This window comes from Paenibacillus sp. 1781tsa1 (assembly GCF_024159265.1).
Classification (GTDB): domain Bacteria; phylum Bacillota; class Bacilli; order Paenibacillales; family Paenibacillaceae; genus Paenibacillus.
Genome location: NZ_JAMYWY010000001.1, coordinates 5,478,787 through 5,594,129, shown reverse-complemented (window position 1 = coordinate 5,594,129; position 115,343 = coordinate 5,478,787). Strand labels below are relative to the sequence as shown.

Annotated in this window: 97 protein-coding genes, 2 tRNA genes and 2 other annotated features (1 of these 101 running past the window's edge); of the genes, 86 read left to right on the top strand and 13 right to left on the bottom strand. The window is 47.2% G+C overall.

Annotated features, from left to right (window positions below):
• Nucleotides 1–484, top strand: the 3' portion of a protein-coding gene (locus tag NKT06_RS25155) for a glycosyltransferase (protein ID WP_253440473.1). 233 nt of this gene lie to the left of the window's left edge; only the last 484 of its 717 coding nucleotides appear in the window; the start codon falls outside the window, past its left edge; its stop codon occupies nt 482–484.
• Between the two features lie 461 nt (nt 485–945).
• Here NKT06_RS25155 and NKT06_RS25150 read toward each other — a convergent pair whose 3' ends face one another.
• Together NKT06_RS25150 and NKT06_RS25145 are read right to left on the bottom strand one after the other, a co-directional pair.
• The gene (locus NKT06_RS25150; protein ID WP_253440469.1) at nt 946–1,116 is read right to left on the bottom strand and encodes a hypothetical protein; all 171 of its coding nucleotides are present in this window, start codon (nt 1,114–1,116) and stop codon (nt 946–948) included.
• Complete coding sequence (locus NKT06_RS25145) at nt 1,113–2,351, bottom strand: glycosyltransferase family 4 protein (protein ID WP_253440466.1); 1,239 nt, start codon at nt 2,349–2,351, stop codon at nt 1,113–1,115. Before NKT06_RS25145 ends, NKT06_RS25150 begins: the two co-directional genes overlap by 4 nt.
• Before the next feature lie 184 nt (nt 2,352–2,535).
• Between NKT06_RS25145 and NKT06_RS25140 the strand changes: the two genes are divergently transcribed.
• Both NKT06_RS25140 and NKT06_RS25135 read left to right on the top strand, forming a co-directional pair.
• Nucleotides 2,536–2,895 carry a hypothetical protein gene (locus NKT06_RS25140; RefSeq protein ID WP_253440463.1) on the top strand — a complete coding sequence of 120 codons (360 nt, stop codon included), beginning with the start codon at nt 2,536–2,538 and terminating at the stop codon, nt 2,893–2,895.
• Nucleotides 2,896–3,159: 264 nt separating this feature from the next.
• Nucleotides 3,160–4,644 (top strand): DHA2 family efflux MFS transporter permease subunit, encoded by a 1,485-nt coding sequence (locus NKT06_RS25135; RefSeq protein ID WP_253440461.1) that lies wholly within the window; start codon nt 3,160–3,162, stop codon nt 4,642–4,644.
• 64 nt (nt 4,645–4,708) lie between these two features.
• Here NKT06_RS25135 and NKT06_RS25130 read toward each other — a convergent pair whose 3' ends face one another.
• Nucleotides 4,709–5,782, bottom strand: coding sequence for a glycosyltransferase family 4 protein (locus NKT06_RS25130; RefSeq protein WP_253440458.1), 1,074 nt, complete (start codon nt 5,780–5,782; stop codon nt 4,709–4,711).
• A gap of 473 nt (nt 5,783–6,255) precedes the next feature.
• On the opposite strand from NKT06_RS25130, the gene NKT06_RS25125 reads away from it, so the two are divergent.
• From NKT06_RS25125 to NKT06_RS25095, 7 genes are all read left to right on the top strand, one after another.
• Nucleotides 6,256–7,419, top strand: a complete 1,164-nt coding sequence (locus NKT06_RS25125) for an ABC transporter ATP-binding protein (protein WP_253440455.1) — start codon at nt 6,256–6,258, stop codon at nt 7,417–7,419.
• Entirely contained in the window at nt 7,416–8,132 is a 717-nt protein-coding gene (locus NKT06_RS25120) for an ABC transporter permease subunit (RefSeq protein WP_253440452.1), read from the top strand. Before NKT06_RS25125 ends, NKT06_RS25120 begins: the two co-directional genes overlap by 4 nt.
• A 4-nt stretch (nt 8,133–8,136) precedes the next feature.
• Nucleotides 8,137–9,531 (top strand): GldG family protein, encoded by a 1,395-nt coding sequence (locus NKT06_RS25115; protein WP_253440449.1) that lies wholly within the window; start codon nt 8,137–8,139, stop codon nt 9,529–9,531.
• Nucleotides 9,528–10,487, top strand: a complete 960-nt coding sequence (locus NKT06_RS25110) for a DUF4340 domain-containing protein (protein ID WP_253440446.1) — start codon at nt 9,528–9,530, stop codon at nt 10,485–10,487. The genes NKT06_RS25115 and NKT06_RS25110 overlap by 4 nt, the downstream gene beginning before the upstream one ends.
• Nucleotides 10,488–10,753: 266 nt before the next feature.
• Nucleotides 10,754–11,743, top strand: coding sequence for a YhcN/YlaJ family sporulation lipoprotein (locus NKT06_RS25105; RefSeq protein WP_253440442.1), 990 nt, complete (start codon nt 10,754–10,756; stop codon nt 11,741–11,743).
• Between the two features lie 259 nt (nt 11,744–12,002).
• Nucleotides 12,003–12,227: a helix-turn-helix domain-containing protein gene (locus NKT06_RS25100; RefSeq protein ID WP_017692532.1), complete on the top strand. Its 225-nt coding sequence runs from the start codon at nt 12,003–12,005 to the stop codon at nt 12,225–12,227.
• A gap of 484 nt (nt 12,228–12,711) precedes the next feature.
• Nucleotides 12,712–13,251 (top strand): DUF4303 domain-containing protein, encoded by a 540-nt coding sequence (locus NKT06_RS25095; protein ID WP_253440439.1) that lies wholly within the window; start codon nt 12,712–12,714, stop codon nt 13,249–13,251.
• 154 nt (nt 13,252–13,405) lie between these two features.
• Here NKT06_RS25095 and NKT06_RS25090 read toward each other — a convergent pair whose 3' ends face one another.
• Entirely contained in the window at nt 13,406–13,765 is a 360-nt protein-coding gene (locus NKT06_RS25090; protein WP_253440436.1) for a hypothetical protein, read from the bottom strand.
• Between the two features lie 226 nt (nt 13,766–13,991).
• On the opposite strand from NKT06_RS25090, the gene NKT06_RS25085 reads away from it, so the two are divergent.
• The 4 genes from NKT06_RS25085 to NKT06_RS25070 all read left to right on the top strand — a co-directional run bounded on the left by NKT06_RS25085 (nt 13,992) and on the right by NKT06_RS25070 (nt 17,286).
• Entirely contained in the window at nt 13,992–14,855 is an 864-nt protein-coding gene (locus tag NKT06_RS25085) for a MurR/RpiR family transcriptional regulator (RefSeq protein ID WP_253440433.1), read from the top strand.
• A 4-nt stretch (nt 14,856–14,859) separates the two neighbouring features.
• Nucleotides 14,860–15,588, top strand: a complete 729-nt coding sequence (gene nagB, locus NKT06_RS25080; protein WP_253440430.1) for a glucosamine-6-phosphate deaminase — start codon at nt 14,860–14,862, stop codon at nt 15,586–15,588.
• A complete protein-coding gene (nagA, locus tag NKT06_RS25075) occupies nt 15,585–16,799 on the top strand; it encodes an N-acetylglucosamine-6-phosphate deacetylase (protein WP_253440427.1) in 1,215 nt (404 codons plus the stop codon). Before nagB ends, nagA begins: the two co-directional genes overlap by 4 nt.
• Before the next feature lie 115 nt (nt 16,800–16,914).
• Nucleotides 16,915–17,286 (top strand): hypothetical protein, encoded by a 372-nt coding sequence (locus tag NKT06_RS25070; protein WP_253440424.1) that lies wholly within the window; start codon nt 16,915–16,917, stop codon nt 17,284–17,286.
• 592 nt (nt 17,287–17,878) lie between these two features.
• On the opposite strand, the gene NKT06_RS25065 is transcribed toward NKT06_RS25070, so the two are convergent.
• The 3 genes from NKT06_RS25065 to NKT06_RS25055 form a co-directional block, all read right to left on the bottom strand.
• Entirely contained in the window at nt 17,879–19,465 is a 1,587-nt protein-coding gene (locus tag NKT06_RS25065; RefSeq protein WP_253440421.1) for an oleate hydratase, read from the bottom strand.
• A 158-nt stretch (nt 19,466–19,623) separates the two neighbouring features.
• The gene (locus tag NKT06_RS25060; protein ID WP_253440419.1) at nt 19,624–20,199 is read right to left on the bottom strand and encodes a TetR-like C-terminal domain-containing protein; all 576 of its coding nucleotides are present in this window, start codon (nt 20,197–20,199) and stop codon (nt 19,624–19,626) included.
• Between the two features lie 1,098 nt (nt 20,200–21,297).
• Nucleotides 21,298–22,653, bottom strand: a complete 1,356-nt coding sequence (locus tag NKT06_RS25055; protein ID WP_253440416.1) for a dipeptidase — start codon at nt 22,651–22,653, stop codon at nt 21,298–21,300.
• 215 nt (nt 22,654–22,868) lie between these two features.
• On the opposite strand from NKT06_RS25055, the gene NKT06_RS25050 reads away from it, so the two are divergent.
• The 7 genes from NKT06_RS25050 to NKT06_RS25020 all read left to right on the top strand — a co-directional run bounded on the left by NKT06_RS25050 (nt 22,869) and on the right by NKT06_RS25020 (nt 35,432).
• On the top strand, nt 22,869–25,274 hold the full coding sequence (locus tag NKT06_RS25050) for an AraC family transcriptional regulator (RefSeq protein WP_253440413.1): 2,406 nt from the start codon (nt 22,869–22,871) through the stop codon (nt 25,272–25,274).
• 332 nt (nt 25,275–25,606) lie between these two features.
• Entirely contained in the window at nt 25,607–26,536 is a 930-nt protein-coding gene (locus NKT06_RS25045; protein ID WP_253442793.1) for an ABC transporter permease, read from the top strand.
• 12 nt (nt 26,537–26,548) lie between these two features.
• Nucleotides 26,549–27,436: a carbohydrate ABC transporter permease gene (locus NKT06_RS25040; RefSeq protein ID WP_253440410.1), complete on the top strand. Its 888-nt coding sequence runs from the start codon at nt 26,549–26,551 to the stop codon at nt 27,434–27,436.
• An 18-nt stretch (nt 27,437–27,454) separates the two neighbouring features.
• On the top strand, nt 27,455–28,960 hold the full coding sequence (locus tag NKT06_RS25035; RefSeq protein WP_253440406.1) for an extracellular solute-binding protein: 1,506 nt from the start codon (nt 27,455–27,457) through the stop codon (nt 28,958–28,960).
• A 44-nt stretch (nt 28,961–29,004) separates the two neighbouring features.
• Nucleotides 29,005–32,358, top strand: coding sequence for a glycosyl hydrolase (locus tag NKT06_RS25030; RefSeq protein WP_253440403.1), 3,354 nt, complete (start codon nt 29,005–29,007; stop codon nt 32,356–32,358).
• 17 nt (nt 32,359–32,375) lie between these two features.
• Nucleotides 32,376–33,197: a polysaccharide deacetylase family protein gene (locus NKT06_RS25025; protein WP_253440400.1), complete on the top strand. Its 822-nt coding sequence runs from the start codon at nt 32,376–32,378 to the stop codon at nt 33,195–33,197.
• 57 nt (nt 33,198–33,254) lie between these two features.
• Nucleotides 33,255–35,432, top strand: coding sequence for a glycoside hydrolase family 88/105 protein (locus NKT06_RS25020; RefSeq protein ID WP_253440397.1), 2,178 nt, complete (start codon nt 33,255–33,257; stop codon nt 35,430–35,432).
• Between the two features lie 190 nt (nt 35,433–35,622).
• Here NKT06_RS25020 and NKT06_RS25015 read toward each other — a convergent pair whose 3' ends face one another.
• Entirely contained in the window at nt 35,623–36,498 is an 876-nt protein-coding gene (locus tag NKT06_RS25015; RefSeq protein ID WP_253440394.1) for a DUF72 domain-containing protein, read from the bottom strand.
• 239 nt (nt 36,499–36,737) lie between these two features.
• Here NKT06_RS25015 and NKT06_RS25010 point away from each other — a divergent pair, with 239 nt between their 5' ends.
• From NKT06_RS25010 to NKT06_RS24990, 5 genes are all read left to right on the top strand, one after another.
• Nucleotides 36,738–37,481 carry a class I SAM-dependent methyltransferase gene (locus NKT06_RS25010; protein WP_253440391.1) on the top strand — a complete coding sequence of 248 codons (744 nt, stop codon included), beginning with the start codon at nt 36,738–36,740 and terminating at the stop codon, nt 37,479–37,481.
• Nucleotides 37,482–37,508: 27 nt separating this feature from the next.
• Nucleotides 37,509–38,492 (top strand): MBL fold metallo-hydrolase, encoded by a 984-nt coding sequence (locus tag NKT06_RS25005; RefSeq protein ID WP_253440389.1) that lies wholly within the window; start codon nt 37,509–37,511, stop codon nt 38,490–38,492.
• Between the two features lie 198 nt (nt 38,493–38,690).
• Nucleotides 38,691–39,092, top strand: coding sequence for a hypothetical protein (locus NKT06_RS25000; RefSeq protein WP_253440386.1), 402 nt, complete (start codon nt 38,691–38,693; stop codon nt 39,090–39,092).
• Nucleotides 39,089–40,132, top strand: a complete 1,044-nt coding sequence (locus NKT06_RS24995; RefSeq protein WP_253440383.1) for an FAD:protein FMN transferase — start codon at nt 39,089–39,091, stop codon at nt 40,130–40,132. The genes NKT06_RS25000 and NKT06_RS24995 overlap by 4 nt, the downstream gene beginning before the upstream one ends.
• A 37-nt stretch (nt 40,133–40,169) precedes the next feature.
• A complete protein-coding gene (locus tag NKT06_RS24990) occupies nt 40,170–40,823 on the top strand; it encodes a ferric reductase-like transmembrane domain-containing protein (RefSeq protein WP_253440380.1) in 654 nt (217 codons plus the stop codon).
• A gap of 160 nt (nt 40,824–40,983) precedes the next feature.
• Here NKT06_RS24990 and NKT06_RS24985 read toward each other — a convergent pair whose 3' ends face one another.
• Nucleotides 40,984–41,550 (bottom strand): phosphatidylglycerophosphatase A family protein, encoded by a 567-nt coding sequence (locus NKT06_RS24985; RefSeq protein WP_253440376.1) that lies wholly within the window; start codon nt 41,548–41,550, stop codon nt 40,984–40,986.
• Nucleotides 41,551–41,737: 187 nt separating this feature from the next.
• On the opposite strand from NKT06_RS24985, the gene NKT06_RS24980 reads away from it, so the two are divergent.
• The 9 genes from NKT06_RS24980 (at nt 41,738) to NKT06_RS24940 (ending at nt 52,097) form a co-directional block, all read left to right on the top strand.
• Nucleotides 41,738–42,793 carry a GerMN domain-containing protein gene (locus NKT06_RS24980; protein ID WP_253440373.1) on the top strand — a complete coding sequence of 352 codons (1,056 nt, stop codon included), beginning with the start codon at nt 41,738–41,740 and terminating at the stop codon, nt 42,791–42,793.
• 300 nt (nt 42,794–43,093) lie between these two features.
• Nucleotides 43,094–43,849 carry a ribonuclease PH gene (rph, locus tag NKT06_RS24975; protein WP_253440370.1) on the top strand — a complete coding sequence of 252 codons (756 nt, stop codon included), beginning with the start codon at nt 43,094–43,096 and terminating at the stop codon, nt 43,847–43,849.
• A gap of 1 nt (nt 43,850) precedes the next feature.
• Nucleotides 43,851–44,474 (top strand): XTP/dITP diphosphatase, encoded by a 624-nt coding sequence (locus tag NKT06_RS24970; RefSeq protein ID WP_253440369.1) that lies wholly within the window; start codon nt 43,851–43,853, stop codon nt 44,472–44,474.
• Nucleotides 44,475–44,827: 353 nt separating this feature from the next.
• Entirely contained in the window at nt 44,828–45,670 is an 843-nt protein-coding gene (locus NKT06_RS24965) for an STM4015 family protein (RefSeq protein ID WP_253440366.1), read from the top strand.
• Nucleotides 45,671–45,673: 3 nt separating this feature from the next.
• Nucleotides 45,674–46,939: an STM4014 family protein gene (locus NKT06_RS24960; RefSeq protein ID WP_253440364.1), complete on the top strand. Its 1,266-nt coding sequence runs from the start codon at nt 45,674–45,676 to the stop codon at nt 46,937–46,939.
• A complete protein-coding gene (locus tag NKT06_RS24955) occupies nt 46,932–47,717 on the top strand; it encodes an STM4013/SEN3800 family hydrolase (protein WP_253440360.1) in 786 nt (261 codons plus the stop codon). Before NKT06_RS24960 ends, NKT06_RS24955 begins: the two co-directional genes overlap by 8 nt.
• Nucleotides 47,718–47,781: 64 nt before the next feature.
• Nucleotides 47,782–49,173 carry an STM4012 family radical SAM protein gene (locus tag NKT06_RS24950; protein ID WP_483311596.1) on the top strand — a complete coding sequence of 464 codons (1,392 nt, stop codon included), beginning with the start codon at nt 47,782–47,784 and terminating at the stop codon, nt 49,171–49,173.
• On the top strand, nt 49,170–50,030 hold the full coding sequence (locus NKT06_RS24945) for an STM4011 family radical SAM protein (protein ID WP_253440357.1): 861 nt from the start codon (nt 49,170–49,172) through the stop codon (nt 50,028–50,030). The genes NKT06_RS24950 and NKT06_RS24945 overlap by 4 nt, the downstream gene beginning before the upstream one ends.
• Before the next feature lie 369 nt (nt 50,031–50,399).
• The gene (locus tag NKT06_RS24940) at nt 50,400–52,097 is read left to right on the top strand and encodes a methyl-accepting chemotaxis protein (RefSeq protein ID WP_253440355.1); all 1,698 of its coding nucleotides are present in this window, start codon (nt 50,400–50,402) and stop codon (nt 52,095–52,097) included.
• A 149-nt stretch (nt 52,098–52,246) separates the two neighbouring features.
• Here the strand turns inward: NKT06_RS24940 and asnB are convergent, their stop codons facing one another.
• Complete coding sequence (gene asnB / locus NKT06_RS24935) at nt 52,247–54,091, bottom strand: asparagine synthase (glutamine-hydrolyzing) (protein WP_253440352.1); 1,845 nt, start codon at nt 54,089–54,091, stop codon at nt 52,247–52,249.
• Between the two features lie 192 nt (nt 54,092–54,283).
• Between asnB and NKT06_RS24930 the strand changes: the two genes are divergently transcribed.
• Both NKT06_RS24930 and NKT06_RS24925 read left to right on the top strand, forming a co-directional pair.
• Nucleotides 54,284–54,583 carry a hypothetical protein gene (locus NKT06_RS24930; protein ID WP_253440349.1) on the top strand — a complete coding sequence of 100 codons (300 nt, stop codon included), beginning with the start codon at nt 54,284–54,286 and terminating at the stop codon, nt 54,581–54,583.
• Between the two features lie 31 nt (nt 54,584–54,614).
• A complete protein-coding gene (locus tag NKT06_RS24925) occupies nt 54,615–54,971 on the top strand; it encodes a hypothetical protein (protein WP_253440346.1) in 357 nt (118 codons plus the stop codon).
• A gap of 178 nt (nt 54,972–55,149) precedes the next feature.
• Here the strand turns inward: NKT06_RS24925 and NKT06_RS24920 are convergent, their stop codons facing one another.
• The gene (locus tag NKT06_RS24920) at nt 55,150–55,443 is read right to left on the bottom strand and encodes a magnetosome magnetite crystal formation protein family (RefSeq protein WP_253440343.1); all 294 of its coding nucleotides are present in this window, start codon (nt 55,441–55,443) and stop codon (nt 55,150–55,152) included.
• 336 nt (nt 55,444–55,779) lie between these two features.
• Between NKT06_RS24920 and NKT06_RS24915 the strand changes: the two genes are divergently transcribed.
• The 3 genes from NKT06_RS24915 to NKT06_RS24900 all read left to right on the top strand — a co-directional run bounded on the left by NKT06_RS24915 (nt 55,780) and on the right by NKT06_RS24900 (nt 61,387).
• Nucleotides 55,780–55,853 (top strand) — tRNA-Arg (locus NKT06_RS24915).
• Nucleotides 55,854–56,273: 420 nt separating this feature from the next.
• Entirely contained in the window at nt 56,274–57,044 is a 771-nt protein-coding gene (locus NKT06_RS24910; RefSeq protein ID WP_253440340.1) for a class I SAM-dependent methyltransferase, read from the top strand.
• A gap of 383 nt (nt 57,045–57,427) precedes the next feature.
• Nucleotides 57,428–61,387: a S8 family serine peptidase gene (locus NKT06_RS24900; RefSeq protein WP_301290131.1), complete on the top strand. Its 3,960-nt coding sequence runs from the start codon at nt 57,428–57,430 to the stop codon at nt 61,385–61,387.
• A 114-nt stretch (nt 61,388–61,501) separates the two neighbouring features.
• Here NKT06_RS24900 and NKT06_RS24895 read toward each other — a convergent pair whose 3' ends face one another.
• Both NKT06_RS24895 and NKT06_RS24890 read right to left on the bottom strand, forming a co-directional pair.
• Nucleotides 61,502–62,731: a CynX/NimT family MFS transporter gene (locus tag NKT06_RS24895; RefSeq protein ID WP_253440337.1), complete on the bottom strand. Its 1,230-nt coding sequence runs from the start codon at nt 62,729–62,731 to the stop codon at nt 61,502–61,504.
• A 506-nt stretch (nt 62,732–63,237) separates the two neighbouring features.
• Nucleotides 63,238–63,311: transfer RNA gene (locus NKT06_RS24890), tRNA-Arg, on the bottom strand.
• Nucleotides 63,312–63,545: 234 nt separating this feature from the next.
• On the opposite strand from NKT06_RS24890, the gene NKT06_RS24885 reads away from it, so the two are divergent.
• The 46 genes from NKT06_RS24885 to NKT06_RS24660 all read left to right on the top strand — a co-directional run bounded on the left by NKT06_RS24885 (nt 63,546) and on the right by NKT06_RS24660 (nt 115,137).
• Nucleotides 63,546–64,481, top strand: a complete 936-nt coding sequence (locus NKT06_RS24885; protein ID WP_442033495.1) for a hypothetical protein — start codon at nt 63,546–63,548, stop codon at nt 64,479–64,481.
• Nucleotides 64,482–64,619: 138 nt separating this feature from the next.
• Complete coding sequence (gene tig, locus NKT06_RS24880; RefSeq protein WP_253440335.1) at nt 64,620–65,960, top strand: trigger factor; 1,341 nt, start codon at nt 64,620–64,622, stop codon at nt 65,958–65,960.
• A 379-nt stretch (nt 65,961–66,339) separates the two neighbouring features.
• Nucleotides 66,340–66,930 carry an ATP-dependent Clp endopeptidase proteolytic subunit ClpP gene (gene clpP / locus NKT06_RS24875; RefSeq protein ID WP_036605886.1) on the top strand — a complete coding sequence of 197 codons (591 nt, stop codon included), beginning with the start codon at nt 66,340–66,342 and terminating at the stop codon, nt 66,928–66,930.
• Nucleotides 66,931–66,942: 12 nt separating this feature from the next.
• Nucleotides 66,943–68,196, top strand: a complete 1,254-nt coding sequence (clpX, locus tag NKT06_RS24870) for an ATP-dependent protease ATP-binding subunit ClpX (protein ID WP_253440333.1) — start codon at nt 66,943–66,945, stop codon at nt 68,194–68,196.
• Between the two features lie 121 nt (nt 68,197–68,317).
• Nucleotides 68,318–69,415, top strand: coding sequence for a flavodoxin-dependent (E)-4-hydroxy-3-methylbut-2-enyl-diphosphate synthase (gene ispG / locus NKT06_RS24865; RefSeq protein WP_253440330.1), 1,098 nt, complete (start codon nt 68,318–68,320; stop codon nt 69,413–69,415).
• Between the two features lie 165 nt (nt 69,416–69,580).
• The gene (lonB, locus tag NKT06_RS24860) at nt 69,581–71,338 is read left to right on the top strand and encodes an ATP-dependent protease LonB (RefSeq protein ID WP_253440327.1); all 1,758 of its coding nucleotides are present in this window, start codon (nt 69,581–69,583) and stop codon (nt 71,336–71,338) included.
• Between the two features lie 87 nt (nt 71,339–71,425).
• Nucleotides 71,426–73,765, top strand: a complete 2,340-nt coding sequence (lon, locus tag NKT06_RS24855; RefSeq protein ID WP_253440324.1) for an endopeptidase La — start codon at nt 71,426–71,428, stop codon at nt 73,763–73,765.
• A gap of 156 nt (nt 73,766–73,921) precedes the next feature.
• Nucleotides 73,922–74,578, top strand: coding sequence for a ribosome biogenesis GTP-binding protein YihA/YsxC (yihA, locus tag NKT06_RS24850; RefSeq protein WP_253440321.1), 657 nt, complete (start codon nt 73,922–73,924; stop codon nt 74,576–74,578).
• A 268-nt stretch (nt 74,579–74,846) separates the two neighbouring features.
• The gene (locus NKT06_RS24845; RefSeq protein ID WP_253440318.1) at nt 74,847–75,434 is read left to right on the top strand and encodes a non-ribosomal peptide synthetase module; all 588 of its coding nucleotides are present in this window, start codon (nt 74,847–74,849) and stop codon (nt 75,432–75,434) included.
• 335 nt (nt 75,435–75,769) lie between these two features.
• Nucleotides 75,770–76,171, top strand: coding sequence for an adenosylmethionine decarboxylase (gene speD, locus NKT06_RS24840; RefSeq protein WP_253440316.1), 402 nt, complete (start codon nt 75,770–75,772; stop codon nt 76,169–76,171).
• Between the two features lie 341 nt (nt 76,172–76,512).
• Nucleotides 76,513–77,898: a glutamyl-tRNA reductase gene (gene hemA, locus NKT06_RS24835; protein ID WP_036605893.1), complete on the top strand. Its 1,386-nt coding sequence runs from the start codon at nt 76,513–76,515 to the stop codon at nt 77,896–77,898.
• Between the two features lie 14 nt (nt 77,899–77,912).
• The gene (gene ccsA / locus NKT06_RS24830; RefSeq protein WP_483311633.1) at nt 77,913–78,740 is read left to right on the top strand and encodes a cytochrome c biogenesis protein CcsA; all 828 of its coding nucleotides are present in this window, start codon (nt 77,913–77,915) and stop codon (nt 78,738–78,740) included.
• Nucleotides 78,741–78,745: 5 nt separating this feature from the next.
• Entirely contained in the window at nt 78,746–79,396 is a 651-nt protein-coding gene (locus NKT06_RS24825) for a precorrin-2 dehydrogenase/sirohydrochlorin ferrochelatase family protein (protein ID WP_253440313.1), read from the top strand.
• Nucleotides 79,397–79,398: 2 nt separating this feature from the next.
• Complete coding sequence (gene hemC, locus NKT06_RS24820) at nt 79,399–80,355, top strand: hydroxymethylbilane synthase (protein WP_253440311.1); 957 nt, start codon at nt 79,399–79,401, stop codon at nt 80,353–80,355.
• A gap of 4 nt (nt 80,356–80,359) precedes the next feature.
• Nucleotides 80,360–81,922 (top strand): uroporphyrinogen-III C-methyltransferase, encoded by a 1,563-nt coding sequence (cobA, locus tag NKT06_RS24815; RefSeq protein WP_253440309.1) that lies wholly within the window; start codon nt 80,360–80,362, stop codon nt 81,920–81,922.
• A gap of 101 nt (nt 81,923–82,023) precedes the next feature.
• Nucleotides 82,024–83,025: a porphobilinogen synthase gene (gene hemB / locus NKT06_RS24810; RefSeq protein WP_017692601.1), complete on the top strand. Its 1,002-nt coding sequence runs from the start codon at nt 82,024–82,026 to the stop codon at nt 83,023–83,025.
• 26 nt (nt 83,026–83,051) lie between these two features.
• Nucleotides 83,052–84,356, top strand: coding sequence for a glutamate-1-semialdehyde 2,1-aminomutase (gene hemL / locus NKT06_RS24805; RefSeq protein WP_074096251.1), 1,305 nt, complete (start codon nt 83,052–83,054; stop codon nt 84,354–84,356).
• Complete coding sequence (locus NKT06_RS24800) at nt 84,353–85,261, top strand: RluA family pseudouridine synthase (RefSeq protein WP_253440307.1); 909 nt, start codon at nt 84,353–84,355, stop codon at nt 85,259–85,261. The genes hemL and NKT06_RS24800 overlap by 4 nt, the downstream gene beginning before the upstream one ends.
• A gap of 366 nt (nt 85,262–85,627) precedes the next feature.
• The gene (locus tag NKT06_RS24795) at nt 85,628–87,160 is read left to right on the top strand and encodes a LysM peptidoglycan-binding domain-containing protein (protein ID WP_253440305.1); all 1,533 of its coding nucleotides are present in this window, start codon (nt 85,628–85,630) and stop codon (nt 87,158–87,160) included.
• A 155-nt stretch (nt 87,161–87,315) separates the two neighbouring features.
• Nucleotides 87,316–87,597: a binding site (T-box leader), on the top strand.
• 67 nt (nt 87,598–87,664) lie between these two features.
• Complete coding sequence (locus NKT06_RS24790; RefSeq protein ID WP_253440302.1) at nt 87,665–90,331, top strand: valine--tRNA ligase; 2,667 nt, start codon at nt 87,665–87,667, stop codon at nt 90,329–90,331.
• Nucleotides 90,332–90,409: 78 nt separating this feature from the next.
• Nucleotides 90,410–91,786, top strand: a complete 1,377-nt coding sequence (locus NKT06_RS24785) for a bifunctional folylpolyglutamate synthase/dihydrofolate synthase (protein WP_253440300.1) — start codon at nt 90,410–90,412, stop codon at nt 91,784–91,786.
• A gap of 56 nt (nt 91,787–91,842) precedes the next feature.
• Nucleotides 91,843–93,162, top strand: coding sequence for a UDP-N-acetylmuramate--L-alanine ligase (gene murC, locus NKT06_RS24780; protein WP_253442774.1), 1,320 nt, complete (start codon nt 91,843–91,845; stop codon nt 93,160–93,162).
• Nucleotides 93,163–93,280: 118 nt separating this feature from the next.
• Nucleotides 93,281–94,507 (top strand): SPOR domain-containing protein, encoded by a 1,227-nt coding sequence (locus tag NKT06_RS31970; RefSeq protein WP_253440297.1) that lies wholly within the window; start codon nt 93,281–93,283, stop codon nt 94,505–94,507.
• Nucleotides 94,508–94,652: 145 nt separating this feature from the next.
• On the top strand, nt 94,653–94,895 hold the full coding sequence (locus tag NKT06_RS24770) for a DUF4321 domain-containing protein (protein WP_047841183.1): 243 nt from the start codon (nt 94,653–94,655) through the stop codon (nt 94,893–94,895).
• A 94-nt stretch (nt 94,896–94,989) separates the two neighbouring features.
• Nucleotides 94,990–95,601: a Maf family protein gene (locus NKT06_RS24765; protein ID WP_253440293.1), complete on the top strand. Its 612-nt coding sequence runs from the start codon at nt 94,990–94,992 to the stop codon at nt 95,599–95,601.
• A 37-nt stretch (nt 95,602–95,638) separates the two neighbouring features.
• Nucleotides 95,639–96,328 carry a RadC family protein gene (gene radC / locus NKT06_RS24760; protein WP_124117728.1) on the top strand — a complete coding sequence of 230 codons (690 nt, stop codon included), beginning with the start codon at nt 95,639–95,641 and terminating at the stop codon, nt 96,326–96,328.
• A 182-nt stretch (nt 96,329–96,510) separates the two neighbouring features.
• Complete coding sequence (locus tag NKT06_RS24755) at nt 96,511–97,545, top strand: rod shape-determining protein (RefSeq protein WP_024633969.1); 1,035 nt, start codon at nt 96,511–96,513, stop codon at nt 97,543–97,545.
• A gap of 185 nt (nt 97,546–97,730) precedes the next feature.
• A complete protein-coding gene (gene mreC, locus NKT06_RS24750) occupies nt 97,731–98,603 on the top strand; it encodes a rod shape-determining protein MreC (RefSeq protein ID WP_124117730.1) in 873 nt (290 codons plus the stop codon).
• Complete coding sequence (gene mreD, locus NKT06_RS24745; RefSeq protein ID WP_036605906.1) at nt 98,603–99,136, top strand: rod shape-determining protein MreD; 534 nt, start codon at nt 98,603–98,605, stop codon at nt 99,134–99,136. The genes mreC and mreD overlap by 1 nt, the downstream gene beginning before the upstream one ends.
• A gap of 74 nt (nt 99,137–99,210) precedes the next feature.
• Nucleotides 99,211–99,873: a septum site-determining protein MinC gene (minC, locus tag NKT06_RS24740; protein ID WP_017692615.1), complete on the top strand. Its 663-nt coding sequence runs from the start codon at nt 99,211–99,213 to the stop codon at nt 99,871–99,873.
• Between the two features lie 3 nt (nt 99,874–99,876).
• Nucleotides 99,877–100,671, top strand: a complete 795-nt coding sequence (minD, locus tag NKT06_RS24735) for a septum site-determining protein MinD (RefSeq protein ID WP_024633965.1) — start codon at nt 99,877–99,879, stop codon at nt 100,669–100,671.
• Nucleotides 100,672–100,819: 148 nt separating this feature from the next.
• A complete protein-coding gene (locus tag NKT06_RS24730) occupies nt 100,820–101,674 on the top strand; it encodes a M23 family metallopeptidase (RefSeq protein WP_253440290.1) in 855 nt (284 codons plus the stop codon).
• Complete coding sequence (locus tag NKT06_RS24725) at nt 101,667–102,527, top strand: M50 family metallopeptidase (protein WP_253440289.1); 861 nt, start codon at nt 101,667–101,669, stop codon at nt 102,525–102,527. The genes NKT06_RS24730 and NKT06_RS24725 overlap by 8 nt, the downstream gene beginning before the upstream one ends.
• Before the next feature lie 107 nt (nt 102,528–102,634).
• Nucleotides 102,635–103,885: an Rne/Rng family ribonuclease gene (locus NKT06_RS24720; protein WP_253440287.1), complete on the top strand. Its 1,251-nt coding sequence runs from the start codon at nt 102,635–102,637 to the stop codon at nt 103,883–103,885.
• 56 nt (nt 103,886–103,941) lie between these two features.
• Nucleotides 103,942–104,026 (top strand) — a sequence feature (ribosomal protein L21 leader region).
• A gap of 14 nt (nt 104,027–104,040) precedes the next feature.
• Complete coding sequence (gene rplU / locus NKT06_RS24715; protein ID WP_017692620.1) at nt 104,041–104,352, top strand: 50S ribosomal protein L21; 312 nt, start codon at nt 104,041–104,043, stop codon at nt 104,350–104,352.
• 14 nt (nt 104,353–104,366) lie between these two features.
• Nucleotides 104,367–104,696, top strand: a complete 330-nt coding sequence (locus NKT06_RS24710) for a ribosomal-processing cysteine protease Prp (protein WP_253440285.1) — start codon at nt 104,367–104,369, stop codon at nt 104,694–104,696.
• A gap of 23 nt (nt 104,697–104,719) precedes the next feature.
• Entirely contained in the window at nt 104,720–105,031 is a 312-nt protein-coding gene (rpmA, locus tag NKT06_RS24705; RefSeq protein WP_017692622.1) for a 50S ribosomal protein L27, read from the top strand.
• 90 nt (nt 105,032–105,121) lie between these two features.
• Entirely contained in the window at nt 105,122–105,919 is a 798-nt protein-coding gene (locus NKT06_RS24700; RefSeq protein ID WP_253440282.1) for a Spo0B domain-containing protein, read from the top strand.
• Between the two features lie 17 nt (nt 105,920–105,936).
• Nucleotides 105,937–107,247 (top strand): GTPase ObgE, encoded by a 1,311-nt coding sequence (obgE, locus tag NKT06_RS24695; protein ID WP_253440280.1) that lies wholly within the window; start codon nt 105,937–105,939, stop codon nt 107,245–107,247.
• 229 nt (nt 107,248–107,476) lie between these two features.
• The gene (locus tag NKT06_RS24690) at nt 107,477–107,914 is read left to right on the top strand and encodes an ACT domain-containing protein (protein WP_017692625.1); all 438 of its coding nucleotides are present in this window, start codon (nt 107,477–107,479) and stop codon (nt 107,912–107,914) included.
• Between the two features lie 58 nt (nt 107,915–107,972).
• Nucleotides 107,973–109,259: a homoserine dehydrogenase gene (locus NKT06_RS24685; protein ID WP_253440275.1), complete on the top strand. Its 1,287-nt coding sequence runs from the start codon at nt 107,973–107,975 to the stop codon at nt 109,257–109,259.
• A 113-nt stretch (nt 109,260–109,372) separates the two neighbouring features.
• Nucleotides 109,373–110,443 carry a threonine synthase gene (thrC, locus tag NKT06_RS24680; protein ID WP_036605915.1) on the top strand — a complete coding sequence of 357 codons (1,071 nt, stop codon included), beginning with the start codon at nt 109,373–109,375 and terminating at the stop codon, nt 110,441–110,443.
• Nucleotides 110,440–111,408, top strand: a complete 969-nt coding sequence (gene thrB / locus NKT06_RS24675; RefSeq protein ID WP_253440273.1) for a homoserine kinase — start codon at nt 110,440–110,442, stop codon at nt 111,406–111,408. The genes thrC and thrB overlap by 4 nt, the downstream gene beginning before the upstream one ends.
• Nucleotides 111,405–112,277: a prephenate dehydratase gene (gene pheA, locus NKT06_RS24670; RefSeq protein ID WP_253440270.1), complete on the top strand. Its 873-nt coding sequence runs from the start codon at nt 111,405–111,407 to the stop codon at nt 112,275–112,277. Before thrB ends, pheA begins: the two co-directional genes overlap by 4 nt.
• 150 nt (nt 112,278–112,427) lie before the next feature.
• The gene (gene ilvE, locus NKT06_RS24665; RefSeq protein ID WP_017692630.1) at nt 112,428–113,312 is read left to right on the top strand and encodes a branched-chain-amino-acid transaminase; all 885 of its coding nucleotides are present in this window, start codon (nt 112,428–112,430) and stop codon (nt 113,310–113,312) included.
• 196 nt (nt 113,313–113,508) lie between these two features.
• On the top strand, nt 113,509–115,137 hold the full coding sequence (locus NKT06_RS24660; RefSeq protein WP_253440267.1) for a LysM peptidoglycan-binding domain-containing protein: 1,629 nt from the start codon (nt 113,509–113,511) through the stop codon (nt 115,135–115,137).
• Nucleotides 115,138–115,343: the final 206 nt, after the last annotated feature.

The window sequence follows — 115,343 nt, the reverse complement described above, 5'->3', positions numbered from 1 at the left end:
GGATTACTTTGTCTGGCTCAGTTCAGATGATGTGATGCTGCTGGACCGGGTGGAGAAACAGTTGAAGTTTATGCGCGAGGTCAAGGCTTCATTCTGTCATGGTGCCTACCATTATGTGAATGAGAAGAGTGAATGGTTGGATACGGTGCGGCCGGAAGTGGGCAGTCGTCTGGAAATGTTGCAGGTACTGCTTGAAGGTTGTCCGATCAACGGCTGTACTGTCATGTTAGAGATGGATGCATTTGAGCGGTTTGGCATGTTCGATACTGATTTCCGCTACACCCATGACTACGAGATGTGGTTGCGACTGTTTCCGATGTATGAGCTGTTCTATTACAATGAGCCCCTGATGTGTTATCGTCTGCATGATTCAATGGGGACCAAACGTCACTTCAAGGCACTGGTGGCCGAGATGGAACGTGTTCAAGCGAAGCATAGACCTATTTTGTACAATTTGCTCCAGGTCGGTGGGTATTGGAAGTGAAGTAGACGGATGTGCCAATGATGGCTGGATGGAAGAGGTATTAAATGGACATGAGAGCACCCTTATGAAGCACTTTTAATGTGCTATAAGTGGGGGAGCTCTTTTTTTGGGGAGGGAGGTGGAAAATAAAAAATCAGGGTTTCCCTGCTCCAAGTGCTAACGAACCTGACACGTCTTATCAGAGCAATTATTATGAAAAATAAATTCTAACGAATCTCAGTCACGTTATTCCTTTGCAAAATGGCTTTTAAATCTGGAATTCGACCACGATGGATGAAATAACGTCTCTGTGATTCGTTACATGACAGACCCTGTGCAGAAGGGAACAAGTAGCGTCTGCTGGATTCGTTAGAATATGATAAAGCAAACTAGGGATGTCCTCAGTCATTTGTATGACATGTGGGACATCCCTTGTACAATATTCCGGCATGTTAAATGAAGACAGCATATAATGGGACAACTCAATCCTTTGAATACATGATCTCCATCGACACAGGATCGGGAAATACATAGCCTTTGGGCAACTTCTGCATCAATTGATTCATGATCGCGTAATCCACGTCGATGTGAGGTGTGGAGACCGGAGTCGAAAACCAGCGATTGTATAGATCACTCGGTACAAGCAATGTCATATCGGTTGTCCTCCTCTGTAAATAGCTTCCTGGTAGACTTGAAATGTACGCAATCCCATTTCTTCCAGTGAACGATGTTGTTCAGCCCAAGCTTTCGCCGCAGCACCCACTGTTCTCCGAGTAACGTTATCCTCGAGTAATGCATTCAGCAGTTCACGGAGCGAGTCGACATCCTGCGGAGGAACAACCCATCCTGTACGCCCAGGTTCAACCATCTCAGGCATGCCGGCTGTACCACTGACGATAACAGGTATACCCGCCAGTTGTGCTTCGGTCACGGAGAAGGGCTGGGTGTCCTGCAGGCTGGGCTGGACATAGATGTCTGCATGACGCAGGAAGGAAGGAATATTATCGAGTTTGCCCCAGAACACAACATCCGCTCCAATGCCTGCCGCTGTGGCCTGTGCCCGCAACTCATCGGATAGATTGCCTTCTCCTGCGATCCAGCATATCCAATCGGAACGTATACTTTTCAGACTGGCTAAAGCCTTAATTAACACATGAACGCCCTTGATGTATTCCAGCCTTCCGGTAAAGGCAATGACTTTCTTGCCAGCCGGTGGTCGTTGGCGAAATTTCACGGCTGCTGAGGCACGGTAGGCTGGCAGGTCGATAGCATAGGGAATCTGTCTGAACTTCGACTCTGGCACCGCGAGCTCTGTAAGTGTACTTTTGATCCAGTGACTGGACACCAGAATCAGCTCAGATTGTGCTGCACTTCGCTCTTCCAATGAGAGAAAATAACGTCCACGTTTGGATTGCAGATAGGAAGAGAGAGTAAGTTGCGGGTTGGAATTTTGAGCATCGTAAAAGGCCTCGCGGGCAAGTGCCCCATGATAGCTGGTAACCAGTGGGATATTGCGGTTTAAGATGCGTTTTATGGCTACGGCGGCTACGGGATCTTGCGCATGAATTACGTCATAGTGGTCCACCCCCAGATAAGCGGCGGCCATCTCGAAGGCATATCTATTCAGTTCATAATAAGCAAGAAGCGGATCGGCAGTGAATTGTGGCAGATCGGTCGGATTGAGTTTGGCTTGCAGCATGGGCCACACCGTATCCTTGGAGAAAGCGCGGTTCAGATTACGAACATATACTTCGTTTTTGGCACCATTTGTGCCCATGATATCAACCTCTACACCAAGTGCAACTAGCCTGTCGGCCAGTTGTTTAACATATGTCCATATGCCTCCCATATGTGTAAGCTCCCAATACGTAACGAGCAGAACTCTCATAGCTACCCCCTTGTCACGGCCTGCACCGGCCGAACTTCTATGCTTTTATTCTATGAAAAAAGAGGACCGGAAGGTCGGGCATTTCCGTGTAATTGGTTGAAAATGGGTGAAAGCAAATGACAATAGACAAGGGGAAGCATATCCTATGTATTGAAAGGCTCATACGCCGAAGGAGGGATCTACAGTGGTTGTATATGTGCTTAATATTCATGAAAATATGTTACAGACGTTTGTTCCCATTAAATACATGGACGTGGAGTTGGCCTATGTGGGGGGCGAGGAAGGGACAGATGTATTTGTTGGCGGAGCCAGTACTCACGGAGAACTGTACCGACATCTTTTTCATATAAATTCGAATTCGGGGGGAGCGGGCGGTAATCAGGTCATTCACAATCTGGATGTATCTTCCGAGCCTTATGAGCTGAGGATCATCAGCAACAGCTCTTCACTGAATCATCTGGTTATTCGCATGTATTATAGAAGTATTCACGGGCAGACATTGGGCATACTGTCAGAATATCAGATGATGAAGCTTGCAGATTGATATGGACATCATTGAATAGTCATGATTAACCAACGTGTGGAGCAGGGAAGTGCCTGTTCCATTTTTTTATATTGCATCCATAGTGAAATTCCTGAAAAAAATAGCTTGACAGCAAAGGTATTTTCATTAGAATTAGATCAGTGTTAAACGAAAGTTTAAAACGACGATTTAAAACGATAGTTTGAAATCAGTCGAGAGAATATAGGCATAGTGAGACGCAGGCAGCAGCCTGTGATCTGCTGGCCGGAAAAGAGAGTGGAGAACGTGAAAGAACAAACAGCAGTATCACAGGAGCCGGCAGAGTTTTCGATTAAAACCATTATTTTGCCACTCCTGGCTATTATCGTCGGAATGATCATGGTTATTCTGGACAGTACCGTTGTTAATGTGGCCATTCCGAATCTCGTTCAATATTTCGAGACGGATCTGAAGACCATCCAATGGACGGTTACGGGATATACCCTGGCTTTGTCTGCGGTTATTCCACTGGCAGGTTGGTTAACTGACCGCTTCGGTGCCAAAAGAGTATTCCTGTTCACGATTGCCATGTTTACCTTGGGTTCTGTGTTATGCTCCATTGCCCAATCACCTGAGCAATTAATCATTTACCGTGTCATTCAGGGCCTTGGGGGAGGCATGGTTGCTCCTATTGGTATGGCGATGGTATTTCGTCTTGCACCTCCTGAACGAAGAGGTTCCATCATGGGTATGCTCGGAATTCCCATGCTGCTTGCCCCTGCACTGGGCCCGGTATTGTCCGGTTGGTTTATTGAATCACTGAGCTGGCACTGGATCTTCTTGATTAATCTGCCCATTGGTATTGCAGCTTTCATTCTATGTATCAAATTTTTGCCTGATACAGATCGTGGACGCACGCCTGCACTGGATCTGCTAGGTATGATTCTGGCGCCAATTGCGTTTTCGATGCTTGCCTATGGTGTGAGCGAGGGTGGAACGAGCTGGACATCTACAACAACACTGACTGGTGTAATCGTAGGTGGTGTGGCGCTCATCTTATTCATTATTGTAGAACTTCGTCATCAAAATCCTTTGCTCGAACTCCGGGTATTCAAATCATCTGATTTCTCACGGGGGATTATTCTCGCATGGGTGTCACAAGTGGCGCTGTTCGGTGCGATGATCCTGATCCCGCTGTATTTGCAGCAGATCAAAGGGTACACTGCACTGGAAACGGGATTGATTCTGCTTCCGCAGGCTCTGGCTTCCGGAGTGGGTATGCCGCTTGGTGGTCGGTTGTTTGATAAAATCGGTGCTAGACCTCTGGCCTTCGTGGGTCTGGGAATTATCTCGGGAGCCTTGTTTATTCTCTCCTCCATCACGGCAGAGACAGGTCTTGGCCTGATTATCACGGCTCTGGTTATGATGGGTCTGGGTATGGGCTTGTCCATGATGCCACTCAATACTCATGTATTGAATGCTGCACCGCGTAAGTTGGTTGGACGGGTGACACCGCTCACCGCTGCTGCACAGCAAGTGGTCGTGTCCTTTGCGGTTGCAGGGCTCACAGGTTTCCTTACTTCAAGAATTGCAGACAATACAACGAGTGCAGAGCCGACCGCTATAGTTCAAGGTCTGGTGGGTGGCTTCAATGATACGTTCTTCCTGGCCGCTTGTATTGCATTGTTCGGCTGTTTGCTCAGTCTGATTCTGCGCAAACCAAAACCGATGCCGGAAGAAGAACTTCAAAATGGCGACAAGCCTGATCCCGCGATGATGATGGGACACTAAGACTTTCTAAAGTAACATAGTAAGGCAGTTCAGAGAATCTTGCTGAACTGCCTTTTTGCTATGCTCAATGGAAAATTCGCAGTGCTGTCATCATTTCACGGAAAGAAATGGCATATCGATCGGGTGAGAAAGACAAGCTCATATGCTGTCTGCCCTGAATGCGGATATATTCCCGCAGTTTCTTGTTCTTCATGAGGTCCCTTGCTTCGGCTACAGCCGCCTTTACATCTCCAATTGGATAAAACTTTCCAGTCTTATTATGTGTGATAAATGAGCGCACACCATCTGAATCTGTACTGAGCACCGGGCAGCCACAGCTAATGGCTTCAGCGACGGCATAGCCGAATCCTTCTAGCAGGGAAGTGGATAACATGATCCCCCCTGAAGCGGCAATCATCGAATAGTATGCAGGCATCTGAGAATGAGGAACATTAATGAAGATGCCAATCCGATCCTCAAGTCCGTATTCTGCCAGCATGTGTCGGAACATGACTTCATCTTCTGGATTAGCCAAAGTAGGATCATGGAATAACCATAGTCTGGCTTGCGGATTTTTTTTGATGATTTCACTCGAAATGATTAAATATTCACGCCAGTTTTTGTTGTGTTCAAGCCGTCCTACCCAAGCCAGCACCGGATAGGGTGGGGTATCCACCGAAATCGGTGCAAAGGTGTCCGTATCCAGCATATTGGGAATAACAAACCGATGAAGCCAGGGACAGATATGAATGAACATATCCAGAAGGTGGTCTGTGGGGGGGATAACGGCAGCGTCGCAATGGGCTTGAAGGTAAGGTACACCCATCTGTATCGTTTCCAGAGCCTGATCGCGTGTTCCAAGCCCCTGCGCCTCAAAAATAATTCTTCCTGTATAGCCAAGTGCTCTCAAGCGCCCGGGCATAGCGATGTCTGAAGTGGCAATGATGGCATCATAATGATGAGTATGAATGATGTGATGGATATCTTCGTCACTGGATGCGGTGAAAATGGGTGTATCACTGTTGTTCTGCAATCCCGAGCCTGTGTTGAGATACAATAGGTGCGCTTCAATGCCATGGCGTTTCAGAACAGCGGTGCGCAGTCGGTTTAACGTATCCACGCCACCGCTTGGAACATAAAACGTGAATAATACTTTCACACGATTCACCCTCTGACTTTTGGTCAGGAGCACATTCTCCTGTACTCTATGTTACGTTGGCTTGAAGTATAGGGTGTGGGTGTTGTTCAGGTTGTTCACATTTTGGACATATTTTTTTAAGCTTTCTTTTAAGTGACATTAAGCTGAGGTTAGGATAGATCACGTAATATACAAGGAACTTCCCGTGTACATCATTTATTACATAATTTCAACGTAACATTTACACGTCAACGGAGAGGGCAGAAATAACTTGAAGAAGCGAAGCGTTCGCCTGAAAGCTTTCTGAAAAGAAAGCTACATCGGAAGCATACGCTATCACCGGATTTTTCCATTTAAGAAGGAATCAAAAAAATCTGGGGATAACAGTGATCGGAAGGTTATTCTGCCATCGGAGTGCAAGTGTAAATATTTTCAGTTGAATTTATATAACGAACGATGGTGCACGGGTATTTTAACGGGAAAGGATGAATGATGTGCTCGAAGTGAAACAGGTCAGCAAAGTTTACGAAGGGCAGCGCGGCGTACATCAACTGGATTTCACCATGGAACGTGGTGAAATTGTCGGGTTTCTCGGCCCCAATGGTGCCGGAAAAACAACAACGATGCGTATGATTACGGGCTATCTGCATCCAACCGCGGGTTCCATCTTGGTGGATGGGGTATCGGTGCATGAGCAGGGTCAGCGTGTTCGTTCCAAGATTGGGTATCTGCCTGAAACTCCCCCACTGTATCCGGATATGACGGTGCAGTCCTATCTTAAATTCGTAGCAAATTTGCGCGATGTTCCGACACGTGAAGTTAAGCTGCGGGTCAGTGAGATGGTTAGCAGACTGGGACTTCAGGATCGGGAAAGGCAAATGGTACGTGGGTTATCCAAAGGATACAAGCAACGCCTCGGGCTGGCAGGAGCCATTATTCACAAGCCGGATCTGCTGGTTCTGGATGAACCAACATCGGGCCTTGATCCAAATCAGATTATCGAGATCCGAGATCTGATTCGGGAACTGGGCGAGAACCATACGGTGCTGCTTAGTACGCATATTTTGCCTGAAGTGAGCACACTCTGTAATCGAATGTTGATCATTAATCAGGGACAGCTCGTGCTGGATGGCTCACCTCAGCATTTCGGATCAGCAATGGGGGATCAGTTCAAGGTGTCGATTGAAGTGAAGGCCACTGCGGAGCAATTACATAATGTGCTGACACCGTGGGAGAAGGTGCGGAGTGAAGTTATTCAAACATCAGATGCGAATACCACCAAAGATACTTCACTTACTTCAGATTCGGCGACTACGGTTAAAATGCTTCTTACTGGAGAAAACTCGGAAGATTTCCGGGAGGAGCTATTCTACCTTTTGTCCGGTGCAGGATTACCGATACTGGAGATGAAGAAGGAGAATCTCAGTCTGGAGCAGATTTTCTTGAAGCTGACTACAACCGAGACAACAACAGATACAGACGCGTATTCGGCAGATGTGGATAAGGTTGCTGACGCAGAGATGCATCAGGAGGATGTAGCTTCGGACAACGAATCGTCGAGTATATCGGGAACATCACCGAGTACAACAACGAGTCCAACACCGAGTACATTAACGGATGCTTCGCCCCATTCCAGCAAAGGGGAGGACTCCAAATGAGACGAATGATAGCGATATGCAACAAAGAGCTGCAAGCTTATTTTCTATCTCCGACGTCCTATTTTGCTTTTGCCGTATATGTACTGATGACCAGTTTGCTGTTCTACTCCAGTTTCGTATATTACCAGCCGAGTATTGTCGATTATCGACTCGTGCTGGGAGATACGTTATCCATGCTGCTGTTTGTCGTGCCCTTATTAACGATGCGGCTTGTTGCGGAGGAATTCAGACAAGGAACGGATGAATTGTTGCTGACTTCTCCGGCGCGTATAACAGAAATTATTTTTGGCAAATACCTTGCTTCTCTGGCCATTCTGGTCGTGCTCATCCTGTGCAGTCTGGTGTACCCTTTTATCATGTCGTTCTATGGAACATTGGATATGACGACGGTATGGATGTCTGCGCTGGGTCTATTCTTCCTGGGCGGAAGCATGATGGCGATTGGACTGTTCGCTTCCACGTTATCCCAGCATCAGATGGTGTCTGCAGTGGCGGGTTTTATTATTTTGCTCGTTTTGTGGATGCTTGATTCATTCGCAGGTAATACAGGATCTGCTTTGCAGCATTGGCTCGATCCGTTTGCCCTGACTAACCGGTTTGACAGCTTCATGAAAGGCGTGCTTAGCGGACCGGATATATTGTACTATGTCACACTTTCAGGTGTGTTTCTGCTGTTAAGCATTCAAATTGTGGAACGGAAGCGGTGGAGGTGAGAAGATGAAAAAATGGTTAAGTCATACCAACAGTACCGTGCTGTCTGTAGCGGTGATTGGCATCTTTATTTTGCTAACACTGTTCCTGAATTCACTTGGCGGCTTCCAGCTCGATCTGACCTCGAACAAACAATACACGTTGTCTGACCAGTCCCTAACTGCAATCAAAGATGTGAAGGATGACGTCAACATTCTGGTGTTAACCGTCGAAAATGCCAACAACACCGTGCTGAACCGTGAAGTCACGGATATGGTGGAGGAATATACGAAACGTAACAGTAAGCTGAAATTAAAACAGTATAATCTGACGCAGGAACCTGCACTTGCATCCAAATACGGCATAACAGGTAGCTCCATTGTGCTGGAGCAGGGAGATCAACACAAAGTGATTGATATCGCCAGTTTGTTCACCGCGACAGGTGACGGCAGTGACGGATCCTATCAGTTCACAGGTGAGGAAAAGCTGACACAGGCGCTCATGAATATGTCATCCACTGAGATGCATAAAATGGTCTTTCTGACCGGACATGAAGAACTGAGTCTCGATCAGATGACTACGCTGAAATCTTCCTTGGAACAAAATAATGTGCAGACGGAAGAGTTGCAGCTGAATCAGGCCGGGAAGGTTCCCGAAGATGCAGATGTGCTTGCCATTATAGGTCCACAACGTGATCTTAGTGATGCAGAAATGAAGGCCATTCGCACCTATCTGAGTAATGGAGGCAAGCTGTTATTATCCCTCGGATTCGTAGAAGATATGAAATCCAGTTGGAAAAACATCGATGCCCTCATGGCAGACTATGGCGTCGTTGACGAGCATGCGGTCATGGTGGATAATCAACAAGCCAGTACGATGGGACCACTATGGGTGGTGCCGGAGTATGGTACACATGCAATCACTGACAAACTCGCAGCGAGCCAATTGTACCCGATGTTGTCGCTGTCGATTGCGTTGACCAGCAAAGAACAGGATAAATATACCCTCTCACCGTTAATTCATTCTTCGAATGACAGTTATGGAGAGACAAATATCGACGGCTTATTACAAAATGAAACAACCAATGATGCTGAAGAGGACATTCAGGGGCCAGTGGAATTAGGGTATGCAGCCGATACGACGGATGGCAAGCCGAAGGCGGTTATTCTGGGCTCGTCCATTTTCATGCAGGATTCGGAAATTGCGAATGGCGGGAATAGGGACTTTATTTTGAATACCGTGAATTATTTGAGTGAGAAAGAAAATGGATTGACGATTCGCCCACGGGTACAAGCTGGCTATGAGACCGCATACCTGAATGGCGAACAGGCCAGAACGATTTTCTTCGTGGCTATTGTAGCGTTCCCGCTCATCTTTGTGATCATCGGTGTACTCTTATGGTGGAGGCGCAGACAGGTATGAGAAAATGGTTTCCAACGATTCTAGTGGTCATTGTACTCATTGTGGGCTGGGTGTACGCGGCCAGTCAAAATTATTTTCGGGAAGAAGAAGAGGTGCAAGCCAAGTTGCTCGGTATTCAATCCGAAGATATTCAATCCATCACAATACATGACACAACCGCAGAAACATCTGGTGCAGCAGCATCTTCGACTTTGACGCTTGAAAATGGCGTATGGCAGATGGTTGAGCCAAAAGCCTATCCTCTGAACGGTTATAGTGTTAGCAGTTGGTTAGATGCTATGAGTGGTGCGAACCAGGAACTGGTGGTGGAAGAAGCGCCGACAGATCTGAATAAGTACGGATTAGGAACAAATGCTACACGTATGGATATCAAACTCAAAGACAATCGGGAGATCAAACTGGCTATTGGTGGCCAGCTTCCAGCAGATGACGCACGATATGTGCGCGTAGATGAGGGTCCCGTAGTTGCCGTACAGACTGAGGCAATTACCAACATAGCTTTGTCTCGTCGTGATCTGTTGGATACTACACCTTTCAACATGGATGAGACAAATGTTGGATCTCTGGAGTGGGAAGGTGAAGCAGCTACCTGGATGTTAACATCAACATCGGAGAACGGTGCTGCTGAGCAGACCTGGACACTGAATGGAAAAACGATTGAAGCCACAGACGCCGTATCTCTTATCGGTAAAATCAAAAACCTGTCAACAGCAGATGATGTGCGCAAAGCTTCCGAGCTGAAAGGTACTGTTCCACGATTCACCCTGTCTGTTGAACAGATGGTTAATGGGCAACAAGTTAGAGATGTATATCGGGGACTTACCGTACCATCTGAACCGGATCAGATCTGGGTCATTACGCCGGATGGTCAATGGGCATATGCCATGGAGACGACGAGTTTAATGGAAGCCGAGAAATTCCCGGATACAATTAAAGCATCAACAGAAGGAAAATGAGTGGCGCAAAAGATAAGAGTTAATAAATGACTTGAAATAAAATTTAAGTTACATGTAGACAGTGCTGCGAACACGCGGTACTGTTTTTTTATTTTATAGCGAAGACCTTCCTGCACAGATCAAAACCCACAGACCAATTAGCAAAGACCAAAACCCGAAGACCCAAATCTACAGGGAAAGGTACCATATCCTTTCAGCATATCGGTACGCACAGAAGCGCATCCTATCTTTGTGACCAAAACCAACATACATTGGAGGATGAGTACATGCCAGCAGTCAAAAAGGCAACAGCTATTACGTTATCATTGTCTACTGCAATCTTTGTAATGGCCGGTTTGACAGGATGTGGCACGAATCGGGATACCAACAATCTGCATACGCAAAGCGTTCGTCAGCAAGCGAGCGGCATTAACCGTTATGGTGTGGAAACGAATGGCATGGATGGCATCCGTGCGAAAAGTTATCGCATGCATAATGTTACTGACCTGAAATCCAGTGAAGAGTTGGCAAAGCGCATCACGGAGATGAAGGAAGTTAAATCCGCCCGTGTCATGTTAACGGATCGTAATGCGTATGTCGCGGTTCGTTTGGCAGATGGTCATGCAGGCAAGTTGGAAAGCAAGTCCAACGGTCGTACAAGCATGCTGGATGGAACGATGCGTAATCATGCCAGTGATACCATGCGTGGGGGCAACATGAATCACGATATGGGTGGTATGCGTGTGAATGGCGGTACGGGAACAATGTCTCCGTACAGCACTAGCGGAATTGCTCCAGGGCTGAACACGAATTCAGCAACGGATCGCAGCCATATGGGGAATGACCGTAGCATCTATGGAACCATGGGCACAGGTACAATTGGCATGATGCGTGGTCTGACAAATGGCGGCAAAGCACGTGGGACGGACGATGGGCATTATGGTATGAAAAGTGAAGGACAACGTGTAGATAGCACGGATGATAACACATCAGCTGAGATTAAAGGCAAGATTTCAGCCAAAATCAAGCAGTTTGCACCGAACATCGAGAATGTATATGTATCAGCCAATCCGGAATTTGTGCAGCATGTCGAGAACTATGCCACAGATATTCGTAATGGTAAGCCCGTTAGTGGCATGATCAATACGTTCCAATCGATGGTGGAGCGTATCTTCCCAACCAACGGAGCAGGTATGAATCACCGCGATGGCATCCTTGACGATGGCCTGATGAACCGTAATCACGACGGTGGGGTCATGAACCGAATGAATCGGTAGTTTTTTTGACATGGACAAGTATGCCTTTGCGGGGATGGTAACATCAGCTGCAGAGGCATGTTTGTTTTAATGATCGATAATCTTCAAATGTTTGATTACATATGCCACTACATAGGTTCTTTTGGGACAATAAAACACATAATTCCTGCCCATTTTTCTTATAAAACTGAACCAACGCCCTTGATCTGACATAAGATGAGTTGACTGTATCCCCTTAACCTTGTTACACCAACACAACCCGAGCAAGGAGGGGTGAACATTGAAGGGTATCGATCATAAAAGCAAATTTTTGTTAACCCACCGTGAACGCGAAGTATTCGAATTACTGGTTCAAGACAAAACAACGCGTGACATCGCAGGGCAGTTATTCATCAGCGAGAAAACGGTGCGTAACCATATTTCGAATGTGATGCAGAAACTCAATGTTAAGGGTCGTTCGCAGGCAGTTGTCGAGCTGATTAAGCTTGGAGAACTGAAGATCTAGTTGCGAATTACAGTTAGGATTAAGTAGCAGCATGAAAGCCTTTCTCTATTCTTTGTCATGAAGAATGGGGCAAGGCTTTTTTGCTGGTATGGACCATGGATTGAGGGAACTAACAATAAATTGAGGGAATATCCGAAACGTAGCATCGCTTGTTTTCATTGTTTTAGTAGACCATAATGATTACATATATCAAGCAGATGAGATTGTAGGTAAGGCTTGAAAGTGAAACAATGGTTTGGACAAATTGGGTTTGGGATTTTTTTTGTACTACATCTATATAAGTTAAACTACATATTTACACTAGAACGGAGAGGGCAGAAATGACCTGAAGAAGCGGAGCGTTCGCCTTTATCCGCAGATTTCCACTTATATAAAAGTGATTCAAGAAATCTATGGATAACAGCGATCAGAAGGTTATTCTGTCATCGAAGTGGCAAGTGTAACGATTCGGTATTCTTATATAAAACATGAGAGGATGAGCTGAATGGACCGTTTCTTAAGTGAATTTGAAAAACAATTTAGAGCGGGGTTTCTACCCGATCTGGAACAGACGCTGGCTAAGGTGCAGCATGAGAAAGTATATGCTTGTGCATTTGGAACGGACAGTGATTGGGTAACGCTGTTTATGGCGGTGAATACCGAGGAATCCCTGGCAGCGCACATTTCGAGAATGAAAGAGCAAGGGCTATGCGACAGTGAGGAGGACGAGATCTATTACAGATGGGGCTGCTCCGAATATCAGTATGGCGAGGATACGCACTTTAACCATATCAGCCGATTGTTGTATGCAACAGAGGAAGTTCAGGAGTATAAGGATGAGATCATTCGAATCATCGCCAAAGTTGTGAATGAGACAACAGATGATGTTTTTGCTCGATATGGACAAACCAAAGCAGACATTACATTCTTCGTTTCTCTCACAGATGACGATCTGGCCGAGGAGATTGAGAATCAATCGGTTCACCAAATGACTGTACCCGGGTTAGTCAGCACGTTCCTAAAACGATATGATGACATGAATTAGAACGAGTTAACTTGAGTTGAGATTTGAGTTGAATGGAAATTGAATGAAAACGAATTGAATTTTAATACCGCGAAAGTCTTTCCTATTTCTTTATCCAAAGAAGGGAAAAGGCTTTTTTGTTTTAGCGTGAAAAAATGAAACAAGTGAATTCATTTCACTTTATCACGTATTGATTCCTATTCATTCGAATAAACGTCCTCCATCTTTTCTTCGAAAATGGCTGATAAAAGAGCCGCTCCAGTTCCTCGAACTGTGCTTCATTCAGATGAAGATGGAGCGCTTTTTTTGCTATTTTGGCCGCAGATTGAGAAGAAGATTTCCGTCCTCCAGCTTTTCGTTTGATCGGAATATGAAATTGCAGCAGGTCTTCAAAGTGATTCCAGCCTTCCCAACTGAGCCTACCTCCGCGTCTCCAGTCGATGGCATAGAGGGCATAATAGGCGTGTCCTTCAGTTTGTTTGGTAGCAATAATCCAGATGGAAGGAATAAATTTTTTCCGTTGTCTTCGATTCATTGAATGGCTCCTTTTTTTAATACGATCATATCTCAATTCTCAATATAAAGGTTACTCACTATGTGTATCAAGCAGGTGAGTACTATACACGTTCAGTATCATTGCGAAAGTCGTGAGAAATTGCTCTTGATTTGCAGGATCGTCTTGATTAGAATGAAGTTATAAAAATGATTTTCTTATTTATATTAAAATATATAAAAATGATTTTCATAAAAGTGAGGTCCTTATGGCAGCCATATTACGTGCGTTGCAGCAAGAACTGAATAACCTTCCGTCTCAGGAGCGACGTATTGCTGAAGTCATTATGCAATCTCCATCAGACATTCCCGGCTGGACGATTAGTCATCTGGCAGAGCAGAGTGGCACAAGTGCGGCGACGGTGACCCGCTTTTGCAAGTCGTTTCATTTCAAAGGCTTCCCCGATTTCAAAATGAAGCTCGCCGCAGAATTGTCCCACGCATCTGATGAAACGGCATATCAGGATATTGTAGCGGGCAATTCACTTTCCAAAATTGTTGAAGCTATCGAAGCCAACCACCTCGCGTCTATTGCTGATACTACCCGTTTGCTGGATTTGGGCAGATTGGAGCAGGCGGTGCAATTATTGTGCGAGGCTCGCCGTATTGATCTGTACGGTGTGGCGACCTCGTCCATTGTTACACAGGATTTCTATCAGAAATTGGTGCGGATTGGCAAAAGCTGTACGGCTTTCTCAGATTCACACATGCAGATCACATCCGCATCTTCGCTCGCTGAGGGAGATGTGGCAATGGCCGTATCCTATTCAGGCGAAACACCCGAGACCATTGATGCGCTGCATTGTGCCAAACAAGCCGGAGCTTCCACGATTTCACTGACTTCCTATGGAAGTAATACACTCGCAACGGTATCCGATATCCCACTGTTCACCTCTTCTCTGGAAGAAGGCATGAGGCGTGGAGATATGGCTTCACGTATTGCACTGCTGCATGTGGTCGATATTTTGTTCACAGGCATGGTAAGTGCCGACTTCGACAGTTTCATCCCCAGATTGGAACAATCCTATCACAACGTGCAGTCCTATCGCGTACAACACAACGGAGGTGCTTAAACAGATGAATATACGTATTTTTGAAAATGAAGAAGATTTGAATGCCACGGGTGCAGGCCTCATCGCCAGTTTATTGCAGACCAAACCACGTGCAGTCCTCGGACTTGCAACGGGAAGTTCGCCTGTAGGCATATATAAACAGCTTATTACGTTGTACCAGAAGGGACTAGTCAGCTTCTCGAAGGCTTCTTCATTCAATCTGGATGAGTATGTCGGACTTCCAACAGAGCATCGCGAAAGTTACCGCAGTTTCATGAACGAACAATTATTCCATCATATTGATATGGATCTTTCAAGAACGCATGTGCCTGATGGTCAGGCTGCCGATCTGGAACAGGAATGTAAGTCTTATGAACAGCGGTTGGATGATCGTGGACCCGTGGATCTGCAACTGCTGGGCATTGGACATAATGGTCATATTGGCTTCAATGAACCTGGAACCGAACTTACAGGACGAACGCATGTTGTGGATCTGAAAGACGAGACGCGTAAGGCAAATGCACGTTTCTTCGACAGCATCGATGAGGTTCCGGCTCAGGCGATTACGATGGGTGTCGGTACCATTTTGAAAGCCAAACAGATTCTACTTATTGCCCGTGGCGAGGAAAAAGCCGAGATTATTCGCGAAGCTTTTATGGGCCCAATCACAACGGCATGTCCTGCATCGCTTTTGCAATGTCATCCAAATGTGGTGGTATTGCTGGACCGTGCGGCAGGGAGGCTGGTGAGATGACCGGAGCGAATAGTCGTGAACCTGGGAGCCAGCGTGATGAAAATATTTCTCTTCTGCGTGGCAAGCTGCTCCTTCCCAATGAGATATTGGAAGACGGTGTATTAGCCTGGAGGAATGGAAAAATCCTTTATGCTGGAGTACCAGAAGGTCTGCCCGAACAGATTCGGCGAGAAGCTTTGCCGCTGTCTGTACCGGAACGCGGCCTAATTGTGCCTGGATTCATTGATATCCATGTGCATGGTGGGAACGGAGAAGACTTTATGGATGCAAGCCCGGAGGTGCTGGACAAGATCACTTCTTTTCATAGTACGCAGGGAACAACAGCAATGCTTGCGACTTCCATGACCGCTCCGAAAGAGCGACTGGACAGCGTACTTGCTGAAGTAGACCGCTACCGTTCAGGCGAAATGCCATATGCACAGCTTGAGGGTGTACACCTGGAAGGTCCGTTTTTCAGTCCGAAATGGCCTGGTGCGCAAAATCCGGAACATATCATTCTGCCTGATGTATCCTGGCTCGAAGCATGGGAGAAACAATATCCCGGCCTGATCCGTCAAGTTACGTTGGCACCGGAACGTGAAGGTGCACTGGAAGTCATCTCGTGGCTGCGTGAACAGCGGATTACAGCGGCACTCGGCCACACGGATGCGACCTATGAAGAGGTCGAGCGTGCAGTGGAAGCCGGACTTCATCATGCGGTGCATACGTTTAATGCGATGACACCGCTGCATCACCGGCTACCGGGAGCTGCCGGAGCCGTGCTGAGTGATCCACGCATCAGTGCTGAGGTGATTGCCGATGGTATTCACGTACACCCTGCGGCGATCTCGATCCTCGCTCAATTGAAGCAACATAACGATCAACTCGTGTTGATCACAGATGCCATGTCTGCTGCGGGATTGGATGACGGGGAATACAAGATCGGCGACCTGCCCGTCATCGTGAAGCATGGCGAGGCCAGACTGAAGGACGGCGGCGCACTGGCCGGAAGCACACTGACGATGATTCGCGGTTTCCGTTACCTGGTACAGGAAGTGGGCATGAGTCTGAACGCTGCATCACGTGCAGCAAGTCTGACCCCCGCACGCCTGCTGGGCATTGATCACCGGACAGGTTCCCTGGCTCAAGGAAAACAGGCAGATATCGTTTTGCTAAATGCGGAGCTGGATATTGAGGGTGTGTGGGTAAAGGGCAGACGGGTCGGCGAGTAAATTGTAGCGTGGAAATGTTTGCGGAGAGGCAAGAGAGGCAACACCTTGCGCAATATGTTAAAATAGATCTCAAAAAGACGGGATCTGCGGATCACGCATAACGGAGGCGTGAAACATGGAACGTAACGCTATGCTCGAACATGATCCGTTCATCACAGTGTTGGCGGAGAAGTTGCACATACACGGATACTATGCCTTTTATGGCGAGCATTACAATGAAACCGATATGGAGCAGTACCGTAAGCATCTGTTCACATCATTCAGCAACATCGTGTGGGTAGAACTGGACGCACGCAAAAAGTATATGATTGTTGATCATCGTGGACGCAACACGGTCATGAAACTGATTGAAGGTATGATGAACACGCGTAGAACACTGCGGGCGAATCAGGCCATGGCGGGGACAGATACGTCTGGCGTCCAGCAGGAAATCGCACACTTATCCAAGCTTGTGCACATGCTGAAATTTACGACTTTCCGCACATAAGCGAAGTGTGATATGTAGGCTGTAATAAGCAGCGTGAGTAGGAAGAGTGTTAATGTAAGTGGCTCTCCTAAGTAGTTTTTTCCGAAGCCCGCTCAGTTCTAATGAACCTGCGAAGCCTTATTTCAAAGATTTTGCTGTCATACAAAATGTAACGAATCATAGACACGCTATGTAACGAAAATGTGCGGTATTACGTTACAAAACTATGCTTATACTCAAAATAAGGCGGCTACGATTCGTTAGATTTTCAAACCTGCGAAATTTCGAGTAATAAGGATTGTGAGGTTCTTTAGGCGGCAGTTGGTAATCTTGATGGAGATTATGTGTGTGGCTTCATACTCAACGAAATAGAGATTTCTGTCATCACTGACGGAAATCTCTTTTTGTCTTATAAATCGACTCTTCAGTTCAGTAACAACCATATTCACCCAAGATTCACTCATTGACTCGTTCACGGGAATACAAGCTTCTGTAGCTCACTCCTCTAGTAACTCCTCTAGTAACTCCTCTAGTAACTCATGTAGTAATTCATTTAGTAACTCATCCAACCATTCCTTCATTCGCCTTATGTTTGAATCCTCGATATAAACAGTTATCTAAACGAAGTCACAAAACTGCTGAACAGCGTCCGAACATCATACTGGTACTGGTTGATCGGCTCAATCGGACGGTTCTCTCCGAGAAGAGTGTAGACGGCGATCCGTGCTGCGCGGACCGAATATTCTTCGGTGAATACCACGTCATCGGGAATCTCACAGAATTGGCTAATAAAGGCCAGGTTGGTGGAACCTTCAGGCACAACTTTCGGTCTGTCGCTGTTCAGTCTAGGCATGAATTGGGCTGTAATGTAAGGCATCATGCAAGGAATACAGTTGGCGGTAGCCATGATCTCCTCTTGATGTTCCTGGAAATGAAGATGGCCGATCAACTCCCGCATGATCTCTTCCCCGGTACAATCACACATTTTTTTCTTCACGTAGTCGCCAACATTATCCGGATACAATCCGTAACCCCAGAACACCTTGACATGCTCGGGCTGACCGCGGAAATGCGGCTGGAAAGCCAGAACGACAGACATAAACCAACTGGAATCCTTGAACGTAACCAGAGCGCCGGTGCCTGCCCGGTTACGTGTGAATTTCTCCATCAGATCGAAGAAGACCGAATCCTGGAAGGTGACCGTAAACGACTCCCATTTGGACTCCTGTACATGATCATTAAATGAAGAAGGATTACCCAGCATCGGTTTCTTGGCGGCAATGTTCTCCCACAGCTTCCATGAGCTGCCCTTGCCGTTCAGTTTCGGTGCGGAAGTCATGGAGCCGATATCAGCCCCTTCGGTCATCGAACCATTTGTTACAATGACGAGATCACCTTCGAGGATGTCAATGACTTCCTCTTCACCTCCCCTGAGCACATGCATCCGACTTACCGTAATGCCGTCGTCGTCTTTGAAATCTAGATCAGTAACCGTGCATTTCAGCGTGAAATCTACGCCAAACGGTTCCAAATATTTATGCAGTGGCAGGATGATCGAGTCATACTGGTTGAACGGTGTGCGGGTAACACCTTCCAGCGTCTGAATTCTCGGAAATTCGTGAAAAAAGCGAAGCATGTATCTTTTGAATTCCACGGCGCTGTGCCAAGGTTGGAAGGCAAAGGTGGTCGCCCACATATACCAGAAGTTCGTTTGGAAAAAGTGAGGACCAAACCAGTCGTTGATTCGCAGTTTACCCAGCGTGTCTTCAGGAGTAATAATCAGCTTGCCCATCGCCAGACGATCGGCCATATCAAAACCCATGGAGAGCACATCTTCGACCTTGCCGTCACGGTTGATGAGCCGCGCATTGGAATGTGTGGGATTGGCATCGTCAAATTCAGTAATTTCCTGTCGCACAGATATGCCCGGACGGTCGATGGAAGGGATGGAAGCCAGCAACTCCCAGAGATTCTCATAGGCCTCATCATTGAGCATTCGCCCGCCACGGATGATATATCCTTGATCGGGATTACCAGCGCCATCATTACTGCCGCCGAGAATCGGCATTTCTTCGATAATGTAAATATGTTCTCCGGGAAAGCCACAATCTCTGACCAGATAAGCTGCACCCGCCAAAGATGCAATACCGCCGCCTACAAAATAGACCTGTTTATTACCGTGTTCTTTCTTCACGATCATTCGCCTCCAAAAGGTACTGTAATCACATCCCTAATGTAAACCTTGAAGGTCACGTAAGGTATGATCAAAAGAACGGGAGTGTCCAATTTTTGGTCACTTTTGAAAAAGTGTCTAAAGATTATGCTTAGATCAAATGTATGAAAAAAAGCCGCTCGTCCTTAAGAGGATGGCAGCTTATTCTCATACCTGTGCAGTGCTCTCAGGACATTGCCTTCGATCAGCTCACTGAGCTTTTCAATAATCTGTTTTGGAGGTTCTTGCATATTGCCCCTCATCCATTGAATGATCAGCCCCGTGAAGGCCAGGGTATAGAAGTTGGCGACGAACTCTTTATCTTCACTGCGGACCCTTATCCCACAGGCCAGCTCATCAATAACACCCATGATCAGATCATGGGTTACTTCATAGAGGTATGTATCCAAGTGGGTGCGCCCGAGCGAGTCGAGTGTATTGCAGCAGAATGATTTATTGTTCTCGATGTAACAAAAGATTTTATAGAATCCGTCCGTCCATGTGCTGTAGCTTCGGTATTCCGTAAGGCTCTCCACCGCCTCAGTCTGATAGATCCACCCAAGCAGCGCGTAAAGATCCTGAAAATGATAATAAAAGGTTTGCCGATTCAATCCGCAATGATCTACCAGATGTTTGACCGTAATCTTATACAGTGGAGTATGCTCCATCAGTGATTTGAGCGAGTGAGCCAGCGCATGTTTGGTTAGGTGAGAAGCAGACACAATAATCACCTCATCATTCGGATTAGCTTGCCGGTGCGTAACAAGAGGTAAACACTATTGGCAGAATTCCTGTAGCGAAGTCAATTAACATAACCAGGCCAAAACGTAAGAATCCCAAAAGATCCTCCCACCTGACATACCCTTAGCTATCAGCATCTTCGTTCCCCGTTCCGCCCCATGACTTCAGCAGGGGATATTCTAGATATCAACCGTTACAATCAAACCTCGAAAGGGCACCGCTTGTCTTGTCTCTATCAAAACCCTTAAAAGTTAGACCTCATTAAAATCAGTCACAATAAAAGCAGCCAAGGTAAAAGCCTGAAACCTAGTGAAGGAGACGTAATTAATCTAATAAAACGGTCGATAAGGACGCGTATATGATCTCTATAACACTAAACCATTAAAAGCGGGACCCCGTCTATAAAATCAGTCATAGGAAGAACGATAACGAAGTTATCGAGAAAAAAATCGAAAAAATCGAAAAACTGTTCAGTAGCCCATCATTTTGTGATCTATCACACTAACCTTCAAAATTAAACCCATACCTTTAAAGAAGCCAGAATAAAGCAAGCTGTGCGCAATGATCGATACAAAATAAATTCAAAGAAACAGCCTATAAGTCACCATGTTGTTATCTCTAATACACTAACCCATTTAAAAGTAAGTCTCCATCGTCTCCATTCATAAAAAGCAGCCATGAAAAATACCACAATTTCACCAAAGAAAAAAGAAAAAAGAAAAAACAAAAAAAAGAAACAAAGCACCAAAGCAACAAAAACACAAGAAAACAAATGAAAATACAAAATAAAATCAAAAAAGAACGACCCGAAGGCCGTTCTTTTGTTCTCCCTATTACCTAACCCATATAAAAAGTTAGGATCAATCCTAAAATCAGTCTGCGACAAGCTGCAACGTAGTGAAGGGGACGAAATCGATTCTGAAGAAGCGGAGCGCTCGCCTTTATCGTCGGATTTTACCCTTAGAGAAGGGGAATCCAAAAAATCCGACGATAACAGCGATCGAAAGAACGATTCGGCACCGGAACGTCTACTAGCACCTTGCCCCAGCACTTATTTTAGTAATTATGAGCCCTAACTATTACAAACTCTTCAAGAACTGAACAATCGTCAACAACCCTTTATCAAAGTTCTCCAGGTTGAAGTGCTCGTTTGGTGCATGCAGATTCTCATCAGGCAAACCAAAGCCCATCATGACAGCAGGGATTTCGAGTACACGTGAAAGCTTCTCAACAATCGGAATGGAGCCGCCATCTTTGGTAAAGAGGGCACGAACGCCATACACCTGCTCATACGCATCTGCCGCTTTTTGCAGAATTGGATTGGAAGGATCGATGTTGAAAGCAAAAGCTTTCTCGATCTGTTTCACATGCAGCGTTGCACCCGGTTGAACGTGAGCGCGCAGATGTGCTTCGATACGATCCAATACATGTTGAGGATCTTGATCCGCCACGAGGCGGCAGGTAATTTTGGCATGTGCTTCCTTCGGAATAACGGTTTTGCTGCCTTCACCCTGGAAACCACCCCATACGCCGTTCAATTCCAATGTTGGACGAGCGCCAACACGTTCCACGAACGAGTAACCTTCTTCGCCGTACAATTGCTCCAGCCCCAGGTCTTGACGAAGCTGTTCTTCATTGAAGCCCTGTTTCACAAATTCTTCTCTCATCTCAGGAGACAGTGGCAGAACGCCATCGTAGAATCCATCTACACTTACACGGCCTTGCTCATCATGCAACGAAGCGAGCAGGGATACGAGTGCGTGCAGAGCGTTCGGTACACCACCACCGAATGAACCGGAGTGCAAGTCGGTATTGGCTGTGTTCAGATCCACGTGAAGCGAACATAGACCACGCAGGCCAGTGGAGATCGCCGGTTTCCCTTTTTCAAGCAGGGACGTATCCGAGATCAGTATCATGTCTGCACGCAGCTTGTCTGTATGTTCATTCAGATAGATGGGCAGGTTCGGGCTGGAGATTTCCTCTTCGCCTTCGATGCAGAACTTAACGTTAACCGGAAGTTCTTTGTTTTCGGCAAGCAGGGCTTCAACTGCCTTGATATGTAGGAAGATCTGTCCTTTGTCATCCGTCGCACCACGGGCATATAGCTTGCCATCACGAATGGTGGGCTCGAAAGGAGGCGTGTCCCACAGGTTAAGCGGATCGACAGGTTGTACATCATAGTGTCCATAGATCAGAGCCGTCGGTTTGCCGGGTGCATGCAGGTGATCTGCATAGACAATCGGATGTCCAGCCGTTTGAATGACCTCAACGTTTTCCATGCCTGCACGTGTGAGTGCATCTGCTGCCCATTGTGCTGCACGATTAACATCCTCTTTATGCTCTGAAATGGCGGAGATACTTGGAATGGACAACCATTCATTCAGTTCTGCCAGGTGTTTTTCTCTATTTTGTTCAAAGTAAGTCTGTTCTTTCATTAAAAAGTCCTCCTTGATGTTTGCTTTATCTCATTGTAATCCATTTTGTCATGTTAATAAAACATTGGTTAAAAAAATGATCGGTTACAGAACGTTTCATTCACCTGAGGATTGTGCGTATAATACAAGAAAAGGATTTCATCCATATATTCTCAAGGGAGTTGAGGAAGTTTCCATGACAGTCAGACCCGATGCAAGCAGGCAGGTGAGTAGCGATGGAACCGACTAGGAATGATCGAATATTGGGCAGATTCAAGCGGTTATCCGATTTCAAAGCGGGAAGACATAAAGGACGATTTTATCGAAACAGCCTGATGCTTATTTTACTCATTGCCAGTATTCCCGGGTTAATCACAGGTATCGTGATGTATCAACAGGTGGTTGGCCGGATGGAGATCGAATTCAATCGGATGCATCAGAACCAGATCGAGAATCGGGCACGCAATGTGGATGATCAACTGGCCTATCTGGAGATGAACTTATCTCATTGGGCTTTTGAACCGAGGTTTGGCAATGCGTTACGAACGCTGGATTTTGTGTATTATTTTAATGAAACGCAGGAGATTGTCACTACATTATATGTACTACAAGGATCCCATCCGTTGATCAAGTCAGCACAGCTATATTTGCAGGAACCGAAGCCGATCTTGTTTAATCGGGATTATAACGAGTTGAATGATGATGCCAAAGTACAAGCGTATGATCGTTATCTCTCCATAGGCAACCACGTGTACTGGACAGACTGGGTTTCGGGCATCAACCGAGATACCGCCCCTTCGACCAACAATAGTCTACTGCATACGGATGCAGGCAATGCACTTGTTCTCGTACATAAGATCCCAGGGGAGAGCATGAATCCATTTGGTGCACTGATTATTACGCTGGATAACGAGAAAGTCGCTAGTTTATTGAAAACGCTTACTCCTTATGATGAAGGTTTAACGTTCCTTATGGATCAGGAAGGCAACACACTGGTTACAGGGAATCCGGGAACGGCGGGGGAGACTTCTGCTTTTGAACAGCAGCTAAAAAAAGAAGTGGCCCTGCATGCCGATAACCGCTCATTCCTGTTCCGATATGAGGATCAGACCTATTCTGTCTCGTATGGCTCGTTGAGTCGGATTGATTCGGACTGGACGTACGTCTCCGCAGCACCTTTGACCTCAGTCACTTCGCCAGTCAAGCTGGTATCCAAAATCATCGTCATTGCGAGTGCAGGCAGTCTCATCCTGGGATTGTTGTTATCCTGGTTTGCCTCCCGTCGCATCTATTCGCCTGTAGCGCGAATGCTGCATCTGCTTACGCCTGGCCGAAATGACACAACGCCAACCGACGCAAAGCTGGACGAGTTTGAGCTGCTGGAGCAACAATGGAACGAACTGACCTCCCGCAGTGTAACGGCACATCGCCAGTTGCAGGAGCAGCTTCCCCATCTGCGCGACAGCTTTGTCCTACAACTTGTACAGGGACATCTATATGCCTATAACGAGCAGGATCTTCAGCAGCGCATGCGTCATCTCGGATTTGAGCTGGAGGGTCAGCAGTATTTGCTGGTGCAGATGTATTTTACGGGGTACGAGCAGCTGCAAGGCAGGTTTGGAAGCCAGGATACGGGTTTGGTCACCTTTGCAGCAGTGAATATTACACAGGAAGTGGCGAAAAATTATTTCAGGCAGATCAGTGTCATGAACTTTCATGACCTGTCTTCCGCCATGCTTGTGATCGCTCCTCAGGATGAAGCTGTGAAGTCACAAGCGATGTTATGGGGACAGGAGCTCGTTGAGGTCATTGGACGAACACTCAAAATGAAGGTGACCTTGATGATCAGTCGCCCAGCAGCTTCACTTCAGGAACTGCCCGGACGATTCGTCGAGATGGAACAGGCCGTGGCATATCGCAGTGTGGAGGAAGGAAGTCAGATTCTCGATCTGGAGGATGAGGAGTGTTTCCGTAGAAACGAAGCAGCTTCCTATCCGCTTGGGCTGGAACGTGAGTTGCTACAGGCGATCAGGCTGGGCAAGCAAGTCGAAGCGGAACGTGTGCTGGAACAATTCATGAGTGAGATCACGCGGACGGGCAGTACCGAATTTCAGGTGCAGCAGATGATGCTGCAATTGCTCGGCAGTATTCAGCACATGATGCTGCAAACGGGGGTCACACCTTATAAGCTGTTTGGTGGTTGCAACATGTATGAACGGCTATCCGGTATTCGTGAACCTGTTCAGATGAGACAGTGGATGATGAATGAGGTATTCACACCGTATATCCAAGAGATCGAAGCACGATCCCAGGAACCCCTGAAACAGGTGGTGGAACGAACGATGTTGTATATTGATACGCATTATCGCAGCGATATTTCGCTGGAAAACTGCGCTGACATGGAGCAGATGACACCTTATGCACTGAGCAAGGCATTCAAACAGGTATCAGGCATTAATTTTATTGATTATCTGACACGTGTGAGAATGGATGCAGCGAAGCAATTGTTACGGGAGACAACGATGAAAATCAATGATGTTGCCGTGGCTGTAGGATATCAGCATAGTTATTTTAATCGGATCTTCAAGAAACAGGAGGGAGTTACCCCGAGTCAGTACCGTGAAAAATGGTTCGGACAATAACCGTTCATCCGTCTGTCATTTCTGACCGGCATCCAGCTTTAGCGGATGTCGTTTTTTTCTTTTTTTACCCTGATACAAAGAAGGATAAAGCCGCAAAAATGTGCAATTCTACCTGCTACGATATGTCCAATATCAAGGAAGAATGGCGTTATAGCGGGCTTCCCGACCATCATATCGTAGCCATGCAAAAAATGAAGGTTGCCGGAAACTGAGGGGCTGTATAGTCTGAGTATCAGGTTTATTGATAACGCTTACAACGTTGTGGAAGGGGAGACGTGATGAACGGGAAGACGAACTGGAATACCAACGCCACGGCAACTGCTCAAGCGGATATGACAACAAGGCCAATGAGACGAGAGTCGAACTGGAAAAGGCAGATCCAACGAAACAAATGGTTATATGTGCTTGTGCTTCCCGGCTTTTTGTACTTTGTCATCTTTAAATACTTGCCCATGTGGGGAATCATCATTGCTTTTCAGGACTACCAGCCTTTTCTGGGCATCCGGGAGAGCAACTGGGTGGGGCTGGAGAACTTTACGAACTTTTTCTCCAACCCGGACTTCTTCCGACTATTACGCAATACGCTGGTCCTTGCGCTGTATGATCTGATCTTCTTTTTCCCGGCACCCATCATTATCGCTTTGTTATTAAATGAAATTCGGGTCGCATTCTTCAAAAGAACCATTCAAACGCTGGTCTATGTACCCCACTTTGTATCCATGGTGATTATCGCGAGTATCACGTACGTGTTTCTGACCCCGCAGGGCGGAGTCTTATATGATCTGATCGCCTGGATTACAGGCAAACCTATTGATGTGCTCTCCAGTCCGGGTTCGTTCCGACCACTCATTATTGTTCAGATGATGTGGAAAGAGATGGGGTGGGGCACAATTATCTTCCTGGCGGCCCTCGCAGGTGTGGATACGGAACAGTATGAAGCCTCCATTGTGGATGGAGCAGGACGATTGCGGCGAATGTGGCATATTACGCTTCCCGCGATTCGTACGACCATAGTCATCTTGCTCATTCTCAGACTGGGGAATTTTCTGGATACCGGATTTGAGCAGATCTATCTGATGACCAATTCCCTCAACCGGGATGTCGCAGACGTATTTGATACGTATGTGTACACGGTGGGGATTACGCAAGGGGCTTTCAGTTACAGTACCGCTGTTGGACTATTCAAGTCTGTGGTGGGCATCATTCTGGTGCTTGGCAGTAATAAACTTGCGAAAAAATTCGGTCACCCCGGAATTTATTAAGGAGGAGCGCCCATGAACAGCCGTCTATACAACAGCCCTGCCGGCAAGGTATTTGATATCTTCAATTACGCCATGCTGGGGATTCTGGGCATATTAACTGTCCTTCCTTTCCTGTATATTATAGGGAATTCTTTCGCAACGGAAGCCGAGATCACCGAACGGAGTTTTTTCCTTATTCCGAAGGTGTTTTCCTTCAGTGCATATGAGTATATTTTCTCTTCTTCCACGATCTTTCGCAGCATTGGCGTTTCCATCTTCATCACAGTGGCAGGTACACTGGTGAATCTGTTCTTCACCCTGACGATGGCCTATCCCCTATCCAGAAGTGACTTCTGGGGCCGTAACGTCATGATGAACATGGTGATCTTCTCAATGTTATTCGGTGGTGGCATGATCCCGACGTATCTCGTTATTCGTGGACTGGGACTGCTCGATTCTTACTGGGCCCTTATGCTTCCTGGCGCGATCAGCGCTTTTAACTTAATAGTAGTCAAAAACTTTTTTCAGCAAATGCCGCCCGGGCTGGAGGAAGCGGCCCGCATCGATGGCTGTTCGGATCTCGGCGTGCTGTGGCGAATTGTACTGCCTTTATCAAAGCCGGTCATTGCTACGTTTGCCTTGTTTTACGCCGTGGGACATTGGAATAACTTTTTCTCGGCACTTCTGTACATTTCCGACAGTGACAAATGGCCGTTACAAGTCATGTTGAGACAGATCGTATTGCTCTCGCAAGCCAGTGTCGGAGATATGGCGAACATGGACCCCAATTTTGTACAGCCACCAGAGCAGTCGATCAAAATGGCGGTAATCGTTGTAGGTACCATTCCAATTTTGCTGGTGTATCCGTTTTTGCAGAAGCATTTTGCCAAAGGTGTCATGTTAGGTTCAATCAAAGGCTAAAGCCAAGGGGGAGAACGTATGGGACAAAAAACGGGATTCAAAAAAGGGGCACTGCTGCTCTCTGCGTCACTGGTACTTAGTACAATTCTGGGCGCATGCTCCACGGACAAGGCAGATTCAGGAAGCGCTGCGGGTGGCACCGATCAGCTCACGATTATGCTGCCGAACTTTGAAGCGGAGAATCCGCCGGACAACAGCCCTGTGATTCAGAAGCTGGAGGAATTGACCAAGGTTGATGTTAATCTACAATGGGTGCCGAGCAGTTCCTATGAGGACAAATTCAATATCACACTGGCTTCAGGCAAACTTCCACAAATTATGGTCGTATTGGGGAAATCCCCAAGCTTTATCAATGCAGCCCGGACAGGGGCATTCTGGGAACTGGGTCCTTATCTGAAGGACTATCCGAATCTGAGCCAGATGAATGAAATCATCACCAATAATGCCTCTATCGATGGCAAAACGTATGGGATTTATCGGGCTCGCCCTCTAGGACGTAATGGGGTGACTATCCGTAAGGACTGGCTGGAGAATCTGGGGCTGGAAGAGCCGAAGACGATTGATGAATTTTACAATGTATTGAAAGCGTTCACGAAGGATGATCCGGACGGTAACGGAAAGGATGATACGTACGGTCTGGTAGCCAGCAAATTCACGGGCCCATGGGATAACATGCAGGTATGGTTCGGTGCCCCCAACAAATGGGGAGAGGATGGCAACGGAGGGCTAATCCCTGCGCATGAGACACCAGAATACATGGAAGCCCTGAAATTTTTCCGCCAGATCTACAGTGAGGGTCTGGTGAACAAGGACTTTGCCGTCATGGATGCAACGAAACTGCCTGATCCATTTGTGAATGGGCAAGCGGGTGTCATGGTGGATGTAGCAGATAACGCACAGCGTATGGATCAGAAGATACTGGATAAAGATCCGAATGCGACAGGACGTGTCGATGTGCTGCAAGCCATGGAAGGTCCGAAGGGGCTGCGTGATATGCCAACGTCCGGATATTCCGGAATGATTGCCATCTCCAAAGGCAGTGTCAAAACGGAAGAGGAACTGAAGAAGGTACTGCGTTTCCTGGATCAACTCAATGAACCAGAATTGCAGGCGCTGCTTGGGAATGGACTGGAAGGCAAACAGTATGAGAAAAAAGAAAACTATATCATCCCTTCCACTGACAAGCTTGCCCTCCGCGATCTGCAGGGCTTGAATCAGATATTGATGTTTGTGCCGGAGGACAAAACACTTCGCGTGCAACAGACACCTGTCCGTGAAAAAGTTGCACAGGTGCAGAAAGCCAATGAAGAGATTGTCATTGCTAATCCTGGCGAACCGCTGATTTCGGATGTCTACGCCCAGAAAGGACCGCAGCTGGATAATATCATTAATGATGCACGGATCAAATATATTGTAGGACAGATTGATGAGAAAGGATTCGAAGATGCGGTTGCCCTGTGGAAGAACAACGGTGGAGACGATTATGTGAAAGAAGTCAATGAACTGTACGCTGCACTGAAGTAGTTGGAGACCAACGATACTCTTGAACAGGCAGGGAGGAAGGCGACATGTGGAACGGGGATGCATTTAGTAATCCCGAGGCGCAGTACCGGGTTCATCCCTTTTGGTTCTGGAACGGGGATATGGAAGAAGGTCAGATGAAGCGGCAGGTGGCTGAGATGGCTGCGCAAGGTGTGGGCGGATTCTTTATCTGTCCACGTCAAGGACTGCAAATTCCCTATCTCTCCGAAGCGTGGTTTGATAAGGTGCGGGTTGCAGTGCGGGCAGCTGCCGACCATGGCATGCAGGTATGGTTATATGACGAGTATCCATATCCAAGCGGGATGGCTGGTGGGGAAGTGACCCTTGATTTCCCTGAAGCGAAGCAGCGTGAGCTTGTCCATCATCAACTGATGGTTCAGGGCGGAGAAGCTGTGAATCTGGAGCTGCCATGGGGACGAGTAATGGTTGCCAAGGCGATTCCCAAGGATGCACAGGGTAAACGGTTATGGCATGAATCGATCGATCTGCGCAGCAAAATCGGTAATATTCAAACGGATCAGGTGTATCAGGAAACAGGACTCACATCGTATAACCGCAAGCGTTTTTTCACCTACCGTACAGCATTTCAATTGTTGTGGGATGTGCCCGAGGGTGATTGGGAGTTGATTATATTTCAAGAGATGGAGATCGATGATTTCAAATATTACGGCAACTTTGTTGATCCTTGCCATAAGGAAGCGATGAGTCGTTTTATTGAGCTGACACATGAACGTTATAAATCAGCGGTTGGAGATCGATTTGAAAGTGTAATCAAAGGCATGTTCTCGGATGAGATCGCACCGCTGGGCCGTATCCCCTGGTCACCCCAGCTTCCCCGTTATTTCAGTGAGCGTTGTGGTTATAGTCTGATTGATTCGCTACCGGCTCTGCTATATGGTGATGTTCCAGACGCCCATCAGATTCGGTATGACTACTATCAGTCACTGCACCTGCTTCTCAGGGAGTCCTATCACAGACAGGTGCATGACTGGTGTGAGGAAGCAGGAATCCAGTATGCGGCTGAAGTGCCTGGCGTACGGATGACTACCCAGTTATTCAGCCATATGCCAGGTGGTGACTCGGCACATGAGAAAATCGGACGATCCTTATCGTGGATTCTGGAACGATATGGCCAAAAGATGCGTGACAATCCCAAGATGGTCAGTTCGCTTGCCCGGCAACTGGGCCGAAGCCGCAATCTGATTGAATGTTTTCATAGTGTAGGCTGGTCTATGACGTTACAGGATGCAAAATGGATGATTGATCGCATGGCCGCCATGGGCACCAATTTCTATAATTTTCACGCCTTTTTCTATACGATCGGTGGGCTTGCGAAACATGATGCACCGCCGTCTCAATTTTTGCAGAATCCCTACTGGAAGCATTTCCGGCAATTGGGGGATTACACCGGACGGTTGAGCTATCTCATGAGCACCGGAGCAGCAGACATTCGTATTGCTGTACTTGACCCAACGACGACATTCTGGAGTCTGATGGGCAATCCGCTGCATGGATTTGAGTATAGTGGCGAGGACGAAGCTGAGCGGGTCCAACTGGAGCGTCTGACGAAGGACTGGATGCGGATTACTACCCATCTGCTCGAAAACAGACGTGACTATGACCACCTTGATCCCGAATTGCTGGCTGAAGCTGACTTAAAGGATGGCATCATTCAGCTCGGCGATGCCCGTTATGACGTACTGATTCTGCCACCGATGCTGAATCTGGAGTCAGTGGCCTGGGAACAGGTGAAGCGATTCGTTCAGCAGGGAGGAACCGCCATTTCTGTTGGGATGCCTCCGCATATTGCCATCCAGCCGGGAAGTCCGGTGGGAGATGAAGCTGCCCAGTTCTTTGGTGCGGGCGAGCATCCGCAAGAAGTGTACTGGGGTCGAAGCGGGACAACTGATCATGATCACCGTGAATCCATGTGGCATCAGGGGGAGGGCAATGCGTATTTCTTACCCGCAGGAACGGGTCACGGAGATGACTTTTCACTGGAACTGATCTCTCTCCTGCTCGATCAGGTATTGCCGGAACCCATCTGCTGGATCATGGAGGAGGAAAGTGCTTCTTTGTTAATGCATACCCGTCAATTGTCAGCTGGGGAGCATATGGTTTTCTTGACCAATCAGGAGGGTCTGGAGCTGAAGGGGCAATTGAAGCTGGTCGCCAGACAGCTGTGGGATGGAACGGAACTGGCAGATGGAGCTTGTCTCGTGGCAGAACGACTCGATCTGGAGACGGGACAGCTTCAGTCATTGCCGTATACGAGCAGTGGCGGGGAATGGTGCATCACACTAAGGTTAGCGCCTTACGAAGCGCATGCTGTGCGCCTTACTTTACAACCTGCGAAGGTAGAGACGGTACTAACGAAGGTTGATGTCACAGACCAAATAGGTTCGACATTCAAAACGGATGTTTCGGCAGGAGTGCAGCAAGCTACTAAGATCAGAATTCCTGCGGAAGGGCCATGGCGACTGGAAACGGTGCAGCCTAACGTCCTGCGAATGGGACAATTCCATCTCCAGGCCTCCAATGCTAACGGAATAATACTGGAAAGCCAGCATGTAGCTGTGAAACCGTTTATTGATCAGGCGGCAGAATTATCGGAGCAGCAGCATCTGCCAGTCCAGTTTAGTCAGGTATTTGGCACACCGAAAAAAGCATCCGTTGCTTATCCGATCGAGTGCCGATATACGACCACATTTGAGCTAAGAACGGCGTTGCCTGCATGCCTGTTATTCATGGATAAAGCGGCGATTTCTGGCAGTTGGTCGATGGAGATTAATGGGCAACCAATTGAAATAGATCAATTCGATCCAATCGAAATAACCGACCACAATAATATCGCTTGTGATATTACGGAATGGCTACACAGCGGTCTCAATGAAATGACGGTGATTGTGCAGGTGACCAAAGATGAGGATGGTATCGTTGATCCCTTGTATCTGCAAGGGAGATTCGGGGTGGAGTTTCATCATGAAGGCATTGCTTCGCTCGTGCGGGAGTCTGACACAGCCCTTCGCATCGGACATGAACCGCAGCCGTTGTATCCTCATTTTGCCGGAGAGATGAGTTATAAACGCACGTTCTGGCTGGATGAGCTTGGGGATGATGTTACCTATTTTGAACTGGAATTCAGCGATTGGCGGGTGCAGGATGTGGTGGAAGTGCGGATGAACGGACATAGTCTGGGTGTACGATGCTGGTCTCCGTATCGCTGGAAGGGAGATACATCATGGCTTCTTCCTGGGGATAACTACATTGAAGTGCGGATTACCAACACATTGATTGGCCTGCTGGAAGGCACGTATTTTGATTCAGAACATCATCGATTACAGGATGCAGGTCATGTATCTGCTGAAGAATTCGGATAAAGGAGTGGAAGTCGGGGATGGGACATCGTATTCAGTTTGACCGTTATCCAGGTGGTGTGATGAAAGCGCTGACGCTCAGTTATGACGATGGAGTGATTCATGATCGAAGACTGGTGGAAGTCTGTAATCGGTATGGACTGCGGGGGACATTTAATCTGAACTCGGGTACGCTAGGCAATCCTGGCCGCATTGAGGCGGGGGAAGTTGCTGAACTGTATGCGGGTCATGAAGTGGCCGTTCACACGGTTACTCACCCTACGCTGCCTTATGTACCGAATGAACTATTGACCGAAGAGATTATCGAGGACCGAAAAGCGTTGGAGCAGCTCGTCGGTTATCCGGTACGAGGCATGGCTTATCCCAACGGAGGGTACGACCGTGCGTTAAGTACAAAGCTGGAGTGGCTTGGCATTGATTATGCCCGTACCGTTGAATCACATGGCAGATACACGTTGCCAGACAGGCCGCTTGAATGGCATCCGACCTGTCATCATAACCATGATCTGGCGGGGCATGCTGAACGTTTTATCCAATATTCCAAAACAGGTACACCATTGTTACTCTACGTCTGGGGCCACAGTTATGAGTTCAATGATAACGACAACTGGGAGATCATCGAACAGTTTGGTGAGCGTATTGGTGGCAGGAACGACATCTGGTACACCACGAACATCGAAGTGATTGCCTATTGGAAAGCGGTGCAACGACTGGAGTGTTCAGCCGATCGATCCATCATTAATAATCCGTCTGCCATCCCGGTTTGGTTCACGGCAGATCAGCAGGTAGTTGAAGTGCGGGGTGGGGAGACATTGCGGCTAAGCGAACGAATCAAGGTATAAGGAAGGGAGCTGACGATCATTCGTTATTTTCATGAGAACGAGGCGATTGCAGGCAAGGTGTACGATTCAATTCCGGATATATTGACTACGGTGGCTCAGCGTTATATTGGCGATCATCCGCAACATTCCTTTTTGTTCAGAGCCTATCATCAGGGAGGTTTTCGCAGGCTGGGGGATTATCGCTACGACCTGAATCTGAATGAGAAATGTGCAGAGGCGCGTGCAGGGCAGTACGTGTATGTATGGGGCAAGTTATGGAGCGAGCAGAATGCAACGTTAAATACGGGACTGAACTGTTATAGCCCTGTGACGATCTATGTGAACGGCGAAGAGGTGTTTAAGTCCGAGTTGTTGCAGGAATTATTTCCTGAGCGAAGAACCCAGATTCCGATTTCCGTTCACTATGGCTGGAATGATGTGTTGCTGCGCTTTGTCAAAACAGAAGTGGGATTCGGCGGTATCTACGGAACAGCTTCATTCAAAAATTTCCCGCTCCACTTCCTTACTCCTGGGACAGATCGTCAGGGACAGGAGGGCTGGTTATATTCGGAACCCGTCGATGAACCTGTATTATCTCTTCCTCGTGATGGCATGGCGGAAGAAGAGACAGGTCTTACCTGGTATCCACGCAGGAGCTGGACAGATGAGGAGCAGAGCGTGGGTTCTTTAGCCCGCATCTTCGGCACAGAACAACCAGCTGTGGCTTATGCATGGACGAGGCTGGATGTCATCTTGCCAGGATCAACACCAATTATTTTAAAAGGAACTCATGATGGTGCATTGACTCTGTATGTGGATGGGACGGAAATATACTCTGCTGGAAGCAGTGCTAACTTCCACGTTGAACTCCCGCGCCGTTACGGTTCATGGGATCTAGTCGTGAAAGGTGAAATCCAGGCACAAGGTGGCTCCTGGGGATTCACGTTGGAAGAGGACGAAAGTTCGGGTTCCACAGGCTTGAGACTAAAATCACCTTATCCGGTTGCGGGGTGCTCTGACCCCTGGCTGTACACAGGTGTGTTTGCTCCTGGTGCTGAACCATCCCACGCAGACATCGTGCGAACAGACACTGTATTTGATGATGGCGTACAAGGTGTGTATTGGCGGGTAGATCTTCCCGATATGCATGTGCGTCCCTATCTGGAGAACACACATTACGGAAAGTGGAATTATCCGCTTGGTGTTACCCTGCTTGGACTGCTCCAGACAGGAAAGGAATTGGGACGGGATGATTACATTCAGTATGTACGGCAACATATTGAACTGAGCACTTCATTTGATCGCTATGGTCTGTGGGATCGGGAAGCATACGGTGCGGCAGGGATCAATAATCAACTTTCTGCCATCGACAGTCTGGATGATTGCGGTTCGTTTGGGTCCACACTGCTTGCTGCGATGGAGTTGGGCGATATTCGTGGTGGAAGAGATACCGCGGATCGGATTGCGGGTTACATTACGGATGAGCAGGAACGTCTGGAGGATGGTGCCTTTTACCGGGTTCGTGGCAGTGGGGAGATGCGTCAGGAGACGATGTGGTGTGATGACTTGTACATGAGTACACCATTTCTGATGCGTTATGGTCAGTTGACAGGAGATAGCGCGTACTGGGATGATGCGATCAATCAATTCCTGATGTTCCGTAAATACCTATACCTTCCCGAACAACAGATCATGTCCCATGTGTATGATTTTGTGCGTGGTCGGGCAACAGGTATTCCATGGGGACGCGGGAACGGGTGGGTACTCTTTTCATTGACCGAACTGTTAACGATCTTGCCACATGATCATGTGAAAAGGCCAGAACTGTTACGTTTCTATTGTGATCTAAGTCAAGGTTATCTGGCGCTGCAAGGGGAAAATGGACTTTGGCATCAGGTGCTGAACCGCCCAGATTCGTATGAAGAAACCTCCTGCACATCCATGTTCATTTACGCTTATGCCCGTGGTATTCGCGAAGGCTGGCTGGAACAGCCAGAGCCTTATCTGGAGGCGGTACGCAAAGGATGGGAGGGAATGACGCGCTTGTCAATTGACTACAAAGGTAATGTATATGGGGTATGCCGGGGTTCCGGGTACTCGTTTACTGCCTTGTATTATCGTGATGATCTGGGATGGAATCTGAACGATACCCATGGGATTGGCATTGTGCTCTTGGCAGGCATTGAAGCACATAAGATGAATCAGCAGCTCCGTGAGGCGCATATCGATTCTTCGGTTACAGCCGCGCAGCGCTGATGTTTGACGCAAAAAACGAATGTATGTGGATAGCCTTCTATAGGTAGATAACCAGCTAAAGAAAGCGGCAAAGCCCTCAGGCTTGCCGCTTTTAGTTTTATTCCAATCCCGAATCTGATCTGCATAATAGCAATATATAAATACACTTACCTTCACCCAATAATATGAATAACTCCGTTTTTAGCACGCATTAAAATAGCTCTAGTTGCTCCGGTCCTTCTTCCTTCTCCGGTTCAGTACGATCAGGAAAAGGCTTCACCCGCAGGTCCAGCAGATCCATCATCATCTGGGCATTTGCCGCTGCATCGCCACCGGAGTTGTTATTGAAAATAACATAGACGTCCTTGCTCTGCTCCTGCAATTGCTCCAGATACCCTTTCCACTCCAACAGCTCTTCCTTGTTGTAACGGTACAGATAACGGGTCTCGCGCCAATTGGGTGCACCATCCTGATGCCAGCCGGAGACATTGCGCCCATGCATGCGAACCAGTGTCATGTCCGAATCCGTGGCCTGGGGCACGATGGGAATGGAACCTAAACCCGCCTGAGGTTCATCACAAACGCTGTGAATCCAGCCTTGCTCCTTCATGAACGCAAGCGTTCGCTCACGCATGCCATCTTCGTACCAGCTGCGATGGCGGAATTCGAGGGCGCACGGAATACCCTCCATTCGAAGTTTCACTTCACGAAGCTCTTTCACGTTTTCCTTATTGCATTCGAACCAGGGCGGATATTGAAATAAGGCTGCCTGCATTTTGCCTGCTTCTATAACGGGTTCCAGTGATTCCCGGAAAGCTTTATACATCTCCGACGTACTGGTGAAGTAGGGTTTGCCTCGCAGATGTCCGGTCATCCCCTGATAGGCTTTGATGATAAAAGCAAAGGATTCAGGCGTCTCAGCAGCCCATCGTGCCATGCGATCCCGCGGCTGTACGGCGTAGAAGGAACTATCCACCTCCACGGTGGAGAAATATTGTCCGTATAGACTGAGCTTGTCTTTGGCTTTCGTACGGTTCGGATAGAGATCTTCCTGATCCCCCCATCCGGTAAGTCCGATGTGAATCATAAGAACACCTCCTGTTGCTTTTTGAACAACCTCTTATAATTACCCGATTCGCAGGGGTATGCGTATGATTAATATTATATCGTGTACATTTTGGCTCTTCAATGTAGGCAATGTACCGGGATTTTTTTGAGTTTGCAGAATAAAGACGTTACAATACATTAAAGCTAGGGGAAATGACCAGGCCTGTACAAAGCGCACTACAGATAGAGGGCCGAGGACCAGGTGGAGGGCGAGATTGAATGACGGAATGGTATGAAAAGAGTTTTGGAGAAGATTATCTTCTCGTATACAAGCACCGGGATGTACAGGGTGCCTATCATGAAGTACATAAAATGATCAATTGGTTGAAGCTTAAGCCTAATGCTGAAGTATTGGATCTATGCTGCGGTATGGGGCGACACTCCCTGGCACTTGCTGATGCAGGATTGCGAGTAACCGGAGTTGATCTGTCCGATGTGCTTTTACGCGAAGCGCGCCTAACAGACACCGAACACCGAGTATCTTGGTGTCATGCGGATATGCGTGAACTGCCGCTGAAAGGTGGTTTTGACGCCGTAGTTAATCTGTTCACATCGTTTGGTTATTTCCTGGAGGACGGAGAACAACTGAAAGTATTACGAGCCATTCATCGTATGCTTCGGCCGGGTGGCAGCTATATTATTGATTTTATGAATACGGCTTATGTGACTCGTCATCTGGTGCCGCACTCCGTCCGAGAGGATGAAGGGCAGCGAATTGAGGAATTCCGTAAGATTGAAGATGGATTTGTGCAAAAGGAAATTCGTATTACCGATACCAAATCCGGACATGAACCGCGGGTATATCAGGAGCGTGTAAAGTTGTACACACGGGATCAACTGAGTCAGCTGTTAAGTGCAGCCGGGCTCCGGGTAGATCAGGTTCACGGCGGCTATGATGAAGAGAAATATGACGAGCAGACTTCTCCACGCATGATTTTTGTTGGTCGTCGTCCTGTGGAGTGAACAGAGATCGTCAGGAAGGGGGATAACATGAAGCGAACAGAAGAGATGTCCATGACAGAGGGCATATACCGGGTCAAGATCAGCATGTCGTTTCCCTTGCGATGGGTGAATAGCTATGTGTTATCAGAACCGGATGGAAAGATAACCATTATAGATCCGGGACCGCGTAATTCGGAAACAGAACAGGAGTGGAGTGAAGCGCTGGCAGATCTCGGTTTGACCTTTGGCGATATTCGTCAAATTGTACTGACCCACCATCACCCGGATCATCTTGGGTTGTCGGGTTGGATGCAACAGATGACGGGGGCACCCGTTCGAATGTCCACACGCTCCCGCCAAGAGGCCGATTATATGTGGGGACCTGATTCGCACATTAATACAATATTACCTGATTATTATGGTCGTCATGGTATGCCTGAAGACAAGACTGAGCAGATATATGAACATATGAAGACATTTACTTCGCAGATCACGCCACTTCCGAATGTGATACCCGTTGAAGATGGCGAGTGGCTTGATATGGGCGGGAGACGTTGGATTGCTGTGGAGACGGGTGGACATGCCCCAGGCCATTTATCCTTTTATGCGCCGGAGTCCATGGAGATTCTGTGCGGAGATGCAGTTTTGCCACAGATTTCACCGAATATCAGTCTGCAACCCGGCAGTGACCCTCAGCCATTATTGTCTTATATGGAAGGATTGCAACGTCTTGGTGAGCTGAACATCAAGCAGGCGTATCCCGGACATCGGAATCCGTTTTCCACATTCAACGAACGGACCGTCCAACTGCTCGCACACCATGAAGAACGACTTCAGAAGCTGGCGGATCGAATGCAGGAGTCACCAGCGCATGCGTATGACATCTGTGTACACATGTTTGGCAATCGTCTTGGTACCCATCAACTAAGGTTTGCCATGAGTGAGACGTTGGCTCATTTGCAGGAGTTAATTCGACGCGAAGTAGTGAAGCAAGAGCAGCAACCGGATGGAACGTTTTATTTTCGGATCTAAATGGAATAATTGATATCGATATGAAATGATAATGCGATCTTATATAGAGACTCGGGACAGGAAACTCACCTGTTCGGGGTCTTTTTAGCCTGTCTTAACGGTTCATTCATCTATTTTTAAGCCAGCGCGTCTATCATACAACTATGAACTTCGCTAGGGGTGTCTTGAGACACACCCTAAAGAAAGCAGGGAAGAACGATGACCAGAAAAAAACGAAATCAATGGAGAAAATGGCAAGCTTCAGCGGCAGCAACGTTGACTGTGGCTGCACTCTTTCAATATGTAAGAACTTCGGATGCCTTTGATGTAGCCTACGCAGCAGCGAATGGTACAGACACAAGCGTTACTGCTTCAAGCCATGTGGATACGCAGGATGATGTGATGGATGAATGGATCAACAGTACAACGGACAGCAACAACTGGAATACGCAGGACAATGATAATGATGATAGTCAATATAATGGAACATCCGATAGCACACAAGCAGATCGGCCAGATCAGAGCATGAGTAACAGAGGAAGTTATTCAGATTCTCAGCGTTTCGGGCAAGACTCCGGATACAGCAGTGGCAACTATCAGTCACGTACAGGTGCATCATGAGCCGCACAGAGCAAGTCGCTCGTCCGCTCCGGTTCCAATTCCGTGCAATGAACACGGATGTTGAAGTGCAGCTGTCCGCTGGGCAGGAAGAAGCTGAACATGCAGCAACCTTGGTGAAGAATTGGTTTGAGACGCAAGAGCAGCGCTTTAGCCGATTTGTGGCAGACAGTGAACTGAATCGTCTGAATCATGCAACCGGATGGATACCCATCTCCGCTGCGATGGATGAAGTGCTGAGTCTGGCCTATGGATATATTGGACTGACTGAAGGGATTTTCCAACCGGGTATCTCGCAGGCTCTTCAGGCTTCGGGATATGATATAAGCTTCGAGAAGGTGCAACAACGACAACCGCTACGTCCGCTGCTTCAACGCATTTTGCGAACGAGAACACCTGAAAGCTCAGGAATGATTGAGGATCGTCATGACCACAGTCGTCCGGGATGGATTCAGCGGGAAGGTAGCCGGATGGTTCATCTGGACCCTGGAGCTGAGTTGGATCTGGGAGGGATCGTTAAGGGATGGGCGGTGGAGCGCATTGCGGACTGGTTGCAGCGAACATTGCATATCCCGGCGGGTTTAATTAACGCGGGTGGAGATATTCAGGTATGGGGTACACCGGACTATCCCCAGTGGACCTTGAAAGTAGCAGATCCTTTGCAAGGCCAGGGGGATGTGTCAGGTACGGTTCGTTTACAGCGAGGAGCTGTGGCCACTTCGGGTATTTCACATAGACAATGGCATAATTCAGACGGAAGCCTTGCGCATCATCTCATTGATCCTCGGACGATGGAACCGGCGGATACGGATGTGCTGCAGTGTACCGTTTTGGGACAGCATGCATCGCAATGCGAGATTATTGCCAAGACGGTCTGCATTATGGGGAGTGCCGAGGCAGTGAGTTGGTTAAACCGACACTATGATCGGCATGACGTCCTGTGGATAACACAGGATGGAAGCACTTATTTTAGAGGCAATACGGATACGCTCGCTGAGCACTGGCCCGGTTTTGATCCGGATCATCGCTTCAGTCTGATTTAAACGGGGGACAAGTCTAACAGATATGGGGGAGCCGGTTATGGCACAATGGATTGTAAATTACCTGCCGACGTGGAATATCATTCGAATTAGTGGGATTGCTGCTTATGTGCTGCTCTTTGCCGGTGTGTTTCTGGGTATTGCGCAAGGGATGCCTATGGCCAAAGGCAAACCAAAAGCAGTCATGTTCAAATGGCATACCCGAACGACTTGGCTCGCCTTCGGACTTGGACTTGTGCACGCATTAACGTTATATATTGATCATTACAGCCCATTTACCTGGGGAGCACTTCTGATTCCTTTTACCGCCTCGGTGCATCCGATTGGCAGTGGTCTGGGAACGTTATCCTTCTACGGATTAGTGATTGTCCTGTTATCCAGTGACCTGCGGAGCAAGTTGGGCCGCAAATGGTGGTTCTTGTTCCATATGCTGTCCTATCCGGTGTTCATTGGTCTGCTGGTTCACGGCATGGTAACAGGATCAGATGCTGGTAATATCATCTTGCGGATGATGTATGTATTTACGGGACTCAGCATAATCGGAATCACCGTGCTGCGTGGCATGTTGCGAGAGCGCAAAGGCCCGGAAATCACGATTGGACCGAAATGGACACCATCTGAGCCAGCAGCCGAGCAGAAGTGGGTTGAAGGTTATGGTCTGGCGGGAACGGTACAACCTAAACATCTGAAATAATAATATGTGGATCATCCAATCATAATGGTACACATGAAAAAAAAGCGGCCATCAGGCCGCTTTTTCCATGAACAGTTATTTCCTCAAACAGTTATTTCACTAAGCATCCACACACATGTCCAATCTTCCACATGATTTCAGATATGAAACGAGTTACGTGTTAGACCTTGTCATCGCTGACCGGTTTTTCTCCCAGTGCTTCTTCAAGCTCGGATTGTTTGCGATGGGCGATCCGACTGCTCGCTGCCGATGCAATCGCACCGACAATATCATCGAAGAAGGTGTGGACTGGGCCCAGGCTCTTGTCATTCAGTCGTTCGAGCACCCCTGGTTTCAGCTTGTCCACATAACCATAATTCGTAAATCCGATGCTGCCATATACATTGACGATGGAGAATGCCAAAATCTCATCCACACCATATAGTCCTTCATCGTTCTCAATCATCTCCTGCAAAGGAGATATGAGCTGACCCTGTTCTGCCAGAATATCAAGCTGAATCCCGGTCAGGACAGCGTTCTGTACCTCACGTTTGCGGAGAACCATCTCCACATTTTCGATACATTCTTCCATCGTAAGACCTGGGTAATATTTTTTTTGCAATAACATGACCAGTTCTGCGATCTCAGGGATCGTGACGCCCCGCTTATGCAGCCATTCCCTTGTTGCCTCCGCGACCTTGCGGCTATTCAGGCTGTAAGGGATTTTTTCTTGCTCAGGATGTTCCATGGGCGATTCCTCCTCTGAAGTTAGCAATGTCCCTACTCTTGCTTCCTAATACGTATTAACCGGTTTTACGTTTCTTAAAGATAATATATAAGTTTTCAGCGAAGCGATTATCTTTTAGTTATTTTTTGGACAAAGGCTCGTATACATGGTAGTACAAACTGTAAAAATGATGAGGGGGAACGTGATCATGAGAAAGATCCAATCTTTGCGTACGGTATCGGCAGCTGCGCTGCTGAGCATTCCTATGGTGTTGTCAGGTTGTGGCATGTTTGGAGCACAGTCTTCCGAAGCTGTTGATCCACCACCGCCCATTCAGGAAGCAGCCATGATTCAGGCAGCCGAAGGGAATGGGGCACTCGCAACGCTCCCGTTAACAACGGTATATCTTCAAGACCAGCAGGGGCTGCTCGCTCCGGTATCCCTGACACTTCCTTCTGGAACAGATGCCAGCAGTCCAAAGACAGCACTGGATACACTTGTCACAGGCGGGGCCTACGCGGGTATGCTGCCAGAAGGATTCCAGGGCGTTCTCCCGCAGGGGACGGTTGTACAGAATGTAACGATTCACGCGGATGACAAGCTGGCGGTCGTTGAGTTCTCGGGTAATTTTGCCAAGTATGATGCGAAGGAAGAACGGAAAATGCTAGAAGCTGTCACGTGGACATTGACGGGAACACCTGATGTGGAGAATGTGCAGATCTGGGTGGATGGCAAAAAGTTAACACAAATGCCGGTAAACAGCACGCCGTTGCCTGAACCGCTGAACCGGGCTGTGGGAATCAATCTGGATCTGGGTGATACATTGGTGGCAAACAGCAGTCCGGTCACGGTCTATTTCTCAGCAGCTTCACCAGCAGGCATCCAATATTATGTTCCAGTTACACGTCTCGTTACCCCTGGCGAAGATCGGGTGCAGGCAGCATTGAATGAGCTGATCAAGGGACCTGACAAAGGCGGCGAACTGGAAGAAGTCATGACAGGCGGAACAGAGCTGCAATCGGTCAAAACGGCAGAGGATGGCACGGTCACGGTTGCCTTGAAAGATGACATGTTTGCCGAAGGGGATATCGTGCCAAGCGAGCTGTTACAGTCTGTCGTATTAACGACTGCGGAGAATACAGCCAGCAAGGATGCCAAAGTGCAGATCGAATGGAATGGCCAAAAAACGGTCATGGGCGATGATAACCGGGATTACAGTGCGCCGGTTTCCAAGCCTGAATATATCAACGAAATTCCGATTTAATGAGCAAGGAATGCTTAAGGATGCTTTTAACCGAACTCTTTGGTAAAATATAAGGGATTCGTAAAAATACGTGTTCAAAAAGATCGGTTTTCAGTACCGAGAAGATGGGATGAAGCCGAAATGGAGTAGCGGAGCGTAGGCAAACTACGTGAGCAACGGACATTTCGGCTGAATTCCATATTCGATGCTGATGATGCCTTAAGGCATTTTTCGTAATCAAAAGCGAGCTTTTTGAACAATCTCTAAAAGTGTGAATAAGTTCAACATTACAGGATGCTTAAGTCGTAGGAGGCAGAAAATATGAGATCAAACGGACGAAACAGCGAACAGCTGCGCCCGCTGAATTTAACAGTGAACACGAATAAATACGCCGAGGGCTCTGTACTGATTGAAGTTGGAGATACAAAGGTGATCTGTACAGCTACAGTGGAGGAACGTGTTCCTCCCTTTATGAAAGGGCAAGGGAAAGGCTGGGTAACGGCTGAATATTCCATGCTGCCACGTGCAACACATACGCGGAACCAACGTGAAGCCAATCGCGGGAAATTAACTGGACGCACCATGGAAATCCAGCGTCTGATTGGTCGGGCTCTTCGCTCGGTGGTCAATTTGCAGGCGCTTGGTGAGCGTACGATTACGCTGGACTGTGATGTTATTCAAGCTGACGGAGGCACACGCACAACGTCCATTACCGGTGCGTTTGTAGCGCTGGCGCTTGCTGTGAACAAAATTTCCCAACAGCACAAACTGCAAGTATTCCCGATTACGGATTTCATTGCCGCAGTAAGTGTGGGTGTTGTGGGTGAACAGCCTGTACTGGATCTGAACTATGATGAAGATTCCAAAGCCAAGGTGGATATGAACCTGGTGATGACAGGCGGCGGTAAATACGTCGAGCTTCAGGGAACAGGCGAGGAAGCACCATTTGATCGCCGTGAGCTGAACGCGATGTTGGAACTGGGCGAGCAGGGAATTCTGGAAATGATCGAGCGTCAAAAAGAAGTGCTTGGACCGATTGCGCTCAAGATTGGCGCACGTGGATTAGGGGAAGCTTAAGATGAGTTTGGACAGCCCAATCCTCATTGTTGCAACCCGCAATGCGGGTAAAGTCCGTGAATTCGCTCATGCTTTCGCACCGCTTGGCAAAGAGGTTAAGAGCATGTTTGACTATCCGGAGTTGCCGGATGTGGTGGAAGACGGTGTAACGTTTGCGGAGAATGCCTGGAAGAAAGCCAAAGCGGTTGGTGATGCGCTTGGTTTGCCCGTTCTGGCAGACGATTCAGGACTTTGCGTAGATCTGTTGGACGGCGAGCCGGGAGTATATTCAGCGAGATATGCAGGCGAAGGAGCAACGGATGCACAGAATAATGCGAAGTTGCTGGAGACGCTGGAATCGTTGAAATCCGGTGAGGACACGGAGCAGCCGCTCCTCAGTCCCGCTCGATTCGTCTGTGCGTTGGTACTGTACGATCCGACAACCGGAGACAAGTATGAAGCAGAAGGCACTGCGGAAGGCTGGATTACGGCTCAAGCTGCAGGTGCTGGTGGTTTTGGATATGACCCACTCTTCTATGTACCTGAATACGAGATGACGATGGCAGAGCTTACGCTCGAGCAAAAACAGGCGATTAGCCATCGTGGTCATGCGTTGAGAGCGCTCGTATCCAGACTTGAAGGCTGAGACTAAGCGGAAACATCTTGCTTTATTTTAATGATATGTGAACAATCAAAGCGTTAATGGAAGGACTGGAGCATTCCGATGGAATGATTCCCTAGCCATTAACGCTTTTTTTGTATGAATTGAAGTTGTCAAATGGGGTTAGGTAAGCTCCTTCGATATACCTAATGATGGGGGCTATTTCCGAGACTTTATTACAGAACGTATGTTCCTGTACCTACATAAGAAATGCTTCACGTTGCATGATTGGGAATCCCATTGGGACTGGAGTTGGAAGAAGTTGCAAGCTGTGTGTGGTATGGGTTAACATTCAAAATAACGAATCATATATGAACCTAAAACGGAGGGAATTGCCCATGCAAGAAGTGAAGCTTGTTGTATCCTACGATGATTATGAGGACGGCATTCGTATGGAAAAATTAATTAAGGATTTGGCCGCTAAACCTGAGGCCGGCTCACTGGAAAGTCTGGTCATCGGAGATTGGGGACAGGCTTATGAGAGCTCACCTCAAGAGTTCATGAGCACACTCATCGAGTCGGCTTCAAGCTTTCCGTCATTGAAGAAACTGTTCATCGGGGATATGGGATTCGAAGAATGTGAAGTGTCGTGGATTATTCAGACGAATCTTACTCCCTTATTGGGTGCCTTTCCAGAATTAACATCATTCTCGATCAAAGGCAGTAGCGGCCTTAGTCTGGAACCGCTCCAGCATGCCAAGCTTGAAGAATTGATTATTATCTGTGGCGGTCTCCCAAAAGAAGTGTTATCTTCGATCACCCATGCCAAATTGCCTGAATTGCGTAAACTGGAATTATATCTGGGCGTCGATAATTATGGCTTCGATGGATCACTTGAAGATGTACTGCCTTTGTTAGAAAAAGGATTATTTCCAAAGCTGATTTACTTGGGGCTGAAAGACAGTGAAATTCAGGATGAGATTGCGAAAGCAGCAGCGGAAGCACCTATTCTGGATCAACTTGAAGTACTGGATCTATCGCAAGGAACGTTGTCCGATGAAGGGGCAGAGGCCTTACTTGCCAGTGACAAGATCAAGCAGCTGAAACATCTCGATCTAAGTTACCATTACATGACCGATGAAATGATCCGTCGCTGGAACCAATCGGATATATCCGTAGATGTTAGCGACCAGCAACAAAGTGATGAGGATGACTGGCGTTACCCGTCGTTAACGGAGTAGAGGATGTCAGGTTTTACGAAAATAGTTGAAAGTCTGCATCAATCAGATGATGTCCCTGATCTGGATCTGGAGCAGCCATTATTATTGATCGGAAATCCCCATAATCGGCGAACGCAAGGGATGCAAGAGGCCAGGCATAGATTAGGGATGAAACCTGCCGTTGTATTGCCTTATGCCCAATTGCTCCAGAACTGGAGACAGGGGCGAACGATCGTTGATATAGTAGATTCCAATCTGCCTGTGCCCCTCGTTCGGATTGATGCTCCTGGTGAGGATTGGGAAGTAGAGCGTGAATTGTTATTCCTTGGAGTTATGAACGATACGTCATGCTTAACAGATGAAATGGGAGCAGAGGCATTCTCAGCGGAGCAGGTACTTGCGCTGGAACAGGAGTGGGGAAGAATCTATGCCCCTGCTCAGTGGTTCCGCGGCTGGAAAGCATGTCTAGATCGAATCGGCCGTGAGACTCGGGAAATATGGCCTGAAGTTCGATTCATGAATGATCCTGCTGACATTCAATTGATGTTTGACAAGAGAACATGTCAGCAGCATCTATCTTCTCATGGGGTGCATGTACCTCCTACGCTCCAGTCTTCACAGCCGATCCGAAGGTACACTGACTTGCGTACAGCGATGCAATCTGCGGGTATGAACCGTGTATTTGTGAAGCTTGCGTGCGGCTCCGGAGCCTCAGGCGTTGTCGCATATCAGATTAACCCACGTACAGGTGACGAAATCGCCGTAACGACGATGGGAATGGAACAGGCGCAGGGGAAGATGATTTTCTATAATGAAGGACGTTTACGCAAGTATACCCGTAGTGACGAGGTTGCTGCGTTGATGAACTGGTTATGTGCAGAAGGTGCACAGATTGAACGGTGGATGCCCAAAGCCACGTTTGATCAGCGGGCCTATGATATTCGCCAACTGGTTGCGGGTGGACAGGCAGGCCATGCGATTATGCGACTAAGTCGTACCCCTATAACCAATCTGCATCTGCGCAATGAACGTATGTTGCCTGCTGAAGCTGGTCTGGATGAACAGCGGATGTCGCTGGTTCGGACGGCAGCGCAGGCAGCCATGTCTGCTTTTCCCAACTCGTGGTCAGCCGGGATTGATGTGATGCTTACAAGTGATTCGAATCCGCGTGCCTATGTACTGGATGTGAATCCGTTTGGAGATCTGTTATACAGGGTTATGCATCATGGCCTAGGAACCTATGAGTGGGAAATGGAACTTTTACGAAAGGAGCCTATTCAACATGCCTGATATGAACACCATTGTGGGCTCCCATGATCTGTTAATGATTACACTGGATACGTTACGATATGACGTAGCCAAGCTGGAAGAGGAGAATTGTCCTAATCTATGTGGTTCGGGTCCGTGGGAGAAGCGTCATACCCCGGGCAGTTTTACATATGCGGCGCACCATGCTTTTTTTGGTGGTTTTATGCCGACACCTGCCAATACGGATAAGGCATCTCATGTAAGATTATTCCATTCCCGGAATACCGGACTCAAGACACATCCGCATACCTGGCTGTTTGATACACCGGATATCGTATCCGGGTTCGCAGCTGAAGGTTACCGTACCATCTGTATTGGTGGCGTCATTTTTTTTACAAAAAAAAACCCGCTTGCGAAAGTATTGCCCGGCTATTTCCAGCAGAGCTACTGGCGAATGAACTTTGGGGTAACCAACCCCAAATCGACAGAACATCAGGTGCAGCATGCATTAAAGCTGTTGGAACAGATACCGCCGGATGAAAAGATATTTATGTTTTTGAACGTGTCTGCTATTCATGGTCCCAATAAGTACTTTGTAGAAGGAGCCAAGGAGGACTCGGTGGAGACCCAGCGAGCTGCACTTCGTTACGTAGATGAAGCTCTTGGGCCATTGTTTGAGGCGATGAGGCAACGTTCCCGGCCTGCCTTTTGTTTAGCTTTTTCCGATCATGGTACAGCTTACGGTGAAGACGGTTATCAAGGACACCGGCTTGCACATGATGTCGTCTGGACGGTGCCATACCGTGAATTTTTAGTATAGAACGTATTGCTCTTAACGTATTAATCTTATGATGATGATAACAACCGGAGACAGGAGGAGACCGATGGACAATCATTCACAACCCATGACAACAGGCCTTTCCGATCAGTCCGGATCCAATACAACAATTACAGGTCTGCGTGAAGTACTCGCATTTCCTTATCGTTCGTATCTGTACTCATACCCGCACAAGACCGCATATCGTGAGCTTGACCCACCACTGCCGCTGGGGCCAATGTGGGAACGAGAAAATACCGATACGTATTTTTTATATATGCACATTCCCTTTTGCGCTGCTCGTTGCGGATTCTGTAATCTGTTCACCCTGCCGGATCGACGGGATGATACGCATGAACGTTATGTAGATGCGCTGGAACGTCAGGCGAAGCAGTGGGCACCCATTACATCTCGAAGACCGTATTCCCGGTTCGCGATTGGTGGAGGAACGCCTACATTATTAAATGAGGTTCAGTTGAATCGTCTTTTTGATATTGCTGAACATGTGATGGGGCTGGACCCTATGCAAGCATCGATTTCGGTGGAAACGTCGCCGGATACCGTTACGGACGCCAAGCTGGCCATTATGAAAGAGCGAAGTGTGGATCGTATTAGTATGGGTATCCAGAGTTTCATTGAAGCTGAAGCATCTGCCATCTATCGTCCACAAAAACCGCAGGAGGTCGAACGAGCGCTTGAGAAGCTTACTCGGTATGATTTCCCATTGTTAAATCTGGATCTGATCTATGGTCTGCCAGGACAGACGGTGGAATCGTGGATCTATTCATTGGAAAGAGTGCTGGCCTACGAACCGGGCGAAATCTTTATCTATCCCTTGTATACACGGGAAAATACAATCGTGAAGCCTGATGATATCCGCCGTCAGGGACCTGATATTCGGATGGAGCTGTATATAGCTGCACGTGAGATATTGAAAAGCAAAGGTTATGTGCAATATTCAATGCGCAGATTTGCCAAGGAACAGTCGTCCTCCAAAGTGCTTCTGCCTTATAGCTGTCAGGAGGAGGGGATGGTTGGTCTGGGATGCGGCGCACGCTCTTATACGAGTGAAGTACACTATGCATCCAAGTACGGCGTGAGTTACAAGGCCACACAGAGTATCATTGCCGATTATGTGTCGACTAAGCGCTACGATGTGGCCGATTATGGTATCGTGTTAAGCCGTGAGGAACAGAGACGTCGCTTTATACTGAAAGCCTTGCTGCATCGGGAGGGATTGACGTTGTCTGACTACCAACAGCGCTTCGGTACCGATGTGATGTCCGATTATCCTTGGCTTAGCGAGTTGTTTACGGAAGATATGGGACAGGTTGAACTGGAGGAAGGCGAACGCGTATTACGTCTGACAGAAGAAGGACTGGGTTACTCCGATGCAATTGGAGATTGGCTTATATCCGCCGAAATTCGTGAACAGATGGAAGGGTTTGTTTTCTCATGAGAGCGACGTTATATTATCGCGGCAAGTTGTCTTCCTGCAATTACGACTGTCCATACTGCCCTTTTAGCAAAACCGTCGATTCCAAAGAGACGCTGGAAGTGGATGAACAACAATTGCGTCAATTTGTGAATTGGGTTAAGGCGCAGGAAGACGAAGGTCACCGCTTCTCCATTTTCTTCAATCCTTATGGTGAAGCGTTGGTACGACGCTGGTATCGGGAAGCTATGGTTGAGCTGTCACATATGCCGCATGTGGATAAAGTTGCGATCCAAACCAACCTGTCCGTCAAGCTGGATTGGGCGAAGGAGTTGGATGCGAATAAAGCAGCTTTTTGGGCGACGTATCATCCTCGTGAGACAAAAGCGGCTTCTTTTGTAAAACAATGTCTGACCCTGCGTCAGATGGGGCTTGCTTTTAGTGTCGGTACTGTAGGACTTCGTAGTGCTTTCTCCGCCATTGAGTCCATGAGACAAGCGTTGCCGGATGATGTGTATATGTGGGTTAATGCCTTCAAGGATCGGCCCAAGTATTACACGCCAGAAGAGATTCAGTTTTTACGCGGGCTTGATCCACTTTTTGAGGGCAATTTGCAGGATTACGAGAGCTTTGGTAAACGATGTGCTGCGGGTTCGGAAGTATTTTATGTACAAGGGTCAGGGCATGTGAAGCGGTGTTACAAGGATCGCCGGATCATTGGGCATCTGTATCGCGATGGTCTGCAAGCTTTGGCCGCGGATCGGCCTTGTCGCATGAAAAAATGTGGCTGTTACATCGGCTATATTCATATGGAGGACTCGCCCTTCAGAGAAACATTTGGTAGTGGGCTGCTGGAGCGTAATCCGGTCCTGATTCCTTGATCCGAATTTCATATTCATTATATCTCTGAAATGCATCTTTCAGTGTAGGCGTGATCAGACCATGGGTTTGAACGTGCTACGCTGAAAGGTGTGTTTTTTTTGATTTTCTCAGTTACATATTGTTTGATATTTTTGATATAAAAGGGTCTTGACTATTCGTGTTGAAATATTTTTCCGGGGTTATGATTCAAATTCTGTGTTTTTTGGGTTAATATAAATAGGAAAAAAGACCCTGTTTTGAATAGTATTTATACATACAATCTGTGTATGTATCTAATAATGGGTCTAAAGTCTTATTCTTTTTACTCTGCGGAAGGGGGATCGATGTCGGGGAAGCGCGCACGTTATTTGAATCTCGGGGGAATAGACATGAAAAAAATATCAATTAGCCGCAAGTTACTTATGGGTTTCTCATCTGTGCTGTTATTACTGGTGGTTGTAACGGTTATAGCCTATACCCAATTTGTATCCATTGAGAAAACGTATACAGAATTAATCAATAATAGAACAAGCAAACTACTGCTCATCAAAAATATGACGATAGATCTTAAATCACAACAGATTGCTTTGAGGAATTTTGTGATGGAAGACAATGACGTTAACGAAGATGAATTCAATAAGGCATATGAAGATTACATAGCGTTAAGCAAGGAATTACAATCTACGGTTACAAGTCAGAGCATGAAAGACTACCTCACACAATCAGATGAAGCGATGAGTAAGTATCATCAATTTGCTCAGAATATTATGACATTGACAAGACAGGGGAATAACAACGAGATCTCCAGATTAATGCAGGATACAGCTCCAGGTCTGATCGGTGAGTTTGAAGCCATTGTCAATAATATGGAGAAACATCAACAAGACTCCATGAATGCTGGCATTGTGAATGCCAATCTTCAGATTGCTCAAGTTCTTCGTTGGATTACTATTATTGGAGTCGCTTCCATATTGATCGGAACACTCGTAGCGTTCATCATTGGCAGACTGATCTCCTTGCCTGTTGCTGCAGTTGCTCTAGCCGCGAGTCGCATTGCAGACGGGGATCTGACTGGTGAACCCATTACAGTTCGTAACAAGGATGAGATTGGTGATCTGGCCCAAGCCTTCAACATCATGTCGGGGAATCTGCGTAGACTTATTCATCAGGTTGGGAATAGCGCAGAACACGTAGCTGCTTCTTCCGAGGAACTGACCGCAAGTACGGAGCAGACATCCACCGCCACGGAACAAGTGGCCATCACGATGGGGGAGATTGCGACGGGTATGGATACTCAGGTTCGGATGGTCAGTGACGGATTCCAGACGATGAATGAGTTAACGACAGGTTTCCAGCAGGTTACGATGAACACCTTGAATATGTCCGAGGAAGCGACGAAAGTTTCAGCGAAGACGGTATCTGGCAGTGAGTCCGTTGAATCCGCTGTAGGACAGATGAATTCCATACATGATACGGTCTCAGGTCTGTCGGCAGTTATTGAAGAATTGAGCAGATATTCTCGGGATATTGTGAAAATGGTGGATAGCATCTCTGAAATATCGGCTCAGACCAATCTTTTATCCCTTAACGCTGCAATTGAGGCTGCTAGAGCTGGTGAACATGGAAGAGGGTTCCAGGTTGTAGCAACAGAAGTTCGTAAACTATCCGAACAATCAGCACATTCAGCGGAACAGATTGCCCCTTTGGTAGCCTCCATGGAGAAAGGGATGCGGAACGCTGCTCAATCCATGAGTTTAGTCACGGCAGAGGTGCAAGAGGGAATTGAACTTGTTCACCAGGCAGGTGCTACATTTAATGAAATTCGGGAAGCGGTTGGTAATGTAGCGGGTCAAACACAAGAAGTCTCAGCTTCAATTGAGCAGATGTCAGCAGGTGTAGAGCAGATTAGTATTTCCATGAAAACCATTATGGAAGTGACGGAAAGTGGAGCTGCGGGAACGGAAGAGGTGAGTGCTTCTTCAGAGGAACAGTTGTCTGCAATGCAGGAGATCGCTTCTGCAGCCAATGATCTCTCGTCCATGGCAGAGCAGTTGCAACAGACTGTCCGTCAATTCAAAGTTGAATGAAACTCCGGCTTGAGAGAAAGTGTGGGTGAAGGTTGGGCGTAGGTGCATATAGCCTTTCGTATAATAAAGGGTGTCCATACAGCTAACCGCTGTCTGGGCACCCTTTTTGGTCATGATAAAGAAACAATGTGCAGCAAGGATAAGGTAGGTTAACGAATAGCGACTTTATACGTCCGCAACCAGGTATTGATCTGCGTCAGATATGCGAACAGTTGTGGACCAGACATCAATTGCCCGAACCACGGGAGATTCGATGCCGCATCTGGAGAAGAAGCTAAGTTACGAATCTGGGCTTTGTCGATTAAAGGCAAAATTGGCGAGGTTGGATCGTCCAGTATGTCAAGCACCTGTTGTTTAACCGCGGCCAGATATTGCGGATTATGTGTTTTCGGGTATGGACTCTTTTTGCGATATAACACATCGTCAGGCAGGACACCTTCGAGTGCTTTACGCAGAATACCTTTTTCCCGCCCACCCGTTATTTTCATTTCCCAAGGGATATTAAACACATATTGAATCAGGCGATGGTCACAGTATGGAACCCGCACTTCCAACCCAGCCCCCATACTCATCCGATCTTTGCGATCCAGAAGTGTAGGCATGAAACGTGTAATGTTCAGGTAGGACATCACCCGCATTTGTGCATCTTTACCCGTTTCCCCATCCAGAAGAGGCACTTCAGCCACTGCATCCGAATAGCGGTCTGCTAAATAGTCGAGTGGCCGAATCCATTCTCGTATTTCAGGCGATAAAAGCCCTGCTCGCATGTCAGGTGCTACAGACCATGGAAACGTACCGGAGTTCAGCATCTCATCCCGATGGAACCAGGGGTAACCGCCAAAAACCTCATCCGCTGCTTCGCCAGAAATGGCAACCGTGGCCCCTTTTTTGATCTCTTTACAGAACAGATAGAGCGAGGAGTCTACATCTGCCATGCCTGGCAGATCTCTTACTAGCATGGCCTGTGTCAGTGCATGAACCAGTTCTCCGTTCTCGATCTCAATCCAGTGATGATCGGTCTTGAGTTCATCCACCATTCGCTTAATCCAGGGTCCATCTGCACCCGGCTGAAAAGAATGCGCCTGGAAATGCTTGGCGTTATCCACATAATCGACAGAATACGTACTGACTTGGCCTTGCCCGGTCCGGTTGTAATAATCCACGGCTAATGCTGATAATGCACTGGAGTCCAGTCCTCCCGATAAAAGAGAGCATACTGGGACATCCGAAGCCAACTGGCGCTCCAGGGTATCTTGCAAGAGCGTTCGCACTTCGGCTGCCGTCTCCTCCAGGTTATGTTCGTGATGCTGACTTTCCAGTTTCCAATAGGCATAGGTTCGGATCCCGTTTCGGTTATAGATCAGCGCGTGTGCCGGCTTGAGTTCGCTCAATGAAGAGTACACGCCGTGTCCTGGTGTCCGTGCAGGTCCTACGATAAACACTTCGGCCAATCCTTCCGGGCCAACCGCGGCTTCTACATCTGGATGAATGAGCAGAGCTTTGGGCTCTGAGCCGAATACGAGTGTGTCTTTGGCATTACTGTAGAACAAAGGTTTCACACCAAGGCGATCTCGAGCCATAAAAACCTGTTCGCGTCCCCCATCCCATATGGCAAAAGCGAAAATACCGTTAAACCGGTCAACGCATGCCGGTCCCCACTCAATATAAGAGGCGAGCAACACTTCCGTATCACATTGCGTGCGGAACTGATGCCCCCGCTGGAGTAATTCCTTTTTCAACTCGGGTGCATTGTATAGTTCTCCGTTATACACGACGGTATAGGAGGTATCTCCCTGTAACGCATGCATGGGCTGTGCCCCGTTCTCGGGGTCCATTACACTAAGACGCCGATGTCCAAAGGCACAAGGATTGGAGATCCATGTACCTGAAGCGTCGGGCCCCCGGTTCGACAAGCTATCCGTCATACGGACCAGCAGCTCTGATTCCTGGGTCAGATCCCGATTCCACTGTATGAAGCCGGTAATACCGCACATGGTTTGTTCATCCTTTCTTGGTCGAGTCATTCATCCGTATGGCTGCTAATTACGGGCAACCAGCAAATGTTGTCTTTTTCGTCAGAAGTCGTAACAAATATATGCCGAAAGCAGGCATAAAATGTCTGTCCTCTTCGGAAACTAGTTCTAGGGACAACGGCCTCAACATGCCTGTGAAGGAGAGAACATGCAATGGACAGTATGAAGTATTATGTGTCTGTCATGGGCCGCTCCGTTATTCCGGATCCGTCGGTAACATCGTATGAATGGATCATTCAGGCAACGCCGCAGGAAGCGGAGCAATTACTGGGACTGCTGAACCTCATGCAGGAAAAGGAGGAAGAAGCCTTTCCTGGCATGGTATTCCCATGGCCAGATACACCGGAGGAGTCCGTTAACCGGGCGTATGAAACGATATTACAGCAGGTGTATCGGGAGATTTACCGATTAGGCACACCAGAGACACGATACCAGATTGAACAAACTACTTGATAAGCACAAAGGAAAAGGAGCGCGATGACGAATGTATGCCATTCAAGATGCTAAAATACGCAGATTAACCGAGGTAGACGGATTATCCTGTGCAGAAGTGGAAGTGCAGCCTGGAAATGCCGGAGATCCGTCATTACTTGTATACGTGGCCTCTACTCAACCTGGAAATTCACTGGAAGTCGTTCGGATTGTACGCAATCACTCTGATTCAGCGATCGACTGGTATAACAATAATATGCATACCGCGTTTGAAGAGGCGACAGAGAGCGCATTTGAGAACAGCGAAGGAATGACTGTGGAGGAAGACAAGGCTCAGTTTCAAAATGAGTTGTTTTCTTTTGGTTTGCTTGGTCCAACGCTTCAGCGTTATCTAATCGGGAAGGCTTAACAGGTGGAACGTTCCTGCAACACAAGTGTTGATAGCGGGATCGAATTCAATTTTTCGCATACTAGACAGTGATCTATTGGTGTTGCTGGTTGCTGTGACTGCATCTGTAACTGGAAAAACCCGCCGTTGTTGAACGGCGGGTTTTGTTATGCGAGGTCAGATTCAGGTGGAGATGTGATCAAGCGTACTCACGCAGCACTTGAATCCCTTTGACCACATTGTATACAAAGCTTAATCCGTAGATCACAAAGAATAGAACGACAAAGCCGACGGCGGAACCCAGGCTATGTGCAGTCACGAAGAAATAAAATAGCGGAATGGCAGCAAGAAAGGGGAATACATGTGAGAATAAGGCGCGTTTCGCATGTCCCTCAATGTATGCATCCTTGGCAACAATCCATACGATGATCGGAAACAGGAACGGGGCAAAGAAAATACTAAAGTAGGATAGGGCTGATAAAAGTTGTCTCATGACGATTCTCTCCTTCAATGCATCATTGAAATGTATGTATGCAAAAGATTACCCAGCAATTCTTACATTGAAAATGTCTGATGTTCATCTTACTCTAAATGTCCCAATCTCCTCAATATAACCTGGTTCAAGCTATCATATTCTCAAAGGGACTGGAGTATGAGAATAATACGGTAAGTACATGTATAGAGGTTGTTCAAAAGGTCCGCTCTTGATTATGAAGATGCCTTTTGAACTCGCGTTTTAGTATAATTATTAATTTTTTTATAAAACTATTGAAAAATATAGAAATCAGAGTATAATAAGAAACGCGCCGAAAATTTATTATACATATTTGTCTCAGTAGCTCAGCTGGATAGAGCAACGCCCTTCTAAGGCGTCGGTCGGGGGTTCGAATCCCTCCTGGGACGTAAAAAAGAAAACTTCCTTCAGGAAGTTTTTTTTGCGTTCAGGGGATGAGAACCCCGATGGTTCGTCGGAGCATTCGCTTCGTTAGCGCCACTTCGCAGTCTCGACTGCAAGGAGAGTATCCCTCCTGGGACGTAAAAAGAAAACTTCCTTCGGGAAGTTTTTTTTGCGTTCAGGGGAAGAGAACCCCAATGGTTCGTCGGAGCATCCGCTTCGTTAGCACCACTTCGCAGTCTCGACTGCAAGGAGAGTATCCCTCCTGGGACGTAAAAAGAAAACTTCCTTCGGGAAGTTTTTTTTGCGTTCAGGGGAAAATCGGTTTATTGGTTATACCTATAAATAATATAGAATTTATATATTTAAATAATAAACAATTCTATGCCACAATGAGGATATCAATAACGAAAGCGACGGTGGTATCCATGAAATCATTAAATCAATGGCATGCAGATGAGTATGACAACAAGCTGGCTTTTGTCTCTGAATATGGCAAAAACCTGATCTCTTGGCTTCAACCCCAAAGAGGGGAATACATTCTTGATCTGGGTTGCGGGACGGGGGATTTGACGTATGAGATTTCTCTGGCCGAAGCTGAAGTTATGGGTATGGATGCATCGCCGGACATGATTCGCCGTGCGAGGGAGAAATTCTCTGGAATCGAGTTCGTGGAAGGAGACGGTCATCAGTTTGAGACGAATAGACTGTACGATGCCGTCTTCTCCAATGCAGCCCTGCACTGGATGCGAAGTCCGAGATTAGTGGTGGATAGTATATGGAAATCTTTGAAGCCCGGGGGGCGTTTTGTAGCAGAATTCGGTGGTAAAGGGAACGTGCAGACCATTGTGAATGCACTAGAGGAAGTTGTCGAGCGAAACACGGGCATTCGTGCTTCTGAACGTAATCCTTGGTATTTTCCGTCGATCGGAGAATATAGCCATATTTTAGAACAAGGCGGATTTCTGGTGCGTCATGCCTATCACTATGACCGTCCTACCAGATTGGAAGATGGTGAGCAGGGTATAGTAGGCTGGTTGGCTCATTTTGGAGGAGACTATTTTGAAGGTTTCAGTCATGATGAGATACAACAAATATGCCATGAAACCAGTCAAATCGTAATGCCTTACCTTTGGAAAGGTGATGCTCTGTATGCAGATTACAAGCGTCTGCGTATTGAAGCCGTGAAGCCAGAATGAAGTTGGTTTTTGTGATATTTATCAATGTTAAACGAATTACATTTACCCTTTGTTCACTAAAAAACTTCACCTGTATACCAAGAATCTCTTACTGATAAAGAGGCACTTGGTCTTTTTTTGATGCATTATTTTAAAAATGTAATATTCAAACGACAAATAATTACAAGTTGAAATTTTTATCATACTCAAGACCCATATAAGTAATTTTTATATCATTTATGTAAGTATTTAGAAGGAAAATGTGGTATTTTGATAGAATAATTTACCAAGGGTCAATCTTCTTGCAGATAGGTGGTGAAATTGGAGTGCGTATTGCAGTACGTGCGAACAGCAGGAACCCATCATATGGTGAGGTATTCACATTTAAAAGGAGGGGCAAAGCCTTGAGTAAACGATTGATATCCACGTTATTAAGTGTTCTGATGGTCTTTTCCATTATTCTCCCCGCGGCTGGAGCCGCTCCCGCAGATTCAGTTATTCAGCTTGAGAACTTACCCAGTACAGCCGAAGCCAAACAATGGAGAGAGATTCTGGCAGGACGGGAAGCCAAACTTGCCGCAGATCCATTTTTGGATAAAAGCTTGGAAGGCCTGGGTGGAGAGAACACCCGAGTGATCGTTGAGCTTTCCAATAAACCTGTTGCAGTAGCGCAAGGTGAATCAACCCTCTCCGGAAAATCTTTTACCTCCTCTATGGAAACAAAGGCTGTGACTCAAGTTGAGCAACAACAACAGTCATTTGTACATAGCCTCACTCAGAAGAAAATCAAACATGAAGTATTGGAAGAATATGCATATGCCCTGAATGGTGTAGCGATTGAGCTTAAAGGAAACCAAGTGGGACAATTGCTTCAAATACCTGGCGTGGTCAGTGTATATCCTGACCTTGAATTTACAATAGCGCCTGAGACAGATGAAGTGAACCCGTACATGAAAGACACGGCGCCTTTTATTGGTGCACCTGAAGTATGGGATCTGGGTTACAAAGGAAATGGCATCAAAGTGGGTGTCATCGATACAGGGATTGACTATGAACATCCTAATTTGCAGGAAGCTTACAAAGGCGGATGGGACTTTGTTGGTAACGACAATGATCCGTATGAAGCGACATATCAAGAATGGAAAAGTTCAGGGGAACCTGAGTTTAACGAAAGGGGAAGTGCCTTTTACACATCCCACGGTACGCACGTAGCCGGTACCATTGCTGCTCGTGAAGCAGGGGATTACGGGATTGTTGGCGTTGCTCCTGAAGCAGATATCTATGCATACCGTGTACTTGGGCCGTATGGTAGTGGTCAAACCTCATGGGTGCTCGGCGGAATTGATCGTTCCGTTGAAGATGGCATGGATATAATTAATCTCTCTTTGGGGAATGCCGCTAACGATCCAAGTTATATTACCTCGGTAGCCCTGAATAATGCGATGCTGTCTGGTGTGACAGCAGTAGTTGCCAGTGGCAATGACGGACCAAACCGTTATACACTCGGTTCTCCGGGGGCGTCTGCCATGGCTATTACGGTAGGTAACTCTACAGGACCTAGTCAGCTTATTACAGCGGATACTCACTTCTGGATTGGTGAAGAAGGCGAAGAGACCCTGCCTGAACAACAACCGGTGCCAGAGGTTGAACCATCTCCTGAACTGGGGACGGCACCTGGAACAGAAGAGCCTGAAGGTTCGGAGCAAGGTGTACCCGCAACTGCTACTGAAGAAAGTGCAGCAACTGTGGAGGATGCAGTTTCTGACGAAGCTGGAGTTTCGAATGTAGAAGAAACTGCAACTGAAGAAAATACGCCATCTGCATCGCCTTCTGCACCGGTTGAAGCTGCTCCTGAAGCTGCTCCTGTGGAAGAAGAGTCTGTAATTGCTCCAACTGAAACTCCACTGGCCGTTACAGAGTCGGTTTACCGTTTGGATCTGATGGGATGGAGCCTGTCAGCAGACCCTGAGACTGTTTTGACAGGGAAATATGAGCTTGAATTTGCAGCACTGGGTAAGCCAACTGATTTTGAAGGTAAGGATTTTACAGGTAAAGTGGCATTAATACAGCGTGGTGAACTCGCATTTGTAGAGAAAATCGCCAATGCCAAAGCGGCTGGAGCCGTGGCTGTTATCGTATATAACAACATCCCGGGTCCAATCGGTGTAAGTCTGGGCGATAACTTTGAACTCATTCCAACACTGAGCATGTCCAAAGAAGATGGAGAGGTTATCAAGGCTGATCTAGACGCAGGACAAGCCGTTGAAGTGAGCTTTAGTGATTTTGAACGTTCTCAAACTCCGGGCGATGAGATGAATTCATCCAGTTCACGTGGACCTGCCAAGGTAACGCTGGACATCAAACCGGATATTGTTGCACCAGGTACAAGCATTCTGTCTACGATTCCTGCCTACGGCAAGGATGAGCCAGACGCAGATTACGCACAAGCTTATGATCGTAAATCAGGTACAAGTATGGCTACACCTCATGTAGCAGGGTTGATTGCACTGTTGATTGAGAAGCATCCGGACTGGACGCCATTTGATATCAAAGTTGCGCTCATGAACAATAGTAAAGTGCTGGATACAACCAAGTTTGATGTATTTGATCAAGGTGCTGGCCGCATTCAGGCTGTGAACACCATCGATCCTGCTGCTTTTGTCAAAGTGCTTGATGTAACTCAATACACCGAAAGTGGCGCTGTTGTTGAAAAGGAGAATATCACCGGAAGCATCAACTACGGTAATTTCCTGAGCACAGATGAAAAGACGATCACCAAAACGATTAAAGTTGAGGCGTTGAATGGTAGTGGTGGGGATTACACCGTAAATGTGAATCCTACTCGTAATGTCGCTGGTGTATCTGTTGCAGTAGACAAAAGTTCCTTCACACTGAATGGTGAGGAAGAACTTGCAGTAACAATCACCGTTCCACGAGGGGTTACTGCGACTACAGAAGCACAAGGATACATTGAGCTTTCGAACGGAACCAATACGTTTAGTGTGCCATATGTTGCTCATTTCAACGTTACGTTGAGTGGAGTTAAATATATTGAAACTGTAAAAGGCACTGAAAAAAATCCATTCCACTATCCATTGAAGGCTGATGGTACGTTGGATACCCTTAATGTAGCGATGGAATTCTATAATCCGATGACATTCGCCCTGATTGAGATTTTTGATGGTCTTGATCCGGAAGGTGGATATTATCAAGATGGTTATATCGGCTCCATTTTCGGTAACTATTATAACTTCAATGCAAATACAAGATACAATCTTGCTTGGAACGGCACATATGCGGATTACACAACCGATGAAGTGACAGAGATTCCGGATGGTTTATACACCGTTGATATCACTACCATTGGTACAGACGGCAAAACCTATAAGGAAGACACTTCGCCATTTTTGGTGAAAAAGACAGCTCCGGTTGTAACTGCACCAGAAACATTGGAGTTCAAAGCGGATGAGTCTGCTGTCCTTAATGGTAGCGTGGAAGATTTGTACTTCCGTGTTGCTCCTGCGCTTGCCAGCGGATGGGACATCACGTTTGATCCGGCAGCTTCCCTGGAAGCAACGTATGTTGTGAAAAAAGAGGATGGTTCGGTTTATAAAGAGGGAGTCTTTGAAGTACAAGCTGATGCCACCTTTAGCCTTCCTTTAGAAGGATTTGAAGCAGGCGAGTATGCCGTTGAACTTACGGTAAAAGACCAACAGGGGCTTTCGGGTACAGCCAATACGGTACTGAAGTTGGAAGCCGTGGAGACCGAACCTGAAACTCCGGCTACCAAGGCGCCAGGTACGCCTGTATTGTCTCACAATAACTGGATAGGTAACGGCCTGCCAGAGGGCTCGTATATCGTTACAATGAACCTGTGGTGGGGCGAGAACGGAACTAGCTACAAGTTATATGAGGACGGAGTTTTGGTTGATACGCAGAAGTTGACTTACAACGCGCCTTGGGCGCAGTTTGCTCAGACGAAGATCACAGGCAAAGCCAATGGCACATATACGTATGTGGCCGAGCTAACTAACGACAAGGGAACAACACGGAGTCAGACGTTGACTGTTAGGGTGACCAACGCAGCGCCAGGCAAAGCGGTTCTCTCTCAGGATAACTGGGATGGCGATGGCCATTATAAGGTGACCATGAACCTGTGGTGGGGGACCAACGCTACAGAGTATCGTCTTTATGAAAATGATAAGTTGATCGACACGCAAGAACTCCGTGCGGTAACACCTCTTCCGCAAAGTGCCGTGACTACACTGTCCGGGAAAAAATCGGGCACGTATACGTATCGGGCAGAGCTAATTAACGCAGCTGGAGTTACCAGCACAGACACGATTAAGGTAAAAGTGAAATAAGTTCCTCCTCATTGAAACTGATTAAATTAATGAAGGAATTGTTCTATGCATAAACGGCCTCCATCCTGATTTTCAGGATGGAGGCCGTTTTGTTTCTATAAATGAATGGTATGACTAACCGATCATCCGATTTTTGCTTGCTTGAAGCCCTGCGATTAGTAAAGCAATGGCCAGAATGACCTGTATGAGCAGCGGAAGGGTCCATCCTTTTGTCCAGTCATGAAGCATGCCGAACAGTAGAGGTCCCACTGCCGCCAGCATATATCCGAAGGACTGGGCCATACCGGACAGGCTGGCAGCTTGTCTGGCATCTTTTGAGCGAAGGACGAAGAACATGGTTACCAGTCCAAACGAAGCTCCAGCTCCTATTCCTGCCAACGTGACGCCGATGGTAACGAGCGAAGCGATGCCACTTAACAATAATGCATACCCGACAATTAAAGAAGAGCACGTTATCGCGGTTAGAACACGTTGATCTCGCGTTCGGCCGGCGAGGATCGGAACGATAAAGGTGGCTGGTACACTAACCATCTGCATCAAGGAGAGCATCCACCCTGCTGAAGTGGGGCTGAATCCTTGCTCAGCGAGAATTTCGGGTAGCCAGGTAATCGTCGTATAGAATATTAGAGATTGCAGACCCATAAATAAAGTAATGAACCAGGCTAGTTTAGAGGTTCTTAGACGCACGGGTGTCCCTTCGCTCTGGGAGGTAACATATAACATCTGCTTACGTCCTGCGGCGATCTGGGGGAGCCACAAGAGAAGCGCAAGTATGGACAACAGGGCCCACACGCCTAACGAAGCGCGCCAACCCATAGATGTTGCTCCGGCTAAGGGCACACTCACACCTGAGGCGATGGCGCCAAATATGTTCATGGATACAGAGTATAATCCGGTGACGATACCCACCCGCAACGGAAAATCACGTTTGATCAAACTTGGCAAAAGCACGTTGCTTAATGCAATGCCGCATCCCAATATTGCGGTTCCAGTATATAAGGAGAGAACGGAAGGCAACAAGCGCAAGGCCACTCCAGTGGTCACGATGATAACAGCCAATAGCAGAGCAGATTCGAGTCCTAACCGTTTGGCAAGACGTGGTGCAAAAGGAGAGACTGCTGCAAAGGCGAGCAAAGGTAGTGAGGTCAAAAGCCCGGCCATCGTATGGCCAATACCTGTATCTGAGCGGATCATCTCCACTACAGGTCCGGTTGCCGTGATCGGTGACCTCATGGTAGCGGCGATAACGATAATGCCTGCTAATAACAGGCCGAATCTTTTGGATGTCGAAGAATGTTCTTCCTCGGCATGGATGGACGAGTGCTGCTGTACTGAAGATGACATTGATAAAATCTCCTGTTTCCTAAGAAGTTGATATGTATGGATTGTTACATTATCCACTCCGCAAGCATAACATTCTATGTCAATATTGAGCAATGAAATGAAAAAAAGCACCCACAAGTGCGCGGGCCTCGGACCATCTTGGACCTGACAAACTCTAACGAATCGAAGAGGTCTTATAGAACGGATAATCACTATGTTCAGATTCTAATGAACCTCAGCAACGTTAATCAGGCAACTTACTGCAAATGAGTGAGGTAACAACCTTGAATTGTTGAAATAAGCTCTCTAAGATTCGTTAGAATTCCATGATACTTAATATGGGGGGAATAGAGTGTCCTAGATTCGTTAGATCTTCGATACTGCAACATGTCGTCCATATAAGGAGCAAATGCGAACGTTCCAATTAAGCGACAGAGCATGAAACGAAGCGAATGCTTCGACGAACCATTGGGGTTCTCATCCCCCAGAACGCAAAAAAACTTCCCGAAGGAAGTTTCTTTTTAATACGTCCCAGGAGGGATTCGAACCCCCGACCGACGCCTTAGAAGGGCGTTGCTCTATCCAGCTGAGCTACTGAGACATGAATTTTTTCAAGCAAAACTGATTTTATCATATGCATACAGGAATATCAAGCATTTTATTTTAAACTGTTTTTCGTATATGATATTTGGCGGCAGTAACGTTTTTTTCATTATATTTAAGGTTATGTTAGAATATCAGGAGAACTCAAAAAATAGATCGACAATCGTTTTAATATATACATCTATTTAGGTTGATTCCAACTGGAGATTCAGGATATAGAGGAGGTGCTCCCATTAAGGAATCCACGACCCCGGAAACCGAGCATAACAACAATATTGTGCTGTTTCCTAAGACGCTGGACTATTACCAGATTCAATTGACAGTTATGCTTGAAAATGAACGGTATGGTGAAGCGATGAAATTGCTTCACTTTTTGCTGCAATGTCAGGGACAGGAAGAGCGGCATTATGATGAATGGCGGGCCCTGCTCGAATGGCTTCAGGCAGCATTCCCTCAATATGAAGAAACCTCGCCTGCCGTTCTTGAAGAACGAGAAGAGGAAGAAGAGATTAGTGAGGAAGACATGGCACGGCATCATGCTCGAATGAAGCTTGAACAGGATGATGGCTATGCAGATAAGATGCTTCGTACAGTAATGGAGGAGCCGCTGTCCGAACAGACAATGCTGGCTTTGGAGCAGTTGGCCTATCTGGATCTGCCGAAGATTGACGAGGCGCTTACCAGTTGGTTAAAAGACAAGTCGCTTCACCCTCTTCTTCAATTCCGGGTGCTGCAGACCTTGCGTCGCCGAGGTGTTCAAGGTATGATCCTGTTTACGAGAGGCGAAGAGCAGGTTGAAGTCGAGATCGATACCGTGCCTCTTAAACCAGAGGAGTTCCCGCTCCAAATTGTTCAGATTCTGGAACGAGTGGCAGATCAGACGGAGGTTCATGAACCTACGCTCTTTTATTTTGCCCAGGAACTGTGGATACAATATGTCATGGCGGTGTATGGAACCCGCGATTATATATCGATGCTGGAAGAAAATGATTCCATGACAGATATATGGGCAGCAGCTCTACATATGACCGTTGCAGACAGTCTTGGTGGTTCGCATGATGAGGAGAATACACGCTCAATGTATGCTGTGACAGGCGCGATGCGCTTTCGCCTGGAGCAGGCTTATCGTTCCATGAAGCAGTTTGTATCTGCCGGTTTGGACGGCTAATCGAGGCCGGAAACGTTTTCCTTAAACTGTATCAAGGGATTCCCCTTGAAAAAGAATCTAATCTTGTTTATACTAAAATGGTTATTTTGTACGTGATTGCCTACGTGAACATGTGAATTTTGGAGGGGAAAGTATACAATGAAAGCAACTTGGGAAAAGATAGAGAAGAACCTTGGGGTTCTTGAGGTTGAAGTGGATGCGGATCGTGTAACTGCAGCACTCGACAAAGCTTTTAATAAAGTGGTTAAACAAGCAAACGTACCTGGATTCCGTAAAGGTAAAGTACCACGTTCCATCTTCGAAGCACGTTTTGGTGTAGAGAGCCTTTATCAAGAAGCAATCGACATTTTGCTTCCTGAAGCTTATACAGAAGCAATCGACCAAACGGATATTTTCCCGGTTGATCGTCCTGACGTAGATGTTGAACAATTCGCTAAAGGACAAACATTCAAGTTCAAAGCGAAAGTAACTGTGAAACCTGAAGTTACTCTGGGTGAGTACAAAGGAATCGAAGTTGCTGTAGCAAAAGGTGAAGTAACGGATGCAGAAGTGGCTGAAGAACTTGAGCGTCTTCAACAACGTCACGCTGAACTCGTTGTAATCGACGAAGGTTCCGCTGCTAACGGCGACGTTGCAGTAATCGACTTCGACGGTTCCGTTGATGGTGTACCTTTCGAAGGTGGACAAGCTGAACGTTATTCCCTGGAACTGGGTTCCAACACATTCATTCCTGGATTTGAAGAGCAAGTTGTGGGTCTGTCCACAGGTGACTTCAAAGACGTAGAAGTGACTTTCCCAGAGAGCTACCATGCAGCAGAACTTGCTGGCAAACAAGCAGTATTCAAAGTGAAAATTCACGAAATCAAGCGCAAACAGCTTCCTGCATTGGATGATGAGTTTGCTAAAGATGTTAGCGAATTCGACACACTTGAAGAGTACAAAGCTGACCTGAAAACACAATTGGAATCCCGTAAAGCTGACGAAGCCAAAGCTGCACAAGAAAATGCAGTTGTAGAAAAAGTGGCTGAGAACGCTGAAGTGGACATTCCGGCTGCAATGGTTGACAGCGAAGTACAAAACATGATGCGTGATTTCGACAACCGTCTGCGTAACCAAGGTATGAACCTTGAAATGTTCCTGAGCTTCTCCGGCCAGACTCAAGCTGACCTGAGAGGACAAATGCAAGAAGATGCTTCCAAACGTGTTCGCAACAACCTGGTGCTTGAAGCTGTAGGTAAAGCGGAAAACATTGAAGTATCTGACGAAGAAGTGAATCAAGAACTCGAGAAAATGGCTGAATCTTACAAGCGTCCTGCTGATGAGATCCGTGGCATCCTCGAAGGTAATGGTTCCCTGGACAGCCTTCGCGATGAAGTGAAACTGCGTAAAACGATTGATGTTCTTGTTGAGAACAGCACAGTTGTTGAGCCAGTTGAAGCTCCAGCCGAAGAAGTTGTTGCAGAAGCTGACGAAAAATAAGACAAGCTGCTATCATCTTGTCAGTTGAATAAACGATAAGGCACGTGAGTTATTGCGTGCCTTATTTTTAAATTATGACATCCATTTTATAGAAAATGAAGTAATTATATGGATGAACACTAATTTTATTGATCTGTGTACACTTTTTACATACCTATGTACTTCATGCAAATAAAAAACGGCAAGACGGCATAGGATGGCTTCAATTTGCACATACATAGAAAACATGGTTAAATATGATCAGGCTAAAAAAGTAATCAAACTGATGTCTGACCCCTCTTGTGAAAAATGACATTGTCACAGGAAAGTGTTAGAATGAATTTGGGTTTGCTTTACAGGTGGCCTATGTCTAATTACATGTAGAAAAGAGGTTGGTCTCATGAGTCTGGTGCCAATGGTTATAGAACAAACCAATCGAGGCGAGCGGTCTTACGATATATATTCACGTTTGCTGAAAGATCGCATTATCTTTCTAACCAGTGCGATTGATGACGATGTAGCCAATCTTGTCATAGCACAGCTTTTGTTTTTGGCAGCCGACGATCCTGAGAAGGATATCAGCTTGTACATTAACTCACCTGGTGGTTCTGTCACCGCAGGGATGGGTATATACGATACGATGCAATTTATCAAGCCGGATGTATCTACCATTTGCGTAGGGATGGCAGCAAGCATGGGCTCGTTATTGCTAACAGCCGGTGCACCTGGCAAGAGATATGCGCTGACGAACAGCGAAGTAATGATTCATCAGCCGCTTGGCGGTATTCAAGGACAGGCTGCGGATATTAAGATACACGCAGAATGGATTATTAAAACACGTCAGAAACTGAATCAAATATACGTCGATCGTACGGGTCAACCTCTTGAGAAAATTGAGCGGGATACAGACCGTGACTTCTTCATGAGCGCTGAAGAAGCTAAGACGTACGGCATTATTGACCAGGTGCTCAGTAGACCGATCAATTCCTAAAGGGGTGGTTTCATGTTTAAATTTAACGATGAGAAAGGGCAACTGAAATGCTCTTTTTGCGGTAAATCTCAGGAGCAGGTGCGCAAGCTGGTCGCTGGACCAGGCGTGTACATTTGTGATGAATGTATCGAACTTTGCACCGAAATCGTTGAGGAAGAACTCGGTCATGATGAAGAAATAGACCTCAAAGATATTCCAAAACCAAAAGAAATTCGTAATATTCTGGATCAATATGTTATTGGACAGGAACAAGCGAAAAAATCATTGTCTGTTGCAGTGTATAATCACTACAAACGGATTAACACACAAAGCAAGATTGAAGACGTTGAATTGTCGAAGAGTAACATTTTGCTGTTAGGACCTACGGGTTCGGGTAAAACGTTGCTTGCACAAACGATGGCAAAAATTTTGAATGTACCTTTTGCTATTGCGGATGCTACGTCATTAACAGAAGCAGGTTATGTGGGTGAGGATGTAGAGAACATCTTGCTCAAACTGATCCAGGCTGCTGATTATGATGTGGAAAAAGCAGAGCGTGGCATTATTTATATCGATGAGATTGATAAAGTAGCGCGTAAATCCGAAAACCCATCCATTACTCGTGATGTATCGGGTGAAGGTGTGCAACAGGCTCTCTTGAAAATTCTTGAAGGAACTGTGGCTTCTGTACCACCACAAGGTGGTCGTAAACACCCTCATCAAGAATTCATTCAGATCGATACAACGAACATCCTGTTCATTTGCGGCGGTGCCTTTGATGGTCTGGAGCAAATGATCAAACGCCGGATCGGTAAAAAAGTCATTGGCTTCAATACCGTTTCTGAGCAAAAAGATCTGAAACCAGGTGAATACCTGGGTATGGTATTGCCGGAAGATTTGCTGAAATTTGGTCTGATTCCGGAGTTTGTAGGCCGTCTGCCAGTCATCTCCACGTTGGAGCCGCTGGATGAAGATACGTTGGTACGGATTCTGTCCGAACCAAAAAATGCGCTTACCAAACAGTACCAAAAACTGCTTGAGCTGGATAATGTGAATCTGGTATTTGAACCAGCTGCATTGCTCGCGATTGCAAAAGAAGCAATTAAACGTAACACAGGTGCACGTGGATTACGTGCCATCATTGAAGGGATCATGCTTGAAATCATGTATGAAGTGCCTTCACGTGAAGATGTTACGAACTGTGTCATTACTGAAGAAGTTGTTGAGAAAAGAGTTGTGCCTGAACTAAGCCAATCAAAGGACGATAAGCAGGAAGAAAGCGCCTAAATGTGGCCGGGAATCCCGTTGAACTCTGAAATATAGACTTGTCAGTTCTCCACTTTGGCAGAAGGCGAATTCATGTCTCTGTCAGGGTGGAGCTTTGACGTTGTGGGGAGAGAAATCACTCATGTATTTAAGACAGGATACACGTCCCGTGAAAGTGGGAAACGTAACGATCGGTGGCAGTAACGAAGTCATTATCCAAAGTATGTGTACAACCAAAACGGCAGATGTTGAGGCAACGGTTGCAGAGATTCTGCGACTGGAAGAAGCGGGCTGTCAAATTGTACGTGTTACGGTGAATAATGAGGAAGCTGCCGCAGCCATCAAGGAAATCAAGAAACGCATTCATATCCCGCTCGTAGCGGACATTCATTTCAACTATAAGCTGGCTTTACTTGCGATTGAGAACGGCATTGATAAAGTACGGATTAATCCAGGGAACATCGGTAAACGTGCTAAAGTGGAAGAAGTGGTTAAGGCTTGTAAAGACCGCGGTATTCCGATCCGGATCGGAGTAAATGCAGGCTCTCTGGAAAACCATCTTCTGGAGAAGTATGGGTATCCTACGGCAGATGCTATGGTAGAAAGTGCATTGTATCACATTGGTATTTTGGAAGAGCTTGATTTCCATGATATCATCGTGTCTCTCAAAGCATCGGATGTGCCGATGGCCATTGAGGCTTATACTAAAGCAGCTCAAATTATTCCGTATCCGTTGCATCTGGGGATTACCGAAGCAGGTACACTGTTCTCCGGTACGATCAAAAGCTCTGCAGGTATGGGAGCCTTGTTGTCCATGGGTATTGGTTCTACGATGCGGATCTCACTGAGTGCGGACCCGGTAGAAGAAATTAAAGTCGCTCGTGATCTGCTCAAAACATTTGGACTCATTACGAATGCAGCTACTTTGATCTCCTGCCCAACATGTGGACGTTTGGATATCGACTTGTTCTCCATTGCTAACGAAGTGGAAGAGTATATCTCCAAACTTAAGGTGCCGATTAAAGTATCGGTGTTGGGTTGTGCGGTTAATGGTCCAGGTGAGGCTAAAGAAGCGGATATCGGGATTGCCGGTGCTCGTGGAGAAGGTCTCTTGTTCCGTCACGGCAAGATGATCCGTAAAGTGCCTGAAGAAATTATGGTTGAGGAATTGAAAAAAGAGATCGACAAAATCGTCGAAGCCTACGAAGAGACAGGTGTTATTCCTGGTCGTTCGCACTGATTGATTCATATCTTGTTACTACAAAAGCTCGCCAGCGATGGCGGGCTTTTTATATTCTCGTATACAAATTCTGCATTGCCCGTTTACGTCTCGTTGAAAAGGCTATACTACCAAGTATTAGCATGATCTCATATGAGAATAGGGACAGAAGGAGGATGTTGAGACATGGGTGATTTCGGAATGTTCATAATGTTGATTCAGTTATTTTTTGGAGTGGTGATTGGTTTGTATTTCTGGAACCTGCTGCGTGGCCAGAAAACAAACCGCAGTGCCGTTGAGCGTGAATCTCGCAAGGAACTGGAGAAGCTGCGCAAGCTGCGTTCGATTTCACTCACCAAGCCGCTGTCGGAGAAGACACGTCCCGCGACCATTAATGATATTGTTGGGCAAAAGGACGGGCTTCGTGCCCTTAAAGCTGCATTATGCAGTGCGAATCCGCAACATGTTATCATTTATGGCCCTCCCGGGGTCGGGAAGACAGCTGCCGCAAGGGTGGTGCTGGAAGAGGCCAAGAAGAATCCATCTTCTCCTTTCAAACCAGACGCGAAATTTACCGAGCTGGATGCAACAACAGCCCGTTTTGATGAACGTGGTATAGCGGACCCCTTAATTGGTTCGGTTCATGATCCGATATATCAGGGAGCAGGAGCCATGGGCGTTGCAGGTATTCCTCAACCGAAACCGGGGGCTGTGACGAAAGCGCATGGGGGAATGCTGTTTATTGATGAAATTGGTGAATTGCATTCGATTCAGATGAATAAGCTGTTGAAAGTGTTGGAGGATCGCAAGGTGTTTTTGGAGAGTGCGTACTATAACTCGGAAGACACGCATACTCCTGCTTATATCCACGATATTTTTCAAAATGGCCTGCCGGCCGATTTCCGCCTTGTTGGAGCAACGACACGTTCCCCTCATGAACTGCCACCGGCCTTGCGTTCGCGCTGCATGGAAGTTTATTTCCGTCCTTTGTTGCCTGAAGAGATTGGACGAATTGCAGAAGATGCTGTTCAGAAAATAGGATTCAGTCCATGTCCGGATGCCGTTGATGTGGTCAAGCGATATGCAACCAATGGACGTGAAGCGGTCAATATCATTCAGCTGGCTGCTGGACTTGCGCTGACAGAGAAGCGTGAGACGCTTCAGGCGTCCGATGTAGAGTGGGTGGCTGGTAGCAGCCAGATTCAGCCACGGCCTGACCGGAAGGTCCCTTCACAGCCACAGGTGGGGTTTGTTAACGGCTTGGCGGTATACGGACCCAATATGGGAACCATTTTGGAAATCGAAGTGTCTGCTGTTCCGGCTCTTAAAGATCAAGGCCGAATCAACATTACAGGCGTTGTGGATGAAGAAGAGATTGGAGGCGGTTCGCGTACACTCCGGCGAAAAAGTATGGCTAAAGGCTCGGTTGAAAATGTGTTAACCGTATTAAAAGCCATGGGTATTCGTCCGAATGATTACGATTTACACGTGAATTTCCCAGGTGGGACGCCTATTGATGGTCCATCAGCCGGGATTGCCATGGCGACTGCCATTACATCAGCCATTCAGGGGCGCCCTGTAGATCATGAGACAGCGATGACTGGCGAGATCAGTATTCATGGTCGGGTTAAGCCAATTGGTGGCGTGCTGGCCAAGGTGGAGGCTGCTTTTCAGGCGGGAGCGAAGACGGTTATTATTCCCGCGGAGAACTGGCAGTCCATTTTTGAGAATCTGGATGGCTTGCGCGTTATCCCGGTAGATACGGTACAGGACGTATTCCGTGAAGTGTTCGCTTGGGTTCCGGAATCACAACAGATGGAACAAACGAAGCTTGCAGAGGAGACAGTTGCACCTGCACCGGAGATTTTTCCACCGGCATCCGCTTCCTATTTGCGTGCTGACGTGCCTCGTCCAGGACAGGTTACAGATTCGGGAAGCTGCTAAACGCTTCCCTTCAATTGGTTTTTTATGTGAACATTTGATAGAATAATGAATGACTACAACCTGAGAGCCATTGGAGGTGCGAAAGCGATGGGACCGAGCAAAGCGAAAGGTCGTCGTTTTCCTTTACTGCCTTTAAGAGGACTTCTCGTCTACCCGAGTATGGTACTGCATCTCGATGTGGGCCGGGAGAAATCGGTCAAGGCTTTAGAAAAAGCGATGGTAGAAGAACATTTGATTCTCCTATGTTCCCAAGCCGAAGTAAATATTGAAGAACCAACACAAGAGGACATTTTCAGAATCGGAACCGTGGCCAAGGTCAGACAGATGCTGAAGCTTCCGAACGGTACGATTCGTGTACTCGTAGAAGGCTTGGAACGGGCTGAAATTATTGAATATACGGACAACGAGGAATATTATGAAGTGCTGGCAAAAGAGCTGCCTGAAGAGGAGAATACCCATCCGGAGACGGATGCCTTGATGCGTACCGTTCTGAACCAGTTCGAGAATTATATTAATCTGTCCAAAAAAGTGACACCAGAGACACTCGCAGCAGTGTCTGACATCGAAGAACCAGGGCGTCTGGCCGATGTCATCACGAGTCACCTGTCCTTGAAAATCAAGGATAAACAGGAAATTCTGGAGACCATCGACGTTCGGGAACGTCTGGAGAAATTGCTGGATATCCTGAACAATGAGCGCGAAGTGCTGGAGCTTGAACGCAAAATCAGCCAACGTGTGAAGAAACAGATGGAGAAAACGCAAAAGGAATATTATTTGCGCGAGCAAATGAAAGCGATCCAGAAAGAACTGGGTGAAAAAGAAGGCCGTGCGGGTGAGGTCGAGGAACTTCGCACTCAGATGGAAGAACTCGGCTTGCCGGACAAGGTGAAAGAAAAGGTTGAGAAAGAAATTGATCGACTGGAGAAGATGCCTGCAAGTTCAGCCGAGGGCGGAGTCATTCGCAACTACGTGGATTGGCTGCTCGGCCTTCCTTGGAGCCAGATGACAGCAGATGATCTGGATATCCAAAAAGCCGAGGATGTGCTCAATGCAGATCATTACGGATTGGAAAAGCCGAAAGAACGTGTGCTTGAATATCTGGCGGTCCAGAAGCTTGTCAAGAAGCTCAAAGGGCCGATTCTCTGTCTGGTTGGACCTCCAGGGGTCGGTAAAACATCACTTGCCCGTTCGATCGCCAGATCGCTGGGGCGGGAGTTTGTAAGAATATCTCTCGGCGGCGTGCGTGATGAAGCCGAGATTCGTGGTCACCGACGTACCTATGTAGGCGCCATGCCTGGACGTATCATCCAGGGGATGAAAACGGCGGGTTCACTCAATCCGGTATTCCTGCTGGACGAGATTGATAAGATGGCTTCAGATTTCCGCGGAGACCCTTCCGCAGCGTTACTTGAAGTCCTTGATCCGGAACAGAACAATACGTTTAGTGATCACTTTGTAGAATTGCCGTTTGACTTATCCAACGTTATGTTTATAACAACTGCCAACACGGTACACAACATTCCGCGTCCTTTGCTGGATCGGATGGAAATGCTCAACATCCCTGGTTACACGGAGCTGGAGAAGCTGCAAATTGCGAAAAACTATTTGCTGCCCAAACAGAAGCAGGACCATGGACTGGAAGAAGAGCAATTGGAAATCCCGGATGACGCGTTGTTGCGTGTAATTCGTGAATATACACGGGAGTCCGGTGTGCGGAATCTGGAACAGCAAATGGCTTCGTTGTGCCGGAAAGCTGCCAAGAATATCGTATCTGGTGTGGAAGGTCAGATTAACATCACATCAGATGAGATCAAAAACTACCTTGGACCTGGCAAGTTCCGTTATGGCATGGCCGAACTGGAAGATCAGATTGGTACCGTAACGGGTCTGGCGTGGACTGAAGTGGGCGGAGATACCCTTGTTATTGAAGTGACTGTTGTGCCTGGAACAGGTAAATTGACTCTTACGGGTAAACTGGGGGATGTCATGAAGGAATCGGCACAAGCCGCATTCAGTTACACCCGTTCCAAAGCTACGCAGCTTGGTATCTCGCCTGATTTCCATGAGAAGAACGATATTCATATTCACGTTCCGGAAGGAGCGATTCCGAAGGATGGTCCATCTGCCGGGATTACGATGGCAACAGCGTTAATCTCAGCCCTGACGAACAAACATGTGTCTAAGGATATCGCCATGACTGGCGAAATAACGCTTCGTGGACGTGTGTTGCCGATTGGTGGTTTGAAAGAAAAATCACTGGCAGCCCATCGTGCCGGCTACAAAAAAATATTATTGCCTAAGGATAATGAACGGGACCTGCGTGACATTCCAGACAGCATCAAGGAAGATGTGGAATTTGTCCCTGTAGCCCATATGGATCAGGTATTGCAGCATGCGCTTGTTGAGCAGGCAGGAATTCACCTGTAATCCACGTATCCGAAAGGTTCGTATGAAGAGTAGACCGTTCTGCGGAGGCTTCGGCATCCGCTGGAACGGTTTTTTTGGTATGATAGAACAATCCATGGCATAATACCATCAGTGGGTTATGCATAGTAAAGGCGTTCAAGAGAGGAAAGATACAATATGAAAGTAAATCAATCTGAATTTATTATCAGTGCCGTTCGGCCTGAACAATACCCCGAGGACGGTCTGCCAGAGATTGCTTTGGCGGGACGCTCCAATGTGGGGAAATCTTCCCTGATCAACCGTTTGATCAATCGTAAAAATTTGGCTCGGACGAGTGCAACACCAGGTAAAACACAGCAACTCAACTATTATAAAATTAATCAGGATCTCTACTTCGTCGATTTCCCGGGATATGGTTATGCTAAAGTTTCCAAAGAGCAACGCTTTGCCTGGGGTAAAATGATGGAGAAATACTTGCTCGGACGTGAGGAATTGAAACTGGTTATGCAGATGGTGGATATGAGACATGAGCCATCCAAGGAAGACAAGATGATGAATGAGTGGCTTCGTCACAATGGATTGCCTTTGGTTGTCGTAGCAACCAAGATGGACAAGATTCCAAAAACACGCAGAGCCAAGCATATCAAAGTCATTAAGGAATCGCTGGGTCTACGTTCAGGGGATCTATTTGTGCCGTTTTCATCCGAAGAGGGATTGGGGAAAGAAGAATTATGGGATATCATTACCCGTCATGCTCGCATCGATAAGTATGCACCAGTGCTGGATGCAGAGGGTGCTTCTGAAGAGGAAGAAAACAACGAAATTAACGGATAACCGAGATAGTATACTGTTTTAGTGCAGGAAAGTGAGCATGCTAAGTGAATTTTTGATGAGATCAAGATCAATCCGGTTATTTATGGGATTTCGTGAGAATTCATCATCTGGGTCTGGAGAAAAATAGCGTTAGGGTAGTGTATAATGAGCATAGGTGCATGTTGCCAACAGTACCAAAAATACCGGCTTTGCCGGCCTGAAGAATTTTGAGATGACTGCTACATGTGCAGGAAGGCAAAACAATCGGGAAAGAATTGGGGAGATTTGTATGGCTCAGCGGTTAGCCACAGAGTATGTTAAGGCCACTATGAAATTGTCGGAACCCCAGATGCATCAGTTTTTGCGCATGACAGAAGACGGCCGACTCCATCATCGGGTTAAGGTGTTGGATAATGGATGTCAGGAGGTTGTGCTGGGGGATGTAAGTGGAGAAGAGGTTCATTTCCCTTTTGACCGCATAGAAGGATTTTATATCTGTGAGTTATCTTGCCGCCTGGTGAATCTGCATCTAACCAACGTTGTCCGGAAGCTCTTTATGACTTTTAAGGGTGACGGGGTCGTTCATCGAATCTATAAAGGGTTCACCATGACGTATGTTTACGCTCAAGGCACTGTCCGTAAAATTGTGGAGAAAACCGGGGAGAACACCCGAGTGATCTATGAATACAAAAATACGTTGCTCGAATTGCAACATCTGTTCCTGGCCAGAGATGTAGAACGCGAAATCAACCGTGTGTATGCCGAGATTGATTCACTGCTGGACACTAGAAAAGATGCGACTGCTGATCAGCTTCATCAGATTGATGAGACTCTTGTTCGTAATCAAAAACGGTTGTTTGAGCTTGAAGCTTATTGACCTGAAAGTGTATGCTTATACACGTATAAGAATGTAATGGATTCCCTTGTTTCTTCCGGGCAGTGGTACTTGCCAATGCGGAGGTTTCAGGGGGATTTTTTGATGTGAGATCGATTATGCCGAACTGAAAATATTTATTTTACAATCTTCTGGAAAAGGGTTGATTTCACTCTAATTCAATGTTATTTTTAATCTCGTTGAAAACAATATAGGAACCAGGATTCACTCAGGACATTATATGTTGCGAGAGATTTTTCCCTCGGGAAGTGAATGACGTAGGTCCTAGCGGATGAAATTTTTCAAACATTTTATTCCTAGGAAGGGGGAACCGAAGGGTGGAATATTCAACTTTCGGAAGACACGTTGCTGTTGATACTTGGGGTGTCGACTTTAATCTACTGAACAATGCGGAGTACTTGCAAGCCCAAATGGTTGAAGCAGCGGAGGCATGTGGTGCGACAGTAATGTCCGTACAGTCCAAGCAGTTTGACCCACAGGGAGCGACCGTACTTGTACTATTGTCTGAGAGCCATCTCTCCATTCATACGTATCCTGAGAGAGGTTTTGCAGCGATTGATTGTTACACTTGTGGGGATACCGTTGACCCACAGCTGGCCATTGACTACCTGGTATCCGTATTAAAGCCTGAAAAAACGTATGCAAAGAAGCTGATACGTGGATTGGGCGAATTGCAAGTTGAAACACCAGAGATGAACAACCAGACAGAACGGGTTTAAATAAAAGTATATTGCATACACAATGTTCACATATCGGGATGGGCGCATAACCTCCCAAATTCTAATAGTCATGGAATAACTCCATGGCTATTTGTTTTAATATCCATATCGTTATGAATATTCATAATCGACACTTTTTAACGCATAACGGTGAACTTTGGTGAGACACTACAATAAATGACAGTGCATATGATGATGAACATGGTGATTTCATAAACATTTCATAAAAATGACCCGGTCAAGGCTATGATGTGTGATATAATTAACCATGTCAATCATAAATGGATAGACATATGCAGTAAGCACTTTGATTGGAAATTTATTAGGCAGGTGAACTTGCAATGCACATCGTTGTCGTTGGTTTGAATTATCGCACGGCGCCTGTAGAGGTTAGGGAACGATTCACATTTGCAGAAAAGGACTTGTCTGAAGCGCTGCAGCAGCTCAAGCTGACCAAGAGTGTATTGGAAGGTGTAATCGTAGCCACATGTAACCGTACCGAGTTGTATGTTGTGGTGGACCGTCTTCACATGTGTGGTTATTTTATTCGAACATTCATGGAACAATGGTTTAATGTACCACGGGAAGAATTTACGCAACACTTATATATATATGAAGATGACCAAGCCATGCGCCATTTGTTCCGTGTGATCTGCGGACTGGATTCCATGGTCATTGGTGAGACTCAGATTCTTGGACAGGTGAAACAGGCTTTTCTTAAAGCGCAGGAAGAGAAATCAACAGGTACCTGGTTTAATATGCTGTTCAAACAGGCAGTTACACTGGGCAAACGGGCACATTCGGAGACTTCCATTGGGGAGAGCGCCGTATCTGTCAGTTATGCTGCTGTTGAGCTCGGTAAGAGGATCTTTGGCATGTTCACAGATAAGAAGGTGCTCATATTGGGTGCCGGCAAGATGAGTGAACTAACCGTAAAACATCTTTATGCCAACGGGGCATCCGAAGTCATCGTGGCGAATCGTACGCTCGCAAGAGCCGAAGAATTGGCAGCCAAGTTCCGGGGTACACCTTGTACGATGGAACAGGCATTAGATCGACTTAATGAAGTGGACATTGTGATTAGTTCCACTGGAGCTGAACGTTATGTCATGGATGCGGCAGTGGTACGGGAGAGCATGAAGCGTCGTCAATCTCGTCCATTGTTCCTGATTGATATTGCGGTTCCACGTGATATTGACCCGGCGATTGGTGAATTATCCAACGTATTTCTCTATGACATTGATGATCTGGAAGGAATCGTGGAGAGCAACCTGGAGATGCGTAAGGTGGAAGCCGCAAAGATTGAGAGAATGATTGAGCTTGAGATGGAAGATTATTACCATTGGCTCAAAACGTTGGGTGTTCGTCCCGTTATTCGCGCTTTGCAGGAAAAAGGTGTTTCCATTCATGAAGAAACGATGGATAGCCTGTTTAATAAACTGCCTGAACTCGATGAACATCAGCGTAAAGTCATTCGTCGTTTGACCAAGAGTATTGTAAATCAAATGACGACAGATCCGATTAATCGGATTAAGGAAATGGCAGGCACGAAGCAAGGTGATGAAGCTCTGCGCATGTTTACTCAGATTTTCGCTCTGGAAGATGCAGTAGAGATGGCTGCTGAAAAAGTGAGTCAGAGTGATGCTACAGCTTTGGCGAAACCAGCCGCTCACCTTAACGAAAACCGGCAAGACCCCGTGCCGGCTTATGCTCCGGCAGGCGTATAAGGCGGGTGGGCAGCTTGACCCTTGCTGAACAAGTCTATGAAGCTCTAATCTATATGTATGCCCTGAGCCTACTGTTCTATTTCTCGGACTGCATTCGACGCAATGCGGGGGCGAAGCGGACAGGCACAGGGTTTCTTGTCGTTGTTGGGGGGCTGCAAGTAACGCATGTCATTTTGCGCATGTGGACTGAAGGCCATTTTCCCATCTACACCACCTTTGATTTTTTGTTTATATTTTCATTCAGTATTGTGTTGATGTCTCTCGTCATGACTCGTATCCAGCGTTCCGAATTTGTGATTTTGTTGCTGAATGTTGTAGGTTTTTCCGTTACGGTATTAAACCGACTGTGGTTTACGGCCGGAGAGATATCACTGCATAACTGGCAAACGGTACATGGATTACTCATCATGCATATCACCTTGGCGAATCTTGGTTTTGCGGCGTTAACCGTTGCTACGGTATTTGCCTTGTTATATCTGTTCTTGCACCATAAGTTGAAGAAAAAAAAGTGGAATGATACGATGCGACGGCTGCCGAGCCTGGAAGTGATCGGTAAGTATATGGATGGTGCTACGTTGATTGGAACACCGCTCCTGGGTGTTTCTGTAATGCTTGCCGTATTATCCATTGTGGCGGAAAGACGATGGATCTTGCTCTTGGATCTCAAAGTTATTGCTACAGGTCTTGCTATAGCCATCTACGTAGGTTACTTCGTATTCAAGAGAAGGAAACAGTTCTCTACGATGATCATGGCAAGATGGACACTGATCGGATACGGATTGGTCATTGTGAGTTTTTTATCCAATGCGTATTCAGCGTTTCATCGTTGGACGGGAGAGTGAAGGGGATGGAGCGTTACACGCCAATATTTGTGAATACTTCAGGCAAGAAGTGCTGCGTGGTTGGTGGTGGACGTGTTGCTGAGCGTAAAATTAAGGGATTGCTGCATGCCGAGGCACAGATTACAGTCATTAGTCCGGAGCTTACTCCCGTATTAAAACAACTGCATCATGAATCCCGAATTCAATGGATAGACCGGTCCTACCGCAATGGAGATTTGCGGGGGGCCTTTCTCGTATATGCAGCGACTGATCGGTCAGAGGTCAATTCAACTGTGGTTCGGGATGCTGAGGATGCAGGCATATTGGTGAATGACGCGATGTCTTCGGAGCACAGCAGCTTTATTACGCCAAGCGTGGTCAGGCGTGGAAGATTAAGCATAGCGATATCCACAGCGGGAGCGGGGCCGGCAGCAGCTGCTGAGATACGTGCCACACTCGAACGACAGTTCGGTGATGAGTATGAGACGTACCTTGAGTTTTTGCACCAGATGAGGACCGAAGTGAAGTCACGCGTATCTTCTTCTAGTCTCAGAAGTACGTTGCTTCGGCAGTTAACTGAAATGCACATATTAGAAGATATTCGTACAGGCCATTTCCGGTGGTGGACCGAAGAAGAAATCGGGGACTGGATATCCCGTAATCAGGAGGAAGTATAGATATGCGTACAATTAAGGTTGGAAGTAGACAGAGCGCACTTGCGCTAACCCAGACAGGCCATGTCATTCAGGATTTACGCGACATTTGTGAGCGGGAAGGATTAGCTTTTGACTTTGAAGTACATAAGATTGTTACAAAGGGAGATCTCATTCTGGATGTAACGTTGTCAAAAGTAGGAGGCAAAGGGTTGTTTGTCAAAGAGATTGAACAGGCGATGCTTGATCGTACCATTGATATGGCTGTGCATAGCATGAAGGATATGCCCTCCGAGTTACCCGAAGGATTAATCAATGGCGCTGTTCCCCGTCGTGCAGATCCAAGGGATGCGCTGATTTCCAATGGTGGACTTACGCTGGATCAACTGCCAGAAGGCGCAAGAGTTGGGACAAGCAGTCTGCGCCGGTCCAGTCAATTGAAAGCCTATCGTCCAGATTTGCAATTGGAATCGCTTCGAGGCAATATTGATTCCCGTCTGCGGAAGCTGGAGACCGAAGGCCTTGATGCGATTATTCTGGCTGCTGCAGGGTTGTACCGGATGGGCTGGGAAGACCGGATTACCGAGTACTTGACCGAAACGGCTTGCCTTCCGGCTGTGGGCCAGGGTGCGCTTGGTATCGAATGCCGTGAAGACGATGAAGAACTGTTGCACTTGTTGCAGCTGTATAATGATCCCGAGACAGCATTTCCTGTACAGGCGGAACGCCGTTTTCTCAGTGTATTGAATGGGGGCTGTCAGGTTCCGATTGGTGCTCATGCGGTATGGCTGCCTCAGCAAGATGCAGATTCCCTGAATGGCGAAAACACGTTACAATTAACAGGTATGGTCGGTACACCGGATGGTGGACTGATTCTTAAGGAAGCTCTGACTGGCAAAGACCCGGTTCGTCTGGGAGAAGAAGTGGCTTGGAGATTGATCGAACGGGGAGCAGAGCAGATACTGGCAGAAGTTAGGGGATGAAGACATGGTGGGAAAGGTCTTTTTGGTAGGGGCAGGTCCTGGGGATGCAAAGCTGATTACGGTAAAAGGGTGGGAATCCATCGGTAAAGCCGATGCTGTAGTCTATGATCGTTTGGCCAGTCCGAGATTGTTGAAACAAATGAAACCCGGTGCAGTCAAGATTTACGTGGGTAAGCGCCCGGATCGGCATACGATGAAACAGGAAGAGATCAATCAACTGTTGGTTGATCTGGCCCTGGAAGGCAAGGTTGTGGTTCGGCTTAAGGGTGGCGATCCGACTATCTTTGGACGCGTGGGCGAAGAGGCGGATTTGCTGCACAAAAACGGGATTCCGTTTGAGATCGTGCCAGGGGTAACAGCTGCGATAAGTGTACCTGCGTATGCCGGAATTCCCGTGACACACCGGGACTATGCTTCCTCTATCTCCATCATTACGGGGCATGAAAGTCCGGACAAGCTCGATCGCAGCATCCATTGGGATAAAGTGACGAATGCAACGGGCACACTTGTATTTATGATGGGTGTTGCCAAAATTGGCTATATCAGCGAACAGTTGATTCGTCATGGTCGTCCAGCGCAAACACCAGTAGCTCTGATTCGTTGGGGAACACGAGCGGAACAGGATACCATTACAGGTACCCTTGAAGATATAGAAGCAAAAGTGATCGCAGCCAATTTCCAACCGCCTGCTGTTATTGTGGTGGGGGATGTTGTGAATCAACGGGAACAGTTGAAATGGGCAGAGGCGCTGCCGCTGTTTGGCAAACGAATTCTGGTGACCCGTGCTCGTAGTCAGGCGAGTGAACTGGTGAATCGCATTGAGGAACTTGGCGGCGAACCGTATGAGTTTCCGGTCATTGAGACGGTCATGCCTTCCAGTGAATCTGCGCAGCAAAGTGTCAAAGAAGCCTTCAGTGCTTTAAATACCTATGACTGGGTGTTTTTCACAAGTGTGAACGGCGTGGAGTTTTTCTTCCGCCACCTGGAACAGGAAGGCAAGGATATTCGCTCGATTCATCAAGCAAGAATTGCTGCCGTAGGACCTTCTACAGCAGATGCTTTGCGCAAACATGGCATCGTTGCAGAGGTGGTCAAAGGTCCTTTCCAGGCCGAAGGTATGCTTGAAGCTTTTGAAAGTGAATTGAAGGAAGGTCAGAAAGTACTGCTTCCGCACGGTGATCTTGCACGTACGTGGTTACGTGACCAGCTGAGAGAACGGGGGCTTCAAGTCACCGAAGCCATCATCTATGATACGATCCTCGCGGGTGAGGATGATGATGAACTGCTCAAGCTGCTTGAAGAAGGCGGTATTCATGCAGTGACCTTTACAAGTTCATCGACAGTTACCAACTTCATGAGTATGTTGAAACGTATGGGGTTGCAAGATCCGCTGCCTTTATTGAAAGATGTGGAGGTTGCATGTATCGGACCTGTTACAGCGAAGACAGCAGAGGCCGCTGGACTGCGTGTTACACTCATGGCAGAGGAAGCAACGATGGATAGCTTGATCACAGTTCTATGTGACTGGAAACGGACAAGCACCAAGGAAGGCGTTCTTCGGAATTAATACACATGTAATATGTTGACATATGAAGCGTGCTGAATTCGATAGGATACCAGCGCGCTTCCCTTTTTGCTCTATTACACTTTCAGGGAGGTTTTACACGTATGAGTTTTCCAATTGTACGGCATCGCCGTTTACGCCAATCCACAGGTATTCGCAATATGGTCAGAGAGACCCATCTAACCGTGGATGATTTTATTCAACCGATTTATGTAACGTATGGAGAAAATGTCAAATCCGAAATCAAATCCATGCCTGGGGTATTCCGCTTCTCGCTGGATCGTCTTCAGGAAGAAGTAACAGAAATTGCCGAGTTGGGAATTCCAGCCGTGTTATTGTTCGGTATTCCGGAGACCAAAGACAGTGTGGGTTCATCTGGTTTCGCTGAAGATGGCATTGTGCAGGAAGCGACGAGATTAATCAAATCGTGGTATCCAGAGCTGCTGGTTGTTGCAGATACTTGTCTGTGTGAATTCACGGATCACGGTCACTGCGGTATGGTACACACCGTGGAGATTGACGGTCACATCTGCGGTGATGTGTTAAATGACGAATCACTTGATCTGCTCGTGCAAACGGCAGTGTCCCAAGCCAAAGCAGGAGCGGACATTATTGCGCCATCCAACATGATGGATGGATTTGTACAAGCGATCCGTGCCGGGCTGGATGAGAATGGATTCAGTCACATTCCGATCATGTCCTACTCTGTAAAATACGCGTCGGCTTTCTATGGTCCATTCCGTGAAGCTGCGGATTCCACGCCACAATTTGGAGATCGCAAGTCGTATCAGATGGACCCGGCCAATGCACGTGAAGCTTTGCGTGAAGCCGAAACGGATGTGCTGGAAGGAGCGGACATGTTGATGGTTAAACCATCCCTTTCTTATCTGGATGTTATGCGCACCATCAAGGATCAATTTGATCTTCCGCTTGTTGCCTATAATGTAAGTGGCGAGTATGCCATGGTTAAGGCGGCGGCGATTCAAGGCTGGATCGATGAGAAAAAAGTCGCCATGGAAATCCTGCTCAGCATGAAACGCGCAGGTGCAGATATGATCATTACCTACTATGGAAAAGACGCTTCTCGCTGGTTGGCTGAGAAATAAAATAAATTACATTAAGGAGGATACTCATGACTGCACAACAAGGTAATCGTCGCAATGATGAGCGCTCACGCAGCGCGTTTGAGGAAGCTAAGCAGTACATACCCGGGGGGGTGAACAGCCCTGTACGCGCATTCAAATCGGTGGGACTTACTCCGATCTATGCGGAGCGCGGCGAAGGGTCCAAAATCTACGATATTGATGGCAATGTTTTTATTGACTATGTAGGATCGTGGGGTCCACTTATCATGGGACATGCGCACCCTGACGTTGTAGAAGCTTTGCGTGAGACAGCCCTTAAAGGAACAAGTTTTGGTGCACCTACCTTGCTGGAGACCGAGATGGCGAAACTGGTCTGTGAGCGTGTACCTTCCATCGATATCGTGCGGATGGTTAATTCCGGTACGGAAGCAACCATGAGTGCCATTCGACTGGCACGCGGGGTAACCGGACGCAGTAAAATTCTGAAGTTTGAAGGATCATATCATGGACATGCGGACAGCTTGCTGATTAAGGCTGGTTCAGGTGTTGCAACGTTGGGGCTGCCAGATAGTCCAGGTGTGCCTGAAGGCGTAGCTGTAAATACCATTACGGTACCTTATAACGATCTGGAGTCCGTGACGCTTGCTTTTGAACGTTATGGTGAAGAACTGGCCGCTGTTATTGTGGAACCTGTGGCAGGTAACATGGGGGTTGTACCTCCGGCTTCCGGTTTCCTTGAAGGCTTGCGCAGTTTGACGACGCAATATGGCAGCCTGCTTATTTTTGACGAAGTCATGACCGGTTTCCGTGTAGGGTTGAACTGTGCCCAGGGACGGTATGGGGTTACACCTGACCTGACTTGTCTGGGGAAAGTGATCGGTGGCGGACTCCCGGTTGGTGCTTATGGTGGTCGCCGGGATCTTATGGAACAGATTGCCCCTACGGGACCGATCTATCAAGCAGGTACACTAAGCGGGAATCCGCTGGCTATGGCCGCAGGATATACCACGCTCAAATTGTTAACACCAGAGGTCTATGACCGTCTGGAGACACTGTCTGCACGTCTGCAAGCCGGATTCGAGAAAAATGCAGCTGAGACGGGTGTCGCGATAACCATTAACCGTGTGGGTTCCATGGTTTGTCCATTCTTCAGTGCCGTTCCAGTAACCAATTATGATATTGCCAAAGAAAGCAATCTGGATCAATTCCGTCGTTATTTTGCGGCCATGATTGATCAAGGTGTGAGTGTTGCGCCTTCGCAATACGAAGGCATGTTTGTCTCTGGTGTGCACACGGAGCAGGATATTGACGATACGATCGAGGCGAATCGTAAAGCTCTTCAATCGCTATGACAATCAAAAGTTGGAAACGCCGCGGGGAATGGCTTGAGCTGATGCCAGGCAAAGCCGTAACAGGCAGCACGGACAAACAGATGGCTGCTGAGCAATGGCTATTGTCTGAGCTTCGGTTTCCAGAGAAATTGTTACGTCAGCTTAAAGCAAACCGTGGAATACAACTCGCAGGGGACCGGCTTCGGCTGGCCCTTTTTGCGTCCCGGCCAATCGATGTTGAGCCACGCTGGGCTGAGGTGGAGGTCTTGTATGAGGATGATTTCTGTCTGGTTATGCACAAACCGGCAGGCATGAAACTGCATCCGGATGGAAGCCGGGCTGATCAGGCCATCACGCTGGATCATGTGGTTGCCTCCTATTATGAGATGAACGGAATACAGGCGAGCGTACGCCATGTTCATCGACTGGATGAGGATACAACCGGACCTGTCCTGTATGCCAAAAATGCTTTTGCCCTCGCCAAACTGGATGAAGCGATGCGTCACAAAGAGATTGATCGCCATTATGTAGCCATCGCAGGGGGGCAACTATCCCGTGAACTGCACAAAATTGATGCTCCGATTGGCAAAGACAGACATCACAAACAGCGCAGACGTGTCTCGGAAGGTGGTCAAGAAGCGGTTACTCATGTGGAGATCGTCGAAGTGTGGGAACGAGCAACCCTTGTACGATTGAAGCTGGATACAGGACGAACACACCAAATTCGTGTACATCTGAGTTACGCGGGACATCCGCTTATCGGTGATGAGTTGTATGGAGGAAAAGCGGATGCCATTGGTCGGCAGGCGCTTCACGGAGAAGTGCTGAAGTTTAACCACCCGTTAACTGGAGCCATGATTGAAGTGAATGACCCTTGGCCAGCCGACTTCACACAATTGGCAGAACGTGAAAAGGTGTATTCATAAATGATATAAAGCGAACTTGAATAGTTTCACGAGAACGGAGAGGACAGAAATAACGTGAAGAAGCGGAGCGTTCGCCTAAAAGCTTTCTGAAAGAAAGCTGCTTCGGAAGCATAAGCTATCCCCGGATTTTCCCTTTGAAGAAGGGAATCAAAAAAAATCTGGGGATAACAGTGATCGGAAGGTTATTCTGTCATCGAAGTGGCTAGGTGAAACATTCTCTATTTCGCTTTATATAGCAAGGTTTTTCAAAAGGTGGCATGCTCCTCTCATTCAAGGCATATAGATGGGGTAACGAAGGATTTGGACCATGGATCAGTCCCATGAGAAGGATCATGGTGAACATATGCCGAAAGGAGGACGCCACCTTTGTTGAATCAACCTTATGGTTTGCGGTTCGATATTTATGAGCGCGTTCATTTGTCTGAGGGAGTCCCTGCGATTGAGGAATTGGAGGAGATTGAACTATACCCGCGCATTCAAGTCATAGGGCAGGATGATCATGCCACGTTAAGAGGGCATCTTTTACTAACAGGTGCGTACAGAGGAGAAAATGAGGCTTCTGAGGAGCTCAAACATTTCATTCCCGTGGAGATCACAGTGCCGCTGAACCGGGTCAGATCGATTGAGGATATTTCCATTGAGATCGAAAATTTTGACGTGGATCTGTTATCCAATCGCAGTCTGAACATTACTGGCGTGTTGTCGCTGCGAGGCATCGAGGGCTTTCCTGTTGAAGAGCCACAAGTGTGGTCAGCAGATGAATTTACGGTAGTCCACTCACCGGATGCTCAGCAATCCAACCGTTCCGATGAAGCAGAACAGACAGGTAGCGACCCCAACACATTTGCACAAGAGTATCTGCTCCAGCGGAGTGAGGAAGAGAGACTTGCGAATGCAGCAGAACTTGCATATGGTGCCCCGGAATATCATCAGGAATATACGAACTTATCATCAGCCGAGCCACTTCAATCTGAGGAGCAAAGTGCGGAGTATGCTAACGAAAACAGACAACCTGATGCAGACGAAGATCCCGCATCTCTGACAGCGAATGGAGATGAATTGGCATCCCATGAGCAATACAGCGAACCTTCTCCGATCTCGTCATTTATGGCTGAGACTGCTGATCGGTTAGCTTCTTACCCTGAGTCGGAACCAGTGCTGCCTCTGGAAGAAGAGTCTTTAGCGTGGTCCGAGCCTTCTGGGGATGCATTGCCTGAGGAGCCTAGAAATTCAGATCAAGCAGTCCCAGAGCCTACTGCTCAATCATCTAATGAGTTTGCAGCACCAGATGTACCGGACGCACCGGACGTATGGCATTTCGAATCAGCGAGATCTGTACCTCAGCAGGAGAATCAGGCAGTTGATGTTCCGGTTGAACCACAGGCGGAGAACTGGCAAGGTGTATTCGGTTCGTCCGAAGCAGGCAATGCAGAGGAAGAACGCCCGTCTTTTGAAGCGACTGGGGTAGATGAGTTTGTGCAGAACGAAGCATTTGTTCCTGAACCTGTGGCTGAGACGGAAGACAAGCCGGAGATGAAGGTTGCTTTTGGCAGCAAAAAGGAATCCGCACCAAGACAAGAGGAGGGTGTGGGTATCTCTTCCTTGTTATCCTCTGGCAGATCAGCACGCGATGCTGAAGTGGAGAGAGGCGAAGAGGTTCCAGCTGGTGTGATACAGGAAGAAACGTATGCACCAGAGGATGTGGAATGGAAGAATCTGTTCCTGGGAACGATCGTGGACCAGACGCCATTCCGTAAGGTGAAACTGTGTATCGTCCAGCGGGAAGATACACTGGATGCCATTGCAGATCGATACCAATTGAGCACAAGGGAACTTCAATTGTATAACCGATTATCTGAACAAGTTGTGGAAGAAGGTCAGATATTGTACATCCCTTAATCCGTAGTTAAAGCCTTCGTTACGACCCGTGATCCCCTTGAGGATTACGGGTTTTTGCATGATTTGCCCTAAACCTGCATTCCAGCGCACTTTATCCGCTGTTGTCAGGTTGACTATCGCGCACGAGCAAGGTATGATGTGTGTAGGTTTTTTGAAGAACAACGTGGAACGGGAGTAGTAGACAGTATGACCTTTCAGAGAGTGGAATCGCAACGCTGTGAGATTCCGCAGGAACCAACTGATCGAAGTCGCCCGGGAGTTGCCTGTTTGAATACAAGGGATGAATGAGATTTATCGTCATTTATTTCTGAGGTAGGATGGGCCGGTAGCAGCCGTTATCTGCTTGAAGTGTCACGTCATGTACAAAGGGTGAAGTCTATCTTGCTGTCGGCGTGAAACAAAGGTGGTACCGCGAAAGCTAACCTTTCGTCCTTTGATGGATGAAAGGTTTTTTTTGTTTTTTTTGGCGAAGATGATGAAGATGAAGTAACGGAGGAATGACACATGTCTGAGGAAAAAAAATCAGCTGCAACAGAAATGCCGACCACTTACGATCCTAAAGCGGCAGAGGACAAATGGTACTCCACCTGGATGGAGCGCGGATATTTCAAAGCCGGTCAACGTAAAGATGCCGAGCCGTATACGATTGTAATTCCACCCCCAAATGTAACCGGGATGCTGCACATCGGGCATGCGCTCGACTTTACACTACAGGATATTCTGATCCGCACCAAACGGATGCAGGGTTATGATGCACTGTGGCTTCCAGGTTCCGACCATGCAGGTATTGCTACCCAAACCAAAGTGGAGCAGAAGCTGCGTGAAGAAGGTCTGACCCGTTATGATCTGGGACGTGAGAAGTTTCTGGAGAAAGTATGGGATTGGAAAGATCAATATGCCACAACCATTCGTCAGCAATGGGGCAAAATGGGTTTGTCGCTTGATTACTCACGTGAACGTTTTACGCTGGATGAAGGTCTGTCCCAAGCGGTTCGTAAAGTATTTGTTCAACTGTATGAAAAAGGCCTTATTTACCGAGGCAAACGCATCATTAACTGGGACCCGGTGAACCGGACAGCTCTGTCCGACATTGAGGTTGAATATAAAGAGGTTCAGGGTCACTTGTACCATCTGCGTTACCCGCTCAAAGATGGAAGTGGCTACGTTACCGTGGCAACAACGCGTCCTGAAACGATGCTGGGTGATACAGCGGTCGCTGTTCATCCGAAGGATGAGCGCTATGCAGATATGATTGGTAAAGTACTTGTACTGCCTATCATCGGACGAGAAATTCCAATTATCGCTGATGATTATGTGGATAAAGAGTTTGGAAGTGGTGCAGTTAAAATCACGCCTGCGCATGATCCAAATGACTTTGAAGTAGGTCTTCGTCATGATCTGCCTCAGATTACGGTAATGGATGAGAGCGGCACAATGAATGCAGAAGCTGGTAAGTATCAGGGACTGGATCGCAGTGAATGCCGCAAGCAGATTGTTGCTGATATGAAAGAGCAAGGTGTATTGATCAACATCGAGGATCATACGCATCAGGTTGGACACAGTGAACGTACCGGAGCTGTTGTTGAACCATATCTGTCTACCCAGTGGTTTGTTGAGATGAAGCCACTTGCAGAGAGAGCGATCAAGAAACAACAGAGCGGCGAAGGGGTTAATTTTGTTCCAGACCGTTTCGAGAAAACCTATCTAAACTGGATCGAGAACGTTCGTGACTGGTGTATTTCCCGTCAACTGTGGTGGGGACATCGTATTCCTGCCTGGTATGATGAGGAAACGGGTGAAATCATCGTATCTGCTGAAGATCCGACTACGCTGCCAGAAAATGCTGGACGCAAGCTTAGACAGGATGAGGATGTACTCGATACTTGGTTTAGCTCCGGCTTATGGCCATTCTCCACACTAGGCTGGCCGGAAGATACGGAAGACCTGCAACGTTATTATCCGACAAGTGTACTTGTGACAGGGTATGACATCATATATTTCTGGGTTGCACGTATGATTTTCACTGCACTGGAATTCACGGATGAGATTCCGTTTAAGGATGTGCTGATGCATGGTCTTGTTCGTGATGCAGATGGACGCAAAATGTCCAAATCACTGGGCAACGGTGTAGATCCGCTGGATGTGATTGAGAAATATGGTGCAGATGCAATGCGTTACATGATCTCAACCAGCAGCACGCCAGGCCAGGATCTCCGTTTCCGTTGGGAACGGGTGGAGCAGGCTCGTAATTTTGCCAACAAGATCTGGAATGCTTCGCGCTTTGCATTGATGAATCTGGAAGGATTCACCTATGAGGATCGGGACATCAGCGGAGAGCTTGGTACAGCGGATTATTGGATTTTGCACCGTCTGAACGAAACTTCCCGCGATATTACGCGTCTAATCGAAGCGTATGAATTTGGGGAAACGGGTCGTGTGCTGTATAACTTTATCTGGGATGACCTGTGTGACTGGTACATTGAGTTTGCTAAACTGTCCTTCTATGGGGAAGATCCGGTTGCCAAGAAGAAAACACAATCCGTGCTTGCTTATGTGCTGGATCAGACCATGCGCCTGATTCATCCGTTTATGCCATACATCTCCGAAGAGATCTGGCAGCATCTGCCGCATGAAGGTGAGACAATTACGCTGGCAGCATGGCCGGTATATGATCCTGCTTTTGAGAACCCAGAGGCTGTAGCCGAGATGAACCTGCTCATGGATACCATTCGTGCAGTTCGGAACATTCGTGCAGAAGTGAACGTGCCTATGAGCAAAAAGATCGAATTGATGGTAAAAGCAAATAGCCCTGAAGCGTCCAGCATCATCGAACGTAACAGTCATTACATCAAACGTTTCTGTAACACGTCCGAGTTCGATAGTGGGCTGGATCTAAGCTCCCCGGATAAGGCAATGACTGCAATCATTACAGGGGCAGAGCTATACTTGCCGCTTGCTGGTCTTATTGATATCGAACAGGAAGTGGCTCGCCTGGAGAAAGAGTTACAGAACCTTGAGGGCGAAGTACTCCGTGTGGAGAAAAAGCTGTCGAATGAAGGCTTTGTTGCCAAAGCGCCTGCCAAGGTTATTGAAGAAGAGCGCGCCAAGCAAGCAGACTATTCCGATAAACGGGATAAAGTGATTGCACGAATCAAGGAACTGAAAGGTTAATATATTTGGGTCGGATGGAGAGCCATTATGCCATCCGGCCGCTTTTTTCACTCAAACTCGGAACCGAAGGTGAATCAGATGACGGAATTAGACGGGACAGATGCAGCAGCTCCTTTACTTACGTATAACGAGGCCGTGGACTGGATCAATGGCCTTATTCCTTTTGGCATACGACCTGGATTGGAACGAATCGAGAGTCTGATGTCTATGTTAGGCAATCCTCACCAGCGTCTCAAATTTATTCACGTCGCGGGAACGAACGGCAAAGGTTCGACTTGCGCTTTTTTGACGTCAGTGCTTCTTCAGGCTGGATATGATGTGGGTACCTTTACGTCGCCTTATATCACCAAGTTTACGAACCGTTTTCAATACAACGGCGAGGATATTCCGGAAGAGATTCTGTTGAAGATCTCTAACCGTCTGCGCCCGCTGGTTATGGAAATGGCATCTTCTCCGCTTGGTTCCCCAACGATGTTTGAGGTGTCCACGGCTCTCGCGCTTCTGTATTATGCAGAAGAGTGCTACCCTGATGTTGTGGTATGGGAGACGGGGCTGGGGGGAAGGATGGACGTAACGAATATTGTTTCGCCTGTTGTGTCCGTCATCACCAACATTGGTATGGATCACACGGATGTGCTTGGAGATACGATTGAGCAGATTGCTGGAGAAAAGGCAGGCATTATCAAGCCGGGAGTACCCGTTGTGACCTGCGCGACGCAACCCGAAGCTGTGAAAGTGATTCAGGAGAAAGCACAGCAGCTTCAATCAAGCCTGTATTTGGCTGGAGATCAATTCTCTTATCATCGACTGGAGAGTAATGAGAACGGACAATCTTTTCATTTTACCGGCCCGTTTCGTGATCTGGACGTTCGCATACGCATGCAGGGCTCACATCAATGTGACAATGCTGCGGCCGCACTGATGGTGCTTGAATTGCTTAGACAATACATGGCATTTATGCTGGATGACAACGATATTGCACTTGGACTGGAGAATGCTTTCTGGGCGGGAAGATTCGAAAAAGTCGTCGATCAACCCCGAATTGTGCTCGATGGAGCACATAATCCGGAAGGGGCAGAGTCACTGGCCAAGAGCATTACGGAAGTCTATCCTCACAACAAGTTAATTTTGATGATGGGTATGTTGGCAAATAAGCATCACGAAGCGTATTTGCAGCATATACTGCCACTAGTGGATACGCTGATCCTGACCGAGCCAGATTTCCGACGCAAAATGGATGCAGCCGAATTGCTGCAGATTGTCGAACGGGTACGTCCCGCCATTGCGAAGAAGGAACTGGAAATCATCGTCGAGCCCGAATGGGCAAAGGCACTTGATCTATTGAAGTCACGGACGGAAGCGGAAGATCTGGGGGTGGTCTCCGGCACACTGTACCTGATTGCGGATGTGCGGGCAGCCCTTTTGCATCAAACCGATTCTGAAAAAGGTTGGTGAAAGTTTTGTTAAATACATCGGAACACGTTCATTTTATAGGGATTGGCGGATATGGCATGAGTGCCATCGCAAGAGTTATGTTGGAAATGGGATACACCGTTACCGGATCGGATGTCGCTTCACAGGAGTTGACCGAGAAGTTGGCAGCCAAGGGAGCGAAAATATATATCGGACATACGGCAGAGCACGTCACTGGAGCAGACCTGGTTGTATACTCTACGGCAGCGCCTGCTGATAATGTGGAACGGGTAGCGGCTGCAGAGCTGAACATTCCGATTCTACATCGTTCCCAGATGCTTGCACGTTTGTTGAACGAACGTAAAGGTGTGGCTGTGGCTGGAGCTCACGGTAAAACAACCACCTCATCCATGATTGCACTGGTTATGGATAAATGTGATACGGATCCGACATATATCATTGGCGGAGAGATCATGAATGTGGGCACCAACGCCAAGGCGGGCCAGGGCGACTGGGTAGTCGCTGAGGCGGACGAGAGCGATGGCTCATTTTTGCAGTACCATCCATGGCTCGGTATTGTAACCAATATTGAGGCAGATCATCTGGAGAATTACAACAGTGATTTTGAGGAGCTCAAAAAGGCTTATGTGCAGTTCCTGAGCCAGATTCGTCCGGAAGGAACAGCCATTGTGTGCTCTGACGACGAGAATGTTCAAGCGATTTTGCCAGAACTCAAGTCACGGATTACAACCTATGGTATTGATCGTGCTGCGGATTATACGGCAACGGATATTGTACTGGGTGATCGCCGTATCTCCTTTACGATGAATCATCAGGGTGCTGCTATGGGCACGGTGGAATTATCAGTGCCAGGTAAGCATAACGTTTATAATGCCATGGCTACTGTAATTACCTGTCTGGAAGCAGGTATTCCATTTGAGAAGATTGTGGCAGCGATTATCCAGTTCCACGGAGCCAAACGCAGATTCCAGGTATTGGGCGAGGCGCGTGATATGCTGATCATTGATGATTATGCGCATCACCCGACTGAGATTGAAGCGACCATTAGTGCAGCCAAAGCAACAGGCAAACGCATTATTGCGGTATTCCAGCCACAGCGTTATACGCGTACGTTCTTCCTGTTGGATGCGTTCAGTCGTGCTTTCGCGGAAGCGGATGAGGTGCTTATTACAGATATCTATTCTCCTGCGGGCGAAAAACAGATCGAAGGGGTAACCTCAGCCAAACTGGTTGAACTAATCGTTCAAAACAGTAATGCATCTGCACGGTACCTTCCTACGAAAGAAGAAGTTGTAGCTGATCTGCAGCATCGTTTGCAGCCAGGAGACCTGGTGATTACGATGGGTGCGGGTGATATCTGGAAAGTCGGCGATACCCTTGCCAAAGGCTTGAAATAAATCAACTGAGAAATCGCCTGTCTTCGATACGAAGCAGGCGTTTTTTTTGCGTTAATTGGAATGTATTCTGCCTTCTCTGCATATAGCTGATATAAATGGGACAAAGGAGAGGGTACGGGTGAGCAATGCTAGAATGACGTTTCGCTTCGGGGATCATGAGTCGGACAAGCCTGGAAACAAGAGGAGTTCCGCGTCCAGTCCATTGGTGACGTTAAGTGAAGAAGTACCGCATAATCAACCGCTAACGCCTAAACAGATGGATGCAACCCCATCATGGACGCCTGAGGATATCCCCGGAGACTGGGGAGAGACGGTGCTTACAAGCTCTACTGTACCTGAACCTGACGAGCGGGTGAGCCCTGATTCGAACTTGAACTTGGATGCACCCCATTATTTGGGGAACCGTTCCGGCTACGGTTATGATAATTATTCAGAAGATCCGGAGGAAGAGCGTCGCCATCTGTCTTATGCCCAGGATGATCTGGGCCACGACTGGCTTGCAGATTCCGAGAACTATTCCTATAAGCGCAATCGCCCTCCAAGGGGCTGGAAAATGATTGGTTCTGTCACTGGGGCGCTTGTTACCGGAGCACTTTTTGGCATGGTTATTCTTTCATTTTTTAATAAAGAAGGAGCCGTCAAGCCAGGTGATCTTCTGCCCGCCAATCAGGCAGTTTCCACAGTGACTGGTCAGGAGGGGGCTGCAGGTACAGCGCAGCAACAGACAGCGGCGACTGGCAGCACGTATTATGCACTTCAATACGGCGTGTTCAGTTCTCCTGAACGAGCTGAGCAGGCTAAGCTTGAGCTGGCTCAGGCAGGTATAGCGGCAGGGTCTGATCCTGAAGATGGCAATCGAGTATATGCAGGCATTTCGGCTGATCGTGAAGAGGCCAAGCTACTTAGCTCCAGGCTAAAAGCTCAGGGAGTCGAACTGTATGTCAAGGAGATTGTGAACCCTGAGATCAATCCGGCTATATTCGGTGGCAAGCAAGAGGATGTGCAGCTTTTCTTCACAAACAGTTCTGCACTGGTCGAACAATTGTCTACCTTGTCCATTCAGCAGTTGGGACAATCCGCACCGACAGCAGTCTCTGCAGAAACGATGACCGCGATTCAGAATAAGCACCAGTCATGGTTAACCGGTTTGAATAGCCTCTCACCCGGCCTGACTGCGGAGGTACAACCTATTGTTGGTGGAATGGAGAAATCAATGAACGATGCAATAACGGCTATTGCAGAGTACAACAAGAACCCGGATGATGTGCACATGTGGTCCGTGCAGTCTGATCTGATGGAATATGTACTACAGCAGAAAAAATGGCTCGAAGCGATTAAGCAGTAACATGCTCTTTCCCATAACAACGCTTCGAAATACCCATCCGGCAAGGAACTGGAAATAGTTCCCCTTGCCGGATTTGTGTTTGTATTGACGTACAAAACCCCGTATAATAATGTGGGTGTCAAAAAATGGCGAGGGAAGATTACCGATGAAAAAAAACTTCGGCATGTTATTGCTGTTTCTGCTGCTCGGCTGGATGGCCGGAGCGTGGATCGCCAAGGCACTGCAGCCTGTTAAGGCAGTAGCCTTTCTTACGAAAGCCACGACCATACGTTGGTCACCGCAGGCTGATCTTGATATTATCAGTTATGATATTTCACTTCAATTTCAAATGAGCCTTCTGAGTCTGATCGGTATGATTGCCGCTGTGTGGCTGTATCGCAGACTGTAGGAGAATGACGAGTTATGACGAAAAAAATTAATCCAGTGACATCTATTATCGTGATCCGGACAGGATGTTGCCGTGGCATAAGGAGCCGTTCATTTTGGATAACACAAAGCAGCGCCCTATTATTCTGGCCTCCACATCGCCTCGGCGCAAAGAACTGATCGCATCACTCCACCTAGCGTTTGATGTAATACCAAGTCATGCCAATGAAGATACACCACCAGAGTGGACACCTGAACAGACGGTACAGGAGCTTGCTTTGCGTAAGGCGCTTGCCGTGTATCGCGGGCTTGAAGGCCGCGAGCAGGATTCCATTATTGTTGGCAGTGACACTGTTGTTGTTCTGGATGGTGAGATTCTAGGCAAACCTGTAGACGAAGCGGATGCTGAACGTATGTTATCCCGGCTGCAGGGCCGTGTACATCGGGTGTTTACGGGCGTCGCTTGTATTGATGCGGGCAATGGACAGTCGTTAGTTCATTACCGCCAGACCGATGTCACAATGAAAGAACTGTCGGATGCAACCATCCGTGCTTATGTGAAGACAGGTGAGCCTTCAGACAAGGCGGGATCTTATGCCATTCAGGGCATTGGCGCTTCACTGATCGACCGTATTGAAGGATGTTATTTTAATGTGGTTGGCTTGCCGCTATCCTTGCTAAGTGACATGTTGGACGGGTTCGGCGTACATGTGTTGCCACGAACTTGAACGAAGCCAAATGTTGTGAAATGAAAAGAGGGAACATATGGAGTCGCCTCAATACATGATGCGCGACATCCCCCAGGAAGAACGCCCGAGAGAACGCATGATGGAATACGGGGCGGGCGCTTTAAGCCATGCTGAATTGCTGGCAATTTTACTTCGAACAGGCACAAGACAGGAATCCGCGGTGCATATGGCACAGCGGATTCTGGCCGAAGCGGGTGGCATTCGCTCGTTGATGGATTTGAGTCTGGAAGAACTGACCACGATGAAAGGGATTGGCAATGCCAAGGCTGTGCAATTGAAAGCTGGCATTGAGCTGGGTCATCGAATTGCCAAGAGCAGACTCACACAGTCAACTTCAATTCGTACACCGCGTGATGCAGCTGATATCCTGATCGAACAATTGCGTTACTTGCAAAAAGAACATTTTGTGTGTCTCTTTTTGAATAGCAAAAATCATATTATTGCCCAGGAAACACTCTCCATGGGCAGCCTTAACGCTTCGATTGTACATCCGCGTGAAGTGTTCCGGGCTGCCATCAAATGCAGCAGCGCATCTATTGTGTGCGCACACAACCATCCGAGCGGTGATCCTACGCCCAGTCCGGAGGATATCCAAATAACCAAGAGACTGATTGAAGCAGGTGCTATTGTTGGCATTGACGTGCTTGATCATATTATTATCGGAGATGGAACGTACGTAAGTTTGAAGGAGAAGGGCTTAGTATAATATAATGGTTGGCGTTGATGTTTTCCTATGAATGTTAACGGCGTTGTCCGTAAAAGATAGGTTCACTTTACAAATGAAAAAAACAAATGCGAATATTAGCTCCACGTGTTACGTGGGAATGAAATTATCACGCTCTGAATCAGAATAGAGCGGCTATATGAGGCAGAAAAGGAGATTATGTTATGTTTGGTGGTTTTACGAAAGATTTGGGTATTGACTTGGGGACAGCAAATACGTTGGTTTATGTACGAGGAAAAGGAATTGTGGTGCGCGAACCTTCGGTTGTCGCTATACGCACAGATACAAAAAGCATTGAGGCAGTAGGTGAAGCCGCCAAAAAAATGATTGGACGTACACCAGGTAACATTCGTGCCATTCGTCCAATGAAAGATGGCGTTATCGCTGACTTTGATACAACGGCAACAATGATCAAATATTTCATCCGTGAGGCACAGAAACAACGCTCCATGTTCCAACGTCATCCAAACGTGATGGTATGTGTACCATCCGGGATCACGGCAGTAGAACAACGTGCGGTTGAAGATGCAACGAAACAGGCTGGAGCACGTGAAGCCTATACAATTGAAGAGCCTTTTGCAGCTGCAATTGGTGCAGATTTGCCTGTATGGGAACCAACAGGTAGTATGGTTGTCGATATTGGTGGCGGTACAACGGAAGTGGCTGTTATCTCTCTTGGTGGGATTGTTACGAGCCGTTCGGTTCGCGTAGCAGGTGACGAGATGGATGAATCCGTTATCCAGTACATCAAACGTCAATACAATCTGATGATCGGTGAGCGTACATCGGAGCAGTTGAAGATGGACATCGGATCGGCAATGCCATTGGAGCAAGTAGAAACGATGGAAATTCGTGGACGTGACCTCGTTACAGGTCTGCCGAAGACCATTACGATTACTTCTGACGAGATCAGCGAAGCATTGGCTGATACGGTGAATGCAATTGTTGAAGCGGTAAAAGTAACGCTCGAAAAATGCCCACCTGAACTCGCGGCCGATATCATGGATCGTGGAATCGTTCTTACAGGTGGTGGGGCGCTTCTGCGCAATCTGGACAAGCTTCTGGCTGGTGAAACAGGAATGCCTGTCATTGTGGCCGAGAACCCGCTGGATTGTGTGGCGATCGGAACAGGTAAAGCGCTAGAGAATATTCATTTGTTCAAAAGCAGAAGCAGTTCGGCAGTTCGTTCCAAACGTTAATCGGTATTTGCCTAACTTGACATAGTGACTGAGTGGCAAGATATCTTTATAGAGGACCCGGTTAACCCCGGGGATGAGCTATTACCCGCTTAACAGGGGAGGATCGGCTGATATTCTCGCAGGGACTACAAGTCTGACAGTCTCCCCGCCGGGCATGGCTCGGAAGAGAATATGGATGTTAGAGGGTGTTCGAACTGTTTAAACTGCTAGGCAACAAAAGACTTTTTGTTTTGCTGGTGGGCCTTGTTACATTTATCGCGTTAATGGGCTTTACGCTCAGTCCGCGAACCACTCTATCCTGGCCGGAGAAATTCCTGAAGGATTCAGTTGGATTTGTACAATACGTATTTTACAAGCCCGCTTCTTATGTAGCGGGCTTTTTCAAAGATGTAGCGAACATGCGTACGGTATATGATGAGAATGAAGAGCTTCGCATCGCGATGGGTCACTATACCCGGGATCGGCTGAAGTACAATGATATGGAGCAAGTGAATGAGCAGCTTCAGAAAGCGCTCAATTTCACCGAAGAACAGAAGAATCGGTATAATTACGGTTCACGAATTGCTCAGGTTATCAGTGCCAATTCAGATCCGAATAGCAGAACCATTAACATTGATATCGGTGAAAATGCGGGAATTAAGCCGGGTATGGCCGTAACCTCGCAGGAAGGGCTAGTCGGCGTGATTAGTCATGTCAGCTCCTATACATCAACAGTTAATCTGTTAACGTCCATGGACGCCAATGATCCAACATCCAATGCCATTGCAGCAACGGCAGTAGGTAAGGAGAAAGTATTTGGTATGATTGAGAGTTATGATCCGAAGACGGGCATGCTCAAGATGACCAAAATCTCAGAAGATTCTAATATCCAAAAGGATGATGAGATCATCTCCTCCGGAATTATTAACAATTTTCCGAAGTACATGAGGATTGGGAAAGTGAAGAGTGTCGAGAAAAGTGAGTATGGTTTAACAAAAACAGCTACAATTGAGCCATATGCAAGTTTCCTTGATTGGAAAGAGCTGATTGTCATTATCCCGCCTGAGGTAAAAGAATAATGGTGACGCGCAAGCAAGTCTTGTTCCTGTTGTTATTCGTTTTGTTCATTGCGGAAGGCACGATTTTGCCGCTGCTCATTCCTTCTGGCTGGCAGATGCGTATTTCTGCCAATCTGGTCTATATCGTCATTTTGTTTATCGCTGTATATCATCATCGACACACGGCACTAGTGCTCGGTATATTTTTTGGACTATTGCATGACGTTGTATTCTACGGCGAGATGATTGGACCTTATGGATTTTCGATGGGATTATCGGCATACATGATGGGACTCATTTTTCAAGCACCGCGTGCACCACTGCCGGTTATGGTATCGGTTGTCATTTTGGGAAGTCTGCTGAATGACACCATGCTATTCTTCCTGTACAAGCTCTTCCAACTTAACCACGTGACCTTTGACTGGGCGTTGATTGAATACATGATTCCTAATTTGTTCATTCATTTTGTGTTTGCCTTGATCATATATGTCCCGCTTCGGAAACAACTGGAGCGGATCGGCAAGAGACGGAGCAAGACAGAAGAAGCTTCCTAAATACATTTATGGAGCGCAAAGCAGGAACTTGGGGCCCCGGGCACGAAATGTAATGAGATGGGAGGGACAGGCTTATGACGGTAAAATCGAATCACGTAACGATTAAAGGCATCCGAGACGGCCTGGTTTTCCTGTTGGACGATCAATGTGAATTCGAGGAATTGCTCTATGAGCTCCGCTATAAGCTGGAACACAGCCATCAAAATATTTTGACCGGACCGATTGTTCATGTGGATATCAAGTTGGGTGCCCGCGAAGTGACAGAGGACCAGAAAGAAGCAATCCTCGATATATTAAAACAAAAAGGGAATCTGCTTATTCGATCCATCGACTCACCTGCACTCCAACCGGAGGTTAAAGGACCGCCGCCGATTGTAACCATGTGTGGTATGGTGCGTTCAGGTCAGGTGCTTCATCATGAAGGAAATCTCCTGTTTCTTGGGGATATCAATCCGGGGGGCACAGTGACGTGTACCGGAGATATATATGTGTTGGGTTCACTCAGAGGTATGGCTCATGCCGGAATTGGCGGGGACGAGGAAGCAATCATTGCTGCTTCGGTATTTGCACCGACACAGCTACGGATTGCGGATATCATCAGTCGTCCTCCCGATGAATGGGAGAGCCGAGAGACCGGAATGGAATTTGCTTACTTACAGGACAATCAGATGCAGATAGACAAAATGAGCAATATCGTTCGGTTACGCCGAGATTTTAATGTGTTTAAAGGAGTGTAGCTCATGGGAGAGGCGATCGTGATCACTTCGGGTAAAGGCGGCGTGGGTAAAACAACCACCTCGGCAAACATCGGGACAGCGCTGGCGCTGCTCGGCAAAAAGGTTTGTCTGGTAGATACCGATATCGGCCTTCGTAATTTGGATGTCGTGATGGGACTCGAAAACCGTATTATTTACGATCTGTGCGACGTTGCAGACGGCCGCTGCCGTCTGAATCAGGCTTTGGTCAAAGACAAGCGTTTCGAAGAATTATACATGTTGCCTGCGGCGCAGACGAGAGACAAAAACTCGGTGTCACCAGAACAGGTGAAGGATATTATTCTTGAATTGAAAAAAGATTTTGAGTACGTCATTATTGATTGCCCAGCCGGTATAGAGCAGGGTTTCAAAAATGCGGTAGCAGGAGCAGATCAGGCCATCGTGGTCACTACACCGGAAAATGCTGCAGTACGTGATGCGGATCGCGTCATCGGCCTGCTGGAGAGTTCACACATTCAATCACCGAAGCTGGTGGTGAATCGAATTCGCAATAATATGGTCAAATCGGGTGACATGTTAGATATCGATGGTATTTTACAAGTACTTAATATTGACCTGATTGGCATCGTGCCTGATGATGAACTGGTCATCAAAGCTGCCAATTCAGGAGAACCTACGGTCATGAATCCGGATTCACTTGCGGCGATTGCCTATCGGAATATCGCACGACGCATTCTGGGAGATACGGTCCCATTAATGCAGTTGGAGCAGAAAAAAGGTGCTTTTTCTCGCTTCAAAAAGTTCTTCGGAATGGGTTAACTCGTTAAACGAACTTATTCATAACCTAAATACATGACAGCCGTGGCGCATAGCCCGGCTTTTTTTGTTATCTGCTGACAGGCTTGTTCATATTATCATCCACCTCTTCATAGGATGTAGTAAACAAGCCTCGGCGGGAGGATATTCCATGAACACGAAACTCAGAATCAAGCAGAGACGAGAAGAACGCATTCGGCGACTGATGGATGGTGCCACTGTGGAGGTCTTACAGGAGCAAAAAGTAGGTTCACTGTTGGACAAGGACAAGAATGAGATCATGCACCGGAAACCGTTTACGTCTAGTGAAGGGATACAAGAAAGAGACCCAGAATGGTTGTGGAAAAAAGAGAATGGTCATTTCGTTCCAGGGGGGCATTCGAGATTCAATCTATTCAAGTCACTTTTAAAACGAACGGTCATTAGTGCTTTGATATTTGGCGGAGTATGGGGTCTGTTTCAATTAGATACATCGTGGACGACATCTCCCAAAACAGTCATTGCCGATGCACTCCATCGAGATATGGATTTTGCCTCTGCAGCAGCATGGTATGAACAACATTTTGGAGGAACGCCTTCGTTTCTGCCTGTTCTTGGACATACGACGGATGCTGTCAATGGTTCAGGGATTCGACAGCTACTCGGTAAACCAATCTCAGGAACAGTGGTTCAGCCATTTGCGCTGAGCATGAAGGGAATTGAGATCGTTCCGGATGCCGCAGGTGCAGAACTTGTACAGGTCGCAAGTTCGGATGCTGGACGTGTCATGGAGGTTATCGGAGATGCAGCAAGTGGATTCACAGTTGTGATCCAACATACAGGCAATGTCACGGCAATATACGGTCGGCTGAACGAAAGTGAAGTGAACGTGAATGATTGGGTGGAAGCGGGGAATCCAGTGGGCAGTCTCAAGGCTACGGGTGGTGAACAACCGGCTACGCTCTATTTTGCGGTCAAAGAGGGTGAGGAGTACGTAGACCCAGCGGAAGTTGTTGCCCTTGATTAGGGTATGGGGAGTCCGCATTACGTTTCATCCGTTTTTTGTAATTATCATGATGGCCTCCCTCCTGACTGGACATTTCATTGAACTTATTACGCTGTTTGCCATCGTATTCATTCATGAATGTGGACATGCTGCGGCGGCGGCCCTTCTGGGCTATCGTGTCTTGTCGATCCAGATGCTTCCTTTTGGAGGAGTAGCGGTGATTGAAGATGGAGGTACAATCACGGCCTACCGGGAAATCATGATTGCTCTGGCAGGTCCATTACAAAACATGCTGATGGTTGGTGTGGTTATGCTGTTGCAGTATGGCCATCTGGGCGATCCGGTTTTTCTCAATTATATCATTCAGGGGAACCTGCTCATCGCTCTCTTTAATCTGTTGCCTGTACTTCCTCTGGACGGAGGTAAAATTGTTCAGGCGCTTGTTAGTCTGTGGGCACCTTACTATACAACATTAATGTGGACTTACAGAATTAGCATTCTGTGTAGCGTAGGGGTTGTTTTCTATGCGATCAGCCGATGGTTTACTGGAGACTACGGCCTACCGCTCAACATTCTGTTAATCGGCCTTTTTTTGTTCTATTCCAACTTAACGGATTACCGAAATGTGCCTTATCGCTTTATTCGTTTTCTTATGAATCGAGAGGGTGTGTTCACTCGTCATGCGGCTACTGGCAGTTTGGCGCAGCCAATAATCTCATTTCCGGCGAAACCTTTGGACACTATTTTGCGTCTATTAAAGAGAGAAAGATACCATATGGTATACGTGATGAACAGACAGGGACGAATTATGGCTGTATTGCCTGAACAGCGCATTATCGGTTCCTATTTTCAACAAAATGACGATAAATTGTAGCGTTCTGGTGGACCTGTTCTGAAATGGGTTAATACATGTACAATGAGAATTATAAAGAGAGCTGAAATGGATGTGGATGAATTGAATTGTCTTCTAGAGGTGAAGCCATGAAACAAATGATCGTACATAATGAACAAAACCTCATGCAAATGGCGCTTCTGGAAGAAGGCAAAGCTGTGGAATTTACGGCAGAGCGTACACGCGAGCGTGGACTGTTGGGTTCCTTTTTCAAGGGACGGGTAGTTAATGTGTTACCGGGTATGCAAGCTGCTTTTGTAGATATCGGTCAGAAAAAGAATGCGTTTCTGTATGTGGATGATGTGTTACATCCCCATCTGGAGAAGCAACCTAAGGTGAAGCCTTCCATCTCGGAGTTGCTTCGTCCAGGTCAGGAAGTCATTGTTCAGGTTCTGAAAGAACCGGTAGGAGGCAAGGGAGCCCGGGTGACGACTCATTATTCACTTCCGGGCCGCTGGCTTGTCTACATGCCTGTTGCCGACTATGTAGCGGTATCCAAGAAGATTGCCCGTGAAGGGGATCGTTCTCGTCTTAAGGCACTTGGGGAGCAACTGAGGCGGGATGAAGAAGGACTTATTATTCGAACCGTATCTGGAGAAGAACAGCATGAAGCCATCAAGTCGGACTTGGAAACATTACGCGCGCAGTGGTACCTGATTCGTGAAAAAGCGGACAGCTTGCCTTCGCCAAGTCTCTTGCATCGGGATCATAGCATGGTACAGCGAATCATCAGAGATGTGTATACGCCAGGGAGTGACGAGGTCATCACGGATAGTGAAGGACAAGCCCGTGAGGTAAAGGCATTGCTGGAAGAGATTAGTCCTGGTCATCAACCCAAAGTACAGGTGTATCGTGGAACAGAATCCATCTTTGCTGCCTATGGTGTGCAGGAACAGTTGAACAAGGATTTTGCCCGTAAAGTCTGGCTGCCCGGAGGCGGATATATTGTCATTGACCATACTGAAGCTCTGACTGTAGTCGATGTGAACACAGGCAAGTATACAGGAGCTGGCGGTGACAGTTTGGAAGAGACCGTCACGGAGACCAACATGCAGGCAGCAGTGGAGATTGCCCGTCTGATGCGCCTGCGGGATATCGGTGGCATGATTATTGTCGACTTCATTGATATGGAGGAAGCCTCGAATCGGCATGAAGTCGCGTCAACCTTGGAGGGTGAACTCAAAAAGGATCGGACCAAAGCATTTGTAATGGGGTGGACCAAACTGGGTCTGCTCGAACTTACCCGTAAGAAAGTGCGGGAAGAAAGTACCTTGCCCTATGTGGAGCCGTGTTCTGCCTGTCATGGAACGGGAAAAAGATATATTTCACCTTTGCATTGATTTTTGATATATTGCGTGATATAATCTTCAAGTATGTGTTTAGCCTATTGGTCTTGCACATGCTGTAACCGCACTGGCCGGGTATAAGAACAGTTCCGCAAGGAGACTGTCACCTGAGAACGGGCGAGTCTGAGACATGAGGAGGTGCAAGGCAAATGTACGCAATTATTGAAACAGGCGGCAAACAGTACAAAGTCCAAGAGGGCGATGTTCTGTTCATCGAGAAATTGACTGCGAACGATGGCGAAAGCGTAACGTTCGACCGTGTCCTGGCTGTATCTAACGATCAAGGTTTGACAGCAGGTACACCATTGATTTCTGGAGCTACTGTAACGGCTAAAGTGGAGAAACATGGCAAAGGACAAAAGGTTATCGTATACAAATACAAACCTAAAAAGAACTACCATGTGAAGCAAGGTCACCGTCAACCGTACACTAAAGTAACTATCGAAACAATCAAAGCGTAAAGAAGGTGCGATAAGTGATTATCGTTCAAATCTTTCGTGATGAGGACGGGAACATCGAACGCTTTTCCATCGAAGGGCATGCTAATTTTGCCAAGCGGGGAGAAGACATCGTATGTGCCGGGGTATCCGCTGTTACAGTGGGTACGGTGAACTCGATTGAAGCATTGACCGGTGTCGAAATGGATGCCAAGATGAAGAATGGCTTTTTAAGCGGTTCTTTACCTTTGTTAGAGAGAGGGGAAACCTGGTCCCAGGTGCAATTGTTACTCGAATCCATGGTGGTTATGCTCTCTAATATTGCAGAGTCATACGGGAAGTATATTAAAATACAGCAATTCAAATAAGCAAAGAAGGAGGACAACCAATCATGTTGAAATTAAATCTTCAGTTATTCGCATCGAAAAAAGGTGTAGGTTCCACGAAGAACGGACGTGACAGTAATGCTCAACGTCTGGGTGTTAAACGTGCTGATGGTCAAACTGTAACTGGTGGTAGCATTCTCGTTCGCCAACGCGGAACGAAAATTCACCCAGGAACTAACGTTGGCATCGGTAAAGATGACACTTTGTTCGCGAAAATCGACGGCGTTGTAAAATTCGAACGTTGGGGACGCGATCGCAAAAAAGTAAGCATCTATCCTGTTAATGTTGCTCCTGTAGCAGCAGCAGTAGAAGCGTAATATCGGCATTCCGCCTAAGGAGCCTTCGGCATTTTTGCCGAAGGTTTTTTGTATTCAACGGTTATTCGGTAATGAACTGGCAGAAAAGACATGTTATACTTGGATACGGTGGGTGTAGACCAACCGAGTTTTGTAGAACGGGGAGAAGCCATGAAATCTTGGAAAAGAGTGCCGTGGATTGCGGCATGTTCACTTCTGATTCCTTTGGTTTTCGTTATGTTGTATCCGGCGATGATTTCAAGCGTCGTATGCGCATTGTGGTCCGTCGCAGTATTGTTCATTTCTGTGAATGCGATGAAGAAACAGGCGGAGGCGGAACGCAGAACCATCATACAATCCATGGAAAAGACAGCAATTGCTTCATTAAATCATCATCGACACGACTGGATGAACGACCTTCAGGTGTTATATGGATATCTTCGGCTGGGCAAACTTGATAAATCCTTGCAATGTGTGGAAAGAATAAAAGAGCGGGTTACAGAAGAAAGCCGAATCTCCAGATTAGGTATTCCTTCCCTCGTATTTTATCTACAGTCTTTTCGCGCCAGTGGAATTGCGCTGGACTTGCATGTGGAAATAGAAGATGAGTTGCAGCTTAGTGCTCTGGTCTCTCCCGAGGATGGCGAGTCACTTACCGGGGCGATTGCGGATGCAATCAGGGCCTATCAATATGGCGGCGGCCGGTCTTCTTGGGGAGAGGTTCGCAAACTGACCTTGAACTTCGGACAGGATCATGGAGATGTGGTTGTCCGACTGGATGGGGATCAAACACCCGATCCGGAAACACTGCGGCAGCTTACTGCCGTACTCAAAGGAAAAAAAGTCAGAACGGAGCAGTTTCCGTCTGAGGATACGTTTATACAATTCAGAATGCCGTGTGGAATATAGGAAGAAGGGGTTAACCAATGTTTGTAGATAAAGCGAAGATTTATGTAAAAGCCGGAGACGGAGGCGACGGAATTATTTCGTTCCGTCGTGAGAAGTATGTACCAAACGGCGGACCTGCCGGGGGCGATGGAGGCAGAGGAGCTGACATCATTTTCCGCGTGGATGAAGGTTTGCGGACGTTGATGGATTTCCGTTACCAGCGTCACTTCAAGGCCCCACGTGGTGAGAAGGGACGTAATAAAAGTCAGCATGGTGCAAACGCTGAGAACATGATTGTGCGCATTCCACCAGGAACTGTCATTCTGGATGAAGACAGCGGAGAAGTGCTGGCGGATATGACACGTCACGGTCAACAGGTTGTTATTGCTCGTGGTGGTCGGGGTGGTCGGGGTAACATCCGATTTGCCACACCGAACAATCCTGCGCCTGAACTTGCCGAGAATGGTGAAGAAGGCCAGGAGCGTTACATCGTATTAGAGTTAAAAGTGATGGCAGATGTTGGTCTGGTTGGTTTCCCGAGTGTCGGAAAATCCACATTGCTTTCTGTCGTTTCGTCAGCCAAGCCAAAGATCGGTGCATACCATTTCACAACCATTACACCGAACCTGGGTGTAGTTGGTGTAGGAGAAGGCCGAAGCTTCGTTATGGCCGATTTGCCTGGTCTGATTGAAGGCGCACATGAAGGAATCGGACTGGGACATGAGTTTTTACGTCATGTCGAGCGTACCCGTATTATTATTCATGTGGTGGACATGTCGGGTTCAGAAGGACGCGATCCATTTGAAGACTGGCAGAAAATTAATGATGAACTGAAACTGTACAATCCGCTTTTGGCTGAGAGACCGCAGGTTGTAGCAGCTAATAAAATGGATATGCCGGACTCCGAAGCTAACCTGGAGCAATTTTTGCAGCAAGTTCGTGAGGTGCAACCGGATATTGAAGTAATGCCTATTTCATCTCTGACTCGTAAAGGGATTCAAGAGCTCTTGTATCGTGCTGCTGATCTGCTGGATCAGATTCCGGACGAGCCAGTGGTTGAAGAGGTAGCAGATGTATCCGAACGTAAAGTGTACAGCTTGGACAAAAAAGAGGACGATGGTTTCCGCATTGTGCGTGAGAATGAAATGTTCGTTGTCGAAAGTGCCAAGATTGATCGCATGATGAAACGGATGCAATTGAACTCGCATGAAGCTATATTGAAACTCGCACGTACAATGCGTTATATGGGTGTGGACGCAGAGTTGCGTAAGCGTGGAGCTGTAGAAGGCACCATCGTGCGTATTGGAGACTTTGAATTCGAATTTGTGGAAGGCAGCAGTTACTACTAAGTAGCTGTCTTCCGTGGAGAGACAGATTGATATACAGACGCAGAGAAGTGGGAAGTTGACCCGCAGCTCTGCGTTTTTTTTGTTTTTTCCTGACATGGGAGAGGCATAACCTTGTATACTGTGAGGAACGTATTTCAAAAAATAGGCATGTCATGTATTGCCCTTTTGTCATAGATCCTATATAATGTCCACTATATGAATACATGAGTCTTTGAGGAGAGGACGTTCTGTGAACGAACGCTATTACTTAGTACGGGAAGATATTTTACCAGAGGCTGTGGTGAAGACCATGCAGGTAAAAGAACTACTGGCTTCTGGTGATGTTAAAACAGTGCATGAGGCGGTTGAACAGGTCGGATTAAGCCGGAGTGCCTTTTACAAGTACAAGGATGGAATTCATCTGATCAACCAGCTTGAGCGGGAGAGAATTGTTACGATCTCTATTGATCTGGAGCATCAGTCAGGGATCTTGTCTCGTGTGCTTGGACATGTAGCTGGTTATGGAGCCAACGTGCTCACGATTAATCAGAGTATACCGCTTCAGGGAAGAGCCAATGTTGTCATTTCAGTGGAAACGACACATCTTCATGGCGAAATTGGTGAAATGCTGGATCGAATGCAAGATATGCCTGGAGTAAGACGCACGCGTATTGTAGGCCAAGGCTAATTAGGCTTTAACATACAGGACTGACAGACAAGAGTAGACATTAGGGGGTAGATCGTTAGTGAAACCAGTAAAAGTCGGATTGTTGGGTCTGGGGACTGTCGGAACGGGAGTCGTTCGCATTGTGGAAGGGAATCAGGAGGATCTGAGCAGTCAGGTTGGATCACCGATTGTCATTGAGAAGATCGCAGTGAAAAATACAGAGAAAGAACGTGTTATTGCTGTAGACCGTGCCAAGCTCACTGAAGATCCTTGGGAAGTCATTCGTCATCCGGATATTGATGTCATCGTTGAAGTCATGGGCGGCATTGATCAGACGAAGGAGTATATTCTTGAAGCGTTGGAACGTGGGAAGCATATCGTAACAGCGAACAAAGATCTCATGGCACTGCATGGTACAGAGATTTTGGCGAAGGCGCAGGAAAAACAATGTGATGTGTTCTATGAGGCGAGTGTTGCGGGAGGGATTCCAATCATTCGTACGCTGATTGAGGGTTTCTCTTCCGACCGGATTACTCGCATTATGGGGATTGTGAACGGAACAACGAACTTTATTCTGACCAAAATGAGTCAGGAAGGTGCATCCTATGAAGAAGTGCTGGCCGAGGCACAGGCGCTAGGATACGCTGAATCGGATCCAACCTCCGATGTGGAAGGACTTGATGCAGCTCGCAAAATGGCGATCTTGAGCACGCTGGGTTTCCGCACCAATGTGGAGTTGAAGGATGTAACGGTTAAAGGGATATCCTCCGTTACCCGTGAAGACATAACGTATGCCAGAAGACTGGGCTATGAGATGAAGTTACTTGGTATTGCGGATCGGATTGACGATGAGATCACGATTAGCGTACAGCCGACAATGGTTAGACAGAATCACCCCATTGCTTCAGTCAACGGTGTGTTCAACGCAGTATATGTACACGGTGAAGCTGTAGGGGAGACCATGTTCTACGGTGCGGGGGCGGGAGAACTGCCAACGGCAACTTCTGTTGTAGCTGACATTGTCGCGGTTACCAAAAACCTCAAACTTGGCGTGAACGGTCTCAAAGCCATTGTGCCTTATAAGACGAAGCGACTGCAAAGCGACGAGCAGATCGTGTCGAAAAACTTTATTTTACTACACGTAGACGATAAAGCCGGTGTATTAGCACAAATCACACAAATTTTCGCAGAGTATGATGTCAGTCTGGCGTCGGTTGTTCAACAGCCGAATGAGCACAACCCGGATGCCGAGATCATTATCGTTACACATAATGCAAGTAAGGCAAGCATGGATAAGGTGTTAAAACATTTTGAATCGCTCAGCGTCATTCGCCGCATTAAGAGTGTCTACCGGGTCGAAGGATAAATGTCCGTGTCCCATATTGCATCTTTATTATTTCAGTTATAGTAAAATTTAATTATATCCGTATCATCAGGTCATCATTTCAGATTATTAAAACATAAAGGAGTTTACCCACAATGAGATATCAAGGACTTTTACAAACGTACAGAGAGCACCTTCCAGTTAATGAAAATACACCCTTGCTTACGCTTCAGGAAGGAAATACACCGTTGATTCATGCAGAGAATCTCTCTGAGGAGCTCGGCTTAAATGTATACTTCAAGTATGAAGGTTTGAACCCTACGGGATCTTTCAAAGACCGCGGTATGGTTATGGCTGTTGCCAAAGCGATGGAAGAGGGTAGCCGTACGATCATGTGTGCATCTACAGGTAATACGTCAGCAGCTGCAGCGGCCTACGCCGCACGTGGTGGCCTTAATTGTATCGTGTTGATCCCGAATAACAACATTGCACTGGGTAAACTGGCCCAAGCCATGATCTATGGTGCCAAAGTGATTGCGATCAATGGTAACTTTGACCGTGCACTGGAGATTGTGCGTGAGATCACAGCCAAACATCCGATCACGCTTGTAAACTCTGTGAATCCGTTCCGGATTGAAGGACAGAAGACAGCAGCGTTTGAAGTGATTGAACAACTGGGCGAAGCGCCCGATGTTCTGGCTATTCCAGTCGGTAATGCGGGGAATATCTCGGCGTATTGGAAAGGGTTCAAAGAATATAAAGAGGCTGGTAAATCCAACACGCTCCCACGCATGGTTGGTTTCGAAGCCGAAGGTGCAATGGCTATTGTCAAAGGTGAACCGATTCTTGAGCCTGAAACAGTAGCAACAGCGATCCGAATCGGTAATCCGGCGAGCTGGAAAACGGCTGTTGCTGCAGCTGAGGAATCTGGTGGACAGATTAACTATGTAACGGATGAACAGATCCTGACAGCGTATCGTACGCTTGCATCTCGGGAAGGGATTTTTGCTGAACCTGCTTCTGCGGCTTCCCTTGCCGGTGTATACAAACTGAAGAGTGAAGGGTACTTTAAAGGCGGAGAGACTGTAGTTTGTGTACTGACAGGTAATGGTCTGAAAGATCCAAATATTGCGATCAAAACAGTAGCGACTGAACCACTTGTTGTTGAAGATACGGAAGAAGCAGTAATGGCGGCCATTGCACAATTGGAGCAGCAATCTGTATGAGTTTGCGTGAAAAGGTAACTGTAAAAATACCTGCAAGCACAGCCAATCTCGGTCCGGGGTTTGATACCCTGGGCATGGCATTGTCTTTGTATGCCTGGTTGGAGATGAAACCTGCCGAGCAGACCACATTTCATCTTCACGGCGATCATTTGACAGGCCTGCCTACGGATAAATCAAATTTGATTTACGAAGTCGCACAGATGGTATTCGATGAAGCTGGGGTGTCCGTGCCTGAATTGGAGATTTCCATGTATTCCGATATTCCACTTACGCGTGGACTTGGGAGTAGTGCATCAGCCATCGTTGGTGCATTGGCGGCAGCGAATGCATTAATTGGTACTCCTTTATCGGATGCGAAACTTCTGGATATGGCCACATCCCTCGAGAAGCATCCTGATAATGTGGGTGCATCTCTATATGGCGGTATTATTACGGCTGCATGGGATGGTGTGCGGGTAGATCATATTCGTATTGAGCCACACCAGGATTTGCAGGCTTTGGTTATTGTACCTGAATTCCAGCTGTCTACTTCAAAAGCGAGGAATGTGATTCCAGAGCAATTTGGCATGTCTGATGTGGTGCATAACATTAGCAGATCCTCGCTGCTCGTTGCCGCTTTGGCGAGTGGGCGACTGGATATGATTCAGAAGGCTATGTCAGATCGAATTCACCAACCGTACCGGGCATCATTGGTGCCAGGCATGGCTGAGATATTGGAACATGCTGTCGATCATGGAGCGTTGGGAGCTGCCCTAAGCGGAGCCGGACCAACCGTATTAACCTTGGTAGATCGTCATGACACCCGCAAAGCGGAATTGGAACAATATTTGCTGAACACCATGGAGCGGGAGGGCATATCTGCTTCTGCACTGTGGCTCGATCCGGATTTGGACGGTGTAACCGTGCTGCCTGATCAAGACGAACGTCCTTTTCTGGACAGAATCAAAGGGGAAGTTAATGCATGAAAAGAATTGCAGTATTACCTGAAGGCTCAGTTTCCCATGAAGCGATTGATTTCCTTTTTAACAGTGAACCGTTAGATTTGCTTCACTCCAAGCTGATTTCGGATGTTTTTCGAGCAACGGAAAGCGGGACTGCACAATACAGTGTCATTCCAATTGAAAATACAATTGAGGGTTCCGTTAGTCTGCATATGGACTGGCTTGTGAATGAAGTCGACATTCCAATGCAAGCGGAGTGGGTATACCCATCCATCCAGAATGTCATTGGACATGGCTCGGAATTTAAGACGGAGAGCGGCGAGTATGATTTTAGTAAAATTACCAAGATCATGTCTCATCCTGTGGCTATTCCGCAGTGTCAGAATTTTATTCGGCTGCATTCACCTGGGGCGGACCTTGAAGGTGTGAACAGTACAGCCGAAGCTGTAGAAATTGTGAAGAAAAATCCGGGTAAGGGCTGGGTAGCCATCGGTACCAAGCTTGCTGCTCAGAAGCATGGTCTGGATATTATGGCTGAACGCGTTACAGACCATGACAACAACTATACCCGTTTTGTGCTCATCGGCCATGAACCGGTGGACATTCCTCGTGAACCGGATCATGTGAAAACCAGCTTGCTCGTGACATTGCCAGAAGATGCACCGGGAGCGTTGCATCAGGTATTGTCGGCATTTGCCTGGCGGAAGCTGAATCTGACTCGTCTCGAATCTCGTCCAACGAAGAAACGATTGGGCAGTTATTATTTCTACATTGATGTTGTGGAAACGGTCGATTCGGTGTTGCTTACTGCAGCCATGGCTGAGATTGAGGCATTGAATTGTCAGGTGCGTGTTCTTGGTAGCTATCCTTGTTATACATATCCTTCGAGGTAATCGACCTGTATGATGGTTGTGAATGTTAGAAGGTTGTCATAATTCTGGGTATAATGAACAAGTAAGGGCTTGTCATTTGGTGTACAATGGACGGGTTAATAACGTTTCGGAGTATAGGGAATTGGATATTTTATGGAGGTGCAGTCATCGGTGGCAGAACAATGGATCTATTTGGATGGTCAATATGTGACCAAAGAGAACGCAACCGTTTCGGTATATGATCATGGATTTTTGTATGGAGACGGGATTTTTGAAGGTATTCGGATCTATAACGGAAATATTTTCAGATGTAAAGCCCACTTGGATCGTTTGTATGATTCGGCAAAGTCCATCAGTTTGAACATCCCGTTGTCCATTGATGAGATGCTGGAAGTGATGGCTGAAACGGTGCGCCGCAATGATATGCGTAATGGTTATATTCGTCTTATTGTATCGCGTGGCCCTGGTAACCTGGGGTTGGACCCGCTTCGTTGCCCCAAGGCATCCGTAATTATCATCGTGGAGCAATTAGCGATTTATCCAGAGGAAGCGTACCTTACCGGGTTGAAAGCAGTGTCCGTATCCCAACGCCGGAACATCCCGGACGCCTTGAATCCGAAAATTAAATCATTGAACTATCTGAATAACATCCTGGTTAAAATCCAGTCTAATTATTCAGGTGCTGGAGAAGCGATTATGTTGAATTCCCAAGGTTACGTTACTGAGGGTTCAAGTGATAACATCTTCATCATTAAAAATGGTGTAGTGTACACGCCGCCTTGTTATCTCGGAGCACTTGAAGGAATTACACGTCAAGCCATTATCGATCTATGTGGCGAACTGGAGCTTGAATTAAAAGAAGTGCCATTCACCCTGCATGATGTGTATATCGCAGACGAAGTCTTTTTCACCGGGACAGCTGCAGAAGTTATCGCTGCATATGAAGTGGATGGAAGAACAATTGGTACGGGTGTAGCAGGTCCGGTAACGCTGAGACTGCTGGAAGCATTCCGTCAGATTGTTGACAAAGATGGTTATAAAGTGTGGGAATCTTAAGTTAGAATTGCATAGCGTAGGAAACAGGAAATTCTCCTAGTTCGATAAAATTCAGCATACCTGGTGTATGGGGATTTTAGAGACAGGAGGATTTTTTTTGTTTAGTTGATGTCATTAGCCCGGTTTCTGCATAGGATGTAGTAACGGTATGGGCGAATGTACTGCCCAAGTATGACGTCTAGGAGGTTAGTTCCCTGTGAAAATACACATGGTGAAAAAAGGCGACACATTATATCTGCTGTCCCAAAAATACAATGTTGCGCTGGACAAATTGATTGCGGCTAATCCGCAAATCACAAATCCCGACAAGCTGGATATTGGCATGAAGGTCAAAATCCCTGCAGAGCCAGTAACACCGAAGCCGGAGGGTGTGCTCCACAGTCACAAGGTTCAGCAAGGAGATTCGTTATGGAAGTTGGCACAAGCCTGGGGAGTTCCTTTAAAAGATATGATCAATGCCAATCCACAGTTGAAAAATCCGAATGCTCTTCTGGTGGGGGAAACGGTCTACATTCCCTCGATGCATGCACAAGGAAACACGATGTCTAATTCAGGTGCCAGCAACATTGCTGCAAATGAAAAATTGTCACCTGAAGGTAAGGAATACACGGGAGTCAAAGAACCGGAACAACCTGCTCCAGTTGCACCAACTCCTCCTGCTCCGGTATCAGAGGTTCCAGTTCCAGTACCTGCTCCACCACCAGCTAAGCCAGAAAAGCCGAATGTGAAGCCTGAACTGGAGGTACTGCCGCAGTTGCCAGAGCTTCCTGAAGTGAAACCCGAAAAGGAAACGCCAAAAAAAGAAGAGGTTAAACCCGAAGTTCAAGTTAAACCTGTAGCGGAATCCAAGAAATACACAATGCCTAATCTTTCGCCTGAAATTATGCCTTTGCCTGTAATGCCTAATACAAAGTCTCCAACTGAGGTTGCACCAGCAACGAAAAAGCCTTGTGGTTGTGGTAACAAGTTGCATCATGCGCCAGCGGAACATCCTTATGTTCAAATTCCGGTTCCTGCACAAGAGGTGTATGGTATTCAGCAAAACATGTACACGGCAGAAGTGAGTAACAATGCGCCGTTTCCAGGGATTTCAGAAGTTAGTCCTTACAGTGGCAGTGAAATGACTAACAGCCCGTGGACTGGTGCGGAGCAGAGCTATAACCACAATAACGTTATGCCAAATCTGTCTCCAGAAATGCAAAACAACTCATTTCCGATTGCACCAGCTGGTGAAGTGAATAGTCCATTTCCAACGTATGCAGCACCAAGTCATATGAATCATCAGCCACCTTTCATATCTCCATACTCGATGCTTCCGTATCCTCCATGCGGATGTGGCTCACATACACATGTCCCTCATTATACTTATCCTTCTCATGGTTATCAGGATCCGGCTTGGAACATGAACATGTACGGTCCTTCGTATGGTATGCCACCTGAAATGTCTACATCAACGATGCCAAACCAGCCTATCGAGTATGTATATCAGAATCCGTATCCTACACAGAACATGGTTCCGCCATCCCCGCTTGGAGCATTTGGTGAAATGTATCCCCCTCAAGGGCTAGGCACGGGTGGCAAAAAGGGGGGGCGTGAAGACGCTAACTTAAGTCAGGTAGCCATTGAAGAAGTTGGAACCGATTCGGAGGCGAAATCCAAGCAAACCGGGAATAAGGCTGCAGCCGGAAAACGCAGAACAAGCAAGGCTCCTCTGAAGAACAAATCCAAGGTATCCGTGTCAGGGAAAACATCCAGAGAGGGTGTAACTACTTCCAACCAACGGAAATCAAATAAAAAGCGCCGCAATCCATGGATACAAAACTAACCAGAGGACTGCGATTGATGAAAAAGTAAGGTGACTGTAATATTAGCGGGAAGCCAGCTCTGTAATAGAGAGCTGGCTTCTCACTAACTCTGAGTGAACAATGAGTTTCGCATAACGGAGATAGAATTTTCAGGGAAATGGAAAGCATTTTATAGAGAAGTTATTGTAAACCCTTTCATAAATGTGTTAAACTATTTGTACCCTAT

Excerpts from the sequence above, each read along its gene's own strand:
- clpP (WP_036605886.1), top strand. The coding sequence starts at position 66,340 with ATGAGTCTGGTGCCAATGGTTATAGAACAAACCAATCGAGGCGAGCGG.
- NKT06_RS25090 (WP_253440436.1), bottom strand. The coding sequence starts at position 13,765 with ATGAATCGAAGACAACGGAAAAAATTTATTCCTTCCATCTGGATTATT.
- NKT06_RS24960 (WP_253440364.1), top strand. The coding sequence starts at position 45,674 with ATGTCAGGTTTTACGAAAATAGTTGAAAGTCTGCATCAATCAGATGAT.
- cobA (WP_253440309.1), top strand. The coding sequence starts at position 80,360 with ATGGTGGGAAAGGTCTTTTTGGTAGGGGCAGGTCCTGGGGATGCAAAG.
- NKT06_RS24955 (WP_253440360.1), top strand. The coding sequence starts at position 46,932 with ATGCCTGATATGAACACCATTGTGGGCTCCCATGATCTGTTAATGATT.
- NKT06_RS25015 (WP_253440394.1), bottom strand. The coding sequence starts at position 36,498 with ATGATTCACATCGGACTTACCGGATGGGGGGATCAGGAAGATCTCTAT.
- NKT06_RS25115 (WP_253440449.1), top strand. The coding sequence starts at position 8,137 with ATGAAAAAATGGTTAAGTCATACCAACAGTACCGTGCTGTCTGTAGCG.
- nagB (WP_253440430.1), top strand. The coding sequence starts at position 14,860 with ATGAATATACGTATTTTTGAAAATGAAGAAGATTTGAATGCCACGGGT.
- hemA (WP_036605893.1), top strand. The coding sequence starts at position 76,513 with ATGCACATCGTTGTCGTTGGTTTGAATTATCGCACGGCGCCTGTAGAG.
- mreD (WP_036605906.1), top strand. The coding sequence starts at position 98,603 with ATGGTGACGCGCAAGCAAGTCTTGTTCCTGTTGTTATTCGTTTTGTTC.
- NKT06_RS24995 (WP_253440383.1), top strand. The coding sequence starts at position 39,089 with ATGAGCCGCACAGAGCAAGTCGCTCGTCCGCTCCGGTTCCAATTCCGT.
- hemC (WP_253440311.1), top strand. The coding sequence starts at position 79,399 with ATGCGTACAATTAAGGTTGGAAGTAGACAGAGCGCACTTGCGCTAACC.
- NKT06_RS24965 (WP_253440366.1), top strand. The coding sequence starts at position 44,828 with ATGCAAGAAGTGAAGCTTGTTGTATCCTACGATGATTATGAGGACGGC.
- NKT06_RS24790 (WP_253440302.1), top strand. The coding sequence starts at position 87,665 with ATGTCTGAGGAAAAAAAATCAGCTGCAACAGAAATGCCGACCACTTAC.
- lonB (WP_253440327.1), top strand. The coding sequence starts at position 69,581 with ATGGGTGATTTCGGAATGTTCATAATGTTGATTCAGTTATTTTTTGGA.
- tig (WP_253440335.1), top strand. The coding sequence starts at position 64,620 with ATGAAAGCAACTTGGGAAAAGATAGAGAAGAACCTTGGGGTTCTTGAG.
- NKT06_RS24970 (WP_253440369.1), top strand. The coding sequence starts at position 43,851 with ATGAGTTTGGACAGCCCAATCCTCATTGTTGCAACCCGCAATGCGGGT.
- NKT06_RS24950 (WP_483311596.1), top strand. The coding sequence starts at position 47,782 with ATGGACAATCATTCACAACCCATGACAACAGGCCTTTCCGATCAGTCC.
- NKT06_RS24990 (WP_253440380.1), top strand. The coding sequence starts at position 40,170 with ATGGCACAATGGATTGTAAATTACCTGCCGACGTGGAATATCATTCGA.
- NKT06_RS24930 (WP_253440349.1), top strand. The coding sequence starts at position 54,284 with ATGGACAGTATGAAGTATTATGTGTCTGTCATGGGCCGCTCCGTTATT.
- NKT06_RS24755 (WP_024633969.1), top strand. The coding sequence starts at position 96,511 with ATGTTTGGTGGTTTTACGAAAGATTTGGGTATTGACTTGGGGACAGCA.
- NKT06_RS25025 (WP_253440400.1), top strand. The coding sequence starts at position 32,376 with ATGGGACATCGTATTCAGTTTGACCGTTATCCAGGTGGTGTGATGAAA.
- radC (WP_124117728.1), top strand. The coding sequence starts at position 95,639 with ATGGAGTCGCCTCAATACATGATGCGCGACATCCCCCAGGAAGAACGC.
- NKT06_RS24770 (WP_047841183.1), top strand. The coding sequence starts at position 94,653 with ATGAAAAAAAACTTCGGCATGTTATTGCTGTTTCTGCTGCTCGGCTGG.
- NKT06_RS24700 (WP_253440282.1), top strand. The coding sequence starts at position 105,122 with ATGTTATACTTGGATACGGTGGGTGTAGACCAACCGAGTTTTGTAGAA.
- NKT06_RS24945 (WP_253440357.1), top strand. The coding sequence starts at position 49,170 with ATGAGAGCGACGTTATATTATCGCGGCAAGTTGTCTTCCTGCAATTAC.
- NKT06_RS24940 (WP_253440355.1), top strand. The coding sequence starts at position 50,400 with ATGAAAAAAATATCAATTAGCCGCAAGTTACTTATGGGTTTCTCATCT.
- NKT06_RS25040 (WP_253440410.1), top strand. The coding sequence starts at position 26,549 with ATGAACAGCCGTCTATACAACAGCCCTGCCGGCAAGGTATTTGATATC.
- lon (WP_253440324.1), top strand. The coding sequence starts at position 71,426 with ATGGGACCGAGCAAAGCGAAAGGTCGTCGTTTTCCTTTACTGCCTTTA.
- NKT06_RS25030 (WP_253440403.1), top strand. The coding sequence starts at position 29,005 with ATGTGGAACGGGGATGCATTTAGTAATCCCGAGGCGCAGTACCGGGTT.
- NKT06_RS25095 (WP_253440439.1), top strand. The coding sequence starts at position 12,712 with ATGGACCGTTTCTTAAGTGAATTTGAAAAACAATTTAGAGCGGGGTTT.
- NKT06_RS24720 (WP_253440287.1), top strand. The coding sequence starts at position 102,635 with ATGAAACAAATGATCGTACATAATGAACAAAACCTCATGCAAATGGCG.
- asnB (WP_253440352.1), bottom strand. The coding sequence starts at position 54,091 with ATGTGCGGTATTACCGGCTTCATACAGTGGAATCGGGATCTGACCCAG.
- NKT06_RS24800 (WP_253440307.1), top strand. The coding sequence starts at position 84,353 with ATGACAATCAAAAGTTGGAAACGCCGCGGGGAATGGCTTGAGCTGATG.
- murC (WP_253442774.1), top strand. The coding sequence starts at position 91,843 with ATGAGTGCCATCGCAAGAGTTATGTTGGAAATGGGATACACCGTTACC.
- NKT06_RS24845 (WP_253440318.1), top strand. The coding sequence starts at position 74,847 with ATGGCTCAGCGGTTAGCCACAGAGTATGTTAAGGCCACTATGAAATTG.
- NKT06_RS25145 (WP_253440466.1), bottom strand. The coding sequence starts at position 2,351 with ATGAGAGTTCTGCTCGTTACGTATTGGGAGCTTACACATATGGGAGGC.
- NKT06_RS25065 (WP_253440421.1), bottom strand. The coding sequence starts at position 19,465 with ATGATCGTGAAGAAAGAACACGGTAATAAACAGGTCTATTTTGTAGGC.
- minC (WP_017692615.1), top strand. The coding sequence starts at position 99,211 with ATGACGGTAAAATCGAATCACGTAACGATTAAAGGCATCCGAGACGGC.
- yihA (WP_253440321.1), top strand. The coding sequence starts at position 73,922 with ATGAAAGTAAATCAATCTGAATTTATTATCAGTGCCGTTCGGCCTGAA.
- NKT06_RS24895 (WP_253440337.1), bottom strand. The coding sequence starts at position 62,731 with ATGTCATCTTCAGTACAGCAGCACTCGTCCATCCATGCCGAGGAAGAA.
- NKT06_RS24730 (WP_253440290.1), top strand. The coding sequence starts at position 100,820 with ATGAACACGAAACTCAGAATCAAGCAGAGACGAGAAGAACGCATTCGG.
- NKT06_RS25085 (WP_253440433.1), top strand. The coding sequence starts at position 13,992 with ATGGCAGCCATATTACGTGCGTTGCAGCAAGAACTGAATAACCTTCCG.
- NKT06_RS25150 (WP_253440469.1), bottom strand. The coding sequence starts at position 1,116 with ATGACATTGCTTGTACCGAGTGATCTATACAATCGCTGGTTTTCGACT.
- NKT06_RS24925 (WP_253440346.1), top strand. The coding sequence starts at position 54,615 with ATGTATGCCATTCAAGATGCTAAAATACGCAGATTAACCGAGGTAGAC.
- NKT06_RS25050 (WP_253440413.1), top strand. The coding sequence starts at position 22,869 with ATGGAACCGACTAGGAATGATCGAATATTGGGCAGATTCAAGCGGTTA.
- rplU (WP_017692620.1), top strand. The coding sequence starts at position 104,041 with ATGTACGCAATTATTGAAACAGGCGGCAAACAGTACAAAGTCCAAGAG.
- NKT06_RS24910 (WP_253440340.1), top strand. The coding sequence starts at position 56,274 with ATGAAATCATTAAATCAATGGCATGCAGATGAGTATGACAACAAGCTG.
- clpX (WP_253440333.1), top strand. The coding sequence starts at position 66,943 with ATGTTTAAATTTAACGATGAGAAAGGGCAACTGAAATGCTCTTTTTGC.
- thrC (WP_036605915.1), top strand. The coding sequence starts at position 109,373 with ATGAGATATCAAGGACTTTTACAAACGTACAGAGAGCACCTTCCAGTT.
- NKT06_RS25045 (WP_253442793.1), top strand. The coding sequence starts at position 25,607 with ATGACAACAAGGCCAATGAGACGAGAGTCGAACTGGAAAAGGCAGATC.
- rph (WP_253440370.1), top strand. The coding sequence starts at position 43,094 with ATGAGATCAAACGGACGAAACAGCGAACAGCTGCGCCCGCTGAATTTA.
- hemL (WP_074096251.1), top strand. The coding sequence starts at position 83,052 with ATGACTGCACAACAAGGTAATCGTCGCAATGATGAGCGCTCACGCAGC.
- NKT06_RS24920 (WP_253440343.1), bottom strand. The coding sequence starts at position 55,443 with ATGAGACAACTTTTATCAGCCCTATCCTACTTTAGTATTTTCTTTGCC.
- NKT06_RS25035 (WP_253440406.1), top strand. The coding sequence starts at position 27,455 with ATGGGACAAAAAACGGGATTCAAAAAAGGGGCACTGCTGCTCTCTGCG.
- NKT06_RS25110 (WP_253440446.1), top strand. The coding sequence starts at position 9,528 with ATGAGAAAATGGTTTCCAACGATTCTAGTGGTCATTGTACTCATTGTG.
- hemB (WP_017692601.1), top strand. The coding sequence starts at position 82,024 with ATGAGTTTTCCAATTGTACGGCATCGCCGTTTACGCCAATCCACAGGT.
- thrB (WP_253440273.1), top strand. The coding sequence starts at position 110,440 with ATGAGTTTGCGTGAAAAGGTAACTGTAAAAATACCTGCAAGCACAGCC.
- NKT06_RS24785 (WP_253440300.1), top strand. The coding sequence starts at position 90,410 with ATGACGGAATTAGACGGGACAGATGCAGCAGCTCCTTTACTTACGTAT.
- NKT06_RS25010 (WP_253440391.1), top strand. The coding sequence starts at position 36,738 with ATGACGGAATGGTATGAAAAGAGTTTTGGAGAAGATTATCTTCTCGTA.
- pheA (WP_253440270.1), top strand. The coding sequence starts at position 111,405 with ATGAAAAGAATTGCAGTATTACCTGAAGGCTCAGTTTCCCATGAAGCG.
- NKT06_RS25070 (WP_253440424.1), top strand. The coding sequence starts at position 16,915 with ATGGAACGTAACGCTATGCTCGAACATGATCCGTTCATCACAGTGTTG.
- minD (WP_024633965.1), top strand. The coding sequence starts at position 99,877 with ATGGGAGAGGCGATCGTGATCACTTCGGGTAAAGGCGGCGTGGGTAAA.
- nagA (WP_253440427.1), top strand. The coding sequence starts at position 15,585 with ATGACCGGAGCGAATAGTCGTGAACCTGGGAGCCAGCGTGATGAAAAT.
- NKT06_RS24985 (WP_253440376.1), bottom strand. The coding sequence starts at position 41,550 with ATGGAACATCCTGAGCAAGAAAAAATCCCTTACAGCCTGAATAGCCGC.
- NKT06_RS25000 (WP_253440386.1), top strand. The coding sequence starts at position 38,691 with ATGACCAGAAAAAAACGAAATCAATGGAGAAAATGGCAAGCTTCAGCG.
- NKT06_RS25055 (WP_253440416.1), bottom strand. The coding sequence starts at position 22,653 with ATGAAAGAACAGACTTACTTTGAACAAAATAGAGAAAAACACCTGGCA.
- NKT06_RS25105 (WP_253440442.1), top strand. The coding sequence starts at position 10,754 with ATGCCAGCAGTCAAAAAGGCAACAGCTATTACGTTATCATTGTCTACT.
- ispG (WP_253440330.1), top strand. The coding sequence starts at position 68,318 with ATGTATTTAAGACAGGATACACGTCCCGTGAAAGTGGGAAACGTAACG.
- NKT06_RS24825 (WP_253440313.1), top strand. The coding sequence starts at position 78,746 with ATGGAGCGTTACACGCCAATATTTGTGAATACTTCAGGCAAGAAGTGC.
- NKT06_RS24980 (WP_253440373.1), top strand. The coding sequence starts at position 41,738 with ATGAGAAAGATCCAATCTTTGCGTACGGTATCGGCAGCTGCGCTGCTG.
- obgE (WP_253440280.1), top strand. The coding sequence starts at position 105,937 with ATGTTTGTAGATAAAGCGAAGATTTATGTAAAAGCCGGAGACGGAGGC.
- NKT06_RS25005 (WP_253440389.1), top strand. The coding sequence starts at position 37,509 with ATGAAGCGAACAGAAGAGATGTCCATGACAGAGGGCATATACCGGGTC.
- rpmA (WP_017692622.1), top strand. The coding sequence starts at position 104,720 with ATGTTGAAATTAAATCTTCAGTTATTCGCATCGAAAAAAGGTGTAGGT.
- NKT06_RS25120 (WP_253440452.1), top strand. The coding sequence starts at position 7,416 with ATGAGACGAATGATAGCGATATGCAACAAAGAGCTGCAAGCTTATTTT.